Origin of the sequence: Pseudomonas sp. H26/SER47-MNA-CIBAN-0231 (assembly GCF_040310465.1) — a bacterium.
Lineage (GTDB): Bacteria > Pseudomonadota > Gammaproteobacteria > Pseudomonadales > Pseudomonadaceae > Aquipseudomonas > Aquipseudomonas atacamensis.
In genome coordinates, this window is sequence record NZ_JBEOPW010000008.1 from 57,672 (window position 1) to 168,759 (window position 111,088).

107 protein-coding genes, 1 tRNA gene and 2 pseudogenes (1 of these 110 running past the window's edge) are annotated in these 111,088 nt (G+C 59.5%); 50 read left to right on the forward strand and 60 right to left on the reverse strand.

What is annotated here, in order from left to right; all coding sequences use genetic code 11:
- Positions 1–475, forward strand: the end of a protein-coding gene (locus AAEZ10_RS14430; RefSeq protein WP_409037407.1) for an Nramp family divalent metal transporter. 818 nt of this gene lie to the left of the window's left edge; 475 of the gene's 1,293 nt are visible here — the last part of the coding sequence; the start codon falls outside the window, past its left edge; its stop codon occupies positions 473–475.
- A gap of 42 nt (positions 476–517) precedes the next feature.
- On the opposite strand, the gene AAEZ10_RS14435 is transcribed toward AAEZ10_RS14430, so the two are convergent.
- The 5 genes from AAEZ10_RS14435 to folE form a co-directional block, all read right to left on the reverse strand.
- Positions 518–1,321, reverse strand: coding sequence for a DUF1206 domain-containing protein (locus AAEZ10_RS14435; protein ID WP_110600551.1), 804 nt, complete (start codon positions 1,319–1,321; stop codon positions 518–520).
- Positions 1,322–1,447: 126 nt separating this feature from the next.
- Positions 1,448–1,753: a DUF6482 family protein gene (locus AAEZ10_RS14440; protein WP_016774774.1), complete on the reverse strand. Its 306-nt coding sequence runs from the start codon at positions 1,751–1,753 to the stop codon at positions 1,448–1,450.
- Between the two features lie 14 nt (positions 1,754–1,767).
- Entirely contained in the window at positions 1,768–2,478 is a 711-nt protein-coding gene (locus AAEZ10_RS14445; protein ID WP_350569733.1) for an SDR family oxidoreductase, read from the reverse strand.
- Positions 2,475–3,017: a DUF3833 domain-containing protein gene (locus AAEZ10_RS14450; RefSeq protein WP_256809824.1), complete on the reverse strand. Its 543-nt coding sequence runs from the start codon at positions 3,015–3,017 to the stop codon at positions 2,475–2,477. Before AAEZ10_RS14450 ends, AAEZ10_RS14445 begins: the two co-directional genes overlap by 4 nt.
- Positions 3,018–3,062: 45 nt before the next feature.
- Positions 3,063–3,620 carry a GTP cyclohydrolase I FolE gene (folE, locus tag AAEZ10_RS14455; RefSeq protein WP_016774771.1) on the reverse strand — a complete coding sequence of 186 codons (558 nt, stop codon included), beginning with the start codon at positions 3,618–3,620 and terminating at the stop codon, positions 3,063–3,065.
- Positions 3,621–3,974: 354 nt separating this feature from the next.
- On the opposite strand from folE, the gene AAEZ10_RS14460 reads away from it, so the two are divergent.
- Positions 3,975–4,286, forward strand: a complete 312-nt coding sequence (locus AAEZ10_RS14460) for a hypothetical protein (RefSeq protein ID WP_024012997.1) — start codon at positions 3,975–3,977, stop codon at positions 4,284–4,286.
- Positions 4,287–4,491: 205 nt separating this feature from the next.
- On the opposite strand, the gene AAEZ10_RS14465 is transcribed toward AAEZ10_RS14460, so the two are convergent.
- A complete protein-coding gene (locus tag AAEZ10_RS14465; RefSeq protein WP_350569736.1) occupies positions 4,492–5,415 on the reverse strand; it encodes a LysR family transcriptional regulator in 924 nt (307 codons plus the stop codon).
- A gap of 89 nt (positions 5,416–5,504) precedes the next feature.
- Between AAEZ10_RS14465 and AAEZ10_RS14470 the strand changes: the two genes are divergently transcribed.
- Together AAEZ10_RS14470 and AAEZ10_RS14475 are read left to right on the forward strand one after the other, a co-directional pair.
- On the forward strand, positions 5,505–6,323 hold the full coding sequence (locus AAEZ10_RS14470; protein WP_110645321.1) for an NAD(P)H-dependent oxidoreductase: 819 nt from the start codon (positions 5,505–5,507) through the stop codon (positions 6,321–6,323).
- Positions 6,320–6,610, forward strand: coding sequence for a hypothetical protein (locus AAEZ10_RS14475; RefSeq protein ID WP_110645320.1), 291 nt, complete (start codon positions 6,320–6,322; stop codon positions 6,608–6,610). Before AAEZ10_RS14470 ends, AAEZ10_RS14475 begins: the two co-directional genes overlap by 4 nt.
- 263 nt (positions 6,611–6,873) lie before the next feature.
- Here AAEZ10_RS14475 and AAEZ10_RS14480 read toward each other — a convergent pair.
- Positions 6,874–7,041: pseudogene (locus AAEZ10_RS14480) on the reverse strand (hypothetical protein); the annotation flags it as partial.
- On the opposite strand from AAEZ10_RS14480, the gene AAEZ10_RS14485 reads away from it, so the two are divergent.
- On the forward strand, positions 6,964–8,349 hold the full coding sequence (locus AAEZ10_RS14485; protein ID WP_350569899.1) for a TrkH family potassium uptake protein: 1,386 nt from the start codon (positions 6,964–6,966) through the stop codon (positions 8,347–8,349). The pseudogene AAEZ10_RS14480 and the gene AAEZ10_RS14485 overlap by 78 nt on opposite strands.
- Positions 8,350–8,408: 59 nt before the next feature.
- Here AAEZ10_RS14485 and AAEZ10_RS14490 read toward each other — a convergent pair whose 3' ends face one another.
- The 5 genes from AAEZ10_RS14490 to AAEZ10_RS14510 all read right to left on the reverse strand — a co-directional run bounded on the left by AAEZ10_RS14490 (position 8,409) and on the right by AAEZ10_RS14510 (position 14,393).
- On the reverse strand, positions 8,409–8,894 hold the full coding sequence (locus AAEZ10_RS14490; RefSeq protein ID WP_207809544.1) for a DUF6130 family protein: 486 nt from the start codon (positions 8,892–8,894) through the stop codon (positions 8,409–8,411).
- A gap of 122 nt (positions 8,895–9,016) precedes the next feature.
- Positions 9,017–11,407 carry a TonB-dependent siderophore receptor gene (locus AAEZ10_RS14495; RefSeq protein ID WP_350569739.1) on the reverse strand — a complete coding sequence of 797 codons (2,391 nt, stop codon included), beginning with the start codon at positions 11,405–11,407 and terminating at the stop codon, positions 9,017–9,019.
- A 121-nt stretch (positions 11,408–11,528) separates the two neighbouring features.
- Positions 11,529–12,509 (reverse strand): FecR domain-containing protein, encoded by a 981-nt coding sequence (locus AAEZ10_RS14500; protein ID WP_350569741.1) that lies wholly within the window; start codon positions 12,507–12,509, stop codon positions 11,529–11,531.
- Entirely contained in the window at positions 12,496–13,014 is a 519-nt protein-coding gene (locus tag AAEZ10_RS14505) for a sigma-70 family RNA polymerase sigma factor (RefSeq protein ID WP_350569901.1), read from the reverse strand. Before AAEZ10_RS14505 ends, AAEZ10_RS14500 begins: the two co-directional genes overlap by 14 nt.
- A gap of 278 nt (positions 13,015–13,292) precedes the next feature.
- Positions 13,293–14,393, reverse strand: a complete 1,101-nt coding sequence (locus AAEZ10_RS14510) for an oxidoreductase (protein WP_243243266.1) — start codon at positions 14,391–14,393, stop codon at positions 13,293–13,295.
- Positions 14,394–14,516: 123 nt separating this feature from the next.
- Between AAEZ10_RS14510 and AAEZ10_RS14515 the strand changes: the two genes are divergently transcribed.
- Positions 14,517–15,407 (forward strand): LysR family transcriptional regulator, encoded by an 891-nt coding sequence (locus tag AAEZ10_RS14515; protein ID WP_243243265.1) that lies wholly within the window; start codon positions 14,517–14,519, stop codon positions 15,405–15,407.
- 109 nt (positions 15,408–15,516) lie between these two features.
- Here the strand turns inward: AAEZ10_RS14515 and AAEZ10_RS14520 are convergent, their stop codons facing one another.
- Positions 15,517–16,518, reverse strand: a complete 1,002-nt coding sequence (locus AAEZ10_RS14520) for a zinc-dependent alcohol dehydrogenase family protein (RefSeq protein ID WP_350569743.1) — start codon at positions 16,516–16,518, stop codon at positions 15,517–15,519.
- A gap of 108 nt (positions 16,519–16,626) precedes the next feature.
- Between AAEZ10_RS14520 and AAEZ10_RS14525 the strand changes: the two genes are divergently transcribed.
- On the forward strand, positions 16,627–17,508 hold the full coding sequence (locus AAEZ10_RS14525; protein ID WP_350569745.1) for a LysR family transcriptional regulator: 882 nt from the start codon (positions 16,627–16,629) through the stop codon (positions 17,506–17,508).
- A 154-nt stretch (positions 17,509–17,662) separates the two neighbouring features.
- Here the strand turns inward: AAEZ10_RS14525 and AAEZ10_RS14530 are convergent, their stop codons facing one another.
- The 5 genes from AAEZ10_RS14530 to AAEZ10_RS14550 form a co-directional block, all read right to left on the reverse strand.
- A complete protein-coding gene (locus AAEZ10_RS14530; protein WP_350569747.1) occupies positions 17,663–19,093 on the reverse strand; it encodes an amidohydrolase family protein in 1,431 nt (476 codons plus the stop codon).
- Between the two features lie 40 nt (positions 19,094–19,133).
- Positions 19,134–19,937: an ABC transporter permease gene (locus AAEZ10_RS14535; RefSeq protein WP_122610653.1), complete on the reverse strand. Its 804-nt coding sequence runs from the start codon at positions 19,935–19,937 to the stop codon at positions 19,134–19,136.
- Between the two features lie 19 nt (positions 19,938–19,956).
- Positions 19,957–20,799, reverse strand: a complete 843-nt coding sequence (locus AAEZ10_RS14540; RefSeq protein WP_350569749.1) for an ABC transporter ATP-binding protein — start codon at positions 20,797–20,799, stop codon at positions 19,957–19,959.
- Between the two features lie 60 nt (positions 20,800–20,859).
- Entirely contained in the window at positions 20,860–21,885 is a 1,026-nt protein-coding gene (locus AAEZ10_RS14545) for an aromatic ring-hydroxylating dioxygenase subunit alpha (protein ID WP_110645305.1), read from the reverse strand.
- Between the two features lie 75 nt (positions 21,886–21,960).
- On the reverse strand, positions 21,961–22,983 hold the full coding sequence (locus tag AAEZ10_RS14550; protein ID WP_350569751.1) for an ABC transporter substrate-binding protein: 1,023 nt from the start codon (positions 22,981–22,983) through the stop codon (positions 21,961–21,963).
- A gap of 666 nt (positions 22,984–23,649) precedes the next feature.
- Here AAEZ10_RS14550 and AAEZ10_RS14555 point away from each other — a divergent pair.
- Positions 23,650–24,471, forward strand: a complete 822-nt coding sequence (locus AAEZ10_RS14555; RefSeq protein WP_350569753.1) for an outer membrane protein OmpK — start codon at positions 23,650–23,652, stop codon at positions 24,469–24,471.
- Positions 24,472–24,551: 80 nt separating this feature from the next.
- Here AAEZ10_RS14555 and AAEZ10_RS14560 read toward each other — a convergent pair whose 3' ends face one another.
- The 9 genes from AAEZ10_RS14560 to AAEZ10_RS14600 form a co-directional block, all read right to left on the reverse strand.
- Complete coding sequence (locus tag AAEZ10_RS14560) at positions 24,552–25,181, reverse strand: cysteine hydrolase family protein (protein WP_350569755.1); 630 nt, start codon at positions 25,179–25,181, stop codon at positions 24,552–24,554.
- A gap of 74 nt (positions 25,182–25,255) precedes the next feature.
- Positions 25,256–25,912: a DsbA family oxidoreductase gene (locus AAEZ10_RS14565; RefSeq protein WP_350569757.1), complete on the reverse strand. Its 657-nt coding sequence runs from the start codon at positions 25,910–25,912 to the stop codon at positions 25,256–25,258.
- On the reverse strand, positions 25,909–26,124 hold the full coding sequence (locus AAEZ10_RS14570; RefSeq protein WP_016774741.1) for a tautomerase family protein: 216 nt from the start codon (positions 26,122–26,124) through the stop codon (positions 25,909–25,911). The genes AAEZ10_RS14565 and AAEZ10_RS14570 overlap by 4 nt, the downstream gene beginning before the upstream one ends.
- A gap of 203 nt (positions 26,125–26,327) precedes the next feature.
- A complete protein-coding gene (locus AAEZ10_RS14575; RefSeq protein WP_137213600.1) occupies positions 26,328–26,795 on the reverse strand; it encodes an HvfA family oxazolone/thioamide-modified RiPP metallophore in 468 nt (155 codons plus the stop codon).
- 252 nt (positions 26,796–27,047) lie between these two features.
- Positions 27,048–27,839 (reverse strand): HvfC family RiPP maturation protein, encoded by a 792-nt coding sequence (locus AAEZ10_RS14580; protein WP_350569760.1) that lies wholly within the window; start codon positions 27,837–27,839, stop codon positions 27,048–27,050.
- Positions 27,832–28,716, reverse strand: coding sequence for an HvfB family MNIO-type RiPP peptide maturase (locus AAEZ10_RS14585; RefSeq protein ID WP_350569762.1), 885 nt, complete (start codon positions 28,714–28,716; stop codon positions 27,832–27,834). Before AAEZ10_RS14585 ends, AAEZ10_RS14580 begins: the two co-directional genes overlap by 8 nt.
- Before the next feature lie 111 nt (positions 28,717–28,827).
- Positions 28,828–29,247, reverse strand: a complete 420-nt coding sequence (locus AAEZ10_RS14590; RefSeq protein WP_339099885.1) for an organic hydroperoxide resistance protein — start codon at positions 29,245–29,247, stop codon at positions 28,828–28,830.
- A 59-nt stretch (positions 29,248–29,306) separates the two neighbouring features.
- Complete coding sequence (locus AAEZ10_RS14595; protein WP_339099886.1) at positions 29,307–29,822, reverse strand: HvfX family Cu-binding RiPP maturation protein; 516 nt, start codon at positions 29,820–29,822, stop codon at positions 29,307–29,309.
- 377 nt (positions 29,823–30,199) lie between these two features.
- Complete coding sequence (locus AAEZ10_RS14600) at positions 30,200–31,261, reverse strand: SDR family oxidoreductase (protein ID WP_350569764.1); 1,062 nt, start codon at positions 31,259–31,261, stop codon at positions 30,200–30,202.
- Positions 31,262–31,365: 104 nt separating this feature from the next.
- On the opposite strand from AAEZ10_RS14600, the gene AAEZ10_RS14605 reads away from it, so the two are divergent.
- The 3 genes from AAEZ10_RS14605 to AAEZ10_RS14615 all read left to right on the forward strand — a co-directional run bounded on the left by AAEZ10_RS14605 (position 31,366) and on the right by AAEZ10_RS14615 (position 34,564).
- Complete coding sequence (locus AAEZ10_RS14605; protein ID WP_350569766.1) at positions 31,366–32,025, forward strand: dTMP kinase; 660 nt, start codon at positions 31,366–31,368, stop codon at positions 32,023–32,025.
- A gap of 117 nt (positions 32,026–32,142) precedes the next feature.
- Positions 32,143–32,217, forward strand: a tRNA-Lys gene (locus AAEZ10_RS14610).
- A gap of 25 nt (positions 32,218–32,242) precedes the next feature.
- On the forward strand, positions 32,243–34,564 hold the full coding sequence (locus AAEZ10_RS14615; protein ID WP_350569768.1) for a hypothetical protein: 2,322 nt from the start codon (positions 32,243–32,245) through the stop codon (positions 34,562–34,564).
- A gap of 190 nt (positions 34,565–34,754) precedes the next feature.
- On the opposite strand, the gene AAEZ10_RS14620 is transcribed toward AAEZ10_RS14615, so the two are convergent.
- The 5 genes from AAEZ10_RS14620 to AAEZ10_RS14640 all read right to left on the reverse strand — a co-directional run bounded on the left by AAEZ10_RS14620 (position 34,755) and on the right by AAEZ10_RS14640 (position 40,281).
- Positions 34,755–35,270 (reverse strand): cupin domain-containing protein, encoded by a 516-nt coding sequence (locus AAEZ10_RS14620; RefSeq protein WP_122706188.1) that lies wholly within the window; start codon positions 35,268–35,270, stop codon positions 34,755–34,757.
- Positions 35,271–35,373: 103 nt separating this feature from the next.
- The gene (locus AAEZ10_RS14625) at positions 35,374–37,776 is read right to left on the reverse strand and encodes a TonB-dependent siderophore receptor (protein ID WP_350569771.1); all 2,403 of its coding nucleotides are present in this window, start codon (positions 37,774–37,776) and stop codon (positions 35,374–35,376) included.
- A gap of 67 nt (positions 37,777–37,843) precedes the next feature.
- Entirely contained in the window at positions 37,844–38,794 is a 951-nt protein-coding gene (locus tag AAEZ10_RS14630; protein ID WP_350569773.1) for a FecR domain-containing protein, read from the reverse strand.
- Entirely contained in the window at positions 38,794–39,303 is a 510-nt protein-coding gene (locus tag AAEZ10_RS14635; RefSeq protein ID WP_350569775.1) for a sigma-70 family RNA polymerase sigma factor, read from the reverse strand. Before AAEZ10_RS14635 ends, AAEZ10_RS14630 begins: the two co-directional genes overlap by 1 nt.
- An 81-nt stretch (positions 39,304–39,384) precedes the next feature.
- The gene (locus AAEZ10_RS14640) at positions 39,385–40,281 is read right to left on the reverse strand and encodes a helix-turn-helix domain-containing protein (RefSeq protein ID WP_350569777.1); all 897 of its coding nucleotides are present in this window, start codon (positions 40,279–40,281) and stop codon (positions 39,385–39,387) included.
- 162 nt (positions 40,282–40,443) lie between these two features.
- Here AAEZ10_RS14640 and AAEZ10_RS14645 point away from each other — a divergent pair, with 162 nt between their 5' ends.
- The 5 genes from AAEZ10_RS14645 (at position 40,444) to AAEZ10_RS14665 (ending at position 46,836) form a co-directional block, all read left to right on the forward strand.
- Positions 40,444–41,802 (forward strand): glutamine synthetase family protein, encoded by a 1,359-nt coding sequence (locus tag AAEZ10_RS14645; protein ID WP_073474434.1) that lies wholly within the window; start codon positions 40,444–40,446, stop codon positions 41,800–41,802.
- Between the two features lie 177 nt (positions 41,803–41,979).
- Positions 41,980–43,068, forward strand: a complete 1,089-nt coding sequence (locus AAEZ10_RS14650) for a polyamine ABC transporter substrate-binding protein (protein ID WP_073474436.1) — start codon at positions 41,980–41,982, stop codon at positions 43,066–43,068.
- Positions 43,065–44,366 carry an NAD(P)/FAD-dependent oxidoreductase gene (locus AAEZ10_RS14655; RefSeq protein ID WP_350569779.1) on the forward strand — a complete coding sequence of 434 codons (1,302 nt, stop codon included), beginning with the start codon at positions 43,065–43,067 and terminating at the stop codon, positions 44,364–44,366. The genes AAEZ10_RS14650 and AAEZ10_RS14655 overlap by 4 nt, the downstream gene beginning before the upstream one ends.
- Positions 44,367–44,611: 245 nt before the next feature.
- Positions 44,612–46,267 (forward strand): PqiB family protein, encoded by a 1,656-nt coding sequence (locus AAEZ10_RS14660; RefSeq protein ID WP_122507348.1) that lies wholly within the window; start codon positions 44,612–44,614, stop codon positions 46,265–46,267.
- Positions 46,268–46,284: 17 nt separating this feature from the next.
- Entirely contained in the window at positions 46,285–46,836 is a 552-nt protein-coding gene (locus AAEZ10_RS14665; protein ID WP_122507347.1) for a PqiC family protein, read from the forward strand.
- Positions 46,837–46,841: 5 nt separating this feature from the next.
- On the opposite strand, the gene AAEZ10_RS14670 is transcribed toward AAEZ10_RS14665, so the two are convergent.
- Positions 46,842–47,780, reverse strand: a complete 939-nt coding sequence (locus AAEZ10_RS14670) for a site-specific integrase (RefSeq protein ID WP_186569674.1) — start codon at positions 47,778–47,780, stop codon at positions 46,842–46,844.
- Positions 47,781–48,023: 243 nt separating this feature from the next.
- On the opposite strand from AAEZ10_RS14670, the gene AAEZ10_RS14675 reads away from it, so the two are divergent.
- The 5 genes from AAEZ10_RS14675 to AAEZ10_RS14695 all read left to right on the forward strand — a co-directional run bounded on the left by AAEZ10_RS14675 (position 48,024) and on the right by AAEZ10_RS14695 (position 54,085).
- Positions 48,024–49,403 (forward strand): UDP-glucose dehydrogenase family protein, encoded by a 1,380-nt coding sequence (locus AAEZ10_RS14675; RefSeq protein ID WP_350569782.1) that lies wholly within the window; start codon positions 48,024–48,026, stop codon positions 49,401–49,403.
- Between the two features lie 233 nt (positions 49,404–49,636).
- A complete protein-coding gene (locus tag AAEZ10_RS14680) occupies positions 49,637–50,815 on the forward strand; it encodes an MFS transporter (protein WP_350569784.1) in 1,179 nt (392 codons plus the stop codon).
- Between the two features lie 156 nt (positions 50,816–50,971).
- Entirely contained in the window at positions 50,972–51,658 is a 687-nt protein-coding gene (locus tag AAEZ10_RS14685; RefSeq protein ID WP_350569786.1) for an HPP family protein, read from the forward strand.
- Positions 51,659–51,823: 165 nt separating this feature from the next.
- Positions 51,824–52,930, forward strand: a complete 1,107-nt coding sequence (locus AAEZ10_RS14690) for an enoyl-CoA hydratase/isomerase family protein (RefSeq protein ID WP_350569788.1) — start codon at positions 51,824–51,826, stop codon at positions 52,928–52,930.
- A gap of 3 nt (positions 52,931–52,933) precedes the next feature.
- Complete coding sequence (locus AAEZ10_RS14695) at positions 52,934–54,085, forward strand: acyl-CoA dehydrogenase family protein (protein ID WP_243243242.1); 1,152 nt, start codon at positions 52,934–52,936, stop codon at positions 54,083–54,085.
- 362 nt (positions 54,086–54,447) lie between these two features.
- On the opposite strand, the gene AAEZ10_RS14700 is transcribed toward AAEZ10_RS14695, so the two are convergent.
- From AAEZ10_RS14700 to AAEZ10_RS14725, 6 genes are all read right to left on the reverse strand, one after another.
- The gene (locus tag AAEZ10_RS14700) at positions 54,448–55,221 is read right to left on the reverse strand and encodes an enoyl-CoA hydratase (protein ID WP_016774718.1); all 774 of its coding nucleotides are present in this window, start codon (positions 55,219–55,221) and stop codon (positions 54,448–54,450) included.
- 15 nt (positions 55,222–55,236) lie between these two features.
- The gene (locus AAEZ10_RS14705; protein WP_073474453.1) at positions 55,237–56,364 is read right to left on the reverse strand and encodes an acyl-CoA dehydrogenase; all 1,128 of its coding nucleotides are present in this window, start codon (positions 56,362–56,364) and stop codon (positions 55,237–55,239) included.
- Between the two features lie 142 nt (positions 56,365–56,506).
- Complete coding sequence (locus tag AAEZ10_RS14710) at positions 56,507–57,700, reverse strand: acetyl-CoA C-acyltransferase (protein WP_350569791.1); 1,194 nt, start codon at positions 57,698–57,700, stop codon at positions 56,507–56,509.
- A 12-nt stretch (positions 57,701–57,712) separates the two neighbouring features.
- A complete protein-coding gene (locus AAEZ10_RS14715; protein ID WP_041480381.1) occupies positions 57,713–58,474 on the reverse strand; it encodes an SDR family NAD(P)-dependent oxidoreductase in 762 nt (253 codons plus the stop codon).
- Between the two features lie 18 nt (positions 58,475–58,492).
- Positions 58,493–60,157, reverse strand: a complete 1,665-nt coding sequence (locus AAEZ10_RS14720) for an AMP-binding protein (RefSeq protein ID WP_350569794.1) — start codon at positions 60,155–60,157, stop codon at positions 58,493–58,495.
- A gap of 184 nt (positions 60,158–60,341) precedes the next feature.
- The gene (locus AAEZ10_RS14725; RefSeq protein WP_350569796.1) at positions 60,342–61,358 is read right to left on the reverse strand and encodes an AraC family transcriptional regulator; all 1,017 of its coding nucleotides are present in this window, start codon (positions 61,356–61,358) and stop codon (positions 60,342–60,344) included.
- 273 nt (positions 61,359–61,631) lie between these two features.
- Between AAEZ10_RS14725 and efeU the strand changes: the two genes are divergently transcribed.
- From efeU to efeO (AAEZ10_RS14745), 4 genes are read left to right on the forward strand one after another with little or no spacing between them, the layout of a single operon-like run.
- Positions 61,632–62,471, forward strand: a complete 840-nt coding sequence (gene efeU / locus AAEZ10_RS14730; RefSeq protein WP_130930107.1) for an iron uptake transporter permease EfeU — start codon at positions 61,632–61,634, stop codon at positions 62,469–62,471.
- An 8-nt stretch (positions 62,472–62,479) separates the two neighbouring features.
- Positions 62,480–63,664, forward strand: a complete 1,185-nt coding sequence (efeO, locus tag AAEZ10_RS14735) for an iron uptake system protein EfeO (RefSeq protein WP_350569797.1) — start codon at positions 62,480–62,482, stop codon at positions 63,662–63,664.
- Positions 63,665–63,681: 17 nt separating this feature from the next.
- Complete coding sequence (gene efeB, locus AAEZ10_RS14740) at positions 63,682–64,980, forward strand: iron uptake transporter deferrochelatase/peroxidase subunit (protein ID WP_350569799.1); 1,299 nt, start codon at positions 63,682–63,684, stop codon at positions 64,978–64,980.
- 26 nt (positions 64,981–65,006) lie between these two features.
- Positions 65,007–65,831: an iron uptake system protein EfeO gene (efeO, locus tag AAEZ10_RS14745; RefSeq protein WP_016774710.1), complete on the forward strand. Its 825-nt coding sequence runs from the start codon at positions 65,007–65,009 to the stop codon at positions 65,829–65,831.
- Between the two features lie 108 nt (positions 65,832–65,939).
- Here the strand turns inward: efeO (AAEZ10_RS14745) and pssA are convergent, their stop codons facing one another.
- Entirely contained in the window at positions 65,940–67,283 is a 1,344-nt protein-coding gene (gene pssA / locus AAEZ10_RS14750; RefSeq protein WP_350569802.1) for a CDP-diacylglycerol--serine O-phosphatidyltransferase, read from the reverse strand.
- 215 nt (positions 67,284–67,498) lie between these two features.
- Here pssA and AAEZ10_RS14755 point away from each other — a divergent pair, with 215 nt between their 5' ends.
- Positions 67,499–68,062 carry a TetR/AcrR family transcriptional regulator gene (locus AAEZ10_RS14755; protein WP_350569903.1) on the forward strand — a complete coding sequence of 188 codons (564 nt, stop codon included), beginning with the start codon at positions 67,499–67,501 and terminating at the stop codon, positions 68,060–68,062.
- 54 nt (positions 68,063–68,116) lie between these two features.
- A complete protein-coding gene (locus AAEZ10_RS14760) occupies positions 68,117–68,596 on the forward strand; it encodes a nuclear transport factor 2 family protein (RefSeq protein WP_073474475.1) in 480 nt (159 codons plus the stop codon).
- A 151-nt stretch (positions 68,597–68,747) separates the two neighbouring features.
- On the opposite strand, the gene AAEZ10_RS14765 is transcribed toward AAEZ10_RS14760, so the two are convergent.
- Positions 68,748–68,951, reverse strand: coding sequence for a hypothetical protein (locus AAEZ10_RS14765; RefSeq protein WP_130930112.1), 204 nt, complete (start codon positions 68,949–68,951; stop codon positions 68,748–68,750).
- Positions 68,952–69,204: 253 nt separating this feature from the next.
- On the opposite strand from AAEZ10_RS14765, the gene AAEZ10_RS14770 reads away from it, so the two are divergent.
- On the forward strand, positions 69,205–69,984 hold the full coding sequence (locus AAEZ10_RS14770; RefSeq protein ID WP_016774706.1) for a TSUP family transporter: 780 nt from the start codon (positions 69,205–69,207) through the stop codon (positions 69,982–69,984).
- Here the strand turns inward: AAEZ10_RS14770 and nudC are convergent.
- The 4 genes from nudC to AAEZ10_RS14790 form a co-directional block, all read right to left on the reverse strand.
- The gene (gene nudC / locus AAEZ10_RS14775) at positions 69,952–70,782 is read right to left on the reverse strand and encodes an NAD(+) diphosphatase (protein WP_122706144.1); all 831 of its coding nucleotides are present in this window, start codon (positions 70,780–70,782) and stop codon (positions 69,952–69,954) included. The genes AAEZ10_RS14770 and nudC overlap by 33 nt on opposite strands.
- A 7-nt stretch (positions 70,783–70,789) precedes the next feature.
- Positions 70,790–71,602 carry a crotonase/enoyl-CoA hydratase family protein gene (locus AAEZ10_RS14780; protein WP_122698299.1) on the reverse strand — a complete coding sequence of 271 codons (813 nt, stop codon included), beginning with the start codon at positions 71,600–71,602 and terminating at the stop codon, positions 70,790–70,792.
- 186 nt (positions 71,603–71,788) lie between these two features.
- Positions 71,789–72,934 (reverse strand): PQQ-dependent sugar dehydrogenase, encoded by a 1,146-nt coding sequence (locus tag AAEZ10_RS14785; RefSeq protein ID WP_350569806.1) that lies wholly within the window; start codon positions 72,932–72,934, stop codon positions 71,789–71,791.
- Positions 72,935–72,986: 52 nt separating this feature from the next.
- Positions 72,987–73,307: a hypothetical protein gene (locus AAEZ10_RS14790; RefSeq protein WP_041480395.1), complete on the reverse strand. Its 321-nt coding sequence runs from the start codon at positions 73,305–73,307 to the stop codon at positions 72,987–72,989.
- A gap of 189 nt (positions 73,308–73,496) precedes the next feature.
- Here AAEZ10_RS14790 and ku point away from each other — a divergent pair, with 189 nt between their 5' ends.
- Positions 73,497–74,363: a non-homologous end joining protein Ku gene (gene ku / locus AAEZ10_RS14795; protein ID WP_073474486.1), complete on the forward strand. Its 867-nt coding sequence runs from the start codon at positions 73,497–73,499 to the stop codon at positions 74,361–74,363.
- A gap of 157 nt (positions 74,364–74,520) precedes the next feature.
- Here the strand turns inward: ku and lpxO are convergent, their stop codons facing one another.
- Positions 74,521–75,420 (reverse strand): lipid A hydroxylase LpxO, encoded by a 900-nt coding sequence (gene lpxO, locus AAEZ10_RS14800; protein WP_039764006.1) that lies wholly within the window; start codon positions 75,418–75,420, stop codon positions 74,521–74,523.
- A 309-nt stretch (positions 75,421–75,729) separates the two neighbouring features.
- Here lpxO and AAEZ10_RS14805 point away from each other — a divergent pair, with 309 nt between their 5' ends.
- A complete protein-coding gene (locus tag AAEZ10_RS14805; RefSeq protein WP_024012933.1) occupies positions 75,730–76,164 on the forward strand; it encodes a hypothetical protein in 435 nt (144 codons plus the stop codon).
- Between the two features lie 33 nt (positions 76,165–76,197).
- Here AAEZ10_RS14805 and AAEZ10_RS14810 read toward each other — a convergent pair whose 3' ends face one another.
- The 4 genes from AAEZ10_RS14810 to AAEZ10_RS14825 all read right to left on the reverse strand — a co-directional run bounded on the left by AAEZ10_RS14810 (position 76,198) and on the right by AAEZ10_RS14825 (position 80,806).
- Complete coding sequence (locus tag AAEZ10_RS14810; protein ID WP_243243234.1) at positions 76,198–77,142, reverse strand: methyltransferase; 945 nt, start codon at positions 77,140–77,142, stop codon at positions 76,198–76,200.
- Positions 77,143–77,156: 14 nt separating this feature from the next.
- Complete coding sequence (locus AAEZ10_RS14815; RefSeq protein ID WP_350569810.1) at positions 77,157–78,524, reverse strand: iron-containing redox enzyme family protein; 1,368 nt, start codon at positions 78,522–78,524, stop codon at positions 77,157–77,159.
- A 110-nt stretch (positions 78,525–78,634) separates the two neighbouring features.
- Positions 78,635–79,564 carry a ZIP family metal transporter gene (locus AAEZ10_RS14820; RefSeq protein ID WP_151552580.1) on the reverse strand — a complete coding sequence of 310 codons (930 nt, stop codon included), beginning with the start codon at positions 79,562–79,564 and terminating at the stop codon, positions 78,635–78,637.
- A gap of 15 nt (positions 79,565–79,579) precedes the next feature.
- Positions 79,580–80,806, reverse strand: a complete 1,227-nt coding sequence (locus AAEZ10_RS14825) for a zinc-dependent alcohol dehydrogenase (protein ID WP_073474496.1) — start codon at positions 80,804–80,806, stop codon at positions 79,580–79,582.
- A gap of 374 nt (positions 80,807–81,180) precedes the next feature.
- Here AAEZ10_RS14825 and AAEZ10_RS14830 point away from each other — a divergent pair, with 374 nt between their 5' ends.
- The 3 genes and pseudogenes from AAEZ10_RS14830 (at position 81,181) to AAEZ10_RS14840 (ending at position 84,748) form a co-directional block, all read left to right on the forward strand.
- The gene (locus AAEZ10_RS14830; RefSeq protein ID WP_016774693.1) at positions 81,181–82,767 is read left to right on the forward strand and encodes an ABC-F family ATPase; all 1,587 of its coding nucleotides are present in this window, start codon (positions 81,181–81,183) and stop codon (positions 82,765–82,767) included.
- 334 nt (positions 82,768–83,101) lie between these two features.
- Positions 83,102–83,263, forward strand: a pseudogene (locus AAEZ10_RS14835) (MFS transporter); the annotation flags it as partial.
- A 297-nt stretch (positions 83,264–83,560) separates the two neighbouring features.
- Positions 83,561–84,748, forward strand: coding sequence for an MFS transporter (locus AAEZ10_RS14840; protein ID WP_024012925.1), 1,188 nt, complete (start codon positions 83,561–83,563; stop codon positions 84,746–84,748).
- 130 nt (positions 84,749–84,878) lie between these two features.
- Here AAEZ10_RS14840 and AAEZ10_RS14845 read toward each other — a convergent pair whose 3' ends face one another.
- Complete coding sequence (locus AAEZ10_RS14845) at positions 84,879–85,916, reverse strand: alpha/beta hydrolase family protein (RefSeq protein WP_071172407.1); 1,038 nt, start codon at positions 85,914–85,916, stop codon at positions 84,879–84,881.
- Between the two features lie 167 nt (positions 85,917–86,083).
- Positions 86,084–86,695, reverse strand: a complete 612-nt coding sequence (locus tag AAEZ10_RS14850) for an FMN-dependent NADH-azoreductase (protein ID WP_016774691.1) — start codon at positions 86,693–86,695, stop codon at positions 86,084–86,086.
- A 126-nt stretch (positions 86,696–86,821) separates the two neighbouring features.
- Here AAEZ10_RS14850 and AAEZ10_RS14855 point away from each other — a divergent pair, with 126 nt between their 5' ends.
- Positions 86,822–87,730 carry a LysR substrate-binding domain-containing protein gene (locus tag AAEZ10_RS14855; protein ID WP_071172406.1) on the forward strand — a complete coding sequence of 303 codons (909 nt, stop codon included), beginning with the start codon at positions 86,822–86,824 and terminating at the stop codon, positions 87,728–87,730.
- Positions 87,727–88,086 (forward strand): MmcQ/YjbR family DNA-binding protein, encoded by a 360-nt coding sequence (locus AAEZ10_RS14860; protein WP_350569815.1) that lies wholly within the window; start codon positions 87,727–87,729, stop codon positions 88,084–88,086. The genes AAEZ10_RS14855 and AAEZ10_RS14860 overlap by 4 nt, the downstream gene beginning before the upstream one ends.
- Positions 88,087–88,231: 145 nt before the next feature.
- Here the strand turns inward: AAEZ10_RS14860 and AAEZ10_RS14865 are convergent, their stop codons facing one another.
- Together AAEZ10_RS14865 and AAEZ10_RS14870 are read right to left on the reverse strand one after the other, a co-directional pair.
- Positions 88,232–88,660 carry a DUF1294 domain-containing protein gene (locus tag AAEZ10_RS14865; protein WP_071172405.1) on the reverse strand — a complete coding sequence of 143 codons (429 nt, stop codon included), beginning with the start codon at positions 88,658–88,660 and terminating at the stop codon, positions 88,232–88,234.
- Positions 88,657–89,487 carry an undecaprenyl-diphosphate phosphatase gene (locus AAEZ10_RS14870; protein WP_350569817.1) on the reverse strand — a complete coding sequence of 277 codons (831 nt, stop codon included), beginning with the start codon at positions 89,485–89,487 and terminating at the stop codon, positions 88,657–88,659. Before AAEZ10_RS14870 ends, AAEZ10_RS14865 begins: the two co-directional genes overlap by 4 nt.
- A gap of 304 nt (positions 89,488–89,791) precedes the next feature.
- Here AAEZ10_RS14870 and AAEZ10_RS14875 point away from each other — a divergent pair, with 304 nt between their 5' ends.
- The 9 genes from AAEZ10_RS14875 (at position 89,792) to fapF (ending at position 98,185) form a co-directional block, all read left to right on the forward strand.
- Positions 89,792–91,426, forward strand: coding sequence for a methyl-accepting chemotaxis protein (locus AAEZ10_RS14875; protein ID WP_095179989.1), 1,635 nt, complete (start codon positions 89,792–89,794; stop codon positions 91,424–91,426).
- 354 nt (positions 91,427–91,780) lie between these two features.
- Entirely contained in the window at positions 91,781–92,344 is a 564-nt protein-coding gene (gene pnuC, locus AAEZ10_RS14880) for a nicotinamide riboside transporter PnuC (RefSeq protein ID WP_073474506.1), read from the forward strand.
- Positions 92,341–92,865 carry an AAA family ATPase gene (locus AAEZ10_RS14885; protein ID WP_350569820.1) on the forward strand — a complete coding sequence of 175 codons (525 nt, stop codon included), beginning with the start codon at positions 92,341–92,343 and terminating at the stop codon, positions 92,863–92,865. The genes pnuC and AAEZ10_RS14885 overlap by 4 nt, the downstream gene beginning before the upstream one ends.
- A 322-nt stretch (positions 92,866–93,187) precedes the next feature.
- Positions 93,188–93,637 carry a functional amyloid chaperone FapA gene (gene fapA, locus AAEZ10_RS14890; RefSeq protein WP_073474511.1) on the forward strand — a complete coding sequence of 150 codons (450 nt, stop codon included), beginning with the start codon at positions 93,188–93,190 and terminating at the stop codon, positions 93,635–93,637.
- Between the two features lies 1 nt (position 93,638).
- Positions 93,639–94,211 (forward strand): fibril amyloid subunit FapB, encoded by a 573-nt coding sequence (gene fapB / locus AAEZ10_RS14895; RefSeq protein ID WP_122601745.1) that lies wholly within the window; start codon positions 93,639–93,641, stop codon positions 94,209–94,211.
- A 73-nt stretch (positions 94,212–94,284) separates the two neighbouring features.
- Positions 94,285–95,286 (forward strand): amyloid-like fimbrin subunit FapC, encoded by a 1,002-nt coding sequence (gene fapC / locus AAEZ10_RS14900; protein WP_122507319.1) that lies wholly within the window; start codon positions 94,285–94,287, stop codon positions 95,284–95,286.
- A 66-nt stretch (positions 95,287–95,352) separates the two neighbouring features.
- The gene (gene fapD / locus AAEZ10_RS14905) at positions 95,353–96,033 is read left to right on the forward strand and encodes a fibril amyloid maturation endopeptidase FapD (RefSeq protein ID WP_024012915.1); all 681 of its coding nucleotides are present in this window, start codon (positions 95,353–95,355) and stop codon (positions 96,031–96,033) included.
- 43 nt (positions 96,034–96,076) lie between these two features.
- The gene (gene fapE / locus AAEZ10_RS14910) at positions 96,077–96,823 is read left to right on the forward strand and encodes a fibril amyloid subunit FapE (protein WP_073474520.1); all 747 of its coding nucleotides are present in this window, start codon (positions 96,077–96,079) and stop codon (positions 96,821–96,823) included.
- Between the two features lie 45 nt (positions 96,824–96,868).
- Positions 96,869–98,185, forward strand: coding sequence for a fibril amyloid transporter FapF (gene fapF, locus AAEZ10_RS14915; protein ID WP_041479694.1), 1,317 nt, complete (start codon positions 96,869–96,871; stop codon positions 98,183–98,185).
- An 85-nt stretch (positions 98,186–98,270) separates the two neighbouring features.
- On the opposite strand, the gene AAEZ10_RS14920 is transcribed toward fapF, so the two are convergent.
- The gene (locus AAEZ10_RS14920; RefSeq protein WP_130929904.1) at positions 98,271–99,596 is read right to left on the reverse strand and encodes a sigma-54 dependent transcriptional regulator; all 1,326 of its coding nucleotides are present in this window, start codon (positions 99,594–99,596) and stop codon (positions 98,271–98,273) included.
- 524 nt (positions 99,597–100,120) lie between these two features.
- On the opposite strand from AAEZ10_RS14920, the gene AAEZ10_RS14925 reads away from it, so the two are divergent.
- The 3 genes from AAEZ10_RS14925 to nhaB all read left to right on the forward strand — a co-directional run bounded on the left by AAEZ10_RS14925 (position 100,121) and on the right by nhaB (position 103,532).
- Positions 100,121–100,387, forward strand: a complete 267-nt coding sequence (locus AAEZ10_RS14925) for a hypothetical protein (RefSeq protein WP_016774677.1) — start codon at positions 100,121–100,123, stop codon at positions 100,385–100,387.
- A 264-nt stretch (positions 100,388–100,651) separates the two neighbouring features.
- A complete protein-coding gene (locus tag AAEZ10_RS14930) occupies positions 100,652–101,941 on the forward strand; it encodes an NHL repeat-containing protein (protein WP_110645246.1) in 1,290 nt (429 codons plus the stop codon).
- A gap of 88 nt (positions 101,942–102,029) precedes the next feature.
- On the forward strand, positions 102,030–103,532 hold the full coding sequence (gene nhaB / locus AAEZ10_RS14935) for a sodium/proton antiporter NhaB (RefSeq protein ID WP_024012907.1): 1,503 nt from the start codon (positions 102,030–102,032) through the stop codon (positions 103,530–103,532).
- A 126-nt stretch (positions 103,533–103,658) separates the two neighbouring features.
- Here the strand turns inward: nhaB and AAEZ10_RS14940 are convergent, their stop codons facing one another.
- From AAEZ10_RS14940 to gnd, 3 genes are read right to left on the reverse strand one after another with little or no spacing between them, the layout of a single operon-like run.
- Entirely contained in the window at positions 103,659–104,480 is an 822-nt protein-coding gene (locus AAEZ10_RS14940; RefSeq protein WP_073474531.1) for a Cof-type HAD-IIB family hydrolase, read from the reverse strand.
- On the reverse strand, positions 104,477–106,000 hold the full coding sequence (zwf, locus tag AAEZ10_RS14945; RefSeq protein WP_071172391.1) for a glucose-6-phosphate dehydrogenase: 1,524 nt from the start codon (positions 105,998–106,000) through the stop codon (positions 104,477–104,479). The genes AAEZ10_RS14940 and zwf overlap by 4 nt, the downstream gene beginning before the upstream one ends.
- Entirely contained in the window at positions 105,997–106,977 is a 981-nt protein-coding gene (gene gnd, locus AAEZ10_RS14950) for a phosphogluconate dehydrogenase (NAD(+)-dependent, decarboxylating) (protein ID WP_016774672.1), read from the reverse strand. The genes zwf and gnd overlap by 4 nt, the downstream gene beginning before the upstream one ends.
- A gap of 275 nt (positions 106,978–107,252) precedes the next feature.
- Between gnd and AAEZ10_RS14955 the strand changes: the two genes are divergently transcribed.
- The 3 genes from AAEZ10_RS14955 to AAEZ10_RS14965 all read left to right on the forward strand — a co-directional run bounded on the left by AAEZ10_RS14955 (position 107,253) and on the right by AAEZ10_RS14965 (position 109,775).
- Positions 107,253–107,435, forward strand: coding sequence for a DUF6026 family protein (locus tag AAEZ10_RS14955; RefSeq protein WP_016774671.1), 183 nt, complete (start codon positions 107,253–107,255; stop codon positions 107,433–107,435).
- A gap of 211 nt (positions 107,436–107,646) precedes the next feature.
- A complete protein-coding gene (locus AAEZ10_RS14960; protein WP_350569827.1) occupies positions 107,647–109,389 on the forward strand; it encodes a phosphoethanolamine transferase CptA in 1,743 nt (580 codons plus the stop codon).
- A gap of 176 nt (positions 109,390–109,565) precedes the next feature.
- On the forward strand, positions 109,566–109,775 hold the full coding sequence (locus tag AAEZ10_RS14965) for a hypothetical protein (RefSeq protein ID WP_350569829.1): 210 nt from the start codon (positions 109,566–109,568) through the stop codon (positions 109,773–109,775).
- A gap of 116 nt (positions 109,776–109,891) precedes the next feature.
- Here the strand turns inward: AAEZ10_RS14965 and AAEZ10_RS14970 are convergent, their stop codons facing one another.
- Both AAEZ10_RS14970 and AAEZ10_RS14975 read right to left on the reverse strand, forming a co-directional pair.
- Entirely contained in the window at positions 109,892–110,389 is a 498-nt protein-coding gene (locus AAEZ10_RS14970; RefSeq protein WP_016774668.1) for a GNAT family N-acetyltransferase, read from the reverse strand.
- Between the two features lie 114 nt (positions 110,390–110,503).
- Positions 110,504–111,085, reverse strand: coding sequence for a DinB family protein (locus AAEZ10_RS14975; RefSeq protein ID WP_130929899.1), 582 nt, complete (start codon positions 111,083–111,085; stop codon positions 110,504–110,506).
- Positions 111,086–111,088 lie beyond the last annotated feature (3 nt).

A 111,088-nucleotide genomic window follows, 5' to 3' on the forward strand; every position in this document is an offset into this window, starting at 1 on the left:
AACCTTGGGCGATCTGGGCAAGGCACTGGAAATCTTCTTCGGCCCGATCGGCTGGTATGTGTTCTTCATCGGCGTGTTCGCGACCTTGTTTGCCAGTATTTCAGGCAAGACCACGGCGTTTCCGATGCTGATCACCGATGCCTTCCAGCATGTTCGTCCTGAGCGTCGCGAGAAGTACGGCAAAGAGTTCCATCATGACCCGATGCACAAGTGGTTCATGCTGTTCATCCTGGTCACGCCGCTGATCTGGTCGATGCCGGGCATGCCGGATTTCGTGACTCTGACCATTGGTGTCAGCGCATTGAACATCATTGGTTTGCCGGTGATTTCCCTGGGCTTGCTGATCATGTCCAACCAGAAATCGCTGCTGGACAAGAAGTACCGCAACAACCTGTTTGAAAACATCGCGCTGCTTTTCGCTACCGGGCTGGCGCTCTGGGTAGCGTTTCAGTTGGGCGTTGATCTGTTCACTTGATGACGAAAAGTCGAGGGGGCACACGCCCCCTCGAATGGCCGCTTACAACGGCACATCCATTTCGATCCGGCGCCAGGCCGCTTCGGAAAAGCTGTACACCGAAAACGCGATCAGCCCCAACGCCATCAGCATCAACAGCACGCCGCCTGCCGGCAGATTCTGCAAAGCATCCAGCGCTTCCTTCATACCGGGTGGATTGGTTGCCTGGTAAACCGAGCCGCTGACCGCCATCAACACTGCAATCTCGATAAACACCACGCCTCGGGCGATCAGGCCAAAGCGCGACACCGGGCGCACGTAACGCATCACTTCGTCATCCGCTTCGAAGTACTTCTCGAACGTGGCCTTCCAGCCTTTGATGATGTGGGCGATACCGACACCGAGCGGGATCAGCGCGATCAGGTAGATCAACAGGTTCGAATGCTCGAATGACAGCAGCTGCGCGAGCAGATCCTTGGTCTTGCCATCGCCGGAACCACCTGAACTCCTGAGGCCACTCACCAACAGGCCCAAGGCAAAGAAGGCCAGCGCCGCGTTGACCAGCCCGCCGGCGAGCAGACCTGCGCGAATGACCAGGCCTTTGAACTCGGTGCCGTGGTGGTCGACATCGCGGATCGCTTGCAGCGCACGCCAGGCGGCGAAGGCCAGCAGGCCGGCGACCACAACACCGATCAGCACGTAACCGAAGGGCTGGCTGAGCAATGCTTCAAGGCTCTTGTGGCTGTCTTTCGGTTTGGTGGAGTCGTGCGCTGCCAACAGCGCGAAGATGCCGATGATCAGATACAGAACGCCGCGCGCGGCGTATCCGCCTCGGGCAAGCAGGACAAGCGTGTGTTGAGTGGACATGGGTTTTACTTCCAGGGAATCGATGTGAAGCAGACCCGTGGACGGGGCAGGGGTTCGATAAATGCGTCGCCGGTGGGCGACGCGCGCCTTATCAGCCTGCCATTCAGTGCTCGCCGCGCTTGAGACTCATAAAGGCGTGGTCAGCGAAAATGGAATGCGCAGCTCTTCAACCGGCCCTGAATCCCGACCGCACATTTCGTCGTGCACGCATTGTTGCACCAGTACGCAGGGAAACGCCGGCACGGTTTGCAGCAAGTCGCGCAGGTGGGTGATCGAACGCAGGTGCATTGGCTTGGCCGCGTCATCGAGCAAGGTGAATTGGCCCTGATCCACGCGAATTCTCGCCAGATAAAAACCACCTTCAAGTGACAGCAGCTCCAGTTCGCGAACTTCACTGTTGGCCGCACGTTCGGTGAGGGTTTGCAGATTCATGCTTCACTCCTTGCCTACCAGGGCAGGCGTTCTCCATCGTAGGCGAAGAAATGGCCGCTATCGGCCGGCGTCAGCGTGTCAATCAGACTCAGTAATTGCGCAGCGGCAATGTCTGCCGGGCGGGCGCTTGCGGCTCCGCGAAAAGGTTGCGACAACGGCGAGACCACCGTGCCCGGGTGCAGGCTGAGCAAGCGACTCTGCGGGCGCGTGCGCGAAAGCTCGATGGCGGCGGTCTTGATCAACATGTTCAGCGCAGCCTTGGACGCGCGATAGGCGTACCAGCCGCCCAAACGGTTGTCGCCGATGCTGCCGACTTTCGCCGACAGCATCGCCATCGCGCCTTGAGGCGCAAGCAATGGCAGAAAGTCGCGCAGCAGCAACGCCGGCCCCAGCGTGTTGACTTGAAACACCGCCTGCAGCGACTCGGCTTCGACTGCGCTGTAGCTTTTTTCCGGCTTGACTTGGTCGCGATGGAGCAGGCCCGCCGCGTGAATGATCAGGTGATAGGGCGCTTCGGCAGCCAGTTCGGCGGCGGCGCTGGCGATCGTTTCGGGCTGCTCGAGGTCGAGCTTCGGCACAGTCTGGCGTCCCAGCGTACGGACGCTGGCGCAGCGTGGATCCTGGTTCAAATGTTGGCAGAACGCCGTGCCGAGGGCGCCACTGGCGCCGATCACCAGAGCGCGATAACCGTCGCCGAACGAGGCCAGGGTCAACCCACTGCTCATGGGTTCGCTCCAGCGTTCTGGCGCCGGAAGAACACCGTCACCTGACCGACTTCGAAACCCCACTTGGACATACGGGTGCGGTTGATCAGCGTGTCCTCGTCGACCAGGTACATCCAGTCGTCCATGCTCATTTCGTAGGTCGAGTCGTCGACTGGCAGGTTCAGGCGATAACGCCAGTGGAAGGTGTTTCCAGCGATCTGGCCCTGCGCAACCCCGACCACATCGTGCGCGCGACCGCTCCACTGACCATTGCCCCCGGGAGTGAGTGTCCAGACCCGACGCTCATGGGTGCCGTCGCTGTAAAGAAAACGCTCGTCGAGGATCAGGTTTCCACCTTCACGACGGCTGGCAATATCGACCTCAAACCGCTTGACCACTTCGCCGTTGCGCTTCTGGAACATTCCCCAGGCCTTGACGGGCTGACTGAAAAACTGCTCCAGATTCAGTGCCGGTTGCTGATCCGCGTAACGAGCAACATCGACACTGCCGCAGCTTGCGATGCTGAGCGCCAGTCCTAACAGCAGGAGAAATCGGGTCATCTTCCAACTCCTTGAGCTTGTACAGTTAACAGGCTGTGTATAGGCCTAACGCCGACCGATGAGCTGGAGAAATTCCTGCCGCGTCGTCGAGCTGTCGCGAAAGGCACCGAGCATGACCGAGGAGGTCATGATCGAATTCTGCTTCTCGACACCGCGCATCATCATGCACATGTGCCTGGCTTCAATAACCACCGCGACGCCGGCGGCATCGGTGATCTGCTGGATCGCCTGAGCAATCTGCCGAGTAAGGTTTTCCTGGATCTGCAGACGCCGCGCGAACATGTCGACCACCCGCGCGACCTTCGACAGCCCCAACACCCGGCCAGTAGGGATATACGCCACATGCGCCTTGCCAATAAACGGCAGCATGTGATGCTCACACAGCGAATAAAGCTCGATATCGCTGACGATCACCATCTCATCGCTCTGCGACTCGAACAGCGCACCGTTGGTGACGTCTTCCAGGCTCATCGCGTAACCGTTGCACAGGTATTGCATCGCCTTGGCGGCGCGCTGGGGCGTGTCCAGCAAACCCTCGCGTTCCGGGTTCTCACCGACGCCAACGAGGATTTCACGGTAATGGCTGGCTAATAGTGGGCTCATTCGGGTTACTCGTGGCGGTGCGGGTTAGGGACACTGTCGGGCGAAAAGGTTGTACGCATACAGGTTGGCTGTATAGGTTTTATTCAAGATAGGCCGAAAAAAATCAACTGACAATGAATCGGTGATTTTTTTGTGCGGGTTTGGGAGTTCAGGCAGGACAAACCTGGGGCCAGGTTTGGTGAGTGGCTTGCTTGGGCCAGATGTATGAGCGTCTCAGCTGATAGCTGCCAGTGGCGAATGGCAGCTATCGACCAAAAGCGGACGCCCAACGCACTTTTTTCAACCCAAAGCGGTCATCATCATGTTCAAGTATTATTGTGCCGATGCTCGGACTGTTCAGAGGTAGGTTGATGCATGGCCAGAAGCGTTAGGCTTCAACAGAAACTTCATTCAAAGTATCTCGTTGAGGTAGCAGGAGAGGTGGTGCTTGATGACTGCCTTGTTGAAAAGCTATGGGCGCTCAACAGAGGTGACAGGTTTGAGTTGAATTCACACTCCTTCGGTTTTGGACCTGTTCAAAAATACCGCTTGGAATACGTGATAACGAGAGGCCCCATTCCTGGGCATTGGCTCTACAAAGAATTTGACCCAAAGGAACTGACATTATTTTTTACGGCAAAAGACTTTGCCGGCATTTGCCATGGCTGGACCTTGTTTGACGAGTGACCATTCACGGTTCGCTGCGTGGGAGGCAGCTTCCGGCCAAAAACAGTCATTCAGGTATGCCGATAAAACCATAATCGGCCATACGTAGATGGATGTAGATTTATTGCCTCAACGAGCTTGCAAGAGCGAGCCAACCAGCGAGCCTTTGACCTATCGAGTACTCGACACGCTAGCTTGTCTGGACGGGTTTTAAGGTTGCCAGAGTTCATGGGTTGCCATAATCGGATGCACGAGAATCGGCCACGAGAGTGATGAACTCACGTACCCATTTGAAGCCGGCATGCCCATCCGACCGCTCATGCCAGAACAAGCCAATCGCAAAACCTTCCACCGGCAAGGGAGGGGCTACGCACAGCAGTTGCTCGCTGCGACCGTCTACAAGACGACTTGGAACCAGGGCCACACAATCCGACTGCGCGACCAACTCCGGTACTGGAAGGAATGACGACGCTGAATGAACGACGTTACGCCGCAGCCCGCGCGCTACCAACGCGTGATCCACCGAGGTAGAGAAGCCTCCGCCGCGCAGTGACACCACGACATGTTCCAGCTGCGCGAACTCATCCACGGTCAGGTCCGCGCGCAGGCTGGGATGCCCACGACGCCCGATCAGCACGTAACTCTCATCATAGAGGTGTTGCGAGTGCAGTGCGGGCGGAACCCCGTTCATGTTTATCACGGCCAGATTCACCTCGCCGCGGGTCATCTGCAGCTCCAGCTGTGGTACGTCCAGGATGCGCAGTGCGATGCGAACACCCGGCGCTTCGCGTCGCATGGCGACAACGAGATGCTTGATCAAAACCGCCTGCACGTAATCCGTGCAGGCGATTGATACCGTCAGGCTCGCCGTCGCGGGCTCGAAATTCAGATGAGTAGTGACGGTCGCCCTTACCTGGTCAAGTGCTTGGCGAAGCGGCACGAGCAGCTCCAAGGCTTTGACGGTGGGCGTCATTCCACGCTGCGCGGGGATCAGAAGAGGGTCGTTGAAGACGTCGCGCAGACGGCTCAACTGAGCGCTGACTGCTGGCTGGCTCAAATGCAGACGAGCGGCAGCCCGGGTCACGTTCTGCTCAATGAGAAGGGCCTCCAACGTCACAAGCAGATTTAGATCAAGGCGTCTGGTATCCATCGATCTTATGTTAGCAGCAAACTTTTGCGATTTCACAGATGGCCCGAGCCCCGCGACACTCCTTCGAAATCACAGCGGAGCCGTCCTTCATGTCGAAAAAAGTACTGATCATCTATGCCCATCCCGAGCCTTCGTCGCTAACGCGGCAACTGGTGGATGTGTCTGTTGAATGCTTGACTGCGCAAGGACACGAGGTCCTGCAATCCGATCTATACGCCATGGGCTGGAAAGCGATATTTGACGAGCACGACTTTCCTCAGCGGGCCAACCCTCAGCGGCTTTCGTTCGGAGCAGAGTCCGCCCACGCCTATCGTCATCGCAGCCAAAGCTCTGACGTGGCGGCGGAGCAAGACAAGGTTCTAGCGGCAGACGTTGTCATCTTCCAGTTTCCGCTTTGGTGGTACGGCATGCCGGCCATCATGAAGGGATGGATAGATCGCGTCTGGGCAGCCGGACTCGCCCACGGCTACAAGGACGCTGGCAACGCCTACCGCTATGGTGACGGCGCTTTCAAAGGCAAGCGGGCCATGTTGTCAGTCGCTGTCGGCGGCCCCGCAGATGACTATTCGCCGCGCGGCATCAACGGACCACTCGAGCAATTGCTATTTCCGATCACGCACGGCTCGCTCTACTTTCCTGGGTTCGATGTGCTGCCGACGTTCGCCATATACGGCACTGGCAACTTGACCGCCGCAGATGCCGTCGCAGCCAAAGAGGCTTGGCGCACCCGACTCGAGGATTTGTTCACAGATGCGCCAATACCCTTCCGGCCCCAAAACGGTGGGGACTACACTCCCCGCAATGAGCTTAAACCGCATGTGGCCGTGGGCCAGAGCGGCATAATGGCGCACGTCGCGTATGGTGAAACAACCCAGCGCAAGCAGCTGAAAACGGAGGAGGTGTCATGAAAACCTTCGTGATTCTGACTCGCCGTGCTGATGGAGCGGCAGAAGACTTCAAGCGGCTGGCGAAACCGGAGGTAGTGCACGTTTGGCAAGGCTTCGCTGGCGGTATCGTGCGCGCAGTTCATGGGCTGGCCGATGGTCCCGGTGCCGCGTTTGAACTGGAATCCGCCACCTTCGAAGAGGCGCGTGATTACATCGAGGCGCTGCCTTACGTCAAAGGGAATCTGCTACACGTGCAGTACTGCGCGCTCAAGCCCTTCTCTGATTACGCGAGACTCGTTTCCTCCTGATGAGCGATCAGCGCAGATCAACACCTGTTTGCACGGCGCTGCATGCTGTAGCCAGATTTTACGCGCAGCATGCAGCGTCAGGCCGGCACTCGTTTGATGCGAAGAGGGCTGGCACTGGCGGCTTGTGCCGTTTCCGGCCTGTTGCGAAGGCCTGTAATTGACTCATAGCTACGCTTTGACTCCCGCAGCCTGACTGATTGCAGGTCAAAATTTTACGGAGAATTTACGCAGTCTTTATTGAGGGCATCCGATACTGCGCGGCGCTAATTTGGAACGGTATCGTGATGTCCCTCGCAGCAATTCGGCTTATCGGCTTCATCTTGGGTATTTTTTTGATCACCCTGGCGGTAAGCATGGCTATACCCATGTTGACGCTGGTGGTCTATGAGCATAGCGACGATCTGTCGGCCTTTCTCTGGTCGAGTCTGATTACCTTCATCTGTGGTCTGCTGTTGATCGTGCGAGGGCGTCCGGAGACTGGCAATCTTCGGCCCAGGGACATGTACCTGCTGACTACCGCGAGCTGGGTTGTTGTATGCGCCTTCGCAGCGTTACCAATGGTTTTCATCAGCGATATCAGCTACACCGATGCGTTCTTTGAAACGATGTCGGGCATCACAACCACTGGCTCGACGGTACTCACCGGTCTGGATAGCGCCTCTCCCGGCTTGTTGATCTGGCGTTCCATGCTGCATTGGTTAGGCGGCATCGGTTTTATCGGCATGGCTGTCGCGATTCTTCCGCTCTTGCGAGTCGGCGGCATGCGTCTTTTCCAGACAGAGTCCTCGGACTGGTCGGAGAAAGTGACACCACGTTCTCATGTCGCAGCCAAGTACATTCTTTTGCTCTATCTGGGCCTGACGGGTATCGGCACTTTGGCGCTCTGGCTCGCAGGAATGACCCCATTCGAAGCGATCAACCACGCAATGTCGTTGATCTCTACCGGCGGGTTCTCGACGTCGGATTCCTCCCTCGGGCATTGGGAGCAGCCAGCAATTCACTGGGTGGCGGTAGTCATCATGATTCTGGGCAGTCTGCCATTCACCTTGTACGTCGCAACCTGCCGGGGCAATCGGCGTGCGCTGATCAGGGACCACCAGGTACGCGGGTTTATTGGATTCCTGCTCGTCACATCGTTGGCGGTAGGTACCTGGCTGTATTTTCACAGCGACTACGGATGGTGGGACGCGTTTCGAATCGTGGCGGTCAATGTGACCTCGGTCGTCACGACCACCGGAATTGCGGTTGGCGACTACACCTTGTGGGGCAGCTTCGCTGTGTTGCTGTTTTTCTATCTGACCTTCGTCGGTGGTTGCTCCGGCTCAACGGCAGGCGGGCTGAAAATCTTCCGTTTTCAGGTGGCTGCCGCGCTTCTGGTCAGCAGCTTGAAGCAGTTGATCCATCCCCGAGCCGTGATTCAGAAAAAATACAATGGTCATCCCATCGACGAGGAGATCGTCCGCTCGCTGCTGACCTTCTCGTTTTTTTTCACAATCACGATTGCTGCCATCGCTTTGGGCCTGGCACTGATCGGGCTTGATTGGATTACCGCTCTGAGCGGTGCCGCTACGGCGGTGTGTAACGTCGGCCCCGGCCTGGGCACAATCATCGGGCCGGCAGGTAATTTCTCGTCACTGCCGGATGCGGCGAAATGGCTACTCACCGTTGGCATGCTGCTAGGCCGGTTAGAGATCCTGACGGTGTTGGTGCTCGTGACCCCGGTCTTCTGGAGATATTGAGCCAGTCATTCGCTGGCAGAGACGCCGATTGTTGCCTGTTTCGGTGAATAGCAGGGCAGTCATGGCTTTACCGCGTGATCATCGTCAGTACGGGGAGCGTCCATCGGTTTCTTCTCCGGTACTGTAAAACTCACTGTCGTACTGGTGATGATCTGGTGCGTCGGGTCGGCCACTTCCAAGAGAACCTTGTGAGGACCGGGCGTTAGCCCGACCAGGATAATCGGGTCTTCACTGGTGTGAGCCCACGTACCTTTCCAGTCATCGACGGTCACGTGAAGGTGACCTAAGCGTGGTGATACCTGCGCAGCCACCTTGCCAAAAACCGGCATGATCCTGGCGTGCTCTGTTCGAAACTGGATGATGACCACTCCACGGGCGAGCGGCTCGGCAAGCGGCGGGTAGGCAATGAGTCTCGGCGCACTCTCGGATGCCAAGGGCAGTATCGCCGGTGGAGAATCGCTGTCTGCTGCCCCTTGTCCAAGTACGGATGTGCAAAAGCAGACACCCAAAGCCAGGGCCAATAGACTTCCGGGAGCGAGGGACATGATCTGTTTCTCCGCGTGATTTCATTCAAGCGTAGATCAACTTGGGTATTGCCCGTAGTTAACGGTGCCCGCGGTAACGCGGGCACCGTTTTCCGTGTGGGGAAAAACGCTGACCCGCCTGCTTACCAGTTGTAGCTCAGCTTGGCGGTAATCTCGCGGCCCGGGTTGTAGAAGTTCGCGGTGCCGGAGCCGACCACGTGCTGCTCGTCCAGCAGGTTGCTGACGTTCACCGCCAGGTCGGTGCCCTTGGCAATCTTGTAGTTGAACGCGGCGTCGAACAGGGTAGTGCCATCGCTTTTGCCGGAGTTGGCTGCATCGAAGTAATAAGCGCCGACGTAGCGCGCACCCAGGCCCACGCTGACATCGGTGGCGGGTACGTCGTAGTAACTCCAGAGCGAAGCGGAATGCTTGGGTGCCGTGGCGAACTCGTTACCCTTCAGCGAGCTGCCGTCGAACAACGAACCGCGCAATACTTCGGACTCCATGTAGGAATAGCCACCGATCAGGCTGAGGTTCTGCGTCACCTGCGCCTTGGCCTCCAGGTCGAGGCCGCGTGCACGTGATTCACCCACCGTCTGCTGCTCGATGATGCCGCTCGGCAGCACCACGGCGATGGTTACGTTCTCCTGGGTCAGGTCATACACGGCGGCGGAGAACAGTGCATCCATTCCCATCGGCGCATACTTCACGCCCACTTCGTACTGCCTGCCTGTCTGCGGTGTTACGCCAACCTGCGGCGGCGAGACGGATTCGACCATGCTCACGTAGGTGGACACCTCATCGTTGACGATATAGGTCAACGCACCTCGGTAGGAGGTTTCGGAGAAGTTGTCTTTCTCAGTGGATTGCAAGCCTTTGCTGGTCAGGTCCATCGAGTCGTTGCGCACACCTCCGGTGACGATGAAACGCTCGTAGAACGACAGGTTCTGCTGAAGGAAGACGGCCTTGGTGGTCGCGTCTCGCTTGTTGACGGCATACGGCGCGATTGAGCGTGGAACGCCAGTAAACACAGGGTTGGCAATGTCGATCGGTGTCGTCAGGGCGTAGACCGAGCTTTCCTTGGTGGTCGAATCGAGATACTCCACGCCCACCAGGCTGCTGCTGTCGATGTTCTCGAAGCGGGCATCGTATTGCAGCATCAGATTGCCGTTGAACTGATCGGCTTCAGTGTCGGTCCCGAACAGGTATCGATCGACGGTGGTACCGACACGTGCGGCGCTGTCGCTGAGGTACACGTAGCCAAAATCATCGGTCAACTTGCTGTAACGCAGATTGCTGCGCAGCACGAAACCGTTGTCGAAATCATGGGTGACGTTACCGCTGAGGCTGGTGCGCTCGACATCGTGGAAGTTGTAGCTGGGCTCGCCATAAAACTTGCTGCGGTCGTATTCCCGATCCAGTGGATAGCCGCCGCTGTTGGGCGAACTTTCGGTTTTCAGGTAGTCCAGAATCATCGTGGCGGACGTGTAATCCGTCGGTGCCCAGGTGAGGCCACCCATAAACAACTGATTGTCGTCCTGCGAATGATCGTACTCGCGATCGCTGTTCTGGCCTTTGGCAGTAAAGCGGCCGGCCAGGGTTTTCTCGTCGTTCAGCGCATCGCCGACATCGATGCCGGTCTCGACATGGTCAAACGAACCGTAGGTCACATAGCCTTGGCCAAACTTCTCGAAGCGCGGCTGTTTGGTCACGAAATTCACCGAACCGCCCGGGTCCGCAGGGCCAAACAGGGTGGAGTTGGCGCCACGCAGAATCTCGATGCGCTCATAGGCGAACGGATCTTCGCGTACGCCGCGCATCGAGCTGAGGGTCAAGCCGTCACGGTAGGTGGTGGCCTGGAAGCCGCGGATCTGGAAATAGTCGTTGCGATCATCCGTACCATAAAAGTCACTGACCACGCCCGGCGTATATTGCAGCGCTTCTTCCGTGGTGCTGACGCTGCGTTGCTGCATTTCCTTGTTGGTCACCACCGACACCGATGCCGGTGTATTGAGAATGCTGGTGGCCACCTTGCCGCCCACCCAGAGCTCCTTGGCAACCACCGAGTTGGCGTCGTCGTCGGCACTGACCCGGACCTTGGCATTGATGATGAGCGGGGCGAGGCGGTAGTCCTCGACGGCCGTTGCGTCGAGTTCCAGCGGGCCGGCGGTTTTTGCTTGAGGGGTCAGCAGGTAAGCATTCGCGCCTTGCTGTTCGACCTGCAATTCGCTTCCCTGCAGCAACGATGACAGCGCTGCCGATGTATCGAGCGTGCCATTCACGCCAGCCGTGGTGCGGTTCGCCACACTCGAGGCGTCGAAGGAAAGGCTGATGCCAGCCTCGCGCGCAAAGCGGTCAAGCGCTGGCGCCAGTGGCCCGGGGGCGATATTCCACTGTTTGACTTGATTGCTGTGATCAGCGCCCGAGGTTTGCGCCAGCGATGGCAATGCGTAGCTGCTCACGATCAAACCCAGGATCGCACCGTGCATGGCACGACTTAATGGATGGCGCTGTGAAACCGGGGACGAACTCATTTTCTCGCTCCAAGAAAGGACATCGGCAGACTGGCCTGTATTCCGGCCTTCCTTACAGGTCGAACGAGAATGAGAAACCACCTCATTATTTTTCAGGTAGCGAAAAAATATTCGAGTGGAGTCAGGTGGCAGCGGTTACGGTGACCCAATAACGGGTTCGGTAATCAATGTGCAGGCGCAGTGACTGCGCGATCAATGCCAGGACCCGATCGTTGTCGGCGAGCTGGAAGGTGCCGGAAACGCGTCGATCAGCGACCTCTTCGGCGCAGCGCATGATTCCGGGGCGATAACGCGACAACTCCGCGATAAAGTCCCCAAGGCGCATATGGCTCGCACTGATCACTCCGTCACCCCAACCCCATGGATCAAGGCCGTTGTCCCTGAACGTTCGGGTGCCGCTTGGGGTGAACAGCAGTTGGTTTCCTGCCAGAACGTTGCGGCTCGCAGGCGTTTGACTTGAGCCGGGGAACACCGTGACTGATCCTTCCTGGGCCGCGACCAGAGTGCCGTCGTCACGCTCGCGGACCAGAAAGCGCGAGCTGTGGGCTCGCATCATTCCGTCGCGTGATTGCACCCAGAGTGGTCGCGCTTGCGGCGAGTGTTGATCCGCACCGACATTCACGATGATTTCACCACGGCGCAGGATGATCAGGCGTCGCTGGGCGTCGAAATTGCTGTCGACGGCGCTATCGCTATTGAGCTGGATAAGGCTGCCATCATCGAGTTGGAAACGTCGTTGCTCGCCGGTGCTGCTGCGCTGCTGTGCAAGCATGGAGGGCAGGGGGGTGTAGTCGCGGCCGAGCCAGGCTGCCGTGCCGACGGTCGCCAATACGCCCAGTAGCTTCAGGCTTTCCCGCCGGCGCATTCCATGTTGGGCGCCCTTAAGGGTTTGTCGAGCCAGCTGAGCTGGCACGCCTTCGAATTCATCTCCCAGCGTTTCCACACGCTGCCACGCCAACGCATGCTCCGGGCGCTGCTGCAGCCAGTGCTCGAACGTGCGCTGTGTCTGTTCATCGGCTTGATTGAAGCGAAGGCGCACCAGCCATTGGATCGCCTGCTCGACAATGGCCGGATCCAGCGCCTCGGGCTCAGGCCTCGACATAACGCAAGCGATAGCAGTGTTGCAGGGCCGTGGCCAGGTCGCGCTCCACCGTCGCGCGGGAAACACCGAGCTTTTCGGCGATTTGCGCGCAGGTCAGACCGTCGAGTCGGGCAAATAAAAACGCCCGACGAACTCTTGGTTTAAGCGAGTCAAGCAGACGGTCTATGCGCTCAAGCGCATCGAGAATCATCAGCCGGCTTTCTTCCGATGGAACCTCGTGTTGAGGCAGCAAGGTGATGCTTTCCAGGTAGGCACGTTCGAGTTCGCGACGACGATATTGATCAATCATCAGACCGCGGGCAATGCTGCTCAAATAGGCGCGTGGCTCGCGCAGGGCGCCGGACTGATGGCGGTGTTTGAGCACACGCACAAAGGTGTCCTGCGCCAGATCTGCGGCGTTGTCGCGACAGCCGATGCGCCGAATCAGCCAGCCCTGTAACCACGAAAAGTGGGTGCGATAGAGCAGCCCTGGATCTGCAGTACCTAGTGTTTCATCGCTACGCATCGGCATCCCGGGACATACATGATTGATAATGAATCGCATTCTACTCAGGCGTTGGGCCATCAGGCAAATGCGTCGTGCTTAGCGTCCGCTCTGGGCGAACTGGCGCCACGATTTACTTGGAGAATTGGCCCGTTAGCAGGCTTTTGCCAAGGACCGCTCTTGGCCGATAGTGGCCGCTCACAGGCGTCTGCCTTCGGGCAATGGCTGCCTTTCGTAACTGGCTGAAATCGACCGAAAGCGAGTTATCGGGAGGCAGCCCTAAGCAGCCGTCAGTTGACTTACATGGCCAGCTCACTTTCCTTGATATTTGCGATAGGGCCTAGAATCGACGCGTCAAACGCTGCCAGAGGGCGGCGATCGGCAAGGCGGTTGGGGTAGTCTGGGTTCGCCAGTGCTGCCTTTCCGATAGCCAGTATATCTGCCCCGTCGGCCCGTACGGCGTCGAAGTGTTCCTCGTCGTGCAGGCCGCCGTTTGCGATCAACACGACCCCGGGCGCATGACGACGTGCCAACGCAACCAGGCTTTCTGAGCTGCAGGGAAAAGCAGGTTGCCACGCCTCGTATTCGGTCACATGGATGTAGTCGACCCCGGCGTCCTTGAGGGAGCCAAAAATGACTTCGGCATCGTGTTCGCCGTTCGACCATTTGTGCCCGAAATCATTGACCTTGCCTTGAGAGATACGAACGCCAACGGGAAAAGCCCCCACGGTTTCCCGGACGGTTTTGATTACTTCCAGAATTAACCCGATGCGTTGTTGCGTGTTGCCACCCCAGCGGTCATTGCGGTGATTGGTGTAATCGGTGAGGAATTGGTCAAGCAAGTAACCATTCGCTCCATGTATCTCGACACCATCGAAGCCCGCGTCCAGAACTGACCGCTTCGCAGCCTGAGCGAAGCCAGCAATGGCATCAGCGATGTTTTCGTCCGTCATCGCGGTGGGCACCGGGTACTTGCCTTCTCCATAGTAGAACCGCATCTGCTCGCCTTTTGGGCGAATCGCCGAGGGCGCGGCGGTACATTGGTTGAAGCGGTTCCCTTGGCTCAATGCCCCTGCATGCATGATTTGCGCGAAAATCGCAGTTTCCTCAACGTGCACTCGGTCTGTGACCGCGCGCCATGCGAGAGTTTGTTCCGTGTCCGTCAAGCCTGGCTGGAAGGGGTAGCCTTGAGAAAAAAACTGGTCGGTGTAGATCCCTTCGGTAATGACTAATCCAAACCCGCCTTTGGCGAAGCGTTCGTAATAGCGCGCCATTGTGTCGGTCACTACGCCGGTTTGCGTGGCGCTGACGCGAGTCATGGGGGCGACCGCCAAGCGATTGCGGAGGGTGAAATTCTTGATATCGTATGGCGTTAAAATCGATGGGGACGAGTGGTTCATGGCTGCACCTCGTTTCTAAGCGTACCAAGGCGTAATTGCCTGCTGTGATAGATAGTACGGAGGGGTTGGGGCTCGACCAAGCCGACTTTGTGTGAAGCCGGTATAACGGAAAAGGATGCAATCATGCTGACTACTGACCTGCGCATATTTCTTGCTGTCGCGGCTGCGCGCAGCCTGTCGGATGCGGCGCGCAGACTCGATGTAATGCCCATGCAGGTGTCACGGCGTATTACTGCGCTCGAGCGGGAATTGGGGGTGCGGCTGTTTCAACGCACTACCAGAGCAGTGTCGCTCACTGCCGAGGGCGAAGCATTCCTTCCCTATGCGCATACCATGATCGAGGCAGAGGAGAGTGCGATTGGGGAGTTACAGCCTTCGTCGAGCCGGGTGACAGGATTGTTGCGGATGACGGCACCTAGTGTTTTTGGACAATCCGTTGTCTTGCCCATGCTGCCGAAACTGTTGCAACGATACCCTGATCTACAGGTGGAGCTCGATGTTTCCGATACAGTAGTCGATCTGGTGGGGCGGGGATTTGACCTCGCGCTGCGCGTGGCGCCTCTGGCCGATTCCGAACTGGTTGCCAGGCGTATCGCACCCAATCCACGCGTTCTCTGTGCGGCCCCTCACTATCTGCGACAGCACGGCACGCCCTGCACCGTAGCGGAGCTTGATCAGCACTCGTGCATTGTTCTTCAGGCTGTACCGAAATGGCCTTTTGTGGTGAACGGCGAGATCGTTCGGCGGCGGGTACAGGGGCGGGTGATGATTAGTAACGTTGGCGCCGTACGCGATGCTGCAATCGAAGGCCTGGGCATTGCGATGCTCGCATACTGGGACGTCTTGCCCCAATTACGAGAAGGTTCTCTGAAGGAAATCCAGTTGACTGACGGGAGCATGGAACAGTTGTCTGTCTGGGCCGTCACCCCGACCCGCCAGTATGTTCCCGCTAGAGTGAAAGTTTTCCTGCAGACGCTCGAAGCTGAAATGACTTCGCGGCTTCAGGGCATCTAACCGTATCTTGAATGTCCGCTTGTGGCCGAAAGCGGTTATTGCTGTGTGGCAACAAACGGCCAAAGGCAGACGGTTTTGGCCGTTTGCGTTCTGAAAGGATTACAAGAGGCTATGCACCCACAAACTCGATGACCGTCTTGCCCTTGCCGCGGCCTTCGGCGACTTGGCGAAATGCCTCGTTGACGTCTTGCGGCGCAAAGTGCTGTTGGTCCACGCGGATCGTCAGTTGACCCGCATTGGCCAGCGCAGCGGCCTCGCGCAGGATAGCGCCGTGATGTTCGCGTCCTTTGCCGGTGAGCAGTGGCGCCAGGGTGAAGACGCCCGAGTACGTGGCACTTTTGAACGATAACGGTGCCAGGCTGTGCTGGCCCCAGCCCAGGCAGCTCAGCACGTGCCCGGTATAGGCTTTCACGGCTTTGAATGATGCATCCAGCGTGCTGCCGCCGACGGTGTCATAGACAATGTCGAACCCTTCGCCGGCGGTGTAGTGCTCGACATAATCCTCAACGCTCTGTGCCTGATAGTCGATCGCCGTGGCCCCCAGCGAGCGTATGAATTCGAGACTGCCCGCCGAACCGGTGGCGTAGACATCGGCACCGCGTGCCTTGGCCAGTTGCACAGCCACTTGGCCGACCCCACCCGCGCCGCCATGAATCAGGACACGCTGACCGGAGCGGACATTGGCGTGATCGACCAGACCTTCCCACGCGGTGATGAATACCAAAGGCAATGCAGCCGCCTCACCCATGCTGAGGGAGTGTGGCTTGACCGCGATCAGGCGGGCATCCACGGCAATGTACTCGGCCATGGTGCCTTGGGCACCGCCGATCCCGCCGGGCATGCCGAAGACTTCCTGGCCCTGGGTGAACCCCTCGACCGCTTCGCCTACTTCGACCACCGTACCGGCAAGATCAAGGCCGAGCACGGCCGGCAGCGTTTGGCGGGCGTGAGCCCCTGCGCCGGCGGCAATTTTGGTATCGAGCGGATTGACCCCTGCGGCGTGAACCTTGACCAGTACTTGCCCCTTACCGGCAACAGGGCGGTCGATGTGACGGATGGCCAGAGGGGATTGAGCGGATTCGGCGATGGCGGCAAGCATGGAATGTTTCATGGCGGGAACCTGTGTTGGGATGGACGCTTACAGATTGCCGCGCTTTAATCATTCCGATAAGAAACCCAATTTGCATATGACTTATTCCCCAAAGAGAACCAATCGTCGATGGATCTGTTCGACAGCATGCATGTCTTTGTCCGCGTCGTGGAGCGCGGGTCTTTCTCGGCGGTCGCCCGTGAACTGAACATTGGGCAGCCGGCGGTAAGTAAACAAGTGCGCGCGCTGGAGCAGTATCTGGGTGGCCCATTGTTCGCACGCAGCACTCGGCACCTGGCCCTGACCGACCAAGGTCAACGCTTCTACGACCACTGCCAGGAAATTCTCGGCCACGTCGAAACTGCCACGCGAAGCTTCACCAGTGGCCAGGAGCAGATTGCCGGCCCTTTACGAGTCGCCGCCCCGGTCAGTTATGGAAGGTTATGCATCGCACCGCTCATAGGGACTTTCCTGCAACGCCATCCTGACGTGCGGATTGACCTGCGGCTGAGTGACCACAATGAAGACCTGCTCAAGGAAAACATCGATCTGGCTATACGCATTGGCGCGGTGAAGAACGAGGGATTGGTGGCACTGCCACTGGGCAATAGCCCACGGCGTGTCTATGCCGCGCCCGCTTACCTGGCTCTGCACGGCGTGCCACGTGAGCCCAGCGAACTGTCAGGTCACAACTGCATCGGCTTCACGTTGCTGGAGCATTACGACCGTTGGACCTTTACGCACCTCGGCCAAGCGTTCGATGTAGGTATTCAGGGCAACGTCACCAGCAACAGCAGCGAGGCCATCCGCGAAATGGTGCTCTCCGGCCTGGGTATTTCCCTCTCACCGCAATGGCTGTTCACAGCTGACGTCGAGCAGGGCAGGGTGAGTACCGTCCTCGACAACTATCAGACCAGCGCGCTGCCTGTCAGCGCCGTACTCAGCCGCGAGCGACGACGTTCAGCGCGGACGATGGCGTTCATCGATTTTCTACGCGAGCAATTGTTGTAGCAGCGCCTTGTGATACGCCGTCCGCTGCTTTCTTCTCCGGGACCCTGAAACTGTCTGATGACAGTCCCAAGTCGATTACTGCCGTATTTTTCCATCTACCAGACATTTGATGCGGCCGAGTATTGGCACGGCAGCACGTGCCGCGGAGATCAGCTCATGAGCGTACGCCTGCGGCCTGCTGCAACCGCCGCACCGCGTCTCGGGCCTGGGCGCCGAGTTCGGCCAGGTCGAAGTCAGGCAACTGGTCGTCGTGTACGGTCAACCGGCCACCGACCAGCAAGGCGCGCAACGTCGGGCGTCCTCCGCCCACCACCGGCCCGATCGCCGGGTCATGCAGGCCGAAGTATCGCGGCTGGTCCAGGCGGTAGATCGCCAGGTCGGCCGCCATGCCCACTTGCACGCTGCCCACGGCGTCCAGCCCCAGCACCCGAGCCCCGCCAGACGTACCCCAGCGCACCACGTCTTCCACCGTGGCCGCGCTGGCACCGCCTTCCTCGTCACCGCCGGCATAACGCGGGCGGGCCCGTTCGCCAAGTCTGGCCCGTTGCATCAGCCAGGCGGCGTGGGTTTCGCTGATCATGTCGCAGGCCTCGTTGGAGGCGGCGCCATCCACGCCAATCGACACTGGCATTCCCGCAGCCTCCATGGCCACCACATCGGCAATGCCACTGCCCAGGCGGCCGTTGCTTTGCGGGCAATGGGCAATGCCCGTACCGCTGGCCCCGAGCATGCGGATTTCCTCGGCGTCGAGTTTCACCAAATGCGCGAACCACACGTCCGGCCCCAGCCACTCCTGCTCGGCACAGAACGCCACTGGCGACATGCCGTGGCGTTGCTGCACCTCATTCTGATATTCGACGGTTTCGCTCAGATGGCTGTGCAGGCGAATGCCCAGTCGCCGGGCGACCCGGGCGGTTTCGCGCAGGTGTTCGCCAGGCATGGAGTAGGGCGGGCTGGTGGGCGCCATCACCACCCGCCGCCAGGCATCGGCGGCCGGGTCGTGGTAGCGCCGCACCAGACGCTCGACGTCGTCCAGGTATTGCTCCAGGGTCTCCGGCCCGGCCACGGACTTGCCTTCGGCTTGCCGTGCTTGCGTGGCGCCGCCACGGCAGAGGACAAACCGTAGCCCCAGCCGTTCGGCTTCCTCGAACAGCACCTCGGCAGTGTCAAAGTCCATGCCCGGCAAGTACAGGTAATGATGGTCTGCGACGGTGGCGCAGCCGGATCGTGCCAATTCGACCAGACCAATGCGCGCGGCGAGGCGAAAGCTTTGCTCGTCAAACGCGCCGCGATAGCGATAGGGCACGGCACCCAGCCAGGCTCCCAAGCTCTGGTCGATACCTGCGGGAATGCCTTTGAGCAGCGACTGAAACAGGTGATGGTGGGTATTGACCCACGCCGGGTAGACCACACAATCGGTGGCATCCAGCACTCGCTCGCCGGGCTGGGGCTGCAGGGCGCCGATGGCGCTGATGCGGCCGTCGACGATACGGATATCAGGCCCGGCGTGGCGCGCCGCTGCACCGGACAAGCCGGTGAGGATGGCGCTGGCGTTACGTACCAGCCAGCTGTTTTGAAACTTCATGTGAGGCTCCATACGCCGCGCCTGCGGCGAATTCAAAGGGTCAGCCGAGTTCGCTTTCGTGCCAGTTGCGCAGGCTCAACCGGGCCAGCACGGCCATCAGGCTGAATAACGCGACACCGGTCAAGGCGATCAGCAGCAGAGCAGCGAACAGCCTTGGAATATTCAGTTGAAAGCCGGCCTGAAGGATCTGATACGCCAGCCCTGCACCGGTGCCCCCGGTGCCGGCAACGAACTCCGCCACCACCGCGCCGATCAACGCCAGCCCGCTGGCAATGCGCAGCCCGGCAAAAAAACACGGCAGGGCGCTGGGAATGCGCAGGCGCAACAGCACCTGCCAGCGGCTGGCGCGGTTCAGGCGGAACAGATTGAGCAGGCCGGGGTTGACGCTGCGCAAGCCGAGTACGGTGTTGGCGATGATCGGGAAAATCGCCACCAGGGTCGCGCAAATAATCAACGCCAGCGTGGTGTTGCTGCACCAGATGATGATCAGCGGTGCCACGGCCACCACCGGCGTCACCTGCAACAGGATGGCGTAGGGAAACAGGCTGGCTTCCAGCACGCGGCTCTGCACAAACACAAACGCCGCCAGGGTGCCGATAAGCACCGCCAGGGCAAACGAGAAAAAAGTGATCTTCAAGGTCATCCACAATGCACCGAACAGCATCGGGCCATCGCTGATCAGCGTACGGCCGATATCGACCGGGGAGGGCACCAGATACACCGGCACCTTCCAGGCCACACATGCCAATTGCCACAGACCCAGCAATACCGCGCCGAGCAGCAGCGGCGAGACGATGCGCAACACCGTGGGGTGACGTAACCAGGGAGTAAAGGACGAGTTCATGGTCGGGCTCTCAGTGAAGTCAGCAAGAATCGCCATTGGCCTCGGCCAGCAGCCGGGACAGGCGTGCGCACTGCGCGATAAAGGCCGGGGAGGTGCGGTAGGCCTCGTCTCGTTCCAACGGGCCGTCGATTTCGATGTCGGCGATTACTCGGCCCGGGCGCGCACCCATCACCACCACCCGCGATGACAGGTAGACGGCCTCGAAAATGCTGTGAGTGACGAACACCACGGTCAGGTCGCGGCTAGCCCACAGCTGACGCAGGTCGCTGTCGAGCTTGTTGCGGGTGAACTCATCCAGGGCGCCGAAGGGCTCGTCCATCAGCAGCAGATTGGGCTCGGTGGCCAAGGCCCGGGCGATGGACGCGCGCATTTGCATGCCGCCGGACAGTTCCCGCGGGTACACCTGGCTGAAGCGGTCCAAGCCGACAAGGGCAAGGGCGGCGTCGACCTTTGGCTGGCTCTGGGTTTTGGGCACATTGGCCAGGTCCAGCGGCAGGCGCACGTTGTCGCTGACCTTCGCCCAAGGCATCAGGGTCGCCTCCTGGAACACCATCGCCAGGCTTTGCCCTTGGGTCGGGCTGGCCGGGCTGTCTTTGCCCCACCAGCGCACGTGGCCGGCGGAGGGCTTTTCGAGGCCGGCGAACATTTTCAGCAGGGTGCTCTTGCCGCAGCCCGAAGGGCCGAGCAATGAAACGAACTCGCCGCGCTGAATGGCCAGCTTCACCCGGCTCAAGGCCTGGGTGCCATTGCTGTAGGTTTTTTCCACCTGATTGGCGAACAGCGGTGTTTGCACGCCGACGCTGTCGGCCCGGGGCAACGCTTGTGGCAGGGCGTTGGCCCCAGTTATGGTTTGCATCAACATAGCGCTCTCCCCTTGGGTCATGAGCGTCCGGTAAAGCCCCGGCACACCGGGGCGCTGACTTCAATGGCTGAGGAACACTTCACTTTCACCGTGAGCTTCGAGCAGGCCCAGCAGTTGCCGACGAATCACCAGGCCAGGCTTGTCAGACGGCATGTGCAGTTCCACTCGCCGGCGAGTATCGACACAGGCGTCGTAATCGGTGGCTTCGAGGATGTCGCGGTCTTCGGCGGTGATCGCTGCGTCCCAGTCGATCAGTTCCTGGGTCGAGCATTGCTCTTCGCTGTCATTGCGGTACAGCCACTGGACCAGCATCAGTCGCCCGTCTTCCATGGGTGTCGCGCAGTTGTAGATGATGTGGTGGATGCCGCTGTCCGGGTACATGCAGCCAAAGCGCCGGGAGAAGGGCAGGTAATAGCGGTTGATCAAATGGCGCTGGGTGATCGGCTCGCGGGTCCCGGTGATGCGATAGCTTTCCTCAGGATTGCGGATCGGCACCCGAGTCTCCGCCTCGAAGCCGTAGTCGGTTTCGCGAAACTCGTAGCCGGCCGGCGCGGGCTGGTCGAAAAGGCCGAAGTTGGCTTTGTGGACGAAGGAAAAATGCGAGTTGTCAAAGGAGTTTTCCATGACCCGCAGCGGGCTGGTTTTCCACTCTTCATAAAACTGGAAGATGCGCCGGTAGCCCGGGGCGCCATCCTCGGGAAACTCAGGGATTGGTTGCAGAGGATCGTCGAGGGCAACCCAGGCGTAGCCGTATTTTTCCTGGCAGTAAAAGGCCTGGACCGAGGCGCCCGGCGGAATCATGCCCGCGGGGTTTTGCGGGATCTTCACGCAGGTGCCGGTGCAGTCGTATTCCCAGCCGTGATAGCCGCAGGCGATGTTGCCGTCCTCGCTGACAAAACCTTTCGAGAGCTTGGCGGTGCGGTGGCAGCAACGGTCGCGCATGGCCACCGGGGTGCCGTCGGGGCGCTTCCACAGCACCAGCGCCTCACCGAGTAAAGTGAAGGGCTGCGGGCCGGCATCCAGCGCGGTCATGGGCAGCAGGGCATACCAGAAGCGGCGCAATACAGGTTGTTTGGTGACCAACATAACAAGTGTCCTCACGGTATTCGTTCAGCCGGCTCTTGGGCTCGGGCTCTGGGTTCAGCAGTCTTGCAATCAGGCTCAGCGGCTGGCGGACTGTTCGGCGCCAGGCAGTACCTTCAAGTCCTCGACGAAGCGCGTGGTGTAGGCCTTCTGCCAAGGCGCATCGGCACCGAGCAGGCCGGCGTCGACCATGAAATTGCGCGTGGCCTGCCAGCGCGCATCGCTCATCACGCCGATGCCTTGGGTGGCGGCATCACCGCCGGTGACCAGGCGGTATTGCTTGAGCGTCGACAAGCCCCAGGCGAGCAATTCATCGCTCATGTTCGGGTTGTCGGCCTTGATCAGGCGGTTGGCGCTCGGGTTGTCGAGGTAGCGCTTCCAGCCCTCCATCGAGGCGCGAACAAAGCGCTGGACCCGATCCGGATGTTGATCGATCACATCCTGGCGAGTGGCCAGGGTCGAGCCGTAGGGCGGGTAACCGGCGTCGGCAAACAGGAAGAAGTTGGCTTTCTCCCCGGCCTTCAACGCCTGGAACAACTCGGAGCTGGCATAGGCCTGCTGCGTGGTGTTGGCGTTCGCGAGGAAGGGTTGCAGGTTGAAGGTGTAGGGGCGGGCCTGGCTGTCCTTCAGCTGATATTTGCCCTTGAGCCACGGCCACCAGGTTTGCTGGCCGGAGGTGGACACCAGCACCTGTTTGTTCTGCAACGCATCCAGGCCGCTCACATCGGCATGGGTCAGCAGACCCTGAGGATCACCTTGAAAGGGTGCGGCCACGGCCACCACCGGCAGGCCTTGCTCCACACTCTTGAGAATCTGCAAGTCGTAGTTGACGATGAAATCGGCCTGCTTGTTGAGCAGCAGCTGCATGCCATTGACCTGCGGCCCACCCATGCGGATGGTCACGTCCAGGCCTTCTTTTTCATACAGTCCATCCGCCAAGGCCTGGTAGAAACCGCCCTGTTCAGCTTGGGCATACCAGGAAGTAAGCAGCACCACCTTGTCATTGGCCAAAGCCAGTGGAGACGCGATCAGGGCGGCGGGCACAAGCGCCGTGGCCAGTAGCGAGCGAAGCGGTTGACCCAAGGCAAAGCGAATTTTCATGATGTGTTCTCCACAACGATTCGAAAACCGCCGCGCGCCAATCGGCACGCCAGCGAGGGACCGATTGGAGAGAACAAGGGGAGGAGAGAGGGCGTATATGCGTAGTTACACGGCTGACACTTCTCTCTTGCCCGGGGCGCTGGCGCCGCGTTCAAGCATCCAATCGGACGTACGCCCACAGGGAGGGGCGCAAGAGCAATGCCCGGTGCCATCGCTGGCACTGACCGCTTCTACTCGAAAGTGGTAATAGCCAAAAGTGTGCCAAGCCGTCGCAGGCCCGCCCTCACAGGATCCGGCAGGCGAGGCAATCAGCACGAGGTGGGCAGGCGAATCGCAACGGTGCGAATCCAAGTGAGCGCGCCTCAATCTGGTGCGCAACCGATGGCTGCAAAGTATTCAGTTTCACGCATCGATTGTGCTGAATGAGGGTTGAAGATTGTATTCGCTCAGTTGGCACAACCCCTGCTTAGTCCGGAATCGAGTAGAAGCGGTCAGCACAGAGGGCTCTCAACAGAACCCGAGGTGCAGGGCATTGCTCTGGCGGCATTACGCCGCGCACCCGGCAAGGGTCGCCCCTCGTTAATTTGAGGGCCAGAGCAGTTGTTTGATCGCAGCTCGGGCATGCCTTGCCGGTGATATCCGCCAATCACCTGACAAGGGCAGCCCATGAAAGCATCGCGTATTCCATTACTTGCACCTTCACAGCTGCGTCGCAGCCTGGCGCCGCTGTTAGCTCTGGCCAGCGCCGGCGCCGAAGCTGGCCCTCTGTTGTGGAACGACAACAGCTTGAGCTACCTCTACGGCCAGCATTTCAAAGTCGACGGCACTGGCGACGATACTCAGCACACGCTGAGCTTCGAACACGCCAGCGGCTGGACGTGGGGCGATATCTTCATGTTCGTCGACAACAAATGGTCCAGCGGACTCTCGGGTGCCGACGGCCATTCCTACTACGGTGAATTCTCCCCACGGCTGTCGCTGGGCAAAATCAGTGACCGCTCCCTGAGCTATGGCATCGTCAAGGACGTCCTCATCGCTGCCACCTACGAGCGCGGTGAAAACCGCAATCGCAAATATCTGTTGGGCCCCGCTGTCGACCTCGTGCTTCCAGGCTTCGACCGCTTTTCCCTGAATACCTACTACCGCAAACCCGACGGCATCACCGGTAAGGCCTCAGGTCAATGGCAGATCAACCCGACCTGGTCCATGACCCTCCCGGTGGGTCGCTCCGACATTCTTTTCGACGGCTATCTGGAGTGGTACGTCAACGACGTCGGCAACAAAGGCACCTCCAACTATGTGGCCAGGAGCTTTCACTTCAACCCACAAGTCAAATACGACGTGGGCAAGGCGCTGGGGCAACAGCAAAAACGTTTTTATGCGGGACTTGAGTGGGATTACTGGTCGAATAAATACGGGATTGAAGACACGAGCGGATTCCCTACCGACCAGAACGCGTTGAGTCTCTTGCTCAAGGTGTATTTCTGACGGGGCCGATCGCCCATTGCAGAAAGCGGCCTTGACGCACCACCTCGGCAAACTGGCGAAATCGGTGAGGTTCATCGCCGCTACCCCTGCGCTGCCAGCGCCTCAATCAATTCCTGGGTGGTGACGATTGAATGAGCGAAAGTCGGCCCGTTCAACTCGTGGGCGGCGTGCATCATTTCTGGACGGAAAGCGGCGGTCGCATCGCGCACCAGCGTGACGTGGTAGCCCAGTTCCGAGGCGTAGCGGGCGGTCGCTTCGATGCAGGTGTTTGCGAGCAGGCCGACGATGATGACGTGGGTGATGCCTTTCTGCTTCAGGCGAAAATCAAGGTCGGTATTGGCAAAGCCGCTGGAGCCCCAATGTTCCTGCACGACAATGTCGCCGTCCTTCGGCGCGAAATCGGGATGCCATTCGCCGCCCCATTCACCACGTGCGAAGTGGTGCATGTGCATGATTTTGCACTGGGTCGGTGTTGGATGATCCCAGCCTTCGTAGTCGCCATGTTCCCAACGGTGGTGCGGCACGATGACCACCGGAATGTTCTGCGCTCGTACGGCGCGATCGAGGGCTCGCAGGTTGTCGAGCAGCCCGACCTGTTCGGCAATCGGCTTGATCAAGGGGAAGACCTTGCCGTTTTCCGAGAGAAAATCGTTGTACGGATCGACCAGCAGATAAGCGGTGCGGTTCAGCGGGTAAGAGGCGTTCGACATGACGATGTACTCCACGCAAGTTGAGTGACCGATGCCGTGGGCTCGCCCGGGCATCGTGCTGGTAAATCGCTTTGTCAGGCTACGGCGGACTCTCGTGCCACTTGCCTGAGAATTTGTTCGTACTCCTTGACGGATAGCGATCCGGACACCAACTGACGACCGTTCAGTACCATGGCCGGGACCGAGTTGATCCCGCGTTCAAGGTAAAAACTCTCAAGTTCACGGACTTCGAGAGCGAACGCCTCGCTGGCCAGAATCTCGCGGGCGCGGGTGGTTGAAAGTCCCGCTTCACCGGCCAGGCGCACCAGTGTTTCGTGGTCGCTGGGGTTCTCGCCATTGGTGAAATAAGCCTCGATCAGGATTTTCTTCAGCGCGACTTGGCGGCCTTCCTGCACGGCCCACAGCAGAAGGCGATGGGCATCGAAGGTGTTGTAGAAATGGCTGCGCTTGTCCAGGTCGAACTGAAAACCGATGGCTTTGCCACGCGCGACGATCATTTCATTGCGCGAGGCGACTTCTTCGGCGCTGCGCCCGTATTTGCGCATCATGTGCTTGATGGCGTGCTCGCCCTCGGCCGGCATGTCCGGGTTCAGTTCGAAGGGCTTGAAGGTCAGTTCCACGGCAACCTCGTCGGCAACATTGGCGATGGCTTGTTCCAGCGCTGTGGCGCCGAGTGCGCACCAGGGGCACACGACATCCGACACAAAGTCGATACTGACGGGGAAAGTCATTTCTTCGACTCCGTCAATTGTTGGCGGTACTCGGTGGTGGTAATTCCGGCATAGCCCCAGTTGTCGGTGTCGACCTCTTCAATAACGATATGGGTGAGGTGCGGGTCCTTGTTGAGGACGGTTTGCATGGTTTTGGTGATCTCGGCGATGACTTGAGATTTCTGTTCTTTGGTAACGCCGTCGCGAGTGATACGAACGCTGATGAAAGGCATGGGATAAGTCTCCAGTTGGCGCCCCATCGACATGATGAGGGGAGCAGTGGGATGGACTTTAGAGTGTTGCGTTCAGGGGATAAATCAGCGGCGGAGAACATCACTTATAACGCGGTGTAATCAATACAACGGGGCGCTTTGCAGAAGGTAATCGCCCTCCCTGGCTGCAGGCGCGGGGAGGGCGAATGCTACGGCGGGAGGAATCAGTTCTGCGCTTTGCTCATGCGGGTAAATAGCTCGGTTGGGACTTTCTTGCCGTTGGAAATGTACTGGTTGGTTCTGAACTTGTAGACCTCACCTTCCGAAAGAAAACCATCGTGGTTGGTGTCCATCGCTTTGAATTCTTCACCGCCCTGAGGTGCCACAGTCAGCAGTTCTTTTTGAGAAACAAGGCCATCATGGTCGGTGTCTGTGCGAGCGAAAGAGTCGTCGCCACATTTGCCTTCACCGCACTTGCCTTCGGCAGTAGCGGACTTGTCGCTGGCTTCGCTGGCCCCGCATTTGCCTTCGCCACACTTGCCTTCGCCGGTTTTATCTGCCGATGCCAGTTGGTAGCCTTGGGGCAATGGCTCAACAGCAAAAGCCGCAGACGATGCTAGGCTCATGCCGCCGGCTAAAGCAATTGCGGCCAGGCCGAGACTGGTTTTGTTCGACATTGGTTTACGGTACATAGTGCTTCTCCAGATGCTTTGCGCGGCGAGGCCGCGATTCATGCCACAGGGCGGATAGACCCTCAAGGAAGCTCGAGGCGAAGGGCGCAAGCGTCGTCCACTTCGACAGAGCGTCCTAGTTCGGGTAGGCCTATTTAGCGGGAGTCATGTATCGGCGATGTATCGGCGAGCGGAGCATTTGTAAGCCAATCCCAAGACTTCGCGTTTGGGTACATAGAGATACAAAAACTGACCTCAGCCTTTGCGCGTCAGTCAGGACAACAGCTTTAAAACGGGTGTCGCTGCTACGCCGACGGCAGCTTGCGCATGCAGCTGGCGCAGCAGAGCCAGTGCGTCAGCAACGAAGCCGGTCACGTCTGTTGCACCAGCCTCCGCAGCCAAAGCGTGCAACAGCGCTCGACCATCCATGTCAGGGAACTGCTCGATCCGCTGCAACAAACGGAACGCGAGAGGGCTGACCTGGGAGAACTGCACCTGGCCACTCGGGACACGGCTGATCAGCAGCAACGTCGGTTGTTCTGGCGGTTCAGAAGGCAGATGACCTGGCCCGAGACGATGTACGGCCCAGGTGTAAGCCAGCGGCCAGACGAGCGGGGAAAGCCTGAGGGGACGGTCGAGTAACTGTTCCGCATCACTGGCTTTTAACGGCGCAGCGTCCAACTGTTGCAGCGCCATTTCCACCCATTCGTAATGAGCCAATTCAGGCAAGAACGGGTACCAGGGGTGTTCGTCGCCGGGCGAGTCTTCCAGGCTCGCTACGAAGTCTACAAACTCACGGGCAATTTCTCCGAAGCGTGGCGTTTGCGCGCGGTAATCACGCAAAAAACGTCGTACCAGTGCACGCCAACCGGCATCACCCAGCACGGCAACCAGCACCGGAAACGTCCCACCCAGCAACCCCAACAGATTGTTCAACACCAGGTTGAGATAGACCTGTGCTCTCTTGGGATTCATCTGCGCAGGCGGCGCATAACTGTCCGGGTCACGCAGGTATCGGGTCAGCGCGAGCTGCTGACTGTGCAAACTTGAAGGGGAGTCAGCCATCGACGGTCACCCGCACCAAAGCATTGGCGTCGCGTTGCAAGCGCCTGATGGTGTTCAGCTCAGCCACCAGTTCGTCGTAGGACGGAAAGTTGAAATCGCGCTCCAGCAGGGTTGGCTTCACGCCGAAAAGGTCATAAGCCTGTCCCAGCAATGACCAGACTACCGGTTTGACCGAAGCACCATGGGTGTCGATGATCAGGTCATCAGCTTCGTCGTAATGCCCAGCCACATGCATGGCGACTACGCGTTCTGGTTCCAGGCCGGCGAGGAAAACCGTTGGATCAAAGCGATGGTTCACTGAGTTGACGTACACATTGTTGACGTCGAGCAACAGGTCGCAATCGGCCTCGCGGAGCACTGCATTGGTAAAAGTGAGTTCGTCCATGTCCTGATGAGCAGCGGCGTAGTAGGAGACGTTTTCTACAGCAAGACGACGACCGAGAATGTCCTGTGCACGGCGGATGCGCGCCGCAACGTGATGAACTGCCTCCTCAGTGAATGGCAACGGCAGCAGATCGTATAAATGGCCATCGTCACTGCAGTAACTCAGGTGTTCGCTATAGAACGGCACGTTGAAACGATCGAGAAACCCGCGGACTTGCTCAAGAAAAGGTTCGTCCAGCGGTGCACTGCCACCCAGCGAAAGTGACAGGCCATGGCATGACAGCGGATAGCGTTCAGCTAGCAACTGCAGGGCCGCTCCATGCGCGCCGCCGATGCCTATCCAGTTCTCTGGAGCAACCTCTAGAAAATCGAAATCACCGACCGGAGCGTCACGAAGCGTGTTGAGCAGCGCACGGCGCAACCCGAGCCCGACGGTCGCCGCAGGGGGAAGCTGTGGATCTAAATGCGTTGATGATGAAGTGTTCGTTTGCATGAGCTCAATACTCCGATTCGACGTCTGAAACCCCCGATCCACAGCACCTCCACGGTCACCGTTGGCAGCCGAGGGTGTGAATCGGGCGATTGAAACCCGCCACGGTTCTGCTCAAACGAGGTTGATAACCACGTTGATGTTGTTCCGCGTCGCTTTGGAGTACGGGCATGTCTGGTGTGCGGTGTCGATCAGCTCTTGAGCGACGTGGCGATCCAGCCTGGGAAGGGAGACGTTGAGGCGAGCCTGGAGGAAATAAGCGCCATCGGTTGTGCCTAGATCCACTTCGGCGTCGACGGCAAGGTCAACCGGGAGGGTGACTTTCAGCTTGCTCGCCGCAAGCCCCATTGCACCGATAAAACAGGCCGACCAACCTGCGGCGAACAACTGCTCTGGGTTGGTACCGGCGCCAGAGGTGCCAGGCGACGACAGTTTTATATCCAGTCGGCCATCGTCACTGAGCGCGGTGCCATTGCGTCCACCCGAAGAGGTATGGACTTTGCCGGTGTACAGCACTTTATCAATATGGGTCATGTTGAAACTCCTGATTACTAGTGGGGTTGAGAGCGATAACCTTGGTGACGCGATAGCACTCAGCGCGCATTCAAACGCTTTAGATACCGACCGAAAAATGTATCCAGGCTTAGCTTGCCGGCGCCTGTGAACACCAGGGGCAGAAGGGCTACGAGGTAGATCAAAGGAAGTTTGAAATTGCCGTAGCCTTTGTTGCTGATGGAGTAGCCCATAGCCAGTTCGCTCAACGTCGACCACTCTGCTGGCCAGTGAACTGCGGCAGTTGCCACGACGGTGACCACTATGAGGATCAGTGCCGAAAGACGTGTTCCCAGGCCTACAAGCAAAGCAATGGAACAGAGCAGTTCTGCCCACATGGATAACTGCCAATTGAACGTAGCCGGCAGCTGATTGAAGGGAAAAGGAAAGGCCCCTTGAATGCTGGGGAACCAGTTCTCACCGTTCCACTTTTCCCATCCCGCTTCAAAAAACTCCCAGGCCAGAAAAACGCGCAGGCTCAAAGGGGCGATCCAGTCCCCAGCGCGATCGAGATTAAGTTGCAGCCGATTCAAGACCGATGACGCGTTTGTTTGCATGGGTTTGATCCTCCGACTTGTCGTCAAGAAAGTGGAAGCCGTTAAGGTGCTCCCAATGACAGATGTCAGGCACAGGAGCACTGCGCTGGCCGTGGGCGCAGTTCATCGTGCTGGTGTATCTCGCTTGTGTCTGAGGGGGCGGGAAGATCAATGTTGTGTAACGTGTTTGCGTCCGTACACACTTGGATACAGAGCGATACCTGTCGAAGGCGCTATTTTGGAGTTGGGATATACGATCGGCTGCGTTCTGCCGGTGACTGGCGGGAGGATTTCGCAGGGCGAATGAACGTCGCAGATGAGGGGAGGGGCGAGGGCGTGGAAAGTACTGTTGAATGAGGGGGGCACGCCAGGTGCCCACCTTATCTGTCTGGAACCGCCTAAGGTATCAAGCGCATCCCCCGCAGCCGGTCGAACACGTCAAAAAATGCCTGATCGCTCGCTTGGTAGGCAGTGAAGCCCATCAGGCGGCTTTTCGACATATCCGTGACCACTTCGATGGGGCGACCAAGGTCGGCATCGGTATGCCATGGGGAAATCAGACGCCCAATGTCGGACTCTTTCAAACCGTGCTCGGCGACTATTTGCGTCCATACGGCTTGATCGTCCGCCATCTGCTTCTCTAGAGGCGAGGGTGACGCAGGATAGTCAGCAGCAGGCAGGTCGAAGTATTCGGCAATTCGGCTCCACATCCATTTCCAGCGGAATACATCGCCATTGGTGATATTGAATGCCTGATTTGCCGCAGCCGGCGTGGTGGCCGCCCACAGTTGTTGTTTCGCCAACTGCCGCGCATCCGTCATATCGGTGAGGCTGTCCCACTGCACTCTGGATCCGGGAAACACAAACGGGCGATTGGTGTGTTTGCAAATCGAGGCATAGACGGCGAGGGTGGTTGCCATGTTCATCGCATTGCCCACGGCCACCCCGGTGACGGTATGCGGGCGATGCACGCTCCAGGTGAAGCCGTCCTTTTCAGCTGCGGCGAAGAGTTCGTCTTCCTGAGCGTAATAGAAATTCTCGACATCCAGACGACCCTGTTCTTCGCGAAACGGTGTCTGCGGCAGGCTGCCTTTACCATAGGCTTCGAACGGGCCGAGGTAGTGTTTCAGGCCGGTAACCAGTGCAACGTGTTTGACGCTTTTGGCTGGGCGAATGGCGGCGAGGACGTTGCGCACCATGGCTGCATTGACGCGAATGTTCTCCGCTTCCGTGGCTTGCCGCGACCAAGTGGTAATGAACACATGCGTGGGTTTCACATCCCTCAGCGCCTGTTCCAGAGAAGCAGGATCCTGAAGGTCTGCCGCGACAGGGATCACGCCTTGCGCTTGCGATGGATGCCTCGACAGCGCAGCGACCTGCCACTGGTTGTCGATGAGTAACTGAGTGATGGCGCTACCGACGATGCCGCTGGCGCCCACGACTAGAGCTGTCTGGGTCATAGGTTTCTCCTGGATTTGAGTTTGGGAGTCCTGCTGAGCGACAGAGGTTCAACCTGAAAATCCGTTAGAGTGCGCGCTACTCCCCGTTAAAGCCTGTGAGAAAAATGACTCGTCCGCTGTTTGTCGCTCTGGATGGCCCCAAAGGCGTCGGCAAAACCTCGCTGTTGGAGGCCATCACTGAAGTCCTGAGGGCAGACAACCAGAAAGTCATCCGACTGTGCGAGAAAAAAAGCGACCCGTTCAGGGGCGGGACAATGCATCTGGTGAATCGACTCGTCCGACATCCTGACCGGGATCTGGAACTGGAAGTTTGCCAACGCCTGGCTGATAGCCGCCGCTGGATTTCCCGGCACGTGCTGACCAAACAACCCACCGACAGCATCATCCTGATTGATCGCTGGTACCCGTCCGATGCCGCGTTTCGCCGGATAGTGCCTTTCGCTGAAATCCTGCAATTGAACATTGACCGCAACGTACAGGTGCCGGACCTGCATGTTGGGGTGGTGACGACGGCGGAGATTTCGTGGGAGAGGGCAGGTTCACGCCGGCGTGGCTTGAGCAGTACTGTGCTTCGCGGTCTGGAGGAGCATGTCGCTTGTACTGAGGCGTTTGAGGTGGCCGCTGCCGCTCAGGGCTGGTTTTTGTGTCGGAATGAGGGGACGATCGAGGAGGCGACGGGGCGGGTGGTAGGGGAGATTAATCGGGTGATTAGACGCCCCCATGTCCTAACCGTCCGTGATGCTGGGAGGAGCGGACTTGAGTGAACCCTATGGGTCATCGCCGACTGAGCATATAAGTTCAAGGGATACATCCAGGTTCACAACCGGCAATGTTTTCAACCTTCACAATCGTTCAGCGCTGGTGGACAATCCGCGCTCTGTTCCGGGGTAGTTCAGCGGTAGAACACTCGGCTCTTAACCGGGTGGGCGCTGGTTCGAATCCAGCCCCCGGACCCACAACTTCGCAGGCTCGGAAGGACTCATGCTCAGGGACGATAGGGAATCGAATGCGAATGTCGGCATAGGTGCCGGCTATGCAGCCTTTCAACTGTCTCGAGCACTCGCTGCACCGGGCCTCGACAATAACGGACAGACAAGCAAGCGCATCGAGCGCTGGCGCAATGTAATCGAGCACATATTGCAGGGATCCGCGTCGTATGGCTCACGAACGCCATTCGCGGATGTGCCTGAGTGGGTCACGCTGGAAGTCGTCACTGGAGGTTTCGCCACTGGGCAGTTCATGGCCGGCGGTGCACTGACCGATTACGAGCGACAGCTGGCTGCTTCGATTCCAGGTATCCGTCCCGGTTTCGAGCGACTCGATCTCAACACTTGGCACCTTACGGAGGAGGGGATTGAGGTACTGCAAACGAAGCTGGCGAGCGGGGATTATCGAATCGAGGTGCCCGAAGAAGCTGCACTGCTGACCGTGGCCTGGTTGCTGGGGCAGCAACGTACAGAGAGCGCATGGGATCTGGTTGAAGCGATAGCGCCTTTCTTTGAACAGCTGCGATTCTTTCCGATGGCTTCTGACGGTTTGCCGCTTTCAGCAGGGCAAGTGCAGGTTTTTACTGTCGGTAATGTCAGGGCCCTACTTTCAAATCGCCCGGCACAGGCGCGCGTGGCAGTGCAGAAGCATGTCGTTGAAACTCGTTTACCACTTTACGATTCGGCGGTGTCGCTGTTCCTTTTAACGTATCAGGATGATTGGCCTTGTCGCCGATACCCCGAGGGCTGGTTTGAGCAGGCGAATATTCTGAAGCGGCAGTTCGATGCTGCTTGCCCCAGCGCTTCAGGTGCAGCTGAAAGCTCAAGGGATCGGGCAGGGGAGTTGTTTGCACTGCTGGGGAGTTGCGCGAGCGATGCGGCGTCGCTTACGGGACGGCAAGTCGGACGAATTCGCAGGATCGTCGACGATTTCGTACGCAAGCATGGTCATCCCGAATCCGAATCTCATCATAAGCACAGAGAGTCTCAACGCAGTCACGTGTCCGCACCCGGACACCATCTATTTGCTAAAGCGGTTGCCGCACGTCTGAGCAGGTATCCCGGTTCGGACGGAGTGTCCGACTTTTCATCTCTGCTGCAACCCGTTACCTGCGAAGAAGCGACTGCATATTCGCTGTTAACAGGTAGCGGCATTCCTCCTGGTATTCGTCGACGCGTCGAGCGGTGTCGAAAGGGCACAATTGCCGAGTTGATCGATAAGGGATTGATTACATCCGGGGATACCGTGGCGCGTGTGCTGCCAGCGATTACGGCTGAGATCTGCAGCGCAGGATTTCGCGATACGTCGCTGCGGATGCTCTCTGTCGCAACCTATCGCGCCTTTCGACAACGCCGATCATTGTTGCTGTTGGATCTGCAAAGTCAGGTCAGGATGAATGAATTGCCGTGGGTGGCGGCTGTTGAAGACCAGCGAGAAACGGACGCGGTGGTCGCTGAAGCAGCGAAACAGTTCCTGATCGAATCCGCAGCAATGACTCTTTGCGCTTTTCCTCAAGCGATCCTGCCCAACAAACTCATTCAGGAATTTGCTGCGCTTGGTGCGATGGCCAAGCTGGATCTGCCTTTTGTTGAAGAAGTCGCCTCGGACATTTTCATGGGCGCTTTCTCGAACAAGTACATAAGAGCTGCCAGGCAGGCGGCATTTTTGACAGGTGGCACGCTATACGCCAATTACTTCGACATTGATGCAAGCCAATTGGCGATGCTTCCTGATCAACCGAAATCCAGGCGCAAAAGGTTCTCCAGGCCTGACGCTAGTTCCAGAGACGCATTGGCCAGATTGTGCTCCCAGCGGGCTGATGAGGGCCTGGGTACATGGCGACCGGCGACTAACGGGAAAATCATCGAGCAACAACAGATCCTGACGACGCAAAACCTTGCGCTCTTATTTGGTGAGCTTGGGTTGAAAGCGCTGTTGCAGGATCGCCTGGCTTCGATGGCCGAGGAATGCTTCAGATGGATATGCGTACGCCAGCAGATGAAGTTGCGGTTTTATCACTCCAGCCTGGTGGTGATCAAAAATACGGCTTATGCCTGGCGGCAAATGGTCTTTTATCTAGCGATGCTCGATGAGGCAGAAATGCGTTTCGCGATTGAACGTATCGAAGCTCATTTCGCGATTCAGCCTAGTGCATTTCGTGAAAGGTTTCTGCCGGCGATTAGAGGATTGCGAGTAGCGGCTTCTGGCGCACTGTTGACCGAGGCACGCCAAGCAAGCGAAGGTGCTCAGGTTTTTATCGGATGGACTACCGAGAGACATTGGTTGTTGAAGCAGCAAACGAACGGCGTTGCTTAGACTGAGAGGTTGGGAGTGGTGGATCTGATATCTAAAGCCTGAGCCATTCACATACATGATTTAACATAATATACATTACACGTAACAAAGTATTACAAAGTTAGCGTGGTCGCCCAGGAGATTTGAATCTGCGTTGGCCGCTTCAAAACCAGCTTTCCCTACAACCTGCATTCTTCCCAATCTACAGCCCTCATCCATCATCACGCGTCAGCTTTTCAATCAGCGCTCCATGCTGCGGATACTGTGCGGTCAATTTTGCTCGATCACCTATTTCCATATCGGCAAAATCAAACCCAGGCGAAACCGCTTCGCTGATCAAGCCAAAGCCATTCGAGCCTTCCAGCAATCGAGAGGCTTTCCAAATTCCACCCGGTACGTGCAACTGCAGTTGCTGACCAGCCAAAACATCGCTGCCCATCACCAGCGTTTGCAATGAGCCGTCGGCGTGGATCAGGTTGTATTCGATGGCGTCGCCCAACTGGAAATAATGCAGGATGTCGGACTGGTTGAAATGAAACTGGCCCACTGGCGATTGCTCAGTAAGCAGATAGTAGATCGAGGTCAGCAGATATCGCGGGCCTTGCTGCGTTTCGAGGCAGGCACGGTGATCGGCTTGATAGGTTCTGCGGTAATAACCGCCCTCGACATGAGGCTGTAGATTCAGCGCAGCAATCACATCAGTTGCGTTCGGCTTGCGCTGAATCATGGTCTTCTCCGTTATGGGTAATGTTTTTTGTTAGCTCAACTAAACGGTCATTTAGTGTAGTTAACGTATTTTCGACGACGATCGACGCATTTACCCTGCTCCATCAGAAGTCTACCGTCGCCGACAGCAGATACGTTCTTGGCGTAGAAAGCGTCAACCCCGGCTCACTATCATCCGATGCACCCGCCGAACTCCAATAGCGTTTATCCAGCACGTTTTCGACATTGGCGCGCAAGGTGATTGTCTTCTCGTCCAGCTTGAAAGCATAGCGCGTACCTACGTCGAACCGCTCCCAGGAGTCGATTTCCTTGTCGTTCGCCTGATCCAGATACTGCGAACTCGAGTAAATACCACGGCTGGTCAAAGTCAGCCCCTGCACAGTCGGTACGTCCCACTCCGCGCCGAGATTGACGTTGTATTTCGGTGTCGCCGGTGCGCGGTTGCCGTCGAATGTGCCGTTGGTGGTGTGGGTCAGTTCGCTGTCGATGTACATCACACCGCCGAGCAATCTGAAGCCTTTGAACGGTTCGCCGAACACGCTCAGTTCTACGCCATTGTTCTCGCGCTTGCCGTTTGGGCCGAAGACTCGCGTGGTGGCGTTGGTTTCGTAGGCAGGTTGTTTGATGCGGAACACCGCTGCCGTCAGCGCGTATGCACCCGCGTCGTACTTGGCGCCGACTTCGACCTGGCGGCTGATGAATGGCGGGAAGATTTCGTCTTCGTTGATAGAGGTCGATGGCGCGATCTTGCCTTGGCTCAGACCTTCCATGTAGTTGGCGTACAGCGAAAGTTTGTCCGTCGCCTTGAACAGAATCCCGCCCGATGGCGAGACTTTTTCCTCATCGTAAGCCGTGTCGCCCTTGATGCCGTCGCTCCAGTCATCGACTTTGACTCGCTGCCAGCGCGCCCCCAAAGTCAGCAACAGACGATCGTCGAAGAAGCCGAGTGTGTCCGACAGCGCCACGCCGCTGAAGCGGTTCTCTGTGTAGACCTTGGCGTCATTGCGGGTCGGCGTGCCGGGTCTGGCAATTTCCACCGGGTCGTAGAGATTGCTGCGTCCGGCCGCGTAACGGGCGCCGCCGTTTTCGAAGTCCATATAAAAGTAGTTGCCCGCCAGGTTCACTTCATGGCTGACCGGCCCGGTCTGGAACCAGTTTCGAACGCCAGCAGTAGCCGTGCGGACGTTCTCGTCGCGAGTGAAGTCGCGCGGCTGAACGCTGAAATCGCCGGCATCGTTGGTCACCGAAACGGCATGGCGCAAGAAATCGTGATTGCTTTTGCGGGCGCCGACGCCGGCATACAGCATGATCGAGTCGCTGACATCGAACTCACCGTTGACTGTGCCGAAGGTGTCTTTGGTGCGCGCCCGGCTCCAGGGTTGCGCATAGTTGTCGCGCACATCATTGGCGTTCGGCACCTTGGCACTGGCCGCGACTTGCACGCGTTCCTGCGGTGCGTCGGTGTCGCGTTCGGTGTGGCCGATATCGGTGGAAAGTCGCAAGCGTTCACCACGGAAATCCAGACCAAGGACCGCCATGTCGCGATCGACGCTCTGGTGATCCCATTCCGTATCTCCGGACTGTTTGACCCCGTTGAAGCGCAAACCGAATTGGTTTTCGTCACCAAAACGCCGTCCGACATCCACCGCGCCGCCGACTTGGTTGTTCGAGGCGTAATTGGCCGTCAGCGAAGTAATCGGCTTGTCGGTCGCACGCTTCGGCACGACGTTGATCCCCCCTCCTACACTGCCCCGTGGCGAAATCCCGTTGATCAATTGGCTCGGGCCCTTAAGGATGTCGACACGATCGGCCATTTCCATGTCGATGGTGTAAGTCGGCAACACACCGTAGAGGCCGTTGTAGGCAACATCACTGTTGAACAGGCTGAAACCACGGATGGTGAATTGCTCATAGCGGCCACCGGCCGGGTTGGTTGCGCGTACCGAAGGGTCGCTGCCGATCAGGTCGCCGAGGGTGCGCGCCTGTTGGTTTTTCACCGTTTCGCTGGTGTAGGTGGTCATGCTGAACGGGGTTTCCATGAAATCCCTGGAGCCCAACAGCCCTTGCGAACCCCGCCGCGCGACCTGACCGCCGGCGAATACATCGGCATCCGCTGAACCGCTCGCGCCGAGAATCGATGTCGGTGCCAGCTGCAAGGTGCTGCCTTGCACTGCGGGCACCAGCGTATAAGCCTGATCACCGACCGGTTGCAGCTGCAAACCGGAGCCCAGCAACAACCGGCTGAACCCCTCCTCCACACCGAATTCGCCGGACAACCCACTGCTGTTGCGGCCGCTGACCAGCGCCGGATCCACCGAAAGATTGACTCCAGCGAGACCGGCGAACCGCGTTAGCGCGGCACTCAGGCTACCGGCCGGCACCTGATAACTGCGGCGGCTGCCATCGTCGGCCCAGCTCGATTGGATCAACACGGGGCTGGCACTCAGGCTCAGCAAAAGGCTCAACTGCAACAACGGACGCAAACGACCTGGGAATACTGCGGGCATTGGAAGAAGCTCTCGATTTTGTTCACTTGCCTGGAATGACCAGTGAGGCGAAAAAAAGGGACAGGCTTCAGCCAGTTTTTTCTGCACGCGGTACCAGTGACACCCAAAATCGCGTTCGCGTATGCACATCGACGGGCAAACTGGCTGCCAGCAGTGCCAGCACTTGATCGGTATCGTCGAGGCGAAAGCTGCCAGTGACGCGCAGCGATTCCAGCGCCGGATCCCAGCGCAGCACGCCCGAGCGGTAGCGACTCAGCTCGCGGAGGAAATCACCCAGCGGCTGGTTTTGCGCCATCACCACACCGTCGCGCCAACCGGGCATCAACGCTTCGAATGCCGTCACCGCTCCCGCGCCCGAAGCTTGCAGGCTGACTTGCTGGCCCTGCTGCAATACCAGCGTCGGGCCGTGCAGTGGCTGCAATTGCACCGAACCACGCAGCACGCAGACCTGGCAATCGCGCGCATTGAGGCGCACCGAGATGTCGCTGTGATTGACGATCATCCGCCCATAAGGCGCGTTGACGATAAAGGCTGAATCGCCCGCGACGTTGAGCGCCATCTCGCCACGAATCAGCGTCAACTGACGTGCCGCCAGATCGACATTAACCGCGCTGTCGGTGTTGAGTTGCAATGAAGAATCCTGGGCCAACTGCACTTTGCGCCGCTCGCCAGTGCTGGTGTGCAGGTCGGCGCGCCAGACCTCCAGCGGCAGCTCGCGTCCGATCAACCACGCCGCCGGCACCAGCGCCGCCACGCCCAAGGCACGCTTGAGAGCAGCGCGCCGCGCCGGATCCGGCCGATCCAGCGTGGCCATGGCCAGCGTCGGCGGCAAACCTGCGAAACGCTGGCGAAGCTGCTGGATTTTCTGCCACGCGTTCTCGTGGCGACTGTCACTGGCGCGCCAATGCTGCAATCGGGCGTGATCTTCCTCGCTGGCACCACCGGACTCGAGCAGTGCCAGCCAGTGCGCCGCCGCCCTCGCCACTTCCCGCATTTCATCATTGGGTGCAACGCGCATCACAGATCCGCCAGCAAGCAATGCTCGTACGCTTGGGCCATGTAACGTTTCACCGTGCGCTCGGAAACCTGCAAGCGCTCGGCAATCTCGCGGTAGCCAAGGCCCTCGAGTTGACTCCAAAGAAATGCCCGGCGCACCGGGCGCGACAAGCCATCGAGCAATTCATCCAGCGCCTGCAAGGTTTCCAGCAGCAACCAGCGCTGCTCCGGCGACGGTGCGCACGCTTCCGGCAATTGCGCCAAGGCATCGAGGTAGGCTTTTTCCAGATGGCGCCGCGTGTAGAAATTGCTCAGCAGCCGTTTGCCAACGGTGAGCAAATACGCACGCGGCTCGCGCAACTCGGCCAGTGGCGGCGCGTTGCACAGGACGCGGACAAAGGTGTCCTGACTGAGGTCCGCCGCATCCCACGCATTGCCCATGCGCCGGCGCAGCCAGGTTTCCAGCCAGCCGCGGTGCTCGCGATACAACTGCTGCAGGCTCTGCTCCGACGGTGACGTAGCTTCAATCATCTCAAGAGACCCTGCGCGAAGGTAGATTCAAATGAGACTGATTCTATTTAACTTCTGCGAGGACACAAAGCCTTTTTCTGCTCAGCGCTTGAGCGTTTCGCTCGGCAGCTCCTTGAACAGCGCCCGGTAACTGCTGGAAAACCGCCCCAGATGCCAGAACGACCAGCGCATCGCCACTTCGGCAACGGTGGTTTCGCTAGGCCTGCGCTTGAGCAATTCACGGTGTGCACTGTTCAGCCGCCTCAGGCGTAACCAATGGCTCGGGGTCATCCCGGTGTAGGCCTTGAAAGCTTGCTGCAACTGGCGCAGGGGTACGCCGGCAACGTTGGAAAGCTCGAGCAGATTGACCGTGTCTTCCGGCGAATCAGCTGCCCACTCCCCTACTCGCTTCATGATTTGGCGCTCGTCGTTGCGCCGCTGCAATCCGCCCCGATCAAGGCTGGTGTGAGCGTTGTCGAGGATGAACAGGCAGTCCTCGAGCAGTTGCCGAGTCAGGCGATCTTTATCAAGTGGATCAGAGGCTTGCGACAACTTCGTGAGAATCGAGCTTAACCAGCCGCTGAACAAAGCGTTCTGTCCGCAGTTCAGCGGCGCCATGAACAAACCTTCGAGCTTTGCCACTTGCAAACCGTGCTCGCGGACGAAATCCGGACCGAATACCACAGCGATTTCCCGGTAGTTCTCCGGGGTGATCCAGATGTTGCGGCTCTCTTCGTTGAGCAGATACAGCGCGTTGTCACTGCGATCAAAACAGAACGCCAGAGCCCCGGATGGCGCGCTGAAATTCTGTTCGACCCGGGTGTTCATCTGTTCTTCGTAAACCTCGACGCCCTGCAGATCCAGATAGCGAATCTGCCCAGCGAAATGCCCCGGCGACATCTGCTGGTAATGCTGGACCCAGCCCGGTGTAGCGCGGATTTGCTCGGCCACATCGGCGGTATTGAACGCTTGAACCTGAAGCGGATTGCACGTTGTCATGGGGTGACCCTGCGCACTCTTTTGGTGCGCTTTGGTGCTGCTGAAAGTGGATAGATGGAATCGCAAGCCGCGCCCAAGATAGTCGCCAACGCGCCACAGGGGAAGGGGCGGAAGATGAAACCCGCCCTCCCCGGCGTCTACAAAACCAATAACGAGGTCTTTATGAACGCCCCTTTCGATCAGCTGTTCACCTGGCTGAAAGATCACAAGATTACCGAAGTCGAATGCGTGGTCAGCGACCTGACCGGCATCGCCCGCGGCAAGATTGCACCGACCAACAAGTTCCTGCATGAGCGCGGCATGCGCCTGCCGGAGAGCGTGCTGCTGCAAACGGTAACCGGGGATTTTGTCGACGACGACATCTACTACGACCTGCTCGACCCGGCTGACATCGACATGGTCTGCAAGCCGGTTTCCGACGCCGTCTACGTCATTCCTTGGGCAATCGAGCCGACTGCCATCGTCATCCACGACACCTTCGACAAGTTCGGCAACCCGATCGAACTGTCGCCGCGCAACGTTCTGAAGAAAGTTCTGCAGCTCTACACCGACAAGGGCTGGAAGCCGATTGTCGCGCCGGAAATGGAGTTCTACCTGACCCAACGGTGTGAAGACCCGGACCTGCCGCTCAAGGCACCACTGGGTCGTTCGGGTCGTGCGGAAAGCGGTCGCCAGTCATTCTCGATCGATGCCGCTAACGAATTCGATCCGCTGTTCGAAGACGTCTACGACTGGTGCGAACTGCAAGGTCTGGATCTCGACACGCTGATCCACGAAGACGGCCCGGCGCAGATGGAAATCAACTTCCGCCACGGCGATGCGCTGGATCTGGCTGACCAGATCACCGTGTTCAAACGCACCCTGCGCGAAGCAGCGCTCAAGCACAATGTCACCGCGACGTTCATGGCCAAGCCGATCGGCGACGAGCCTGGCAGCGCCATGCACCTGCACCAGAGCGTGGTCGAGATCGCGACGGGCCAGCCGATCTTCGCCGATGCCGAGGGCAACATGAGCGAGCTGTTCCGTCATCACATCGGTGGCTTGCAGAAATACATCCCGAAAGTCCTGCCGATGTTCGCACCGAACGTCAATTCGTTCCGCCGCTTCCTGCCGGACACCTCGGCGCCGGTCAACGTCGAATGGGGCGAAGAGAACCGCACGGTGGGCCTGCGAGTGCCGACTTCCGGGCCTGAATCGATGCGCGTGGAAAACCGCTTGCCCGGCGCCGACGCCAACCCGTATCTGGCGATTGCCGCGAGCCTGCTGTGCGGCTACATCGGCATGGTCGAACAGATTGAGCCGAGCGCGGCGGTCGAAGGCCGGGCCTACGAACGGCGCAACCTGCGCCTGCCCATCACCATCGAAGAAGCCCTGACGCAGATGGAAGACTGCCCGAAAGTCGCCGAATACCTGGGCAGCAAATTCGTCCGTGGTTACGTCGCGGTCAAACGCGCCGAGCATGAAAACTTCAAGCGCGTGATCAGCTCGTGGGAGCGTGAGTTCCTGCTGCTCAGCGTCTGAACGCGCAGCTGTCCCTGTGGGAGTTGTGCAGCGCCTGAGAATTTGATCGTTCCCACGCTCCCGCGTGGGAATGCATCCCGGGACGCTCTGCGTCCCATCCAAAGCCGAACGCGGAGCGTCCGTTGCGGCATTCCCACGCAGAGCGTGGGAGCGATCATTACAAGAAGAGGTGTCGAAATGCGTCTATTGAAATCCGTACTCCCGGTCGCACTGAGCGTGCTGTTCAGTGCCGTAGCCCACGCCGAGCCCCAAGTCAGCGTCTACAACTGGACCGACTACATCGGCGAAACCACCCTCGCCGACTTCCAGAGCAAGACCGGGATCAAGGTGATCTACGACGTCTTCGACTCCAACGAAACCCTTGAAGGCAAACTCCTCGCCGGTCGCACCGGATACGACGTGGTAGTGCCGTCCAACCACTTCCTCGCCCGCCAGGTAAAGGCCGGGGCGTTCATGAAGCTCGATCGTTCACAGTTACCAAACTGGAAGAACTTGGATCCGAAACTGCTTGAATTGCTTGAGAAAAATGATCCCGAGAATGCGCACTCGGTGCCTTACCTGTGGGGCACCAACGGCATCGGTTACAACGTCGACAAGGTCAAGCAAGTGCTCGGCATCGACCACATCGATTCCTGGGCCGTGCTGTTCGAACCCGAGAATCTGAAGAAGCTGAGCCAGTGCGGCGTGTCGATGATGGACTCCGCCGACGAAGTCTTCCCGGCCATCCTCAACTACATGGGCATGGACCCTCGCAGCGAAAAGCCCGAGGACTATAAAAAGGCCGAAGCCAAGCTGCTGAGCATCCGCCCGTACATCACCTATTTCCATTCTTCCAAGTATGTTTCCGACCTGGCCAATGGTGACATCTGCGTTGCGTTCGGTTACTCCGGCGATGTCTTCCAGGCGGCCAACCGCGCCAAGGAAGCCAAGAACGGTGTGAATATCGCTTACGCCATCCCCAAGGAAGGCGCCAACCTGTGGTTTGATCTGCTGGCGATTCCGGCCGACGCGAGCAACGCCAAAGAGGCGCACGCCTTCATCAATTACCTGCTCGATCCGCAGGTGATCGCCAAGGTCAGCGCCACCGTCGGCTACGCCAACCCGAATCCGGCGGCCAAGCCGTTCATGGATCAGGACTTGGTCAACAATCCTGAGGTTTACCCGCCGCAGTCGGTGCTCGACAAACTCTACATTTCCTCGACCCCGCCCCAGGCGATCATGCGTCTGATGACCCGGTCGTGGAGCAAAGTGAAGTCGAACAAATGAATCAGCACAGCGCACAACACACCGGCTCTTATTACGCCGCTTCTGCACGGACGAGCACGCCCTACCCTGCGCTGGATGGTGATTTGCTTGCCGACGTCTGCGTAATCGGTGGCGGCTTCACTGGCGTCAACACCGCGATTGAGCTGGCCCAGCGCGGTCTGTCGGTGGTGTTGCTCGAGGCGCGACGTATCGGCTGGGGCGCCAGCGGCCGCAATGGCGGTCAGCTGATTCGCGGTATCGGCCATGAAGTCGAGGGGTTCGCTCGCTACGTTGGCCAGGACGGCGTGCGCTATCTGCGGCGCGCCGGTATCGATTCGGTGGAGCTGGTGCGCCAGCGCATCACTGAAAACGCCATCGACTGTGATCTGCGCTGGGGCTTTTGCGAACTGGCCAACACCGCCGCGCAATTCGCCGCGTTCAAGCAGGAACAGGACAGCCTCGCCGAACTCGACTATGCCCACGCAACCAGGCTGGTCGGGCCGGAGCAGATCCGGCAGCAAGTGGTCGACGCTGGTGTGTACGCCGGCGGATTGATCGACATGGGTTCGGGGCACTTGCATCCGCTTGATCTGGTGCAAGGTGAGGCGCGTCTCGCGGCATCGCTGGGCGTGCGTATCTTTGAGCAGAGTCCGGTGCTGGAAATTCTCCATGGCCCGACCGTCGAGGTGCGTTGCGCCACGGGTTCAGTGCGCGCCGGCAGCCTGGTGCTCGGCTGCAACGCGCATCTGGATGACCTCGAGCCGAAACTCAGCGGCAAGGTGCTGCCCGCCGGCAGTTACATCATCGCCACCGAGCCGCTAGACGAAAGCCGCGCCGCGCTGTTGATTCCACAGAACCTGGCGCTGTGCGATCAAAAAGTCGGACTGGACTATTACCGACTCTCGGCTGATCGACGGTTGCTGTTTGGCGGCGCTTGTCATTATTCCGGCCGCGATCCGGCGGATATCGCTGCCTACATGCGCCCGAAAATGCTCAAGGTGTTCCCGCAACTGACCGATGTGCGCATCGACTACCAATGGGGCGGCAAGATTGGCATTACCGCCAACCGTTTTCCTCAGGTTGGCCGGCTCAAGCAGCACCCGAACGTGTTTTACGCGCAGGGCTATTCCGGTCATGGCCTCAACGTCACCCACTGGTGCGCGAAGTTGTTGGGCGAAGCCACTCATGCCGGGCACAGCCAGGGCATGGACGTGTTCAGCGGCGTGCCGCACATGACCTTCCCCGGCGGCCCGGCGTTGCGTTCGCCGCTGCTGGCGCTGGGCATGTTCTGGTATCGCGTGCGCGAAATGCTCGGCTGAGCCCGCCAAGATTCTGGCCCCTGTAGGAGCTGCCGAAGGCTGCGATCTTGGGACGCAGAGCGTCCCGGGCTGCATTCCCACGCAGAGCATGGGAACGATCAGGTCGCAACCTTCGCCAGCTCCTTGCACCGCAATCGCGTCCTATGCCAGCTATACACATTTGCTCTATCGCCAAGCACTTCTATATTGATGAGGTGCTTTTGCGTTCCTGACGCTCAGGGCCCGATTAATTGAGGAGGACATGGATGAAGTCGTCAGCCAGCGATGAGCCGCTAGCACCCGGTCAAGCGCCGATCAAAACCCGCCGTTTCGCTATTTCACTGGTATGGATCGTACCGATTGTGGCGGTGCTGGTCGGGATTTCGCTGGTGATTCACAACATCCTTCAGGAAGGCCCGGTCATCACCGTCACCTTCAAGACCGGCGATGGTCTGACCGCAAACAAAACCGAAGTCCGGTACCGCAACGTGGTCATCGGCCATGTCTCCGACGTCGAACTGGCCAACGACCATAAACACGTCAACGCCACGATCAAACTGGCCAAGCAGGCCGAAGCCTTTACCCGCGAGGACTCGCAGTTCTGGGTCGTGCGTCCACGCATCGGCGCCGGCGGGGTCTCGGGCATCGATACGCTGCTGTCGGGCGATTACATCGGCGCCGACATTGGTCAGGCCAATACCCGCTCAAAAAACTTCAAAGGTCTGGAGAACCCGCCGCCGATCACCTACGGCGAACCGGGCAAACGCTTTACGCTGCACACCGCAGACCTTGGCTCGCTGGACATCGGCTCCCCCGTTTATTACCGCAAGATTCCCGTTGGCCAGGTTGTGTCCTACGCGCTGGACCCGGACGGCAAAGGCGTCAACATCGAAGTCTTCGTGCATTCGCCGAACGATGCCTACGTCACCGAAAACACCCGCTTCTGGAACGCCAGTGGCATCGACATCAATGTCGGCGCCAACGGTTTCGCGGTGAAAACCGAATCGCTGTCGACCCTGCTGGTGGGCGGCATCGCTTTCCGCGCCCCGGACTACAGCCCCGACGATAAGCCGGCCAGCGACGACAAGAGTTTCGAGCTGTTTGCCAACCAGACCGCCGCCCTCGCCCCGCCCGACGGCAAGGCGCAATACCTGGCGCTGCGGTTTGATCAGGCGTTGCGCGGCCTCAAGGTGGATGCGCCCGTAGAGTTTCTCGGTATCGAAATCGGCCGGGTGGTGGCGGTCAATCTCGACTTTGACGAGGTCAAACGCACCTTTCCAGTGAATGTCGGCATTGTCATTTATCCGCAGCGACTCGGCCGTGCCCACGCGAAAATTCTCAAGACCTACCATGGCGACGAAAACGACGAGGCCACCGGCGCGCGCCTGATCGGCACGTTCATCGAAAATGGTCTGCGCGCCCAGGCCCGCAATGGCAACCTGCTCACCGGTCAGTTGTATATCTCGCTGGATTTCTATCCCAAAGCGCCGAAAGTCGCGTTCGACCCCAAGGCACGGCCGGTCACCATTCCGACCGTTCCCGGCAGCCTCGAACAGTTGCAGGAAAAACTCGAGGCGATGGTCAACAAGATCAACGCATTGCCGGTTGAACGCATCGCCAGCAACCTCGACGGCAATCTGGTCGAGCTGCGCAAGGGCCTGAAGCAGTTCAACGCCAGGACTCTGCCGGGTGTACAGAGCACCCTCGCCGATGTCAGCAAGACGTTGCAGTCCGCCAATGCGACCCTCGCCGAGGATTCACCGCAACGCGAGCAACTCACCGAGACCCTCGACGAGCTCGGGCGCATGTCGCGCTCGTTGCGAGAGCTGTCGGATTACCTCGGTCGCCACCCTGAGTCGCTGATTCGCGGACGCCCCGACAACGCCGCGCCGCTGGACCTTAAAGGACCGCCACGCAATTGAGCACAGGAGCTGCATCCATGGCTTTACCGTTGAAGATCACCGTGCTCGCTGCCTTCGTGCTGCTGACTGCGTGCCGTAGCGACCCGATCAGCTTTCACACACTGACTCCGGCGCAACCGGGTGCCAGCCGCAACGGCGCCGACATCGCCATCGAAAGCATCAGCGTGCCGCCACAGGTCGATCGCGCGCAGATTGTGATTCGCCAAGGCAACAGCGGCGTGGCGATTCTGGAAACCGATTGGTGGAGCGCCACTCTTGCCGATGAGTTGCGCGGCGCGCTGATCGACCAATTGAGCAGCGGTGTCGGCCAGCAGCGCGCCTCCGTGCGCATCGACGTGCAGCGCTTCGATTCGATTCCCGGCCAGTACGCCTTGATCGACGTGAAATGGCGAGTGCGCCCGCTGGGTGCGGCGGACGCGGCGCTACTGACCTGTCGCTCGGTGTTGCAGACGCCTTCAGGGCCAAGCATCGAAGAGCTGGTGACTGCGCAACAGAACAACGTCAAACGTCTTGCTGCACAAATCACTCAGGCGTCAATGGCCGCGCGCAATTGCCCTTCATCGGGCTAATCGCTTTATAAATCGAAGCGATCCACCGCCCGCCGCCGCTCGTTGTCATCGCGCACATCGTAGTTGGCGGTTGTCTGGATATTGCTGTGATGCGCCAGTTTCTGCGCGATCGACAGGTCGTGCTCTTCGATCACCCGGGTGATGAATGAACGCCGAAAATCGTGGGGCATGATTTTCACCCCGACCTGCGTACCGCGCTGGCGGGCGATGTAGTAAATCGCGTGTTTGGTGATGCGCTCGCGGGTGATGTGGCTGCCCCGGCGTATGCGATTGAACAGGAATGCATCGTCGCTCTCGCCTTCCTTGAGCTGTGAACGACGCAGTTCCAGCCAGGCGTCGAGCTTGGCAAAGGCCCAGGCCGGCGCGTACTTGATCAGCTGTTTGTTGCCCTTGCCGGTGACGGTCAGGCTACGTTCGTTGAAGTCGACCTGGCTCAGATCCAGATCCACCGATTCCGACTTGCGCATGCCGGTGCCGTACAGCAGCGCTATCACCGCCGCATCACGCAAGCCCTGCGGGCGCGGGTCGGCAGCGCAGACTTCCATCAGTTCGTGAATCAGCGTGCGCTTGAGGTTGCGCCCCTGGGACAGCCGTGTGCCGGCTATGCCCTTGACCGAACGCATCTTCAGCAGGTGATCCTGGCTGATCAGGCTCATGCGCCACGCCTCGTTCATCACCCCGCGCACGGCGTTGACGTACAGCGAAGAGGTGTTCGGTGCATAACCATCGGCACGCAAAGCGGCCACCAGCGCTACCACGTCTTCCGGTTGCAGGCCGTGCCAGGGGATTTCTTCGATATCGACGTCCTCGAAACCGAGGCGGTCAGCGGCATCTTGCAGCACATAGCGCATGGTCAACTGGCTGGAAGGTGCCAGTCGTGCCAGGTAAACGGTCAGCGGATTGCTGGTGGACGGTGCAGGTTGGGTACTCGACAAATCACTCAAACGAAACGGCCTTGAAATAAAAAACGATTCAACAAAAACAATAAATGCATGAAATGAAACGCAAAAAAACGGCGTGACTCAATGACAGGGGTTGCCGCGAAAGGCCGACAACCTGCCGTTCGAGGCCATAAAAGTCAATCGGGCATTCCCCGAACGGTCTGTTTGCTGCTTTATCAGCACGGTAGGCGAACTGAAACATCGCGCTCTTATGTTCAATGCAGGGACTTCGAACAGGAGTGCGGCATGAAGATCACGGTGTTTGGCAGTGGTTACGTCGGTCTGGTGCAAGCGGCGGTGCTGGCTGAGGTCGGTCACGATGTCGTGTGCATGGATATCGACGCGCAGAAGATCGAGCAATTGGGCCAGGGGCACGTCAGTATTTACGAGCCGGGGCTGGCCAGCCTGGTGCGCGAGGGCCTGGACTCGAAACGCCTGCAATTCACCACTGATGAGCGACTCGCAGTGTTGCATGGGCGGGTGGCGTTCATCGCGGTGGGCACTCCGTCACGCGAGGACGGCTCGGCGGACCTGCGCTACGTGTTGTCGGTCGGCGACTCGATTGCCCGGCATCGCCAGCAGCCGTTGATCGTTGTGGAAAAGTCCACGGTGCCGGTGGGCACGGGCGATGCTTTGCGCAGCCACATCGAAAAGGTCCTGATCAAGATTGGCCGCCTGTTGCAGTTCGATATTGTCTCAAACCCGGAATTTCTCAAGGAAGGTTCAGCGGTTGCTGATTGCCGGCGGCCGGATCGTATCGTCATCGGTTGCGAAGGCGCTGAAGTGCGCGATGTGATGCGCGATCTGTACGCGCCGTTCAACCGCAACCATGACCGCATCCTGTTCATGGACCTGCGCAGTGCCGAGCTGACCAAATACGCCGCCAACTGCATGCTGGCGACCAAGATCAGCTTCATCAACCAGATCGCCGAACTCGCCGAGCACCTCGGCGCAGATATCGAATCAGTGCGCCAGGGCATCGGTGCCGATACGCGGATTGGCTATCACTTCATCTATCCGGGTTGCGGCTACGGCGGTTCGTGTTTTCCCAAAGACATGCGCGCGTTGATTCACAGTGCCGAGCAGGCGCATTGCTCCAGTGATCTGCTGCAAGCGGTAGAAGCCATCAACCAGCGGCAGAAGCACAAGCTGTTTGAACGCATCAACGCGTTCTACCGTGGTGACTTGCGCGGCAGGACCTTTGCCTTGTGGGGCCTGGCGTTCAAACCCAACACCGACGACATGCGCGACGCGCCGAGCCGGGTTCTGCTCGAAGATTTATGGGCTGCCGGGGCCAGCGTGCGCGCGTTTGATCCGGAGGCCATGGTGGAAACCCAGAATCTCTATCCAAACGAATCAAAACTGATGCTGATGGGCACGCCGGAATCGGTACTGGCCGGCGCCGATGCGCTGATCATCTGCACTGAATGGCAACAGTTCAAGGCCCCGGATTTCGAGCTGATCAAACAGCGCCTCAACAGCCCGGTCATCTTCGACGGCCGCAACCTGTACGACGCCGGGCGCCTGGCGCGCAATGGTTTCCAGTATTTCCCGATAGGGCGCGGTGAATCGTGCAAGTTGCCGATCACCTTGCGGCAGAGGCCGGCGGCTTCGGATGTGGCTTGAACTGGCCCGCCGGTGGCCAGTGATGGCAGTGGACTGCACACAGACCGTGTGGGAGCTGGCTTGCCAGCGATGACGGAATACCAGCCGATTCAAATGTTGCCTGACACACCGCAATCGCTGGCAAGCCAGCTCCCACAGGGACAATGTGCATGGGGCGATGGAGGTTGACCGGTGGCGGCTGCCCAGAGAGGATGGCGTTCGCCAGCCATTCCGAATAAGGACATTCCCCATCCGTGGCCATGTATTCGCCGTTCATTCGCCGGTTGATGATCAGCTCGCTGACCGTGGTCATCAGCCGCGCCCTGGTCAGTCCGTTGCTGACGCTGTTCCTCAGCAACAAGCTCGGGCTCGATCCGCAGGATGTCGGCTTGCTGCTGGGCATCGCCGTGTTCAGCGCCACGCTGCTGTCGCTGTACGGCGGCTACATCATCGACAAGCTGGACAAGCGCCATTTGCTGATTGTCGCCATGCTCTCCAGCGGTATCGGCCTGATCCTGCTGACCTTCGCGCAGAACCTGTATCTGGTCACCCTGGTGCTGATCATCAGCGAAACCGCGTCGGCGCTGTTCCTGATCGGCTCCAAGGCAATCCTCAGTGAAAACCTGCCGGTGGGCCAGCGGGTCAAGGCGTTTTCCCTCAATTACACGCTGACCAATATCGGCTACGCCGTCGGCCCGATGATTGGCGTGGTGATTGCCGGGGTGCAGCCGTCCGCGCCGTTCATCGTTGCCGGCGCGATCGCCATTGGCAGTATTTTTCTGCTGCTCGGCGCGACCAGGGATGCCAGTCCGATAACTTCCGGCAGTGCGCCGCAAAGTTTCCTCAACACACTGATGATCCTGAAAAACGACCGCACCATGGTTATGTTCACCCTTGGCTGCCTGCTCAGCACGTTGGTGCACGGACGCTTCACCCTGTACCTGTCGCAATACCTGCTGGCCACCCACACCCAGCAACAGACCCTGGACACCATGGCCGCCCTGCTCGCCTGCAACGCAATCACGGTGATCCTCCTGCAATACCAGGTCGGTCGCTGGCTCAGCCGCGAACACCTGCGTCACTGGATTGCTGGCGGCACTGCGCTGTTCATCGTCGGGTTGATTGGCTTCAGTTTGGCGGACAGCCTGCTCGGCTGGTGCGTGGCGATGTTCATCTTCACCTTGGGCGAAATGATCATTTACCCGGCAGACTTCCTCTTCGTCGATACCCTCGCCCCGGAGGCACTGCGCGGCAGCTACTACGGCGCGCAGAACCTGGCGGCACTCGGCGGCGGGGCGAGCCCGGTGCTGTGCGGGTTTCTGCTGATGCACACGCCGGCGCCGAGCATGTTCTACGCCCTGAGCGGCTTGGCGGCGCTGGGTGGATATCTATGCTTCGTCAGCGCGCGGCGCACCTCTTCAATGCAAAAATAGTGCACTAAAACTGCATTTATATGAATTTGTCAGTATCGAGTTTGATCGGCAAACTACGCGCGTTCCTCCCCCAATGTTGGAACGCTTCGAGGGCTTTCCGGATATGCCGGACAAGTCCTTTTTTTTGTCCCGGATTTTGTAAAGGATCAGTTCTACATGCTTGCTCGCTGGTTGCCCGCTGCCATCAACACCCGGCCCACTGAATGGAGCCGTGCCGCGATCGGCATGGGCCTGGGCACGCTGTTCAGTGTGTGGATGTGCGCGCAAGTGTTCGGGCATGACGTTGCGTTTCACTTGATCGGTCCGCTCGGCGCTTCGGCGGTGCTGCTGTTCGCCGTGTCCTCCGGCGCCCTCGCCCAGCCATGGTCGATTCTCGGCGGCTACCTGTGTGCTGGCGTGGTCGCCTTGCTGGTCGCCCATGTGCTTGGCCGTACGCTGGGCAGCGCCTGCCTCGCCGCCGGCATGGCGGTGATTCTGATGTGCTGGCTGCGCTGCCTGCACCCGCCGGCCGGCGCATTGGCGTTGACCCTGGTGCTGGCCGACCCCGCGACCATCGCCATGGACTGGAAAGCCATGGAGCCGGTGATGCTCGGCGCCCTGTGCATGCTCGTCAGCGCGCTGGCCTATAACAACCTGACCCGCATCCGCTATCCGAAACGCGCTGCCGACCCGGCACCGCCAGTGGTCCCGGTCGACCGCCAGGCGATCACCGCCGAAGACTTGAAACTGGCGCTGGCCGACATGGAAGCCTTCATCGACGTCACCCCCGAAGACCTCGAACGCCTGATCCACGCCAGCGAACTGCACGCCAAGCGCCGCAGCATTACCGAAACGTTCAGATGATCCCTTTGCACTCGTCAGCTCCTACACGGACAGCGGCGCTAAGAGAAAAACGCAGATTCCCCCTGCACATATCCCCGTTGTACACGACAAATTTGCACTGTTACGATCCGCTAACGCCCGCGCGCGGGCTTTTCGAATAAAGACAATAAAAGCAGGGAGTTACTGATGACAGCTCAGGCTTCATCCCGGCGGACCCCGTCCATGGATGCCATACCAAACGACGTGCTGGCCGAGGTGCGCAATCATATCGGCCACCTGACCCTCAACCGCCCTGCGGGCCTCAATGCAATCACCCTGGACATGGTGCGTCTGCTGCAACAGCAGCTCGATGCCTGGGCGTCTGACGCCGATGTGCACGCCGTGGTATTGCGCGGTGCCGGCGAAAAGGCTTTCTGCGCCGGCGGCGATATTCGTTCGCTGTACGACAGCTACAAGAGCGGCGACACGCTGCACGAAGATTTCTTCGTCGAGGAATACGCCCTCGACCTGACCATTCATCACTACCGCAAACCGGTGCTGGCCCTGATGGACGGTTTTGTCCTCGGCGGCGGCATGGGCCTGGTGCAAGGCGCCGATCTGCGCGTGGTCACCGAGAAGAGCCGACTGGCGATGCCGGAAGTGGCCATCGGTTACTTCCCCGACGTCGGCGGCAGCTACTTCCTGCCGCGTATTCCCGGTGAACTGGGGATTTATCTGGGCGTCAGCGGCGTGCAGATTCGCGCGGCCGATGCGCTGTACTGCGGCCTCGCCGACTGGTATCTGGACAGCAGCAAACTGGCGCTGCTCGACGAAAAACTCGATCAGATGGAGTGGCAGGACACGCCGCTGAAGTCGCTGCAGAACCTGCTGGCCAAGCACGCCGTGCAAACCCTGCCCGATGCGCCCCTCCAAGCGTTGCGCCCGGCCATCGACCACTTTTTCGCCCTGCCCGACGTGCCGAGCATGATCGAGCAATTGCGCGCCGTCACTGTCGCCGACAGCCACGAATGGGCAGTCAGCACGGCGGATCTGCTGGAAACCCGCTCGCCGCTGGCCATGGCCGTGACCCTGGAAATGCTCCGTCGCGGCAGGCACCTGAGTCTGGAGAATTGCTTTGCGCTGGAGCTGCATCTGGACCGCCAGTGGTTTGCCCGTGGCGACCTGATCGAAGGCGTGCGCGCCCTGTTGATCGACAAGGACAAGTCACCGCGCTGGAACCCGCCAACCGTCGCTGAGCTGGACGCTGCCCGGGTTGCGAGCTTCTTCCATGGTTTTGATGAGAGCGGGAGCTGAGTCATGCACGATCTCGAACTGACTGAAGAACAAGTGATGATCCGCGACATGGCCCGGGATTTTGCCCGTGGCGAAATCGCGCCCCACGCCCAGGCCTGGGAAAAGGCTGGCTGGATCGACGACGCGCTGGTGGCGAAGATGGGCGAGCTGGGCCTGCTCGGCATGGTTGTACCGGAGGAATGGGGCGGCACCTACGTCGATTACGTTGCCTATGCGCTGGCGGTTGAGGAAATCTCTGCCGGCGATGGCGCGACCGGCGCGTTCATGAGCATTCACAACTCGGTAGGCTGCGGCCCGGTGCTCAACTACGGCAGCGACGAACAGAAACAGACCTGGCTGGCCGATCTGGCCAGTGGGCAGACCATCGGTTGCTTCTGTCTGACCGAACCCCAGGCCGGCTCCGAAGCGCACAACCTGCGCACCCGCGCCGAACTGCGCGACGGCCAATGGGTGATCAACGGTGCCAAGCAATTTGTCAGCAATGGCAAGCGGGCGAAACTGGCGATCGTCTTCGCAGTAACCGATCCGGATCTCGGCAAAAAAGGCCTGTCAGCGTTTCTGGTGCCGACCGACACACCGGGTTTCATCGTCGATCGTACCGAACACAAAATGGGCATCCGCGCCTCCGACACCTGCGCGGTGACGCTGAACAACTGCAGCATCCCCGAGGCGAATCTGCTCGGCGAACGCGGCAAGGGCCTGGCGATTGCCCTGTCCAACCTTGAAGGCGGACGCATCGGCATCGCCGCGCAGGCATTGGGTATCGCCCGGGCAGCGTTTGAAGCGGCGTTGGCCTACTCGAAAGACCGGGTGCAATTCGACAAGCCGATCATCGAGCACCAGAGCATCGCCAATCTGCTGGCTGACATGCACATGCAGATCAACGCCGCGCGGTTGCTGATCCTCCATGCGGCGCGGCTGAGGACGGCGGGCAAACCATGCTTGTCCGAGGCCTCACAGGCCAAGCTGTTCGCGTCGGAAATGGCCGAGAAAGTGTGTTCGTCGGCGATCCAGATCCATGGCGGCTATGGCTATCTGGAGGATTACCCGGTCGAGAAGTACTACCGCGATGCGCGGATTACCCAGATCTATGAAGGGTCGAGCGAGATACAGCGGATGGTGATTGCGCGGAATTTGAAGAACTATCAGCTGTAATGGCGTTGGCCCTTCCCCTCACCCCAGCCCTCTCCCCAGGGAGAGGGAGCCGACCGAGTCGGTTACGGATTCAGCGGCAACCTTTCAGGTCGGCGTAATTCGCCCATATCACGCGATCAGTCCCCTCTCCCTGGGGAGAGGGAGCCGACCGAGTCGGTTACGGATTCAGCGGCAACTTTTCAGGTCGGCGTAATTCGCCCATATCACGCGGTCAGTCCCCTCTCCCCAGGGAGAGGGAGCCGACCGGGTCGGTTACGGATTCAGCGGCAACCTTTCAGGTCGGCGTAATTCGCCCATATCACGCGGTCAGTCCCCTCTCCCTGGGGAGAGGGCTAGGGTGAGGGGCTTTTGAAGGTCACACACTATTTGCCTTGGAATGCAGCCTCACGCTTGGCAATAAACGCCGCCATCCCTTCCTTCTGATCCTGCGTCGCAAACGCGGCATGAAACACCCGCCGCTCGAAACGCACGCCTTCGCTCAGGTTGACCTCGAACGCGCGGTTGACGCTCTCCTTGATCATCATCGCAATCGGCAGTGATTTGCCGGCGATCACCGCCGCGACTTTCAGCGCCTCATCAAGCAGCTCATCGCTCGGCACGATCCGCGCGACGATGCCGCAGCGCTCGGCTTCTACCGCGTCGATCATGCGCCCGCTCAGGCACATTTCCATGGCTTTGGCTTTGCCCACGGCGCGGGTCAGGCGCTGGGTGCCGCCCATGCCCGGCAGCACGCCGAGGTTGATTTCCGGCTGGCCGAATCTGGCGTTGTCGCCCGCCAGGATGAAGTCGCACATCAGCGCCAGTTCACAACCGCCGCCCAGGGCGAAGCCGTTGACCGCTGCGATGATCGGCTTGCGTCGGTTGGCAACGCGATCGCTGTCGCTGAACAGGTCGTCCATGTAGATCTGCGGATAGGTCAGCTCAGCCATTTCCTTGATGTCGGCGCCGGCGGCGAAAGCTTTTTTCGAACCGGTGAGGACGATGCAGCCAATGTGCGCATCGGCTTCCAGCGTATCGAGGGCGTGGTTCACTTCGCTGACCAGTTGCGCGTTCAACGCGTTCAGCGCCTGCGGCCGGTTGAGGGTGATCAGGCCAACGCGGTCGCGGGTTTCCAGCAGAATCGTTTCGTAAGTCATGAATAAAATTCCTTGTCAGAGATTGCGCGAAATGACCATGCGCTGAATGTCGCTGGTGCCTTCGTAGATCTGGCAGACGCGCACGTCGCGGTAGATGCGTTCCAGCGGGAAGTCGTTGAGGTAACCGTAACCGCCGAGGGTTTGCAAGGCCATGGAACAGACCTTCTCGGCCATTTCCGAGGCGAACAGCTTGGCCATCGACGCCTCGACCAGCGCCGGTTGGCCGCTGTCGCGCAAGGCTGCGGCGTAATGCACCATCTGCCGGGCGACGGCAATTTGCGTGGCCATGTCCGCCAGGCGGAACGCCACGGCCTGATGCTCGATGATCGGCTTGCCGAAGGTGTCTCGCTCGCGGGCGTAATCACGGGCGGCTTCGAACGCAGCGCGGGCCATGCCGACAGCTTGCGAGGCGATACCGACGCGGCCGCCTTCGAGGTTGGCCAAGGCGATCTTGTAGCCCTCGCCCTCCTCGCCCAGCCGATTGGCCACCGGCACTTTCACATCTTCGAAGAGGATCTGGCAGGTGTCGGAGGCGTGCTGGCCGAGTTTGTCTTCGACCCGCGCGACTTTGTAGCCGGGCGAGTCGGTCGGCACGATAAACGCGCTGATCCCGCGTTTGCCGGCGCTCGGGTCAGTCACGGCAAACACGATCACGATGCCGGCGTTCTGCCCGGAGGTGATGAACTGTTTGCAGCCGTTGAGCACGTAGTGATCGCCTTCCAGGCGGGCGCGGGTTTTCAGGCTGCTGGCATCGGAACCTGCCTGCGGTTCGGTCAGCGCGAAGGCGCCGAGCATGGCGCCGCTGGCCAATGGTTTGAGGAAGCGCTCGCGCTGGTCATCATTGCCGAACTTGAGAATCGGCACACAGCCGACCGAGTTGTGCACGCTCATGATCGTCGAGCAGGCACCGTCGCCGGCGGCGATTTCTTCCAGGGCCATGGCGTACGCGAGGTAGCCGGTGTCACAGCCGCCCCACTGCTCCGGCACGAGCATGCCGAAGAAGCCCAGCTCAGCCATCTCGGCGATGGCTTCCTTGGGGAATCGGTGTTCGCGATCCCACTCGGCGGCGAACGGCTTGAGCCGCTCCTCGGCAAACTGCCGGGCCATGTCGCGGATCTGGGTCTGGTCTTCGTTGGGGATCATGGTGATTCCTTCAAATCTGAGTACGACATAGAACCCTGTGGGAGCGAGCCTGCTCGCGAAAGCGGTGTATCAGTCACGCATGTGCCGGCTGAAACGACGTCTTCGCGAGCAGGCTCGCTCCCACAGTTGATCGGCGATGCCTTCAGTAAACGCATTCCACAGCCATGGCCGTGGCCTCTCCACCGCCAATGCATATTGCTGCAATGCCGCGCTTGAGCTGTTTCTGCCGCAGCGCCGCGAGCAACGTCACCAGAATCCGCGCCCCCGACGCACCGATCGGATGCCCCAGCGCGCAGGCGCCACCGTGCACGTTGAGCTTGTCGTGGGAAATCTCCAGGTGCGTCATCGCCGCCATGCCGACCACGGCGAACGCTTCGTTCACTTCAAACAGATCCACCTGATCCAGCGCCCAACCGGTCTTCTTCACCAGTTTCTTGATCGCGCCAATCGGTGCGGTGGGAAACAGGCCAGGGGTATCCGCGAACGCAGCGTGGCCATGAATCACCGCCAGTGGTTTGAGGCCCAGTTGCTGCGCGTGGGACTGACGCATCAGCACCAACGCCGCCGCGCCGTCGGAAATCGAGCTGGAGTTGGCTGCGGTGACCGTGCCGCCCTCGCGGAACGCCGGTTTCAGCGAGGCGACCTTGTCGAGTTTGGCTTTTGGCGGCTGTTCATCGTTGCTGATCACCACCTGCTCTTTGCCGACGGTCACCGTCAGCGGGACGATTTCGTCCTTGAAGCTGCCATCCTTGATCGCCTGTTGCGCGCGGGTGGTCGAGGCAATGGCAAAAGCGTCCTGCGCCTCGCGGCTGAAGCCGTTGGCCTCGGCGCAATCCTCGGCGAAGGTGCCCATCAGGCGGCCCTTGTCGTAGGCGTCTTCGAGGCCGTCGAGGAACATCGAATCGAGCACGCGGCCATGGCCCATGCGATAGCCGGCGCGGGCGCGATCAAGCAGGTACGGCGAGTTGGACATGCTTTCCATGCCGCCGGCGATCACCACGTCGGCACTGCCGGCAAGCAGCATGTCGTGAGCCAGGATGGTGGTCTGCATGCCCGAGCCGCACATCTTGTTGACCGTGGTGCAGCGCGTCGATTTATCCAGCCCGGCGCCCAGCGCAGCCTGACGTGCCGGCGCCTGGCCGAGGCCGGCGGGCAGTACGCAGCCGAACAGCACTTCATCAACCGCGTCGCTGGCGACACCGGCGCGTTCGACCGCAGCCTTGATCGCCGCCGCGCCGAGTTGCGGTGCGGTAAGGCTTTTCAGTTCGCCTTGAAAACCGCCCATCGGTGTGCGGACGGCGCTGACGATAACAATCGGATCGTTGGCAATAGTCATGACAAATCCTCCTTACTTGGCGGCCATGCGCAAGGCGCCGTCGAGACGGATCACCTCGCCGTTGAGCATGCTGTTTTCGATGATGTGGCGCACCAGCGCGGCGTATTCGGCGGGCTTGCCCAGACGCGGCGGGAATGGCACGCCGGCGGCGAGCGAGTCGCGCACTTCCGGGGTCATGCCGGCCATCATCGGCGTTTCGAAGATGCCCGGGGCGATGGTCATCACGCGGATGCCGAAGCGCGCCAGTTCGCGGGCGGCTGGCAGGGTCAGGCTGGCGATTGCGCCTTTGGATGCCGAGTACGCAGCCTGGCCAATCTGGCCGTCGAACGCTGCGACCGAGGCGGTGTTGATGATCACGCCACGCTCGCCGTCAGCATTGGCTTCGCTCTCGGCGATCGCCGCCGCAGCCAGGCGCAGCATGTTGAAACTGCCGATCAGGTTGACGTTGATCACTTGCGCAAAACTGCTCAGGGCGTGCGGGCCGTTTTTGCCGAGGATCTTCTCGCCACGCACGATGCCGGCGCAGTTGATCAGGCCGTTGAGGCTGCCAAATGCGGCAACGGTCGCCTGCACAGCGGCTTCGGCGGCGGCTTCATTGCTGATGTCGGCAACCACACTTTGCGCACCGAGGCGCTGGGCCTGCGCGGCGACGGCTTCGGCGTTCATGTCGACCAGCATGACTTTGGCGCCGGCACTGACCAGCAATTCAGCGCTGGCGGCACCGAGGCCTGACGCGCCACCGGTGACGATAAAAACCTTGTTCTCGATCTGCATGACGGTGTTTCCTTGGATTCAAGCTGAAACGTTGTGCGCCGCGGCCTCTTGAGCCTTGGCGATTTCCTGGTTGCGCAAGATAAAGCGCTGCAATTTGCCACTCGGGGTTTTGGGCAATTCGCTGACAAATTCGATTTCACGCGGGTACGAATGCGCGGCCAGACGCTTGCGCACGTGTTGGCGCAGCTCTTCGGCCAACTCCGGCGCGGCGCGGTACTGCGCGCTCAGCACAACAAAGGCTTTGACCAGTTCGGTGCGTTCCGGGTCGGGTTTGCCGACGACCGCCGCCTCGACCACGGCCGGGTGTTCGATCAGGGCACTTTCCACGTCGAACGGGCCGACGCGGTAGCCCGAAGTGGTGATCACATCATCACTGCGGCCGACGAAGCTGATGCTGCCGTCCGGGTTCCACTCCACGGTGTCGCCGCTCAGATAGTAGTCGCCGACGAAGGCCTTGGTCGGCGCGCCTTCGTAGCCACCGAACCAGCACATCGGCGACTGCGGGCGGTCGATGGCGAGAATGCCCGGCTGACCGACGCCGAGTTCGTTGCACTGCTCATCGAGCACGACAATGCGATGGCCCGGCGAAGCGAAACCGGCCGCGCCGACATGCACCGGGTGCTTGAGGCCGTGATGATTGCACAGCACCATGCCCAGTTCGGTCTGGCCGTAATGATCGTGAATGACCACGTCGAGGTTATCGGCGAACCAGCGGATCACTTCCGGGTTCAGCGGCTCACCGGCGCTGCTGACGATGCGCAGTTTGCCCTTGATCGATTTGGCGAACTCCTCTCCCCCGGCTATCAGCAAGCGATAGGCAGTAGGCGAACCGGTGAGATTGGTGATGGCGTATTTGTTGATCACCCGGCAGGTGCTTTCGAGGGTGAACGGGCCATCGTAGAAGGTAATCGGGTGCCCCAGCGCCAACGGCCCGGTCACGCCGAAATAAATGCCGTAGGCCCATCCCGGATCGGCGACATTCCAGAACGCGTCTTCAGGGCGCAGGTCCACCGCATCACGGGTGTAGCTCTGGAAGGCGACGATGGCTTTGAGCGGCACTGACAGCGCTTTCGCCGGCCCCGTGGTGCCCGAGGTGAACATCAACAGGAACGGGTCTTCGCCGGTCAGTAACACCGGTTCGCAAACATTGGAGTGGTTGGCCAGCTCAGCCCAGAAACTGAAATCTCCACGGACAATGCCCTGACCTTTCACACCGCCAACGGTGACGATGGTCGGGCATGCGCTGACTTCACTGAGCTTGGGGCGATTGACCGCGTCGGTGACGACGACTTTCGCCCCGGAGCTGTTCAGGCGATGTTCGAGAGCTTTCGGCCCGAATGCGGTAAACAGCGGCTGATACACCGCGCCGATGCGCCAGGTGGCGAGCACAGTGATGAGCAATTCGACGTTGCGTGGCAGCAGGCCGGCAACTTTATCGCCCTTCTGCACGCCCTGAGCGAGGAGGAAATTGGCGAAACGCGCAGCTTTGTCTTGCAGATCAGTGAAGGTGTAAGTCGCACTTGAGCCGTCGCGACCTTCCCAGAACAACGCAATGCGCCCGGGCAAGGCATGGCGGTCGCAACATTCAACGCAGGCGTTGAGTGCCGCCAGCGTGCCGCTGAGCGACGCATCGACGGTGTGCTGATAATCGAACTGTTCGATGGCAGACAAGTAATCGCGCATTGCCAGAATCCCTCGGTGTTTTTATTAGGCTGGGAACCGTAAACAACACAGGGATAGTCGCGCCGCGCGGGGCTTGGGGCAATGGTCAAAGTTATCAAAGTGGCTGACTGGTTTGGCCAAGCCTTTTAAGGGGAATGGTCACGCGGCCCTGGGTGGGAGCGAGCCTGCTCGCGAAGGCGTCGGGTCAGACCACCTCATTGAGGATCAGTGTGCGGTAAGGCCCCGGGTTCGACCCCGACCACTTGCGAAACGCCTTGTAGAACGAACTGGCATCAGCAAAACCCAGGCGTGCAGCAATCTCGACGAAACTGATCGAAGGTTCTGCCAGCCAAGTGATTGCCAGCTCCTTGCGCACGCTGTCCTTGAGGCCCTGATAGGTCTGCCCTTCCTCCGCCAGACGCCGGCGTAATGTCGACGCGGACATGCACAATTGCTGAGCCAGCGCCTCGGTTTCCGGCCAATGCTCGGCGGGCAGCTGTCGCAGATCCTGCTTGATCCGGCTGGCGAGGCTGTCGGGGTCGCGGTATTTGACCAGAATGTTCGCCGGCGCCTGGGCCAGAAAGCGTTTCAGCTCTTCGGCGCTGCGCTTGATCGGCAGATCGAGGCAATCGGCGGAAAAGATCATTCGTGTACGCGGGCGCTCGAAACGCAGGTTTTCCGAAAACATCACCCGATAGTCGTCAGTGAAATCCGGTTCGGCGCAGCGCAGTTCAATCGCCAGAATCGGAATCCGCCGCCCGGCCAGCCAGCACGCGACGCCGTGAACGATCATCCAGTAAGTGAAATAGGTAAAGGCGCGGCGCGGCTCGGCGTCGTCTTCGAGCAGGACGATTTCCGCAAGGCTCTGCTGATGCACCAGTTGCGCCGGCAGTTTTTCCAGCATCAGCGACAGGAACGTCAGACCGGTATCCAGCGCCGCCGCCAGCGTCGGTTGCGCCATGGCGCTGCGACACAGAAATGCCAGGCTGCCGGACTTGAGCGGGCGCGGGTCCATGCCGAAGAACTCGTCATCACCGCGTCGTGCCAGCAGGCGCCAGAGTTTGGCGTATTGCGAGGCCGGCACCCTGCCCTCATCGGCCGTTAACAGAGCCGGATCGATGCCGACCTTGGTCAACGCCTCATCCGTCGCCGCGCCCGGGGCACAACTTTGCAGCAGCGCTTCGCGCACCAGTTGAATGGCAATGGTGTCTTTTTCCGCCATGGAGCGAGGTGAGCCTTGTTGTTTTTTGGGTGGTGGGCATCTTAACCCAGCTGCTGAAGTCACCGCAGGACCAATGTGGGAGCGAGCTTGCTCGCGAAGGCGGTGTGTCAGATAAACAAATGTCACAGGCATACCGCATTCGCGAGCAGGCTCGCTCCCACAGGAATCACAGTTGTTCAGCTAAGGTTCAGCTAAATGTCAATGAATGCCATTTGGGAATGAGTGTCATTATGTTACAACTTAGCCTCCTATCTAAATCGCTGTGGCTCGCCAATGCTCGTTCCCTTTTTGATCATGTTGCGCGAAGGCATCGAGGCCGCGCTCATCGTCGGCATCATTGCCAGTTACCTGCAACAGACCGGCCGTGGCCAATGGATGCCAGCGGTATGGATCGGCGTCTTCCTCGCCGCCGCCCTTGCCCTGCTGGTCGGTGGTGGTCTGGAGCTGGTCAGCGCTGAATTCCCGCAAAAGCAGCAGGAGTTGTTCGAAGGCGTGGTCGGTCTGGTCGCCGTGGGCATTCTCAGTTCGATGGTGTTCTGGATGCGCAAGGTCGCGCGGTCGATCAAGCACTCGCTGCAAGCCTCGCTGGATCAAGCGCTGACGCAATCCAGGCATCAAGTGATTGCACTGATCGCCATGGTCTTCTTCGCCGTCGCTCGCGAAGGCCTGGAGACGGTGTTCTTCCTGCTCGCCGTGTTCCAGCAAAGCGAAGGCCCGGGCGCGCCGGTTGGCGCCCTGCTCGGCCTGATCCTGGCGGTGATCGTCGGTTTCCTGATCTACAGCGGCAGCATGCGCCTCAACCTCTCGGCGTTCTTCAAGTGGACCGGATTGTTCATCCTCGTGGTCGCCGCCGGGATTCTCGCCAACTCGGTGCAGGCGCTGCATGAAGCCGGGCTGTGGAATCACCTGCAAACGGTGCTGTTCGACTTCAGCGCGACGCTGCCGATGGACGGCCCGCTGGGCTCGGTGCTGGCCGGCATGTTCGGTTATCAGGATGCGCCGACTGTCAGCACCTTGGGCGCGTACCTGATTTATCTGCTGCTGGCACTGGTGATGTTCTTCATGCCCGCGCCTCGCCAGGCGACGCCAACCACTTCCGTTTCCAGCCAATAAGGCCCTTCATGTCTACTACCCAAACCCCTCCGGCCCTGCGTTGGGCGCTGGCCGGCTCGGTGCTGCTGATGATCGCCGCCGGCGGGCTGTTCTGGTACGCCTCGAACATGGCCGCCGCCAAGCGTCAGCACAACCACGACGAAATCGTCGTCAACATCCATCCCCACAGTTGCGAGCCGAATGCCCTGACGGTGCCGGCCGGCCGCGCCAGTTTCCGCATCGTCAACCGCTCCGAGCGTGCGGTCGAGTGGGAAATTCTCGACGGCGTGCTGGTGGTCGAAGAGCGGGAAAACATCGCGCCGGGCCTGAGCCAAGTGATCAACGCCAACCTGCAACCGGGCGACTATGCGATCACTTGCGGCTTGCTCAGCAACCCGCGCGGCACTTTGCACGTCACACCGACGGCCGCTTCCGATGCGGCCGCCAAGGCCAAGCCCTCGATGGTGGCGTTCGTCGGGCCGCTGTCGGAATTTCGCGTGTATCTGGCCGTTCAGGGCAGCGCGTTGATCAAAGCGGTAACGGCGCTGAATCAGGCGATCGCCAGTGGCAATCTTGATCAGGCACAAGCGCTATATCTGCCGGCGCGTGCCGCTTATCAGCGTCTGGCGCCGGCGGCGCAGCGCCTGGCCGAGCTGGACAATCAGATCAATGCCCGCGCCGATTATTTCGAAAAGCGCGAGCAGGATCCGGCGTTCGTCGGTTTCCATCGCCTCGAATACGCGCTGTTCCAGCAGCGCAATCTCGATGATGTCACGCCGATTGCCCAGCGCTTGCTCGCAGATGTCACCACCCTCAAGCAACAGTTGCTCGCGCAGTCACTGCCGCCGGAGCAACTGGTGGGCATCGTCGTGCGCAACCTCAACAGCCTCGCCGAGGTGCGCGCCGGCAGCGGCGAGGAAGAACGCTACAGCCGCAGCGATCTCAACGGTTTCGCCGCCAACGCGCAGACCGCGCGCAAGGTCGTCGACCTGTTGCGCCCGATGCTGAGCAAATCCGCCGCTGACGTGTTGGCGAATGTCGACCAGGCCATGAGTGACTTCGACAAACAGCTCAACGCGTTCAAATCCGCCGATGGCTACGTCAGTTACGACGCCGTGACCGCCGCGCAACGCCAGCAGATCGCCGCCAAAGCCCAGGCTCTGGCCGCGGCAATGGATGGCATCGACCCCGCCCTCGGCCTTTCCGGCCTGTAAGCAGAAGACCACGACAGATGAACGATTCAGAACCTCTCAACCTGCAACGACGTCGCGTGCTGATGGGCATGGGCGCCGCCGGTGTCGCCCTTGCCGGCTCGGCGCTGAGCTGCCCGGCCATGGCCGCGCAGCCTGCGCAAGTCACCGAAGCGCCGAGCAGCGACAAGACCGAAGACCGCCACGATTTCCACGGTGTGCACCAGACCGGCATCGTCACCCCGCGCCCGGCCTCCGGGATGCTGGTGGCGTTCGATGTGCTGGCCAGCGATCGCGAAGACCTCGAGCGGCTGTTCCGCACCCTCAACGAACGCATCGCGTTTTTGATGAAGGGCGGCCCGGTCGCGCAGATCGACCCGAAACTGCCACCGCTGGACTCCGGCATCCTCGGCCCGGTGGTCACCCCGGACAACCTGACCATCACCGTCTCTGTCGGCGATTCGCTGTTCGACGAGCGCTTCGGTCTGGCGGCGGCAAAGCCCAAGCGTCTGCAACGCATGGTCGGTTTTCCCAACGATGCGCTGGACGCCGATTGCTGCCATGGCGATCTCAGTCTGCAGTTCTGCGCCAACACCGCCGACACCAACATTCACGCCCTGCGCGACATCGTCAAGAATCTGCCTGATCTGTTGCTGGTGCGCTGGAAACAGGAAGGCAGCGTCCCGCCGCAAGCCCCGGCCAAACCCGGTGTACCGGCGCAGTCGGCGCGCAACTTTCTCGGTTTTCGCGATGGCTCGGCCAACCCCGATTCCAACGACGCCAAGGCCATGGAGCGGATTGTCTGGGTACAACCGGACAGTGACGAACCGGCTTGGGCTGCCCACGGCAGTTATCAAGCGGTGCGCATCATCCGCAACTTCGTCGAGCGCTGGGATCGCACGCCGTTGCAGGAGCAGGAAAGCATTCTCGGCCGGGTCAAGAGCAGCGGCGCGCCCATCGGCGGCCACAAGGAAAGCGAAGTGCCGGATTACAGCAAGGACCCCGCCGGCAAACTGACCAGGCTCGATGCGCACATTCGTCTGGCCAACCCGCGCACCGCCGCGACCCAGGCCAATCTGATCCTGCGCCGGCCGTTCAACTACTCCAACGGCGTCAACAAGAACGGCCAGCTCGACATGGGCCTGCTGTTCATCTGCTACCAGGCCGATCTGGAAAAAGGCTTTATCACCGTGCAAACCCGACTCAATGGCGAGCCGCTTGAGGAATATCTCAAACCGGTCGGCGGCGGTTACTTCTTCACCCTGCCCGGCGCTACCGGCGATGACGATTTCATCGGTCGCTCGTTACTCGCTGCCACCTCCCAAAACAAAACCTCATGACACCCAACCGACACTGGAGCCGCCCCATGAAAAAGACGCCACTCGCGTTATTGCTGACCCTTGGTTTGCTCAACACCCCGCTAGCGGCGTTCGCCGCGACTGCGCCGCTGGATCTGGTGGGGCCGGTGTCGGACTACAAGATCTACGTGACCGAAAAGCTCGATGAACTGGCCAGCCACACCCAGCAGTTCACCGACGCAGTGAAGAAAGGCGACTTGGCGACCGCGCAGAAGCTCTACGCGCCGACGCGGGTGTATTACGAGTCGATCGAGCCGATTGCCGAGCTGTTCAGCGATCTCGATGCGTCCATCGATTCTCGCGTTGACGATCACGAAAAAGGCGTAAAGGCTGAAGACTTCACTGGCTTTCACCGCATCGAATATTCGTTGTTCGCGGAGAAGTCCACCAAGGGTCTGGATGCATTGGCCGACGGTTTGAACAAAGACGTGCAGGATCTGCAAACCCGTGTGGCCGGCCTGACCTTCCCGCCGGAGAAAGTCGTTGGCGGCGCTGCTGCGCTGTTGGAAGAAGTGGCGGCGACGAAGATTTCCGGCGAGGAAGACCGCTACAGCCACACCGATCTGTATGACTTCCAGGGCAATATCGACGGGGCGAAGAAGATCGTTGATCTGTTCCGTCCGCAGATCGAACAGCAGGACAAGGCGTTCGTAGCGAAAGTCGACAAAAACTTCGCCACGGTCGACAGGATTCTGGCCAAGTACAAGACTGCGGATGGCGGATTTGAGACCTATGACAAGGTCAAGGACAACGACCGCAAAGCGCTGGTCGGGCCGGTGAATACGCTGGCGGAGGATCTTTCGATGATGCGAGGGAAGTTGGGTCTGAATTGACAGAATTGGTTCGTCAGTAGCAAAGATCGCAGCCTTCGGCAGCTCCTACATTGGGCGGTGTACATCCTGTAGGAGCTGCCGAAGGCTGCGATCTTTTGCTTTTAGCGATCAGAGAATCCTGTACAGCAACCGCTCAATCCTCACCCGACTCACCCGCTTGAGAAACTTCGCCACCCCTGCCGGGTAATCTGGCAGTGTCTCCAGGGTCTGGAAGCTGTCGATCCGCGTGGTATGGCGGAAGATGTTTTCCAGCTCTTTCGCCCGTGGCTCCAGCCATTCACCTTTCGGGTCTTCGATCAGCAGCGCGTTTTCCAGGTCGAGGCGAAACGCGCGCGGATTGAGGTTGTTGCCGGTCAGCAAGGTGTAGCGCTGATCGATCCACATGCCTTTGAGGTGATAGGTGTTGTCACCGTCGCGCCACAAGTGCAGGTTCAATTGGCCGCTGTCGATGCTGTGCTGATGGCGTTTGGCAAAGCGGCGCAGGCTGATCTCGTACAGATACGGCAGCGCGGCGATCACCTTGAACGGCTCGCTCGGCGGAATGTAGAAATCGTTGGCGGTCTTGTCGCCAACCACGATGTCGATCTTCACGCCACGGGCCAGCGCGCGGTTGATCTCACGGATCACGCCCAGGGGCAGGTTGAAGTACGGCGTGCAGATAGTCAGCTGCTTTTGCGCGCTGGCGATCAGCTCGAGAATCGCCCGGTTCAGCGGGTTGTTCTTGCCGACGCCGAGCAGTGGCGTGACCGACAACCCTTCTTTACTTGTGCTGCCGGCCCCGGTGTCGTAAGTCGCGTATTTGAGACGGCTGCGCAGGTCGCCGATGTCGTTACGCAGGCTGCGCGTGCTCGGCAGGTTGGGCAGGTCGAGTCGGTGCACGGCTTTCGATTCGATCAGGCCATGCTTGACCAGGTGATGCATCGAATCCGCAAGCTCGCGACTGTGCAGCACGTGGTAACGGTCGAAACGGTACTTGTCGAGTTTGTGCAGATAGACGTTGTTGAGGCTGGCGCCGCTGTAGACCACCGTGTCGTCAATCACGAAGCCTTTGAGGTGCAACACGCCGAACAGCTCGCGGGTCTGCACCGGCACGCCGTAGATCGGCACTTCACTCTGGTGCGTGCGGGTCATGTCCTGATACCAGGCGGCGTTGCCCGGCTGCTTGCCGGCGCCAATCAAACCGCGCTGGGCGCGCAACCAGTCGACCACCACGGCGATTTCCAGCTCGGGACGCTTGAGCTTGGCCGCGTGCAGGGCATCGAGGATTTCCTGACCGGCTTCGTCCTGCTGCAAATACAGCGCGACGATGTAGATGCGCTGGGTCGCTGCGGCGATTTGCTCGAGCAGGCAGCGTCGGAATTCGGCAGCACTGGACAGAATGCTCACCGCCTCGGCGGTCAGCGCGAAGCTGCGCAGTTTAGGCAGCAGAGAACGTTTGAAAAGCAACGGCATAAGGCTCGCAAGGTTCGATTCCGAAGAGTTTGAGAGCTTACACCATCGTCTGCGCCGGGTCTTGTCAGTGTCCGTAATGGCCCCTTCGCGAGCAGGCTCGCTCCCACCGTTGAAATGCATTCCCCTGTGGGAGCGAGCGTGCTCGCGAAAGCGTTTTCACACACGCTGAAGAAATTTGCTTGACCAAGGAGAACGCTCGTTCTACTGTACGCCACATGAACGAATCAATCAGCAATGACACACGCGACATCATTCTGGATGTCACCGAAAAGTTGATCTACAAAAGTGGCATCGCTGCCACCAGCATGGATCTTCTGGTGAAGACCGCCGGCGTCTCCAGAAAAAGCATTTACCGTTACTTTGCCGACAAGGACGCACTGGTTATCGCAGCCCTTCAGCGACGCGATGTTCGCTGGATGCACTGGTTCACACAGGCTGTCGATCAGGCCGAAACCCCGGTTAATCGCCTGCTCAACCTGTTTACCGTGCTCAAGGGCTGGTTCGACTCGGAAGGCTTTCGCGGCTGTGCCTTTATCAACACCAGCGGCGAAACCGGTGATCCGCAGGATCCAGTGCGGCTGGTGGCCAAAGAACATAAACAGAAGCTGCTCGACTACGTGAGCAAGCTGTGTACCGAATATGGTGCCGAGGATCCGCAACTATTGGCCAGACAGTTGCTGATCCTGATTGAAGGCGCCATTACCGTAGCGCTTGTGATGGGTGATCACAGTGCCGCCGATAATGCGCAATGCATGGCGCGAAAGTTATTGGGCCTGTAACTCTTAATAAGCCGGACTTGTTGTTCATACATTAAATGAATCAGGAGATTGAACATGTCGACTGCAGCCCAGGTACGTCCGCCATTGCCGCCATTCAACCATGCGTCAGCGATCGAGAAGGTGCGTCTGGCCGAGGATGGCTGGAACAGCCGCGATCCGGAGAAGGTGTCGCTCGCTTACACCCTCGATACCAAGTGGCGCAATCGCGCCGAGTTCGCCAGCAACCGCGAAGAGGCCAAGGCATTTCTGACGCGCAAGTGGGCGAAGGAGCTGGATTATCGCTTGATCAAAGAACTCTGGGCCTACTCCGATACGCGTATCGCGGTGCGTTATGCCTATGAATGGCACGACGATTCGGGCAACTGGTTCCGCTCGTACGGCAACGAGAACTGGGAGTTCGATGACAACGGCCTGATGTTCCAGCGCTTTGCCTGCATCAACGACATGCCGATCAAGGAAAGCGAGCGCAAATTCCACTGGCCGCTGGGCCGCCGACCGGATGATCATCCTGGGCTGAGTGAACTTGGCCTGTAAATTCACATAGATTCCCTGTGGGAGCAGTTAGCCTGCTAGCGATAGCGGATCGTCATTCAATGAATGTGTTGAATAACCGATCGGCATCGCCAGCAGGCCTGTTCCTATCAGTTCTCCTGACCGGTTACCGGTAGAGTTCCCTGTCCTCGCCTTAATATTCCGCAGTTTTTTCCTCCCAATCAAAATTCGGATCGTTCTCATACTCGTAGGTAACCGTTGCCGAGTGTGATGCCGGGCGCATCTGAACCTTCGTAATCACCAGGATTTTTCCAGCTACAGTTCGGTTTTTGATGGTTTTGTCCCGAGCGTCTTGTTCGGTTTCATCAGTTCCGTGCAGGTCAACAATGATCTCCATCACCCATTCTCCTTTAAGTATCTTTTTACTCGCCCAACAGCGAGAAGGGTCAATGCTGGCCTTCTATACAAAATCTGGCACCTGTGAAACCTGACAGGTTTTTATATTGATTCGAACTAGCCACCGCTGCTAAACAGGTATTTCAATGACGCGATCCGGGTAAAGCGATAGCTCGCCGCAATACCTGGAAATGAGTAACATAACCGCCCTCCCCGCAGCCCACGTTCTGCGCCTTGCCGAATAAGCCGACTCCATGCCTTTCGAACTCAGCGTTGACCTCACCACCCTGGCCATTCTGGCTGCTGTTGCTTTCCTTGCCGGTTTCATCGATGCCATCGCTGGCGGTGGCGGTCTGTTGACCACGCCAGCGCTGCTGACGGCGGGCCTGCCGCCGCATCTGGTGCTGGGCACCAACAAGCTGAGCTCGACCTTCGGTTCGGCGACCGCCAGCTTCACCTTCTACAAACGCAAACTGTTTCATCCACGCCAGTGGACCCACGCGATTGTCGGCACTCTGGTTGGCGCGCTTACCGGCGCGGTGGTTGCGCATTACCTGCCGGCCGAGTGGCTGAACAAGATGCTGCCGGTGATCGTTTTCGCCTGTGGCCTGTATTTGCTGTTTGGCGGCACGCCGAAAGCGCCGCTGGACAGCGACGCGCCGATCAAAAAGAAATGGCAATCGACCCAGGGCTTCAGCCTCGGCTTCTATGATGGCGTGGCCGGCCCCGGCACGGGCGCATTCTGGACCGTGAGCAGTCTGCTGCTGTACCCGATCGACCTGGTCAAGGCCAGCGGCGTGGCGCGGAGCATGAACTTTGTCAGCAACATCGCAGCGCTGTCGGTGTTCATCTTCTCCGGTCAGGTCGACTGGATCATTGGCCTGTGCATGGGCCTGTCGGTGATGGTCGGGGCCTTCTTCGGCGCGCGCACCGCAATCAGCGGCGGCGCCAAATTCATTCGTCCAGTGTTCATCACCGTAGTGCTTGGCCTGACTGTGCGCCTAGCCTGGCAGCACTGGTTCAGCGTGGCCTAAGCGCCGCGCGACGTAGACGTCGATCAGGTAACGGGCAATCGAACGCGACGCCGGCAACGGCGGCAAGTCATGCACGTTGAACCACTGGGCGTCCTCGATCTCGTCTTCCTGACAGACAATTTCGCCACCGGCATATTCGGCATGGAAGCCGAGCATCATCGAATGCGGGAACGGCCAGCACTGGCTGCCGATGTACTGGATGTTCTTCACTTCAATCTGCACTTCCTCGCGAACTTCGCGAATCAGGCAATCCTCGGCCGATTCCCCCGGCTCGGCGAAGCCGGCCAGCGTGCTGTAAACCCCGGTGACGAAACGCGGCGAGCGTGCCAGAAGGATTTCGTCGCCACGGGTGATCAGCACGATCATGCTCGGTGAGATGCGCGGATAACTGCGCAGATCGCACGGCTGGCAATACATCGCCCGTTCGCGCGGGACTTGCGTCATCGGCTGGCCGCAGTTGCCGCAGAAGCGGTGCTCGCGAGCCCAAGTGCCGATCTGTGCGGCGTAACCGAGCACTTTGTACAGCGTGTGATCGCCTTCGAGCATGAACGCCCGCAGCCCCTTCCAGCCGCAACCGGGCACATCGCTGACGCTGCGCAACTCAAGCAGATAGACCGGTTCACCGTCGAGATGACCAATCCCATGCTCAGCGAGGACCGACAGGTCCTGGCGCTTGAGCCACTCGCGCGGAAACAGTGCGCCGTTGTCATCGAACAGGAAGCCTTCGGGGCTGCGCGCTACGGCCCAGCCGCCGGGTTGATCGGTGTCGAGTACTGCAGTGGTCCAGCGAGAGATCATGGTTAACTCAATCCAGAAATTCGGGTTTCTGTTTGCTCATGTGGGCGGCCATGGCCACGCGCAGATCGGTGGATTGCAACATGGCGGCGTTCCAGGTGGCAACGTATTCGAGACCATCGTCGATGCGATGGTCGCGCATGTAGCTGATCATTTCCTTGGTACCGGTCACGGCGATCGGCGACTTCGCAGCGATGTCACGGGCAATGCCGAACACGCCTTCGAGCAGTGTGTCTTTGTCGCTGTAGACGCGATTGACCAGGCCCATGCTGCGTGCTTCTTCGGCGCCAAAGGTGCGACCGGTGTAAGCCAGTTCACGCAGCATGCCGTCTCCGATGATTCGCGGCAACCGTTGTAGCGTACCGACGTCAGCGGCCATGCCGATGTCAATTTCCTTGATGGAAAATTGCGCGTCCTCGGCGGCATAACGCATGTCACAAGCCGAGATCAGATCGATCGCCCCGCCCAGGCAATAGCCCTGAATCGCAGCAAGCACCGGTTTGCGGCAGTTGTCGACGGCGTTGAACGAGGCTTGCAGATTGAGGATCTTGCGCCGCAGCAGGCGCGCATTGCGGCCCACGTCCTTGCCCAGCTCGTTGGCGACACCGGCGAGCATCATGAGATCGATGCCTGATGAAAAATGCTTGCCGTTACCACTGAGGACCACCACGCGGACTTCGTCGGTATCGTCGATCCATTGGAAGATCTCGACAATCTCGCTCCAGAACGCCGCGTTCATTGCGTTGATCTTTTCCGGGCGATTGATCTGCACATGCGCGATGTTGTCGGCCAGTTCGACGCTGAAGGCGGAGTATTGAGTCATGGCAGTGATCCTTTACCGGGCTGGGAAATAAGGCCCGAACTATAACAAGGCAACGGGGCGGCGGTTCGGCCAAATGCGGGACTGACTGGCGCGGCTCATTGGGGAGCAGCCGAAGGCTGCGATCTTTTGGGACGCAGAGCGTCCCGGGCTGCATTCCCACGCAGAGCGTGGGAACGATCGATTGGCTTATTTCAGCCCCAGCCTGTACAGCGAGCCATTCTCCTCATCCGTCAGCACATACAGATAGCCATCCGGCCCTTGGCGCACATCGCGTATGCGCTTGTTCAACTCGCCCAGCAAACGCTCCTCATGGACGACTTTATCGCCATCGAACTGCAGACGAATCAATTCCTGGGACACCAGTGCGCCGATAAACGCGTTGTGCTGCCACGGGGTGAAGCGATCCGCGTCATAGAACGCCATGCCGGTAACCCCGGGGGATTTTTCCCAGACATGATGCGGCGCCACGGTGCCTTCAGCAGTTTTGCCCTTGGCTTCCGGGATGGGCTGCATCGAGTAGTTGATGCCATGGGTCGCCAACGGCCAGCCATAATTCTTGCCACGCTCGATGATGTTCACTTCGTCACCGCCACGTGGCCCGTGTTCGTTCTCCCACAGCGTGCCGGTCCACGGGTTGAGCGCCGCGCCCTGCGGGTTGCGCAGGCCATAGGACCAGATTTCAGGCCGGACACCGGATTGGCCAACGAAAGGGTTATCGTCCGGCACTTTGCCGTCCGGGAAGATGCGTACGACTTTGCCTTGCAACTTGTCGAGGTCCTGCGCAGTCGGCCGATCATTGTTTTCGCCGAGGGTGATGAACAGATACCCGTCGCGATCAAACACCAGCCGCGAACCGAAGTGGTTGCTCACTGAGAGTTTCGGTTCCTGACGGAAGATCACGTTGAAGTCCTTCAACGTCTTCAGGTCATCGGAAAGCCGTCCGCGCCCTACCGCCGTACCAGCCTTGCCGCCCTCACCGCCGCCTTCTGCGTACGAAAGGTAGACCATACGGTCCTGCTTGAAGTCCGGCGACAGCGCCACATCAAGCAACCCGCCCTGCCCTTTAGCCCAGACTTGCGGCACGCTACTGATCGGCTCCGACAGTTTGCCGTCCTTGCTGACGACGCGCAGATGACCCGGGCGTTCGGTTACCAGCATGCCCTTCTGATCAGGCAGAAATGCCAGCGCCCACGGATGTTCGAGGCCTTGGGCAATGGTGGTGACTTCAAGAATGCCCTGTTCGCTTTTCAGCTCCTTGGGCGCGGCGGCGAAGGCCGGGGCGCTGATCAGCGCGGCGGCGCAGCAGGTAGCTAGTAGGGTTTTACGCAACATGCACGATTCCTTTTGTTCGTGTGAAAGGCTGACAGAACATCAGTCCTGCCGTTCAACGGTTGCTGCCGGTGCCCCGTGGGGGCGGGTTGGGAATGAAGGTTGGCGGATTGCTCGGCACCGAGCGAATTGGCTGGCCATTGCCGATGCCGCGATTTTCAACGGTCGGCTGACGTGGCACGGGAACGGTGTTCGGCCCGCGAAGGGGCGGAGCGCTGGGCTGGGTGCCCTGCATGCTGTTGGGATTGGCCCGGCGGATCGGGCTGTTGTAGGGATTGTTGCTGTTGCCGGTAGGGCTTTGCGCCAGCACGACATCGGCATGAACCAGGCCACCACTGAGGGCGAGGACGGCGATACCAATCAGAAACCGGTTCATGGGAAATACCTCTCGATGTGCGTGGACTAGAGCCTTGGAGCCCACGCTACGCCGTGGGTTCGGATTTGTTAACCCTCGCGCCTTAAACAACATGTAACACGGCTTGACCGTACCGCTGGACGCCGCGCAATCACTGGAAACTTTCTCACCGCGCCACGGGTCACCTGATCATCACTCGGAGGACAGGTCATGGCTCGGGCAATCTGGAAAGGCGCAATCAGTTTTGGACTGGTACACATCCCCGTGGCGCTGGTTTCAGCGACGTCGTCCCAAGGCGTGGACTTCGATTGGCTCGACAGCCGCAGCATGGACCCGGTGGGCTATAAACGCATCAACAAGGTCACCGGCAAGGAAGTCACCAAAGAGAACATCGTCAAAGGCGTGGCCTACGAAAAGGGCCGATATGTGGTGCTCAGCGAGGAAGAAATCCGCTCGGCGCACCCGGTTTCCACGCAGACCATCGACATTTTCTCTTTCGTCGACGCCGAACAGATTCCGCTGCAGAACATCGATACGCCCTACTACCTGGCACCGGACAAACGCGGCGGCAAGGTCTACGCGTTGCTGCGCGAAACCCTGAGCAAAACCAACAAGGTCGCCCTCGCTCGCGTCGTCCTGCATACCCGTCAATACCTGGCCGCGTTGATGCCGCTGGAGTCGGCTCTGGTTCTGGTGAAACTGCGCTGGCCGCAGGAAGTGCGCAGCCTTGATGAACTGGCGCTGGGCAGCGAAGTGACGAAGCCGCAACTGGCCAAGGGCGAGCTGGACATGGCCAAACGTCTGGTTGAAGACATGACCTCGGAGTGGTCGCCTGAGGACTACAAGGACGAGTTCGAAGACAAGATCATGGCGCTGGTCGAGAAGAAAGCCCACGAAGGCAAGATCGAGGACGTCGAGACCACCACTGGCGAGGAAGAACGCAAGACTGCCGATGTTATCGACTTGACCGAGCTGCTCAAACGCAGCCTCGGTGGCAAGGCACCGGCCAAGCCCAAGGCCAAATCAACCAGTAAGGCGGCGCCGGCGAAGAAGACTCGGAAGGCGTCTGGGGAATAGGAAGTCAATCAGGAAGATGCTTGTTTAATGTCAGGACGCTTTCGCGAGCAAGCTCGCTCCCACAGGGTTTGGAGTCGGACGCAATATTTGCATTCACCCAAATCAAATGTGGGAGCGAGCTTGCTCGCGAAGAGGCCGGTACTGACACCGCAAGCCTTCAGATCAGAATAAAGATCGCCAGCAACGCGGCAAAAATCGCCCATTTCTCGAGGTAATACCGCGTACGGTTGCGCTTCTTCAGCTCTTTGCCGCGCAAACGAATCTTGTAGATTTTGGTAAACAAGCGGTTGATGCCACCAGTCTTGTCCCCCGCATCATTCGGCGCGCCTGCCGCTGACATCACGGTGCGGCTGAACCAGCGGTTGAACGCGGCGGCCCAGCGGTATTTCAGCGGCCGCTCAATGTCACAGAACAGAATGATGCGATTCTGATCCGTGGTGTTTTCGGCGTAATGAATAAACGTCTCGTCGAACATCACCGCTTCGCCATCGCGCCAGTGATAGTTCTCGCCGTCGACGTTGATGTAGCAGCCGGGATCATTCGGCGTATCCAGGCCCAGGTGATAACGGTAGGAACCCGCGTACGGATCGCGATGGCGCACCAGTTTCGAGCCCGGTGGCAGCTCGGCAAACATCGCCGCTTTGATCGAGCCGATGCTCTGCACCAGTTCGGTGGTGCGCGGGCACAGCTTCATCGCCGATGGATGACTGTCGCCGTACCACTTGAGGTAGAAGCGCTTCCAGCCGGTCTTGAAGAAGGAGTTGAAGCCGACATCGTCATACTGATTCGAGCGCTTGATTTCGCCGGCACGCAACAGATTCTGGCCTTCCTCGCGAATCTCTTCCCAGTGCGCCTGCAACGGGCTCAGATCGGGAAAGTCTGCCGGGTTCAGATACGGTTTGTTGGGCATCCTGGAAAACAGATAGAGGAAGCAGTTGATCGGCGCGAGGAACGTCGAGTGGTCACTCAATTGCCGCCCCAGCTTGTGGCGCACGCGTCCACGCAAGTGAACGTAAGCAATGGAGATGACATAAACAGCGGCAATGATGAGTTTCACGGAAAAGGGTCACACGTCAAAAGTGAACAAACTGCGCGCGTGGCGACCTGAGGCCCAGCGTCTTATGCAGCGGTCTTGATGCACAGGGCGCGTCCATGGCCCGCGCCGTTTCCGGGCGCTCGGTGAAAGGGTGGCATTTTAGCCACAGTTCGTAACCGATAGTGAACCCTCAACAGTGAAAAACTGTCTTGCGCGTTTGCGTGTAAAGCTCCAGCACACTTGAATCCATACAAACGCCCGTTGCTCATTTCGATGGAACCACGCTTGGCACGCGCTCCTCTATCGCTTACCAATAACGGAGGAACCCCCATGATCGCCCCAGAAACCGGTATGAAACCAGGTCAGCGCTATCGAATTGAAAGCGTCGAGCGCGCTCCGCAATTCTCTGGCTTTTTTCTCGATGGAAAGTATTACCTGGGACCCGAGTTGCAGACCGCCATCGGCTGGCTTGAAGGGCAAATATTCTTCTACGACCAGCTCGACCCGACCGGTGAGCCGGTTTATCCGGGCAGAATTGCCGGCACGATCGAAGGGCTGACGCTGGTAATGCCGGACGGCTTACGGCTGGAGATCGAAGAAGCGCCTTATCTGGCGGAACCTGCTGCGCCAGTGCGCGCTTCCGTCGCCGGGCGCATCGAGCGTATTTCGCGGCAGCCGATACGCCCTTCGCCGCTATTGGTAGCCGGGGCTGCGATGTTGGTAGGGGTTTGCCTGCTGACGATCTCGCGCATCAGAAATCGCTGAAGGCCACCGCGCGAGCAGTGGCCCAACTATCGGTCACTGCTCGCGGGTTACTGTCAGTGCGACCACGGCGATTCGCTCGGCGCGCTCGTATTCAGGCTTGAGCAGTTCCTCGCTGAACACATCCGGATCAAGCTCACGATAAGTCCAGCCAAAACGCTCGCCCTTGAGCAGAGGCGCCACGGCCTCGCGGAACGGGTCCTGCCCGGCGACGATCGCCACGCCGGTGTACACCAGCAACGTACCGCCGACTTCCAGGCGCGGCAACGCCTCACGCACGATCCGCACCGACAAACCCTCACCCAGCGCCCCGCCGCCGTGGCGATAAGCGCGCTGTTGTTCGTCGTTCATGTACGGCGGATTGGCGATGATCAAATCGAACTGCCCTTCGACACTGGCGAGCAGATCGCTGTGATACACCGACACGTTGTTGGCCCCGGCCAACTCAGCGTTGACGGCACTCATGCGCAACGCCTGCGGATTGATATCCACCGCCAGCACTTGGGCATCAGGACGTGCCTTGGCCATGACCACCGCGCCGGCGCCGCTTCCGCAGCCGATGTCCACCGCGCGTCTGATCGGCGAAAAGCGTTGCTGCAATTGCGCTTCGATGGCCTGGGCGAAGCGATAAGTGTCGGGGCCGAAGAACACTGCGTCACTCGCCGTCGTCGGGAACGCCGAGTGGGCGAACAACCGGTCATTCAGCGTCGACCAACGCACATGGCTGCGCCACACGGCGCCATCGCGTTCGACTACGCCGGCCTGCTCCAGCGTGGCCAGTTCCTCTGCGCGAAATAGCTCTGAAGGAAACGGCATCGACCAACCAAACACATCGCGCAGATCCTTGGCCAGCGGCGTGGCAAAGCGTTGGAGATAACGTTCGTGGGTCAATGGCGTTGGAGTAATGAAGTGATAACCACTGTCGAGCAGGCGCTTGCCCAGCTCGAACAGGGCTCTATCGGATGTTTCTTGTGCCGACATGAAGCCTCCTTGTTTCAACGCAAGCGGGCGCGCAGTTGGATGAAGCGACGCGTCGCAAAAAGTCCGGCCGGGCGCCAGTGTCGCTGCGGTTGCAGCCAAGGCATCAACAACGCCATTTGCTCGGCGGCAGGTTTGTCGGCCAGTGCCGCTTCCAGATTGAGCAGATCGGCATCATCGTCAAAGGTTTCCTCTACCGCAGCTTCGCGGCGCACATAAGGCCGAGGCCGGGATGCAGGGCAATCCTGAGTGATCCAGTCGCGCAGCAGCTGTTTTTCATAGCCGTTGAACACACCGAACATCGCCGCGTCGCTGCCGTCAATCAAACGCCAGAAACGACTTTCTTCCACCGCCTCGCCGCGCTTGATCCAGCTCTTGCGCTCCAGCGCCGAAAGAAACTCGCCCATTTGCCCCGGCGTGGCCAGCCACTGATTGATGGTGCGGTTTTCGATACGGCAGTAATCGGAATGCATGTGCCGGCCAAAAACAGCTTTGCGCTCAAGCATGGCGATGACTTCATGGTCCAGATCGAACTCTGTGATCACGGCGGTGGTGCCCTTGCCGACATCATTGAGGCGATAACCAACAGCCATGCGCCGGTAGAACTCATCGCGCTCTTCACCCAGCGGCATCAGTTCGAGCATTGATTGCACAGCCTTGCGCGCGTGCCCGGTACTGGCGTTGTCGATGGTCACATGCAGGCGGAAATAGTGCGGATCGATGCCCAGTTCCGCCAGCTCATAAGCACTGATCAATAAGTGCAGCGGCAGTTGTTCATAGCCGAGGTTGAAGCCGATGACTTCTGGCAGAAACTGCCCGCCGAAGCGTCCCAGCGCCAACTGCACCGCGCCTTGCAGAAAATACTCGTCGGCAAGACCGCTCAGATCGGAGCAGTCATGCTCGGCGAGCAGCTTGCGATAGATCACCACATGATTCTGCCGTGGCACGCCCTCGCCCAGCTCTTCCAGATAGGTATCGAGCAAATCGTCGAAACGCGGGTCCTGCCACTGCGGCAACAACCCGGCCAGCCAGGCGCCATCGACCTCTTTGGTCGGTGCCACATGCAGAATGAAATACAACGCGTGGGATTTGTTGCGGAAATAGCGGCGCGGCGCGCCCTGCTGACGTTGCTCAAGGTAATCGGCGTACTCGGCCGCCACGCTGGCGCAGCGGGTTTCCGACCATTGCAGCAGCTCTTCGGCGCTGGCCGGCAAATCGTCAGACAGCGCAGCCGCCTTGCTCAGTTGCCGGCGCAGGAAGTCCAGTGCCGCGCGATCAACCGTGGAGTCGTCCGCCAGCAATCGGTCATAGAGCCGGCGCTCGGTATCCGCCGGCGTGGATGTTTTACCCGAAGACTTCCTGGTCGGGATTTCGATCAGCGACATGACTCATTCCCCTGCGTTATTGGCATTGCCTATAAACGAAAGAGTGATTGGCGCTGAAAAAAATTCCTTTTTTGTGCGGGGCGATGCGCTCAGTGGTGTGCGTCGGGTGGCTAACCCAAAGCCGTGTCGAGAAACATCATCACGCCGAAGCCAAGCATCAGCCCGAGCGTGGCCGGTGTTTCGTGGCCGTTGCGGTGAGTTTCCGGAATCACTTCGTGGGATACCACGAAAATCATCGCGCCGGCGGCCAGACCCATCGCCACCGGGAAGCCCAGCGCGAAGCTGTTGGTGATGCCCAAACCGATGATCGCGCCCAACGGTTCCATCAATCCTGACGCAGCGGCAATCAACGCAGCGCGCCCTGCGGAAATGCCCGTCACGCGCAGCGCCAACGCCACAGCGAGACCTTCCGGAATGTCCTGAATGGCGATCGCAGTGGTCAGCGGCAAGCCGATTTTCATGTCGCCGGTGGCGAAGCTGACGCCGATCGCCATGCCTTCCGGCAGGTTGTGCAGGGTGATCGCCAACACGAACAGCCAGACTCGATTGAAACGCTTGGCTTCGGGCCCGCGCCGGCCGCTTTTTTCATGTTCGTGAGGAACGAAGCGGTCAAGGCCGACCATCAACGCCACGCCCAAGGCCATGCCGGCCACAACGACGGCAGCGGCGAGCATGGGACTGCTCACCGCCTCCTTCGCCGCCGCAATGCCCGGCAGGATCAGTGAAAAGGAACTGGCAGCCAACATCATCCCTGCCGCAAACCCGAGCATGGTGTCTTGAGTTCGCGAAGTAATTGCGCGCAACGCCAGGGCCAGCAACGCACCGATTGCCGTGGCGGCAAAACCCGACAGTCCGCCGAGAGTCGCGAGGCGTAGCGTGTCGCGACCGGTACTGACCAAACCGGTGTAGCCGCTGATCAGCAACAACACGGTTACACCGACCAGGGTCAGCCAGAAAATGCGCCCTCCCCAGCCCGTACGCGAAAGGTTCACGAACCATGCGCGTACGGGAGCTGCGAATGAAGATGACGGTAGCGCCATGAAAACTCCTCGGTTTCAGGTGGCCGGTGCGAACGGCGTGGTTTCATCCAGTTGCGCCAGCGGAACATCGCTGCCACCCGGGGTCAGAATCACCTTGCGGCATTCTTCCTGCTTCTTATTGAAGATCTTGTAACCCTCGGCCGCCTGCTCCAGCGACAGCCTGTGAGTGATGATCGCTTCGGGCTGCAACTTGCCGGTTTCAATGTAGCCAAGCAGCTCCGGCAGAAAACGCTGTACGTGAGTCTGGCCCATTTTGAAGGTCAGGCCCTTGTCAAAAGCGTCGCCGAACATAAAGCCATGGATAAATCCTGCATACACCCCCGGAACGCTGACCACACCACCGCGCCGGACGGCGGCGATGCACTGGCGCAAAGCCTTGCCGCTGCTGCCTTCCAGCTTGAGTGTAGCCATGACCGTTTCGGTGGTGCTGCCCTTGGCTTCAAGGCCGACGGCATCGACCACGGCATCGACGCCGCGATGCCCGGGAGTCTGGCTGGTAATGGTGTCGGCCGGGTCATCGTCTTCATCGAAGTTGATCGGAATCACGCCGTAGGTGCGCTGGGCATAATCGAGGCGGTACTGGTGATGGTCGACCATGAAGATCAGCTCGGCACCGAGCATTCTCGCGCAGGCTGCGGTGAGCAAACCGACCGGCCCGGCGCCGTAAATGGCCAGACTCGAACCCTGTTTGACGCCGGCGTTGATCACGGCTTGCCAGGCAGTCGGCAGGATGTCAGACAGAAACAGCACTTTCTCGTCCGACAGCGTGCCCGGCACCTTGAACGGCCCGGTATTGGCTTTCGGTACCCGCACCAGTTCCGCCTGGCCACCGGGAATCCCGCCATACATACGGCTGTAGCCGAACAGCGCTGCTGGCGGCGGAATCATTTTCTTGTTCAGCGCCGCGCCAGGGCCTTCATTGGTGGTCTCGCAGGCGGCGTAAAGCTCTTGCTGGCAGAAGAAGCAATCGCCACAGGCGATCACGAACGGAATCACCACACGGTCGCCGCGCTGCACGGCGGTGACGGCTGGGCCGGTTTCTTCGACGATGCCCATGAACTCATGGCCAAAGATATCGCCGTGCTCGACGGTGGGTATTTTGCCGCGGTACAGGTGCAGGTCCGATCCGCAGATGGCGGTGGCGGTGACGCGCAGGATGATGTCGTCGGCGGCTTCAAGTTTCGGGTCCGGTACGGTTTCGACGCGCACGTCATGGGCGCCGTGATAGGTCATTGCTCGCATGGCTTGGTCCTCACTCGTTTGAACAAAATGGCTGCTGCTCCACTTTCCGAAGTGAAAATGGTCGAGTGAGTTCATTCGGGTTTTCGAGATTTTGATCAGCGGATATCGGTCGTTTCTCGGACGAGCCGATGTGTACGCCCGTTTGCCTGCCATATAACTGCCGTCTGAGTTATGCGACAATGCGCGCCAATGTCCAACAAGAACCCCGTACTCGTCGCTCAGCAGCTTGCCTTCAACGGCCCCAGTTGCGGACGGCTTATGCGCGTTGGCTCAACTCAAGCACAGACTGGGGGGAGCTGGAAAAGCTCCAGATTGGTACGCAAGTTTGTACCAGGCACCACAGACCAGCTCTAACCCATTGATAGGTAAGGTAATTGATCTCCACAGCTAACATCACGATGCAGTTTGGCGCCAAGCCGCTGTTCGAAAACGTTTCGGTCAAATTCGGCGCAGGCAATCGCTACGGCCTGATCGGTGCCAACGGTTGCGGCAAGTCGACCTTCATGAAAATCCTCGGCGGCGATCTCGATCCGTCCGGTGGCCAGGTCATGCTCGAGCCGAACGTGCGTCTGGGTAAGCTGCGCCAGGATCAGTTCGCCTACGAAGAATTCACCGTGATCGACACCGTGATCATGGGTCACGAAGAGCTGTGGAAGGTCAAGGCCGAGCGCGATCGCATCTATTCGCTGGCTGAAATGTCCGAAGAAGACGGCATGGCCGTCGCCGAGCTGGAAACCGAGTTCGCCGAGATGGACGGCTACACCGCCGAATCCCGTGCCGGCGAATTGTTGCTGGGTCTGGGCATTCCGCTGGAACAGCATTTCGGCCCGATGAGCGAAGTTTCGCCAGGCTGGAAACTGCGCGTGTTGCTGGCGCAGGCACTGTTCTCCGATCCGGAAGTGCTGTTGCTCGACGAACCGACCAACCACCTGGACATCAACACCATTCGCTGGCTGGAGAACATCCTTACCCAGCGTAACAGCCTGATGATCATCATCTCCCACGACCGTCACTTCCTGAACAGCGTGTGCACGCACATGGCTGACCTGGATTACGGCGAGCTGCGTCTGTTCCCGGGCAACTACGACGAGTACATGACCGTGGCGACCCAGTCCCGCGAGCAACTGCTGTCGGACAACGCCAAGAAGAAAGCGCAGATTTCCGAGCTGCAATCGTTCGTCAGCCGCTTCTCGGCCAACGCCTCGAAAGCCAAGCAGGCCACCTCCCGCGCCAAGGCGATCGACAAGATCCAGCTGGCCGAGGTCAAGCCTTCCAGCCGCGTCAGCCCGTTCATTCGTTTCGAACAGAACAAGAAGCTGCACCGTCAGGCGGTCATGGTCGAGAAAATGGCCAAGGGTTTCGATGGCAAGCCACTGTTCAAGGACTTCAGCTTCCAGGTTGAAGCCGGCGAGCGCGTCGCGATCATCGGCCCGAACGGTATCGGCAAGACCACCCTGCTGCGCACCCTGGTCAATGAACTGACCCCGGACGCCGGTAGTGTGAAATGGACCGACGCCGCTGAACTGGGTTACTACGCTCAGGACCACGCTCACGACTTCGAAGACGACGTCACTCTGTTCGACTGGATGGGTCAGTGGACCCAGGGCGAGCAGATGATTCGCGGTACTTTGGGCCGCATGCTGTTCTCCAACGACGAGATCCTCAAGTCGGTCAAGGTCATCTCCGGTGGTGAGCAAGGTCGCATGCTGTTCGGCAAGCTGATCCTGCAAAAGCCCAACGTGCTGATCATGGACGAACCGACCAACCACCTGGACATGGAATCGATCGAGGCGCTGAACCTGGCGCTGGAAAACTACCCGGGCACGCTGATCTTCGTCAGCCACGACCGTGAGTTCGTATCGTCCCTGGCCACCCGCATCATCGAGCTGAGCCCGAACGGCGTGACCGACTTCAGCGGCACTTATGACGACTACCTGCGTAGCCAGGGCGTTGTTTTCTAAGAGCAGCTTTTAGTTTCAAGCTGCAAGCTGCAAGCTGCAAGTTAAAAGCCCTGTCCTCTGTGACGGGGCTTTTTGCATTCGGCGTTTGGGAATTGTGGGTGCGCAGATATTCGCGAGCAGGCTCGCTCCCACATTGATCGTTCCCACGCTCCGCGTGGGAATGCAGCCCGGGACGCTCCGCGTCCCAACAGCGGACGCAGAGCGTCCATGGCGGCGTTACCACGCTGAGCGTGGGAGCGATCATTAAGGCGAAGTAGTTAGCCTGCTTTCTTTTATCCCGGCCCCGCGCCATGATGTCGGCAACTCTCCCACCGCCGCCCGCGAACGAGTGCTCATGTCTGCGCAGCCACTGCCACCGCAAAGCTCCCTGGCGATCACCCTGCAGATCGTCTCCATCGTTTTCTACACTTTCATTGCCTTTCTCTGTATCGGTTTGCCGATCGCGGTATTGCCCGGTTACGTCCACGAGCAACTGGGTTTCAGCGCGATGCAAGCTGCAAGTTAAAAGCCCTGTCCGTGTGACGGGGCTTTTTGCATTCGGCGTTTGGGAATTGTGGGTGCGCAGATATTCGCGAGCAGGCTCGCTCCCACATTGATCGTTCCCACGCTCCGCGTGGGAATGCAGCCCGGGACGCTCCGCGTCCCAACAGCGGACGCAGAGCGTCCATGGCGGCGTTACCACGCTGAGCGTGGGAGCGATCATTAAGGCGAAGTAGTTAGCCTGCTTTCTTTTATCCCGGCCCCGCGCCATGATGTCGGCAACTCTCTCACCGCCGCCCGCGAACGAGTGCTCATGTCTGCGCAGCCACTGCCACCGCAAAGCTCCCTGGCGATCACCCTGCAGATCGTCTCCATCGTTTTCTACACCTTCATTGCCTTTCTCTGCATCGGGTTACCGATTGCGGTATTGCCAGGTTACGTCCACGAGCAACTGGGTTTCAGCGCGATCATTGCCGGCCTGGTGATCGGTTCGCAGTATCTGGCCACCCTGCTCAGCCGGCCAATGGCCGGGCGCATGTCGGACACGCTCGGGACCAAGCGGGCGATCATTTATGGCTTGTGGGGGATTGTTCTCAGTGGCGCGCTGACGTTGCTGTCGACCTTGCTGCAAAGCTTTCCGCTGACCAGCCTGTTGATCCTGATTGCCGGGCGCTTGCTGCTTGGTATTGCCCAAGGCCTGATCGGCGTCGGCACCATCAGTTGGTGCATGGGCCAGGTTGGTGTCGAGCACACGGCGAAATCCATCGGCTGGAACGGCATCGCTTCTTACGGCGCGATCGCCATTGGTGCGCCGCTGGGCGTGGTGATGGTTGCCGAATATGGCTTTGTCAGCCTTGGCCTCGCGCTGTCGGCGTTGGCGGCAGGTGCGCTGTGGTTGATCCGCAACAAGCCTTCGGTGCCGGTGATTCGTGGCGAGCGCCTGTCATTCTGGGCGGTGTTCGGCAAGATTGCGCCGTACGGCACCAGCCTGACGCTGGCCTCGATCGGCTACGGCACACTGACGACGTTCATCACCCTTTATTACCTCAACCGAGGCTGGACCGGCGCGGCGTACTGCCTGACCGTGTTTGGCGTGTGCTTCATTCTCTCGCGGCTGTTGTTCATCTCGGCGATTGCCCGGTTTGGCGGGTTTGCCTCGGCCATCGTTTGCATGTCGGTTGAAACCGTCGGCCTGGTGATGTTGTGGCTGGCGCCCTCCACTGCGTATGCGTTGATTGGCGCAGGGCTGGCGGGATTTGGGCTGTCTCTGGTGTACCCGGCGCTGGGGGTTGAAGCGATCAAACAGGTGCCGAGTTCCAGTCGTGGTTCAGGGTTGGGGGCTTATGCGGTGTTCTTCGATCTGGCACTGGCGATTGCCGGGCCATTGATGGGCGCGGTGGCGTTGAATCTGGGCTATTCGTGGATTTTCTTCAGCGCGGCATTGTTATCGGTGACCGGGTTGGGCTTGACCCTGCTCCTAAAGCGCCGCGCGACCTCATGAAACACCGATCCCCTTGTAGGAGCTGACGAGTGCAACGAGGCTGCGATCTCTTGATCTTCAAAGCAAAATCAAAAGATCGCAGCCTCGTTGCACTCGTCAGCTCCTACAGGAATTGGTGGCGGTATTTGAGTTATTGATCCGCCGTCTGCATCCCCGCTCGTGTCGATCTGCCCAGTGCATGAGCAAAAAACCGTCCGGCCTCGGAGATCAGGTTGCGGTGAATATCCTCGCGATCCACCCCGTCGGCATCGGTGCACAACGCCGGCATGGCGCGGATCTGCTCTTCGGTGCACGGCGCCATGAACACGAAGTGCCCTGCCCCGGCCAGCAGTTTGAAGTCCGGCGCGGTGGGCAGTTTGCGCGCCAGGGCCGCAGCGTTTTTATCGAAGGCCACCAGTTTGTCGCCGTCGCCGCTGTAGAGCAGCACCGGTACGTGCACATCGGCGAGGGTGTGGCGGCCGAACTTCAGGCTCAGCGGCGCCATCAGCAATAACGCGTGAACCCGTGGATCGGCCACTGGCTGCAAGTCATCGCGATCAACAATCAGCTCACCCTGGGTGTTGCAGGCGTCGTGATCGTCCGGGCGTTCCTGACAATAGCGGCGCAGACGATCCAGATCCGGTTGCGCCCCGGAAAGAATCAGCGCGGTCTCGCCACCGGCCGAATAACCGATCACACCGACCTGGTCAGCATTGACGAACGGGGCCAGCATGTTGTCGGCGAGGGTGGCGGTGATCGCTTGGGAAATCTGGATTGGCCTCCCGTAGAGATTACTCAACGTGCCAAGTCGGCTGTGGTCGCGCCAGTTGTCGCCGGGATGAATCACCGCCACCACGACAAACCCTTTGCGCGCCAGTGAAGTGGCCAAGTCATGCAGGGCCAGCGGCGTACCGGTGTTGCCGTGGGACAGCATCAACATCGGAAAGCGGCCGATCGCGACTTTGGTGTCTTCTCCAGCCTCGACCGAATAGCCCTCAAGCAAGCTCATGTGCTCACGGTCACTGGACGGGTAAAAAGCGATGGCGCGCATCGGTTGCAGATCGAGCGGGTCGAGAAAGGTCATCTCGTGATAACCGACGCTCCAGACAGGGTGCCGCCCCGGTGCGGCCTGCACTGAATTCAGGCTGGCCAGCAGGCAAATCAGCAACAGTGCACAAAGATGCCTCATGAATGCCCTACCCTGTTGGACCACATCGTCGGATGTGCTGAAACTGCATAACCCGGGCCAGATTATGTAACAGCCAGAAACAAAAAACTCCGTATTCGGCCCTTGCGGAACCAGAATACAGAGTTTTTGGGGGATTACCTGAACATCAGCTGTTCTTTACGCAAGCCTTACGCCGCGGCGAACAGTTGCTCGCTGATCTTCGCTTGCGCAGCGCTCATGGCGTTGTTGCGCACTTCTTCGCCATAGGCCAGACCTTCAGCGCGGACGATTTCGATATCGGTGATGCCGAGGAAGCCCAGTACCAGCTTCAGATATTCTTCGTGAGCGATGCCGCTGGCCTGACCGGCGTGGATGCCACCGGAAGTCGACACGATCACCACTTTCTTGCCACCGCACAGGCCTTCAGGGCCGGCTTCGGTGTAGCGGAACGTCTGGCCGGCGACGGCAACGCGGTCGATCCACGCTTTCAGTTGGGTTGGAACGGTGAAGTTGTACATCGGCGCGGCAATGACTACGGCGTCGGCCGCGATGAATTCGGCCAGGGTCGAAGCGCTCAGCTCGGCTTCGTGCTGTTGCGCAGCGTCGCGCAGTTCGGCGGTGGTGCCGGCGGCAACCAGCGTGGTCGACGAGAAGTGGCTGATCGCATCGGCGGCCAGGTCGCGGTAGGTGACTACGGCGCTCGGCTCGGCAGCTTGCCAGGCGTCGACGACTTGACGGCTCAACTGACGGGAAGCCGAGTTGTCGCCGAGAATGCTCGAATCGATGTGCAACAGTTTCATGTGGGTTCTCCTGAAAGAATCGCCGGCGGCGACGGAATGGAGACAATCCTACGCAACAAACCAATAGCTGATTAGTCGCCGACAATGCGATAGTTCGTCCCATTGATAGAACGACTGGAAACACGTATGCAGGACCTTAACGATCTCTACTATTTCGCCAAAGTGGTCGAAGCCGGCGGATTCGCCGCCGCCGGGCGCCTGCTCGGTATTCCCAAGTCACGGCTTTCAAGAAGAATTGCCGAACTGGAAGAGCGCCTTGGCGCACGTCTGCTGCAACGCACCACCCGCCAACTGAATCTCACTGCCGTGGGTGAACGCTATTTGCGCCACTGTCAGGCGATGTTGCTGGAAGCGGAAATGGCTGACGAAGCGGTAGCGAGCATGTCCAGCGAACCGCGCGGGCGCTTGCGGGTGTCGTGCCCGACCGGGCTTGCCCATGAAATGCTACCGACGGTGATCAGCGACTTTCTCGGCAAGTTTCCGCAGGTGCAGCTGGAGGTCGTGCTGCTCAATCGCCGGGTCGATCTGGTCACCGAAGGCATCGATGTCGCTTTGCGTGTGCGCGATCACGGTGATGAAGACCCGTTGCTGGTCACCCGCCGCTTGCGTCAGGCCCAGGCGGTGGTGATCGCCAGCCCGGCGTTCATGCAAGGCAAGACCATCAATCATCCGCAGGACCTGAAAACCCTGCCAGTGCTCGGCGCGCTGGAAGCCGATCGCATGGTGCATGTGCGCCTGCTCGATCAACAAGGCAAGAGCGTCGATCTGAGTATGGAAGCGCGGCTGGGCATTGATGACTTCGTGGTGCGCAAGGCCTGCGTCCTGGCCGGTCAGGGCTTTACCGTGCTGCCGATGATGTTCTGCGAAACCGAATTGCGTAACGGCACACTGGTGCAAGTGCTGCCGGAATGGTCATTGCCTGGCGGCTGGCTGCAAGCGGTGTACCCGCATCGGCGCGGGGTAATGCCAGCGGTGCGCGCATGGATCGATCACTTGGTCGAATCGTTCAATGCCTGCGGGGATAGATTTCTATGAAACAGGGAAGAATGAGCGAAGCCGAGATCGCCGAATTTTGTCTGGCCCTGCCCGGCGCGCGGGAAGATTACAAATGGGGCGGCGTGCGGGTGTTCTCGATTGCCGGCAACAAGATGTTTGCCTTGCAGGGATTACGTGGGGATTCGCTGGCGTTCAAGGTCGACAAGGACCTGTTTCTCGGCCATTGCGACCGCCCCGGCATTCATCCGGCGCCGTACCTGGCGCGGGCGCAGTGGATCATCATGCACCCGCCCTACCCGCTGGGTGCCGAGGAATTGCGGGCTTTGTTGCAGCGATCCCATCAACTGGTAGTGAGCAAGTTGCCCAAGAAGACTCAAATCGGCCTGTTGCTGTAAACCCGGCCCGTGTAGGAGCTGCCGAAGGCTGCGATCTTTTGATTGTGCTTTGATCGTTCCCACGCGCAGCAAAGGAATGCAGCCCGGGACGCTCTGCGTCCCAAAAGATCGCAGCCTTCGGCAGCTCCAGGGGTAAGTGTGTTCTTTAGATCAAAGACAACAGGTTGGAACCGAGAAAAATCTGGTCAATCCAGAACACCTGATGCAACAACACGATCGCCCAGAACAGAATCTGAAACGACACCTTGCGCGTCTTGTGCCGAAACACCTGTTGCGCAATCAACGCTCCCGGCCAGCCACCCGCCAGTTCAACCGCATGCAGGATGTTTTCCGGCGTGCGCCAGGCGTCGGCGCGGGCTTTGCGTTTGTCGGCCCAGTACAGAAAGAACGCCAGCACACTCACAATCCCGTACGCCGCCAACGGCACCCGCGAGATGCCGCTGAGCCACATCGACAGCGAGCCGAACAGCGGCAGCGCGCAGACGATCAGCAACACAACAAGCTTCAATTTCAGATGCTGAACGCGCCCGCCTGAAGGTCGCCCCTCAGGGCGGCGCGTGCGGGAATCGTTCATGCCTTGGCCGCCGACCAGTCCACCCAGCCGAACTGCCAGGTCGCCAGAATGAACAGGCCGAAGGCAATCCGGTACCAGGCAAAGGCTGCGTAGCTGTGGCTGCCAATGAACTTGAGCAGGCCGCGCACAGCAATCATGGCGAAGATGAACGCCGTGACAAAACCAATGGCGAATACCGGGAAATCCGCCGGCACGAACAGGTCGCGATATTTGTAGCCCGAATACACTGCCGCACCGACCATGGTTGGCATGGCGAGGAAGAAAGAAAACTCGGTGGCCGTCTTACGCGACAGACCGAACAGCAAGCCGCCAATAATCGTCGAGCCAGAACGCGAGGTGCCGGGAATCATCGCCAGGCATTGCGCGAAGCCGATTTTCAACGCGTCGGTCCAGCGAATCTCGTCGACGGTTTCGGCATGCACTTCATGCTGGCGCTGTTCGGCCCACAGCATGATGATGCCGCCGATGACCAGCGCTGCCGCCACGGTGATCGGGTTGAACAGGTATTCGTGGATCAGATCGGCAAAAATTACGCCGAGCACCACCGCCGGTAGGAAAGCGATCAGCAGGTTGGCGGTGAAACGCCGTGCGTTCGGCTGGGTCGGCAGGCCGATCACCACGTCGAGAATCTTGCGGCGAAATTCCCAGACCACCGCGAGGATCGCGCCGAGCTGGATGATGATGTTGAACGCCATGGCCCGTTCGCCGCCGAAGTTCAGCAAGTCGGCGACGATGATCTGGTGTCCGGTACTCGAAATGGGCAAAAACTCCGTCAGCCCTTCTACAACTCCTAGAATCAGTGCCTGCAAGGCGGTCCAAAGATCCATCAATCCCCCAGAGAGCGATGCGCGCGGGCATGCCCCGATAGTATTTTTTCGTTCACTGCGTCCAGCGTAGCCGGTAAAAGCTGTAGCGATTGCGCGCGCACAGGATCCACACGAAACGGTAAAAATTCCGTGAAATATCAAAACCGGATTCAGGTTTTCGCGCGCGGGGCCGAAATCCTAACAGACAAGCCTTAATAGCGCTCCCCGCGTTAGGCGGCTCAAGTCGCGCAATCGCGAGCCCACAGCGGTGGCTGGATGCTGGCGATCGTTTATTACAAGAACAAGAATCCGGAGTGACAGCGTTATGAACAGCTTGCGCAGTGTGTCGATCAGCCGACGCTTGTGGCTCATCTTGATCGTGGCGGTGGTCATGTTGCTGACCTTGGGCGTGCTGATGCTCAAGCAGATCCATGACGACCTCTACCACGCCAAGGCGCAGAAAACCCAGCATGTGGTGCAGACCGCCAGTGGCCTGCTCACCTATTACCAAGGGCTGGAGACCGCCGGCACCCTGACCAGAGATGCCGCGCAAAAGCAGGCGCTGACCGCGATCCGTGGCCTGCGCTATGACCAGAGCGACTACTTCTGGATCAACGACCTCACGCCCGTGATGGTCATGCACCCGACCAATCCCAAGCTCGAAGGCCAGAATCTTTCGGCGATCCGCGACCCGGACGGCTTTGCGGTGTTCAACGAGATGGTCGCCATCGCCAAGGCCAAAGGCGCGGGCATGGTCAATTATCGCTGGCCGAAACCGGGGGCGACTGATCCCGTTGCCAAGACCTCTTATGTGAAGCTGTTTGAGCCGTGGGGCTGGGTAATTGGTTCCGGCGTTTACGTCGACGATGTGCAGGCAGAATTCCAAGGACAAATGATCAAGGCGTCAGCGATCGGCCTGGCGATTGCGCTGATCATGGCGCTGCTGGTGATCCTGATCGCACGCAGCATTGTCCGTCCGTTGCAGGAAACCGTGAATGCCATGGCCAACATCGCCAGCGGCGAAAGCGACCTGACCCGCAGCCTTGATACCCACGGCAAGGATGAGGTCACCGAACTGGCCCATCATTTCAATGCGTTCACGGCCAAGCTGCGTCGGGTGATCGGTGATCTGCAGGTGTCGGCCAGCGCACTGGGCCAGTCTTCCAGCGAGCTGGGTAACGATGCCTCGCAGGCGCAGCAGCGCAGCCAGCAGCAGTCGCAGCAGATGGAACTGGTGGCCACAGCGATCAACGAAGTCACCTACGGCGTGCAGGACGTGGCGAAAAACGCCGAACACGCCGCCGCAGAAATGCGTGATGCCGAAGCGCAGGCGCAACAGGGGCAGATCAACATTGACGGCAGCCTGCAACAGATCGACAAGCTCTCCGGCACGATCGATCAGGCGGTGGAAGTGATCCGCACCCTGGCGGCGGAGAGCACGCAGATTGGCAGCGTGCTGGAAGTGATTCGCTCGATTGCCGAGCAGACCAACCTGCTGGCCTTGAACGCGGCGATTGAAGCGGCGCGCGCGGGAGAACAGGGTCGCGGGTTTGCCGTGGTGGCCGATGAGGTGCGCTTGCTGGCCCAGCGTACGCAGAAATCGACGGCGGAGATTCAGTCGATGATCGAGCGTTTGCAGAATCACTCGGAGGCTGCGGTGAAGGTGATCGGCGACAGCAGCAAGGCCTCGCAATTGACCATCGAACAGGCGGGACTGGCCGGGGCGAGCCTTAATGCAATTGGCCAGGCGTTGCGTAATCTCAACGGCCTGAATGCGTCGATTGCCAGCGCTACCTTGCAACAGGCGCAGGTGGTTGAGGACATCAACCAGAACGTGACCCAGGCGGCCGGGCTTTCCCATAGCACCGCGTTGGCGGCTGAGCAGTCGAGCGCGGCCAGCCTGCGGCTTGGGCAACTGAGCGAACAGCTCAACGGGTTGCTGCGCCAGTTCCGGGTCTGACCGGTCACCGAGGTGAGCCCACCCCTCACCCCAGCCCTCTCCCCGAGGAGAGGGAGCACATCATTGCGCTTTTCATGATCTGCGTTCGACGCGATATTCCAGGTCAGCGTACCTCGACCAAACAACGCGGTCAGTTCCCTCTCCCTCCGGGAGAGGGTTAGGGTGAGGGGCTTTTGATCGCAGATCACTGCGCTTTTCATGATCTGCGTTCGACGCGATATTCCAGGTCGGCGTACCACGACCAAACAACGCGATCAGTTCCCTCTCCCTCTGGGAGAGGGTTAGGGTGAGGGGCTTTTGACCTGACTAATGCAGTACAATCCGCCCCCTTCTCAACTCCCCCAAGGATCCGCCATGTCCGGGCTTGAACTGTTTGCCGCTGCCCTCGGTGTCATCGCCGTGTGGCTGACGGTCAAGCAGAATCCGTGGTGCTGGCCGATCGGGCTGGTCATGGTGTTGCTCTACAGCTGGATCTTCTTTGAGGTGAAGCTGTATTCGGACATGTTGCTGCAAGTGATCTATGCCGCGCTGCAAATCTACGGCTGGTGGCAATGGACCCGCGCCGGGACGCTGCATGACGGTCGCCAGGTTACCCGCCTCGATGCACGCTCGATTCTGCTAGGCCTCAGCGTCGGGGCGATCGGCAGCCTGTCGCTGGGCGCGGCGATGGCGCACTGGACCGACGCCGCACAGCCGTGGCTCGATGCCGCGCTCACCGGTTTCAGTCTGGTGGCGCAACTGTGGATGGCGCAAAAACGCCTGCAATGCTGGGCGTTGTGGTTCGTCCTCGATGTGATCTTTGTCGGCCTGTTCATCTATAAAGGCCTCTATCTGACTGCTGGCCTGTATGCGCTGTTTACCTTGCTCGCGGTGCAAGGCTGGCGGGAATGGCGTGCCGATCCGGCGTTGCGCACATGAAAGTCGTTGTTCTCACCGGCCCGGAATCCACCGGCAAGAGTTGGCTGGCGGCAGGCCTTGAGCAGCGTTTCGGCGGCGTGCGCGTTGATGAATATGTTCGGCGGTTCATCGAAAACAACCCGCGCGACACTTGCCTCGCGGATATCCCTGATATCGCCAGGGGCCAGTTGCAATGGGAAGATCAGGCGCGCGCGAAACAACCCGAACTGCTGATTCTCGACACCCATCTGCTCAGCAACATCCTCTGGAGCCAGACCCTGTTCGGCGATTGCCCGAACTGGCTGGAAAAAGAACTGCTCACGCGCCATTACGACCTGCACCTGCTGCTGTCGCCGCAACAAGTCGACTGGGCCGAAGACGGCCAGCGCTGCCAACCGGATCTTGCGGATCGCATGGCCTTTTTCGAAGCCACCCGCGCCTGGTTGATTGAGCATCAACAGCCATTGCAAGTTATCGAGGGCAATTGGGCCGAGCGGCATGCCCAGGCCTTTGCCGCGGTCGAGCTTTTGCTGTCCAGCTGAGCCGCCTTGGGACGAAACTGTCCGTTTTTGAAACACTCCTCACCGCGCAAAGCCCCCGTCCAAACGCTGTTCATCACTCCGTCACGTCACCTGTTACGCCGATGAAACACATCGGCGCAAACCCTTGTTCCAGAGCTTTCCAACGTCAAGCATCGTTCAAGCGCCCCTGCATGTGTCTCAGCGCTGAAACAGTGCCCGCACTGAGCAATTCTCAAAAACACCTAACCCATTGAAATAACGCGACAATTCAAAACCGGCACAGCTTTCGCTCTCTTCTTCACAACGCTGAATAACCCAGCCCACTGAAGAAGGAATTGCAGCCGTGGGGAATTTCAATAAAAGCCTGACCTGCCTCCTGCTGATCGGATCAGCCGCCAGCGCATTGATCAGTGCCAGCGCCCAGGCCGAAGGCAATGGAGTGATCGTCCTCAACCGCGACGTTCAACCCATCGCGATCGGTCGCAATGGCGGCAAAGACCCCTATCCGACCACGGTCAACGCCAACCCTTCGGCGCGGATCAACCAGACCCTCAGCAGTACCGAACTCACTGACGGTGATTTCGCCAGTGTCGCCAGCGGCTCATCGATTCGCGGCAACATGACCACGCCCAGCTCCAACCTGCCCGGCATGAACACCCTGACCAACCAGAACGGCCTGCCCGGTATGCGCACTGGCAGCGGCGGTGGTTCTGGCGCCTCGATCTCCAACACGGTCAACCGGGCGATGAGCACCGGCCTGGCGCCTCTGACTCGCATGGCCGGAGGCCAATGACATGAATCGCACCCTGCTGCTTCTCGCCCTGCTCGGCTGCACCAGCGCCATGGCCGATTCGGCTTCAGTGAACAAGGCCAATATTCAGGATTCCGGCGCGCAGTATCGCGGCAACTTCAACGTCAACCAGGCCGCCGGTGACCAGATGCAACAAGCCAACACCAAGGCGATTGCCATCGGCACCGAAGCCCATGCCACCACCAACGTCAGGCAGACCATCGACACGCCCGCCAGCCGCGCCATCGACGCGAGCGCCAACATTGGCGGCAACTCTTTCAGCAATGGCAACGGCATCCTCGGTGTGAACCAGGGCGCCGGTGCCAACAATCAAATGGCCAACGTTACGCGCGTCAGCATCAGTGCCGGCCCGCAGAGCGTTGACGACAGCGCCCTTTCACAACAGAACGTGGCGTTTTTACCGAGCTCAGGAGCAACTGGTACCTCAATCGGCAGTCGCCAGGTCACGACAAGTGATCAGGCCTTCACCGGCAGCCGAGGGGTAATCCAGGTGAACCAGAGTGCCGGGGTGGGGAACCGAATGGCTAACACCCTGAGCATCCGGGTCGCAGACTGACCCAAACAAAAAGCAGTGCAATTAGAAAAGTCCCAACACTTAACCAACTAATAAGCACGACGGAGAAACAACCATGAAACCTACAATGGCTCTCAAACCACTGGTTTTCGCACTCGCAGCAGTGATGGCAATGGCAGCACAGGCTGGCGGCCGTGGTGACAATGATCATGGTAACGGGCACGGCAATGGACATGGCAACGGTCACGGCCAGCCACAAGGTCCGAATCTTGAACAACTGCTGCAAATCACCGCAGGCGCCGGCGCCGCTGTACTCGACGCACAAAACAGCGACGGCAACGTGGTAAAAAACCAGGGCACCCTGAACAACGCCAATGCCAGCGACTCGCTCAACGGCTCCAACGGCAACATGGGCGCCAACGTCGCCGCCGGCGACGGCAACCAGCAGGACAACGCTGCTGCGCTGGCCACCGCTGACGAAAGCTTCATCTTCGGCAATGCTGTTGCCGCTTCGAGCGCGACTCAGGTGAACAACAACAACTACGTGAAAAACTCGTCCACCTTCAACAACGCCACGCTCAGCAATGCAGGCAACAATGGTTCCGGCAACATCGGCATCAACGTGAGCTCGGGCAACTTCAACCAACAGAAAAACAACCTCGCCATCGCCGTTTCCGGTGGTCGTGTAGCGCAGGCCGCTGCCTCTGCCAACCAGTCCTCGACTGGCCTGGTCGTGGAAAACAAAGGCGTGCAGGCTTACAAAACCGACACCCTCACCGGTACTTATGCAGCCGCTGGCGTGTTCAAAGCCAAAGGCACTGCGACCATCGAAGACGACAACGACCATGGCGGTTGGGGCAACCGTGGCGGCGGCCACGGCGGCAACGATGATCAGAAAGCCAAGTTCGAAGCCGTGGGCAGTTTTGGCCTCGCTGGCGTCACCACCCAACAAGTGTTGACCAAAGATGGCTGGAAAACTCCAGTCGTCAACAACGCCAACATGACCAACTCGATGAACAACTTCTCCGGCAACGGCGGAGCCAACGTCTCGGCGGGTGTAGGCAACCAACAAAGCAACTCGCTGTCCATCGCCGCAGGTTGCAAAGCCTGCATGTAATCGCGATCGAAACGAAAGCCCCGGCAACGGGGCTTTTTTCCCAGGTTCCACAAGGCGTATTCGATTATGCGGACTCCTGCCCTCCTCGCTCTGCTTTGTCTGTGCGGCCTGACTCAGGCGGCTCAGATGCCGGTCGCTGCCCTGCCGGGTGGCGTGCTGGTCTACAAGGACGTGCAAAGCATTCGTGAGCGCAAGTTTGCCGACATCGTCGAACAGAAAACCGATTTCAGCTGCGGCGCTGCTGCACTGGCAACGGTCCTGCGCCAGGCTTATTGGCTCGACGTCGATGAGGAGCACATCATCAAAGGCATGCTGGTCAACGCTGACCAGGACCTGGTGCGAACCCAGGGTTTCTCCATGCTCGACATGAAGCGCTACGTAGAAAGCATCGGCATGCGCGCCCGTGGCTACCGGATCCCGCCCGAGAAACTCGAAGCGGTGACGATTCCGGTGGTGGTTCTGATGGACATTCGTGGCTACAAGCATTTTGTCGTCTTGCAGCGCTCGGACAAGGATTGGGTCTACATCGGTGACCCGGTTCTCGGCCACAAGCGCTACAAGCACGACGACTTTGTCAAAGGTTGGAACGGCATTGTCTTTGCCATCGTCGGCCCCGGTTACGACAAGGCCAATGCCTTGCGCAGCCCTCCCGTGCCGCTGACGGCGAAGAACTCGCTGGACAGTTTCAACCCGGTCAAAGATGCGGAATTGATGGATTTCGGGTTCATTCAGAGCGACTTCTTTTAATCGCCGAGTTAGAGAATGGGACTGGATGTCCCGGGAGCAGCAGATGAAAAGCTCATACTGGCTGGCCGCCGCCTGCCTGGCAGCGAGTGCGTCAGGTTTAGCCCATGCCGGATTCAAACCCATCGAAATCAAGGACCAGGAGCTCGCCGAGCTGCGCGGTCGTTACGTCATGCCGGGGCGGATCATCAGCTTCGGCATTGTCATGAGCAGCACCTGGCGCAACGCCAGCGGCGACTTGATCGGGGCCGCGACCTCGATGCAGATCCAGGCTGCAACCGTCAAACCGGAATTCTATGTCTCGACCATCAAGGAGTCGGGCAACGGCAGCACCCCCACCTTGGGCACCGGCACTGTCATCGGCGGCGCCGGCCTCAACAGTAGCCAGGGCGTTACGCAGAGTGTGCGCGCGGCGGGCGATGGCAATACCGCCAACAACAACGTCGCGATCAACGTCAGCGAAGCCAGTCAGGCCCCGGCACTGGTGCCGTCGCAGGGCCAGGCCCTCATCGCCGGGCAGACCATCAGCGGCAGCAACGGCGCCGGCAGTGTCGCGGTTTCGGCCAATGGCGGTGGCGTGCAAATGGCCATTCAGGCCAGCGGCAATCAAGGCACAGCACTGCAACAAGTCGCCCAGGGCGGGCTGCTGCAGAACACCCGTTTGCTGGGCAGCGCCAACGTGGTCAACAACCTTACGCAACTCAACGTCGTACTGAACAATAACGGCAGAAGCGCCGGTGCACTGGATTGCAACCTGACCCAACTCGGGGCCCTACGCAATATCGGATATTGAACTACGCTGAGTCTCGATCATTGGGCTTAAAGGGACGGCTTATTCATGTATCGATCAGTATCACTGCGTGCCGCAGTGTGTTTGAGTACCCTTCTCCCGGCGGCAATGCTGCAAGCAGCACCCGACGCCGATGTAGAAGCCCTGAAACGGGAACTTCTGGAACTGAGACAACGATACGAACAACAACAACAAGCGCTGGCGGTACTTGAACAACGGGTCCGCCAAGTAGAAGAAACACCCGCGGCCCCACCGCCAAAACGGCTGGCCAAATCGCCGTCCGACATGAAAGGCAATCGCGTCGCCGCCGGAGCCGCCACAGGCACCGGCGCGGCCGCTGCATCGGGAGGCGCCGCCGGGGGCAGTGGCGCTTCCTACGGTCAATCGCTGGCCGATGATTCACAACCGGCGCAGAGCGTTTCCAACCTGTATGACGAAGCCAGTGGTTTCTTTGGCGGCGGCAAGTTCAGCGTGGAAACCGGCCTGACCTATTCGCGCTACGACACCCGCCAGTTGATCCTCAACGGTTTCCTTGCGCTGGATTCGATCTTCCTGGGCAACATCAACCTCGACCGGATCAAGGCCGACACCTGGACCCTGGACCTCACCGGCCGCTACAACTTCGATAACCGCTGGCAGTTCGACCTGAACGTGCCGGTGATCTATCGCGAGTCGACGTATCAATCCGGCGGCGGCAACGAGGGCGCGGCTGGCGTAACAACCGAAGAAACCGTGACCAAGGATCCAACCATCGGCGACGTCAACTTCGGTATCGCCTACAAGTTCCTCGACGAGTCGGTCAACACCCCGGACGCCGTCGTCACCTTGCGCGTCAAGGCGCCGACCGGCAAAGACCCGTTCGGCATCAAACTGCGCCAGACCGACGCCAACTCCAACCTGTTCGTCCCCGACACCCTGCCCACCGGCAACGGCGTCTGGTCGATCACACCGGGTATCTCGCTGGTCAAGACGTTCGACCCGGCGGTGCTGTTCGGCAGCCTCTCCTACACCCACAACCTCGAGGAGTCGTTTGACGACATCAGCTCTACGGTCAATCAGAAAAACCCGGGCAAGGTTAAGATTGGCGACAGCTTCCAGATCGGCGCCGGCATCGCCTTCGCGCTTAACGAGAAGATGAGTATGTCGTTCTCGGTCTCCGACCTGGTGCAACGCAAGAGCAAGCTGAAACAGGACGGCGGCGATTGGGAATCGGTGGTTTCCAGTGACGCGAACGCTGGTTACTTCAACGTCGGCATGACGATTGCGGCGACCGACAACCTGACGATCGTGCCGAACTTGTCGATTGGTATGACGGATGATGCGCCGGACTTTTCGTTCAGCCTGAAATTCCCGTATTACTTCTAAAAGCAAAAGATCGCAGCCTTTGGCAGTGCCTACATTGTTCCATGTAGGCGCTACCGAAGGCTGCGATCCTTTGATCTTCAGCTAATTAACGAATCTGATGTTTATGCAACAACCGATAAAAAGTAGGCCGCGAAACCCCTAAAACTTTCGCGGCCACACTCAAATTATCACTGTGCCGATTCAACACATCACACAACGCCTGCCGTTCCGCCCTGGTCTTGTAATCCTCCAGCGTGCCCATCGGCGTTGCGACAGAGTGCTGACTGATCAACCCCAAATCCCGCGCCTCGATCTGCCGTCCCTCCGCCAGCACCAGCCCCCGCCGTACCCGGTTCGCCAGCTCGCGCACGTTACCCGGCCAGTCATGCTTGCCCATGGCAATCAATGCATCTTCGCTGAAGCTGCGTGGCCGGCGCCCGGTTTCGTGGCTGTAGAAGTGCGAAAAATGGTTGGCCAGCATCGACAGATCGCCATGGCGCTCGCGTAGCGGTGCGGTGACCACTTGCAGGACGTTTAGCCGGTAATACAGGTCTTCACGAAAGCGCTTCTTCTCGATTGCTGCTTCCAGGTCAACGTGGGTTGCTGCCAGCACGCGCACATCCACCGGTATCGGCTGACTGCCGCCAACCCGCTCGATGTGCTTCTCCTGGAGAAAGCGCAGCAGATTGGCCTGCAATTCCAGCGGCAGGTCGCCGATTTCATCGAGGAACAACGTGCCGCCATTGGCCGCTTCGATGCGTCCGACCTTGCGCTGGTGTGCGCCGGTGAACGCGCCTTTCTCGTGGCCGAACAATTCTGACTGGATCAAATGCTCTGGGATCGCCCCGCAGTTGATCGCTACAAACGGTTTGTTGTGACGCTGGGATTGTCGATGCAGGGTGCGCGCGACCAGCTCTTTGCCGGTGCCACTTTCGCCGCGAATCAGCACGGGCGATTCGGTCGGGGCGAGTTTGCTCAGCAGTTTGCGCAGTTCGCGGATCGGTTTGCTGTCGCCGAGCAGTTCGTGCTCCGGTTGATCGACATGAATCGTGCCCTGCCCGCGCAGGCGCGCCATGCCGAAGGCGCGGCCGAGGGTGACCTGTACGCGGGAGACATCGAAGGGCAAGGTGTGGAAGTCGAAGAACCATTCACAAACGAAATCGCCGACGTTCTGTAAGCGCAGGACTTCCTGATTGAGCACGGCAATCCATTCGGTGCCGCTGCGGCTGATCAGTTCTTTGACCGCTTCTGGACGTTCCAGGTGGTAAGGCTGCAAGCGCAGCAGGCCGACGTCACAGGCGCGGGATGCGGCGTTTTCCAGATTACAACTGTCGACATCCCAGCCTATGGCGCGCAATCCGGGCAACAGGCGATAGCAGTCGTCACACGGATCGACCACCAGTAAACGTCTCGACGCAGGCGCTTCGCTCATGACTGTTCCTTGGCGCCAAATTTGATAAATGATCGTAAAAACAGTCATTTGGCAGACCCGGTTGTAACACTAGCAAGATTTTGACGGCGGCTTGTACCGATTGCTTATAGGGCAGGTATTAAAAGAGTTATAAGAAAGTTGGTTGTTAGTTAGCTATCGACTATTTGCGGTGAGTCAAAGAGCGGCCCCTCAACCTAGCCCCTCTCCCAAGGGAGAGGGAACTGACCGAGGTGTTTACGCGAGGTACGCCGATCCGAAAGACCAAGCCGAACTCGAGTTTGAAAAGCCCACAAATCGGCTCCCTCTCCTCGGGGAGAGGGCTGGGGTGAGGGGTGAATTCAGCGCGGTGTTGGGACGGGTGCAGGATTAACGAAACGAACTTACGTTATGTAAAGAACCTGAAATTTCTTTGTTGCAAGTGTGACCCGCCCCCCGGTTGCGTGCATCAGTACAAGTAACCCGCCGCACGGTAAGCCCAACCGACGGCACATCACTTGATTGGGCGCCAATAGAGAGAAGACCCCATGACTGCCCCGCTGCGTATCAACGAAGCACTTTTGATTGCCAACCACGCGTTCAAGCCTTTCCAGTGCGTGGCCTGGGCGCCACAAGACGGCAATGGCGAACTGAGCCTGACCGTCGTCGACCGCACCAACTCCCACATCGGTCGCAAACAGATCCCGAGCAGCGCCTACTCTGACCCGGCGCAACTCGAACAACTGCTGCAGCAGGCCCGCGCCGAGCTGAGCGAAGACGGCCACAAGTTGCAATCCTGGTCGATGCCACACTGATAACCGAACAAGGGCGGATGACGTTAAAGTCATCCGCCCTTGTTGTGTGCGTAGCCGAACAATTAACGTAGTTGCAGTGCCGTTTCATCCAAAGTACTTGGCTCGCTTGCGAGTGGTTCAACAAGACACTGTTCTGGCACAGTGCGACCGTCCTTCTGTTAGTACACCCAGTTGTACTTATCGCGTTTCGGGGATTGAATGTTTCGCTCGTGCAGTCAGCCGCCCAACCACTGGGTATCGGCTCAGGCACAAGGAGACGCGTGCATGTCCACCCTGAGCCCTTATGCGCTGCCTACTGCATGGACCGCCCCCGGTTCGCTCGACCCGGCATTCGCCATTGGCGGTGTTGCGCAGGTGTACTTTGCCGGCAGTTTGTCCAGCCAGACTCAACATGTCACGCTCGATGCACAGGGTCGGATTCTGGTCGCGGCCAAGGTCGGTACATCCAAGGGAAGCCGTTTTGGCCTGGCGCGGCTGCTGGCCGATGGGTCGGCGGATTTGTCGTTCGGCATTCAGGGCAGCGTGATCGGCAGCTTTGTCGAGGGTTTCGAAGCCAAGGCCGGCAAGGTTCAGGTGTTAGCCGACGGCAAGATTCTGCTGGCCGGCCTGCATTATGAAGATACCCGACGCACCCTGCCCGCCCTCGCCCTGTTCGATGCCAACGGCCAGCCAGACCGATTCTTCGGCGATGACGGTTTCCAGGTGGTGCGGCTGCCCGGCGAGCTGTCCATGGGCACCCGCGACAACTGGTTGCCGCCGGGCGTGCCGGGCGTCGAAGCCTGTGACTTTGTGGTGCAGGAAGACGGCCGTATTCTGCTGATCGCCAACCATCATTTCAGCCTTGCCGACCACGCCGGCATATTGATCCGCCTGCAACCCGATGGATTTCTCGACGAATCATTCAACGGACGCGGATTTGTAGTGGTCCGCCACCTGCTGCTCAATACTTGGCTGAGTACGCTGCTGTTGAAGAAGGATGGGCGCGTCGTGGTCGCAGGCTCCATCGACTTTCCTCAGCAAGGCCTGCTGGCGGTGTACCGGCCCGATGGCAGCCTGGATGAGCGCTTCGCCGTCGATGGCTTCATGGCCTTCAAGGCCCACGGCAATAGCGCTCAGGTCAGCCAGATCATTGAATCCGACGACAGGCTTTATTGCTTCGGCAGCAGCCGCGATCCAATCCGCTGTTTGACGTTTGTCCTGCACGCCAACGGTCGACCGGATCTGCACTGTCATCATGGCCAACCACAGGTGGTGGACATCGGTCCCAGCGGATGCCAATGGAACGCCGCCCGGTTGATGAGCGATGGCCGCATCGTTGCCGTGGGCGCGACCATCGGCGGGGTTGAAGCCGACTTCATGGTCGCCCGTTATCAAGCTGACGGCAGTCTCGATCCAGCGTTCGGCCAGGGCCACGGTTGGTTGCGCACGCGACTGGGGCGAAGTCTCGATACAGCCAATTCTCTGGCCGTACAAACTGACGGCGCAATTGTGGTTGGTGGCTATTCGCTGGATGGCAACTACCGGGCAATGGTTGCGCGTTATCTGAACCCATAGAGCATTCAACAGGATCGAGATTATCGGCGACTTGATCTTCCTTGAAACATCCGGCAACTTTCGCGCTTCTAAATAAAAGGAGCAGCCGATGTCCGGTTCAATCGCCCAGGCGTTCGCGCACAACTTCCTCGGGCAATCGCCACGCTGGTACAAGGCGACCATCGTCGGTTTTCTCATTCTCAACGCCGTGGTGCTATTCACCATCGGCCCGGTCGCCGCAGGCTGGTTGCTGGTGATCGAATTCATCTTCACCCTGGCCATGGCGCTCAAGTGTTATCCGTTGATGCCCGGCGGCCTGCTGTTGATTGAAGCGTTGCTGTTGAAGATGACCACGCCGCAAGCGCTTTACGATGAGTTGCTGCACAACTTTCCGGTGATCCTGCTGCTGATGTTCATGGTTGCCGGCATCTACTTCATGAAAGATCTGCTGCTGTTTCTCTTCTCGCGGCTGCTGTTGGGCGTGCGCTCGAAAGCGATTCTGGCGCTGATGTTCTGCTTCCTGTCGGCATTTCTTTCGGCGTTTCTTGATGCGTTGACCGTGACGGCGGTGATCATCAGTGCGGCTGTCGGCTTCTACTCGGTGTATCACCGGGTCGCGTCGGGCAACGATCCACGTAAGGACAGCGAATTCGGTGACGATGAGCATTTACCGTCGCGACACCATGAGGACCTGAATCAATTCCGCGCTTTCCTGCGCAGCCTGTTGATGCACGGCGCGGTCGGCACAGCGCTCGGTGGCGTCTGCACCTTGGTCGGTGAGCCGCAGAACCTGTTGATCGGCCATGAGATGGGCTGGCATTTCGGCGAGTTCTTCCAGAAAGTTGCCCCGGTGTCGCTGCCGGTACTGGTGGCGGGTCTGGTTACTTGCGTGCTGCTGGAGAAGTTGCGCTGGTTCGGATACGGCACGCTGCTGCCGGACAACGTCCGCGCTGTGTTGGCTGACTACGCTGCCGAGGACAACGCCAAACGCACGCCCCGTCAGACGGCGGCGCTGCTGGTGCAAGGCGCGGCGGCGCTGATTCTGATTGGTTGCCTGGCGTTTCACCTGGCTGAAGTCGGCCTGATCGGTTTGATGGTGATTGTGTTGATCACTGCGTTTACCGGGATCACCGACGAGCATCGCCTGGGCAGCGCGTTCAAGGACGCCATGCCGTTTACCGCGCTGCTGGTGGTGTTTTTTGCCGTGGTGGCGGTCATTCATGATCAGCAACTGTTCGCCCCGCTGATCCAGTGGGTTCTGGCGTTGCCGATGGATCAACAGCCGGGCATGTTGTTCATCGCCAACGGTCTGCTCTCGGCGATCAGCGACAACGTGTTTGTCGCGACCATTTACATCACTGAAGTGAAACAGGCTTTTCTTGCCGGGCACATGACTCGCGAGCACTTCGAAACGTTGGCGATTGCGATCAACACCGGCACCAACCTGCCGAGTGTGGCGACACCGAATGGTCAGGCAGCGTTTCTGTTCCTGCTGACCTCGGCGATCGCGCCGCTGGTACGTTTGTCGTACGGGCGCATGGTATGGATGGCAGTGCCGTATACCGTGGTGATGGGACTGCTGGGCTGGTATGCGGTGAGCTATTGGCTATAACGACTAGCGATGTGTAGGAGCTGCCGAAGGCTGCGATCTTTTGATTGGGACGCAGAGCGTCCCGGGCTGCATTCCCACGCAGAGCGTGGGAACGATCAAACACCGCAAAACCCATGTAGGAGTGGGTCAGTGCGGGAGGATGTATTTCTCGATCGCCAGGACCACGCCGTCTTCAGTGTTTGGCGCTGTAACGACATCAGCCTGGTGCTTCACCGCCTCTTCCGCCTGACCCATGGCAATCGACAAGCCGGCGCATTTGAACATCGCCGGGTCGTTGCCGCCGTCGCCGATGACAGCGGTTTGCTCCAGCGGCACGCCGAGGTATTCGGCAATGGTTGTCAGCGCGGTGCCTTTGTTAGCCTCAAGCGCGGTGACGTCGAGATACACCGGCTGCGAGCGCGACACTTGCGCCATGCCGTTGACCTTGGGCAACAGCTGCGCCTCCAGCTCAATCAGCAACTCAGTGTTGTTGCTGGTGGCAACGATCTTGTCGATGCGCTCCAGATACGGTTCGAAACTCTCGACCACCACCGGCGGATAGCCGAGGCCGCTCTGCTCACGAGGGACCATCGGCCCGTGCGGGTCCTTGAGCAGCCAGTCGCCGCCGCTGAACACCCAGATTTCCACCTCAGGCTGATCGGCAAACAGTGCCAGAGCAATCAGCGCGGTCGTCGCCGGCAGATAATGCGCGGCCAACAGTGTGCCGTCCGGTTTGACGATGGTGCCGCCATTGAACGCCGCTGTCGGCAGATCAACGCCCAGCGCCTCGATCTGCTGCAACATGGCTTTCGGCGGGCGGCCGCTGGCGAGGCTGAACAGCACGCCGGCCTCGCGCAATGAACGCACGGCGTCGATGGTGCGCTGGTTCAGCGTGTGATCAGGCAGCAACAGTGTGCCGTCCATGTCGCTGAGCAGAAAACGTATCGGTTGTTTCGACAAATCACTCATCCCAAGCTGTGCCAGACGCGACCGTCGCGAGTCAGCAGATCTTCGGCGGCTTGCGGGCCATCTTCGCCGGCCGCATACGTCTCGACGCTCGCATCCTGCTGCCAGGCATCAAGGAAAGGCTGCACCGCTCGCCAACCGTTCTCAATGTTGTCGGCACGCTGGAACAGCGTCTGATCGCCGGTCAGGCAGTCGTAGATCAAGGTTTCGTAGCCAGTCGACGGCTGCATCTCGAAGAAATCCTTATACGCAAAACCCAGCTCGATATTAGCCATGTTCAGCGCCGGCCCCGGGCGCTTGGCCAGCAGGTCGAACCACATGCCTTCGTTTGGCTGGATCTGTATACGCAGGTAAGTCGGCTGCAACTCGTCGACTTCGGTGTCGCGGAACTGTGCGTACGGCGCCGGTTTGAAACAGATGACGATCTCGGTGTCGCGCACGCTCATGCGCTTGCCGGTGCGCAGATAGAACGGCACGCCGACCCAGCGCCAGTTGTCGATCATCACCTTGAGCGCCACGTAGGTTTCCGTGGTGCTGTCGGGCGACACGTTGGCTTCTTCGCGATAACCCTTCAACGGCTGGCCATCGCGCTCGCCGGCGCTGTACTGGCCGCGCACCGAGTTGGCCCGGGCTTCTTCCGTCGACCAGGGACGAATCGCCCCGACCACTTTGGCCTTCTCGCCGCGCACCGCGTCAGCGCCGAAAGCAGCCGGCGGTTCCATGGCGACCATGGCCAGCAACTGGAACAGGTGATTGGGCACCATGTCGCGCAGTGCGCCGGTGTGTTCGTAAAAACTGCCACGGGTTTCCACGCCGACGGTTTCCGCCGCAGTGATCTGCACGTGGTCGATGTAATGGTTGTTCCAGAACGCTTCGAACAGGCTGTTGGAGAACCGGCTGACCAGGATGTTCTGCACGGTTTCCTTGCCCAGATAGTGATCGATCCGGTAGATCTGCTTTTCGCTCATGACCTTGAGCAGGCAAGCGTTCAAGGCTTCGGCAGTGTGCAGATCGGAGCCGAACGGCTTCTCGATCACCACCCTTCGGAACGCTTCGGGCGTTTCTTCAAGCAAACCGGCGCTGCCGAGACGGCGCACCACTTCACTGAAGAAACGCGGCGCGGTGGCCAGGTAGAACACCGCATTGCCGGTGCCGCTGTCGGCGATTTTCGCCGCCAGGGCTGAATAAGTGCTGTCGTCGAGGAAATCGCCCTGGACGTAGCTGATGCCTTTGGCGAGCTTGGCCCACAAGGCCGGATCAAGCATCTGATCGCCCTTGCCGACCTTCGCCGCCACTTCGGTACGGATGAAGTCTTCGAGCTTTTGCGCGAAGGCTTCATCGGTAATGGCGTTGTGATCAACGCCGACGATCCGCAGATTCTCGTCGAGCAGGCCGTCGCGACTGAGGTTGTACAGCGCCGGCATGAGCAAGCGCTTGACCAGGTCGCCGTGGGCACCGAACAGGAACAGCGTGGTCGGTGGTGCGGGTTCTGCCTTGGATTTTCTGCGGATCGTACGGGTCATTTCTTGGCAATCTCCACGTGGCCGCCGAAGCCGAAGCGTTGTGCCGACAGGATTTTGTCACCGAAGGTGCCCTGCCCGCGCGAGCGGTAACGGGAGAAAAGCGAATTGGACAGCACCGGTACCGGCACCGCTTGCTCCATGGCCGCCTCGATGGTCCATTGGCCTTCGCCACTGTCGGCGACCGAGCCGGAGAAGCCGTCAAGCTTCGGATCGCTGGCCAGCGCATCGGCAGTCAGGTCCAGCAGCCACGACGAAACCACGCTGCCACGACGCCAGACTTCAGCGATATCAGCCACGTTCAGATCAAATCGCTGATCTTCCGGCAGGCGTTCGCTGGATTTGGTCTTGAGAATGTCGAAGCCCTCGGCGAACGCGGCCATCATGCCGTACTCGATGCCGTTGTGGATCATCTTCACGAAGTGCCCGGCACCGGCGGGACCGGCGTGGATGTAGCCGTGCTCGGCACGGTGGTCATCGGACTTGCGATCCTTGGTGCGCGGGATGTCGCCCATGCCCGGCGCCAGTGCGGCGAACAGCGGATCCAGACGTTTGACCGTCTCGGCGTCGCCGCCAATCATCATGCAATAGCCGCGTTCCAGGCCCCAGACGCCGCCGGAGGTGCCGACGTCGATGTAGTGCAGGCCCTTCTCGTTCAGCGTCTTTGCGCGACGAATGTCGTCCTTGTAGTTGGTATTGCCGCCGTCGATGATGGTATCGCCGGGCTCAAGCAGTTCGCTCAGGGTGTTGATGGTGTCTTCGGTCGGTGCGCCCGCCGGCAGCATGACCCAGACCGCGCGCGGCTTGTCGAGGCCGGCGACCAGCGCTGGCAAGTCGGCGACGCCGGTGGAGCCCTCGGCGACCAGGTTATCGATGAAAGCGGTATTGCGGTCGTAAACAACGGTGGTGTGCCCGTTGAGCATCAGACGTCGCGCAATATTGCCGCCCATGCGGCCCAGTCCAATAATCCCGAGTTGCATGTGCTGATGCTCCTTACTACAAATAAATGTGTGTCATTGGTTATAGCCCAACGCGACTGATGGAGGTTAGTCCAGAGCGTTGCGATGAAGTTTCCGGGCATTGTGCCCGATCCAGAGTGATAACGCCCCGAATCCTGCCGAAGACACACCGACCATGAAAAATAAAAAAGTTCCCTTCCAGGGCAAAAGAAATCAAAATTGGCGCCGATAGTAAGTCAAGCGCCTCAAAACGAGGAGTGACTTACAGTTGATGCACGCCATTTGCGAGGTGAGCAATGGGCACAGTACACACAGCAATGCCGCCACAAACCCTCTACGTTACGATCCGTCGCGATGAATTGCGCCAGTTGAAAGACGAGCGCGACCAGTTGAAGCACGAATTGGCGCAATTGCGCGCATTGACCCAAGGCTCGCAGCCGCAGCCGCGTCCGGTTGTGCAGCGCGCACCCCACGCCTGATCCCCGCCTGCTTCGGGAACGGCCCCCGTCGTTCCCGACACGTTGCACCTCTGACCGCCTGATACTCATCAAATGCGGCGCTTAACAAATCTTTCACAAGCCCTTGGGGATACTCCGCCCCATTCTGGCCGTGCCTGCGCGCACGGCCTCTGTTCGTCGGTGTCATGGAAGCGTTTCCGGCGTGGGTCTGATGATTGAGCTGGAGCGCTGAATGGCATTGTTCAAACGCAGCAAAACGACTGCGGCCGGTTTCGACTGGGCCGGATTCATCTGGCTGTTCGTCTTCTTCTGGTATTTCTCGGGTATTACCCAACTGCTGATCCAGCTGACCGGCACGTCCGGCTTCACCGGATTTCGTCAGGCATTCGTGATGAGCGCGCTGTGGCTGGCGCCGATGCTGCTGTTCCCCAAACAGACTCGCCTGCTCGCGGCGATGATCGGTGTGGTGCTGTGGGCCTGCTCGATGGCCAGCCTCGGTTACTTCTTCATTTATCAGCAGGAATTCTCGCAGAGCGTCATCTTCATCATGTTCGAGTCGAACGTGTCGGAAGCCGGCGAGTACATGACCCAGTATTTCGCCTGGTGGATGATCCCCGCGTTCCTCGCCCATACCGCGTTTGCCTACTTTCTGTGGACGCGCCTGCGTCCGGTGTACATGCCCCGTGGACGCGCAATGGTTGCCGCGACCGCGATCGTGATCGCCGTGGCCGGTTATCCGCTGATCAAACAAACCATGCGCATGGGCAATTTCGCTGAAGGCTTCGAGAAATTCGAAACCCGCATCGAGCCTGCCGTGCCGTGGCAGATGGCTGTGGCCTATCACCGGTATCTGGAAACGCTGGGGGACATGCAAGGCATGCTCGACAGTGCCAGCAAGATCCCGCCGCTGAAAAACCTCAAGGACGCCTCGGCCGGGCAACCGGCGACTTTGGTGCTGGTGATCGGCGAATCGACCAACCGTCAGCGCATGAGCCTCTACGGATACCCGCGCAACACCACGCCGGAACTGGACAAGCTCAAGGATCAACTGGCGGTTTTCGACAACGTCATCACCCCGCGCCCTTACACCATCGAAGCGCTGCAGCAAGTGCTGACCTTCGCCGATGAGCAGAACCCGGATCTGTACCTGTCGACGCCATCGCTGGTCAGCGTGATGAAACAGGCCGGTTACAAGACCTTCTGGATCACCAACCAGCAGACCATGACCAAGCGCAACACCATGCTCACGACCTTCTCCGAACAGGCTGACGAGCAGGTGTACCTGAACAACAACCGCAACCAGAACTCGGCGCAATACGATGGCGACGTCATCGAGCCGTTCAACAAGGCGCTGGCCGATGCCGCGCCGCGCAAGCTGATCGTCGTGCATCTGCTCGGCACGCACATGAGCTATCAGTACCGTTATCCGCCGACGTTCGACAAGTTCAAGGATCGCCAAGGCGTTCCGGCTGGCGTGCGTGACGATCAGGTACCGACTTACAACAGCTATGACAATGCCGTGCTGTACAACGACTTCGTGGTCTCGAGCCTGATCAAGGACTACGCCAAAACCGACCCGAATGGCTTCCTGCTGTACCTTTCCGACCACGGTGAGGATGTCTTCGACTCCGCCGGCCACGGCACGCTGGGCCGCAACGAAAACAAACCGACCGCGCCGATGTACACCATCCCGTTCATGGCCTGGGCCTCGCCGAAGTGGAAGGAAAACCATGACTGGAACTTCGCCGGCGACCTCAGCCGCCCGTACAGCAGCTCGCAGCTCATTCATACCTGGGCGGACTTGGCCGGGTTGAGCTCCGATGAACTGGATCGCAGTAAAAGCCTGGTCAGCGACAGCTTCGTACCGCGCAAGCTGCTGATTGGCGACCCGTACCAGGCACCGCGGCGGGCGTTGATTGACTTCAGTTTGATGAAGCCAAAGCACCCGGATCCGGCGGAAGTAGCGCAGAAGTAAAACGACAAAGGGCCGAGAAGGCCCTTTTTTGTGCCTATCGACCGCATTGTTTCTGTAATACGCCGCAATATTTGCGCTGAACCAGCGTTAACCCATTGTTAATGGCCGCGACGCAGACTTCTTTCGCGGTCTGCTTCACGGACGAACCGACTCCCACTTGTTCAGTAGGAGGCACCATGAAAACCACTACCTTCACTCTCACCACCCTGCTCGCCCTCGGCTCCACCAGCGCCTTCGCTGAAGGCGGTGCCGAACGCATGCGTTATTACTACGACAATTTCCCGGTCCAGCACGCGCAAAGCGAGCAGAACACCGACGCCAGCGCGAAAGAAATTCGCGTCCCTGCTGACCAGACGGCGCAGGTGACCGAGTCTTATCGCGACTGAGCTTCACCGAGCAACCGATGGACCTTCCGTGGCTCCGCTCTGGCCCGGGAGATGACAGTTCAGGCGCCCTGATCGGGGCGCCTTTTTTTATGTTGGTGATTTGCGGTGAGGCGCCTTCAGGCCTGCAAGTCCTTTATCCAGAACAGCATCCGCCCGTGATCCGGATTGAACATCCCCGGTGCAAAGCCGAATTTGCGATACGAACCCTGCGCCACCGCATTGCCTTCCAGCACTTCCAGGGTGATCTTGCAGCAACCGCGCTGACGGGCGATTTCTTCTACCTTCTGCAGCATTTTCTGACTGAGCCCCAAGCCGCGAAATTTGCCGACCACGGCGACGTCGTGGACGTTGACCAGTGGTTTACAGGCGAATGTCGAGAAGCCTTCGAAACAGTTGACCAGCCCGGCCGGTTCGCCGCCGACGAAGGCCAGCACGCTGAAGGCATGCGGGCGGCGGGCGAGTTCTTCGGGCAGGCGTTGCAGCAGTTCGGGCGCGATCGGATGACCGCCGCCCATGGGATCTTCGGCGTAGTGGTTGAGCACGATGCCGATGGCTTCGGCGTGCACCGGATTGGTGTAGCTGGCCTGAAGAACGAGTATTTCTGCGGAATCCATTTCCATCCCCGATAAGCAAAAAGCCCCGGCGCGCAAGGTGCTAGCTGGAAGGCTTTTGGACATTAGCTTGGGTGAGGTGGAGTGAGCAACTTGAAAAGCTGCGATCTTTCGCGGTCAGTGGCCCCAGATAAGCTCTTCAGTCCAGCCCAGTTCGGCGAAGTCTTCGGCGCGCAATGCGCTTTCGCCGACACAGAAAAATTCATCCAGTTGCGGTGGCTTCACCGTCGTGCCGCTGAGCATGGCGTGCACTTGGCCGCGATGATGGATCTGGTGTTCGAACAGGTGCGAAAGCATGCGCAGGCGGCTGTCATGTTGCGGTTCGTCGCGAGCGATAGTGACGATTCTTGGCAGATCGGCATCGCGCAGTTGCTCGCAATAGGCGATCAGCCGGCGATCGACGCGGGCCTGCTCTGCACGCAGCGCCGCAGCCTCAGTAAACGGCTCGTCTGCATTGAAGAAAACATAGCAATCCGGGTGCGGCTCGTCCCCGCGCAATTCACGCTCCAGCGCGTCGACGTAGAACCAATCGCAAGTGAGGATGTGATTAAGCGTGAGGCGGATGCCGGGGAAGAAGCTCACCCGTAGCTCCGCCAGTTCAGTGGCATCGAGCTGGGTCCAGGCCTTGGCCAGACGATGATTGGCCCAGGCATTCTGGTAGGCCATGGTCAGCAAATGATGGGACAGCGGTTGACTCATGTC

What these genes read in the sequence shown, in the direction of transcription:
- efeU (WP_130930107.1), top strand. Translation starts at nt 61,632, where the DNA reads ATGCTCGTTCCCTTTTTGATCATGTTGCGCGAAGGCATCGAGGCCGCG.
- AAEZ10_RS14885 (WP_350569820.1), top strand. Translation starts at nt 92,341, where the DNA reads ATGAAAGTCGTTGTTCTCACCGGCCCGGAATCCACCGGCAAGAGTTGG.
- AAEZ10_RS14685 (WP_350569786.1), top strand. Translation starts at nt 50,972, where the DNA reads ATGCTTGCTCGCTGGTTGCCCGCTGCCATCAACACCCGGCCCACTGAA.
- AAEZ10_RS14575 (WP_137213600.1), bottom strand. Translation starts at nt 26,795, where the DNA reads ATGTACCGTAAACCAATGTCGAACAAAACCAGTCTCGGCCTGGCCGCA.
- AAEZ10_RS14705 (WP_073474453.1), bottom strand. Translation starts at nt 56,364, where the DNA reads ATGATCCCCAACGAAGACCAGACCCAGATCCGCGACATGGCCCGGCAG.
- efeO (WP_350569797.1), top strand. Translation starts at nt 62,480, where the DNA reads ATGTCTACTACCCAAACCCCTCCGGCCCTGCGTTGGGCGCTGGCCGGC.
- AAEZ10_RS14470 (WP_110645321.1), top strand. Translation starts at nt 5,505, where the DNA reads ATGTCGAAAAAAGTACTGATCATCTATGCCCATCCCGAGCCTTCGTCG.
- AAEZ10_RS14660 (WP_122507348.1), top strand. Translation starts at nt 44,612, where the DNA reads ATGAAGTCGTCAGCCAGCGATGAGCCGCTAGCACCCGGTCAAGCGCCG.
- AAEZ10_RS14645 (WP_073474434.1), top strand. Translation starts at nt 40,444, where the DNA reads ATGAACGCCCCTTTCGATCAGCTGTTCACCTGGCTGAAAGATCACAAG.
- AAEZ10_RS14865 (WP_071172405.1), bottom strand. Translation starts at nt 88,660, where the DNA reads ATGAACGATTCCCGCACGCGCCGCCCTGAGGGGCGACCTTCAGGCGGG.
- AAEZ10_RS14925 (WP_016774677.1), top strand. Translation starts at nt 100,121, where the DNA reads ATGACTGCCCCGCTGCGTATCAACGAAGCACTTTTGATTGCCAACCAC.
- AAEZ10_RS14845 (WP_071172407.1), bottom strand. Translation starts at nt 85,916, where the DNA reads ATGAGGCATCTTTGTGCACTGTTGCTGATTTGCCTGCTGGCCAGCCTG.
- AAEZ10_RS14435 (WP_110600551.1), bottom strand. Translation starts at nt 1,321, where the DNA reads ATGTCCACTCAACACACGCTTGTCCTGCTTGCCCGAGGCGGATACGCC.
- AAEZ10_RS14615 (WP_350569768.1), top strand. Translation starts at nt 32,243, where the DNA reads ATGCTCAGGGACGATAGGGAATCGAATGCGAATGTCGGCATAGGTGCC.
- AAEZ10_RS14790 (WP_041480395.1), bottom strand. Translation starts at nt 73,307, where the DNA reads ATGAACCGGTTTCTGATTGGTATCGCCGTCCTCGCCCTCAGTGGTGGC.
- AAEZ10_RS14695 (WP_243243242.1), top strand. Translation starts at nt 52,934, where the DNA reads ATGCACGATCTCGAACTGACTGAAGAACAAGTGATGATCCGCGACATG.
- AAEZ10_RS14700 (WP_016774718.1), bottom strand. Translation starts at nt 55,221, where the DNA reads ATGACTTACGAAACGATTCTGCTGGAAACCCGCGACCGCGTTGGCCTG.
- fapD (WP_024012915.1), top strand. Translation starts at nt 95,353, where the DNA reads ATGCGGACTCCTGCCCTCCTCGCTCTGCTTTGTCTGTGCGGCCTGACT.
- AAEZ10_RS14630 (WP_350569773.1), bottom strand. Translation starts at nt 38,794, where the DNA reads ATGCGCGTTGCACCCAATGATGAAATGCGGGAAGTGGCGAGGGCGGCG.
- AAEZ10_RS14930 (WP_110645246.1), top strand. Translation starts at nt 100,652, where the DNA reads ATGTCCACCCTGAGCCCTTATGCGCTGCCTACTGCATGGACCGCCCCC.
- AAEZ10_RS14450 (WP_256809824.1), bottom strand. Translation starts at nt 3,017, where the DNA reads ATGACCCGATTTCTCCTGCTGTTAGGACTGGCGCTCAGCATCGCAAGC.
- AAEZ10_RS14550 (WP_350569751.1), bottom strand. Translation starts at nt 22,983, where the DNA reads ATGAAAATTCGCTTTGCCTTGGGTCAACCGCTTCGCTCGCTACTGGCC.
- efeO (WP_016774710.1), top strand. Translation starts at nt 65,007, where the DNA reads ATGAAAAAGACGCCACTCGCGTTATTGCTGACCCTTGGTTTGCTCAAC.
- fapC (WP_122507319.1), top strand. Translation starts at nt 94,285, where the DNA reads ATGAAACCTACAATGGCTCTCAAACCACTGGTTTTCGCACTCGCAGCA.
- AAEZ10_RS14815 (WP_350569810.1), bottom strand. Translation starts at nt 78,524, where the DNA reads ATGTCGCTGATCGAAATCCCGACCAGGAAGTCTTCGGGTAAAACATCC.
- AAEZ10_RS14840 (WP_024012925.1), top strand. Translation starts at nt 83,561, where the DNA reads ATGTCTGCGCAGCCACTGCCACCGCAAAGCTCCCTGGCGATCACCCTG.
- ku (WP_073474486.1), top strand. Translation starts at nt 73,497, where the DNA reads ATGGCTCGGGCAATCTGGAAAGGCGCAATCAGTTTTGGACTGGTACAC.
- zwf (WP_071172391.1), bottom strand. Translation starts at nt 106,000, where the DNA reads ATGACCCGTACGATCCGCAGAAAATCCAAGGCAGAACCCGCACCACCG.
- AAEZ10_RS14520 (WP_350569743.1), bottom strand. Translation starts at nt 16,518, where the DNA reads ATGAAACATTCCATGCTTGCCGCCATCGCCGAATCCGCTCAATCCCCT.
- AAEZ10_RS14820 (WP_151552580.1), bottom strand. Translation starts at nt 79,564, where the DNA reads ATGGCGCTACCGTCATCTTCATTCGCAGCTCCCGTACGCGCATGGTTC.
- AAEZ10_RS14755 (WP_350569903.1), top strand. Translation starts at nt 67,499, where the DNA reads ATGAACGAATCAATCAGCAATGACACACGCGACATCATTCTGGATGTC.
- pssA (WP_350569802.1), bottom strand. Translation starts at nt 67,283, where the DNA reads ATGCCGTTGCTTTTCAAACGTTCTCTGCTGCCTAAACTGCGCAGCTTC.
- fapF (WP_041479694.1), top strand. Translation starts at nt 96,869, where the DNA reads ATGTATCGATCAGTATCACTGCGTGCCGCAGTGTGTTTGAGTACCCTT.
- AAEZ10_RS14600 (WP_350569764.1), bottom strand. Translation starts at nt 31,261, where the DNA reads ATGACCCAGACAGCTCTAGTCGTGGGCGCCAGCGGCATCGTCGGTAGC.
- AAEZ10_RS14765 (WP_130930112.1), bottom strand. Translation starts at nt 68,951, where the DNA reads ATGGAGATCATTGTTGACCTGCACGGAACTGATGAAACCGAACAAGAC.
- AAEZ10_RS14855 (WP_071172406.1), top strand. Translation starts at nt 86,822, where the DNA reads ATGCAGGACCTTAACGATCTCTACTATTTCGCCAAAGTGGTCGAAGCC.
- AAEZ10_RS14545 (WP_110645305.1), bottom strand. Translation starts at nt 21,885, where the DNA reads ATGTTGGTCACCAAACAACCTGTATTGCGCCGCTTCTGGTATGCCCTG.
- AAEZ10_RS14720 (WP_350569794.1), bottom strand. Translation starts at nt 60,157, where the DNA reads ATGCGCGATTACTTGTCTGCCATCGAACAGTTCGATTATCAGCACACC.
- AAEZ10_RS14590 (WP_339099885.1), bottom strand. Translation starts at nt 29,247, where the DNA reads ATGACCCATATTGATAAAGTGCTGTACACCGGCAAAGTCCATACCTCT.
- AAEZ10_RS14960 (WP_350569827.1), top strand. Translation starts at nt 107,647, where the DNA reads ATGGCATTGTTCAAACGCAGCAAAACGACTGCGGCCGGTTTCGACTGG.
- AAEZ10_RS14875 (WP_095179989.1), top strand. Translation starts at nt 89,792, where the DNA reads ATGAACAGCTTGCGCAGTGTGTCGATCAGCCGACGCTTGTGGCTCATC.
- AAEZ10_RS14850 (WP_016774691.1), bottom strand. Translation starts at nt 86,695, where the DNA reads ATGAAACTGTTGCACATCGATTCGAGCATTCTCGGCGACAACTCGGCT.
- AAEZ10_RS14495 (WP_350569739.1), bottom strand. Translation starts at nt 11,407, where the DNA reads ATGAGTTCGTCCCCGGTTTCACAGCGCCATCCATTAAGTCGTGCCATG.
- AAEZ10_RS14485 (WP_350569899.1), top strand. Translation starts at nt 6,964, where the DNA reads ATGGCTATACCCATGTTGACGCTGGTGGTCTATGAGCATAGCGACGAT.
- AAEZ10_RS14725 (WP_350569796.1), bottom strand. Translation starts at nt 61,358, where the DNA reads ATGGCGGAAAAAGACACCATTGCCATTCAACTGGTGCGCGAAGCGCTG.
- AAEZ10_RS14500 (WP_350569741.1), bottom strand. Translation starts at nt 12,509, where the DNA reads ATGTCGAGGCCTGAGCCCGAGGCGCTGGATCCGGCCATTGTCGAGCAG.
- AAEZ10_RS14770 (WP_016774706.1), top strand. Translation starts at nt 69,205, where the DNA reads ATGCCTTTCGAACTCAGCGTTGACCTCACCACCCTGGCCATTCTGGCT.
- fapB (WP_122601745.1), top strand. Translation starts at nt 93,639, where the DNA reads ATGAATCGCACCCTGCTGCTTCTCGCCCTGCTCGGCTGCACCAGCGCC.
- AAEZ10_RS14460 (WP_024012997.1), top strand. Translation starts at nt 3,975, where the DNA reads ATGGCCAGAAGCGTTAGGCTTCAACAGAAACTTCATTCAAAGTATCTC.
- AAEZ10_RS14640 (WP_350569777.1), bottom strand. Translation starts at nt 40,281, where the DNA reads ATGACAACGTGCAATCCGCTTCAGGTTCAAGCGTTCAATACCGCCGAT.
- efeB (WP_350569799.1), top strand. Translation starts at nt 63,682, where the DNA reads ATGAACGATTCAGAACCTCTCAACCTGCAACGACGTCGCGTGCTGATG.
- AAEZ10_RS14585 (WP_350569762.1), bottom strand. Translation starts at nt 28,716, where the DNA reads ATGCAAACGAACACTTCATCATCAACGCATTTAGATCCACAGCTTCCC.
- AAEZ10_RS14940 (WP_073474531.1), bottom strand. Translation starts at nt 104,480, where the DNA reads ATGAGTGATTTGTCGAAACAACCGATACGTTTTCTGCTCAGCGACATG.
- AAEZ10_RS14805 (WP_024012933.1), top strand. Translation starts at nt 75,730, where the DNA reads ATGATCGCCCCAGAAACCGGTATGAAACCAGGTCAGCGCTATCGAATT.
- AAEZ10_RS14560 (WP_350569755.1), bottom strand. Translation starts at nt 25,181, where the DNA reads ATGTCGAACGCCTCTTACCCGCTGAACCGCACCGCTTATCTGCTGGTC.
- AAEZ10_RS14710 (WP_350569791.1), bottom strand. Translation starts at nt 57,700, where the DNA reads ATGACTATTGCCAACGATCCGATTGTTATCGTCAGCGCCGTCCGCACA.
- pnuC (WP_073474506.1), top strand. Translation starts at nt 91,781, where the DNA reads ATGTCCGGGCTTGAACTGTTTGCCGCTGCCCTCGGTGTCATCGCCGTG.
- AAEZ10_RS14690 (WP_350569788.1), top strand. Translation starts at nt 51,824, where the DNA reads ATGACAGCTCAGGCTTCATCCCGGCGGACCCCGTCCATGGATGCCATA.
- AAEZ10_RS14620 (WP_122706188.1), bottom strand. Translation starts at nt 35,270, where the DNA reads ATGATTCAGCGCAAGCCGAACGCAACTGATGTGATTGCTGCGCTGAAT.
- AAEZ10_RS14530 (WP_350569747.1), bottom strand. Translation starts at nt 19,093, where the DNA reads ATGAAGTTTCAAAACAGCTGGCTGGTACGTAACGCCAGCGCCATCCTC.
- AAEZ10_RS14920 (WP_130929904.1), bottom strand. Translation starts at nt 99,596, where the DNA reads ATGAGCGAAGCGCCTGCGTCGAGACGTTTACTGGTGGTCGATCCGTGT.
- AAEZ10_RS14580 (WP_350569760.1), bottom strand. Translation starts at nt 27,839, where the DNA reads ATGGCTGACTCCCCTTCAAGTTTGCACAGTCAGCAGCTCGCGCTGACC.
- AAEZ10_RS14605 (WP_350569766.1), top strand. Translation starts at nt 31,366, where the DNA reads ATGACTCGTCCGCTGTTTGTCGCTCTGGATGGCCCCAAAGGCGTCGGC.
- AAEZ10_RS14760 (WP_073474475.1), top strand. Translation starts at nt 68,117, where the DNA reads ATGTCGACTGCAGCCCAGGTACGTCCGCCATTGCCGCCATTCAACCAT.
- AAEZ10_RS14525 (WP_350569745.1), top strand. Translation starts at nt 16,627, where the DNA reads ATGGATCTGTTCGACAGCATGCATGTCTTTGTCCGCGTCGTGGAGCGC.
- AAEZ10_RS14490 (WP_207809544.1), bottom strand. Translation starts at nt 8,894, where the DNA reads ATGTCCCTCGCTCCCGGAAGTCTATTGGCCCTGGCTTTGGGTGTCTGC.
- nudC (WP_122706144.1), bottom strand. Translation starts at nt 70,782, where the DNA reads ATGATCTCTCGCTGGACCACTGCAGTACTCGACACCGATCAACCCGGC.
- AAEZ10_RS14635 (WP_350569775.1), bottom strand. Translation starts at nt 39,303, where the DNA reads ATGATTGAAGCTACGTCACCGTCGGAGCAGAGCCTGCAGCAGTTGTAT.
- AAEZ10_RS14860 (WP_350569815.1), top strand. Translation starts at nt 87,727, where the DNA reads ATGAAACAGGGAAGAATGAGCGAAGCCGAGATCGCCGAATTTTGTCTG.
- AAEZ10_RS14505 (WP_350569901.1), bottom strand. Translation starts at nt 13,014, where the DNA reads ATGCGTAGCGATGAAACACTAGGTACTGCAGATCCAGGGCTGCTCTAT.
- AAEZ10_RS14515 (WP_243243265.1), top strand. Translation starts at nt 14,517, where the DNA reads ATGCTGACTACTGACCTGCGCATATTTCTTGCTGTCGCGGCTGCGCGC.
- AAEZ10_RS14715 (WP_041480381.1), bottom strand. Translation starts at nt 58,474, where the DNA reads ATGCAGATCGAGAACAAGGTTTTTATCGTCACCGGTGGCGCGTCAGGC.
- AAEZ10_RS14655 (WP_350569779.1), top strand. Translation starts at nt 43,065, where the DNA reads ATGAATCAGCACAGCGCACAACACACCGGCTCTTATTACGCCGCTTCT.
- AAEZ10_RS14665 (WP_122507347.1), top strand. Translation starts at nt 46,285, where the DNA reads ATGGCTTTACCGTTGAAGATCACCGTGCTCGCTGCCTTCGTGCTGCTG.
- AAEZ10_RS14675 (WP_350569782.1), top strand. Translation starts at nt 48,024, where the DNA reads ATGAAGATCACGGTGTTTGGCAGTGGTTACGTCGGTCTGGTGCAAGCG.
- AAEZ10_RS14970 (WP_016774668.1), bottom strand. Translation starts at nt 110,389, where the DNA reads ATGGATTCCGCAGAAATACTCGTTCTTCAGGCCAGCTACACCAATCCG.
- AAEZ10_RS14975 (WP_130929899.1), bottom strand. Translation starts at nt 111,085, where the DNA reads ATGAGTCAACCGCTGTCCCATCATTTGCTGACCATGGCCTACCAGAAT.
- AAEZ10_RS14955 (WP_016774671.1), top strand. Translation starts at nt 107,253, where the DNA reads ATGGGCACAGTACACACAGCAATGCCGCCACAAACCCTCTACGTTACG.
- folE (WP_016774771.1), bottom strand. Translation starts at nt 3,620, where the DNA reads ATGAGCCCACTATTAGCCAGCCATTACCGTGAAATCCTCGTTGGCGTC.
- AAEZ10_RS14510 (WP_243243266.1), bottom strand. Translation starts at nt 14,393, where the DNA reads ATGAACCACTCGTCCCCATCGATTTTAACGCCATACGATATCAAGAAT.
- AAEZ10_RS14965 (WP_350569829.1), top strand. Translation starts at nt 109,566, where the DNA reads ATGAAAACCACTACCTTCACTCTCACCACCCTGCTCGCCCTCGGCTCC.
- AAEZ10_RS14650 (WP_073474436.1), top strand. Translation starts at nt 41,980, where the DNA reads ATGCGTCTATTGAAATCCGTACTCCCGGTCGCACTGAGCGTGCTGTTC.
- nhaB (WP_024012907.1), top strand. Translation starts at nt 102,030, where the DNA reads ATGTCCGGTTCAATCGCCCAGGCGTTCGCGCACAACTTCCTCGGGCAA.
- AAEZ10_RS14625 (WP_350569771.1), bottom strand. Translation starts at nt 37,776, where the DNA reads ATGCCCGCAGTATTCCCAGGTCGTTTGCGTCCGTTGTTGCAGTTGAGC.
- AAEZ10_RS14810 (WP_243243234.1), bottom strand. Translation starts at nt 77,142, where the DNA reads ATGTCGGCACAAGAAACATCCGATAGAGCCCTGTTCGAGCTGGGCAAG.
- AAEZ10_RS14445 (WP_350569733.1), bottom strand. Translation starts at nt 2,478, where the DNA reads ATGAGCAGTGGGTTGACCCTGGCCTCGTTCGGCGACGGTTATCGCGCT.
- AAEZ10_RS14780 (WP_122698299.1), bottom strand. Translation starts at nt 71,602, where the DNA reads ATGACTCAATACTCCGCCTTCAGCGTCGAACTGGCCGACAACATCGCG.
- AAEZ10_RS14465 (WP_350569736.1), bottom strand. Translation starts at nt 5,415, where the DNA reads ATGGATACCAGACGCCTTGATCTAAATCTGCTTGTGACGTTGGAGGCC.
- AAEZ10_RS14535 (WP_122610653.1), bottom strand. Translation starts at nt 19,937, where the DNA reads ATGAACTCGTCCTTTACTCCCTGGTTACGTCACCCCACGGTGTTGCGC.
- AAEZ10_RS14595 (WP_339099886.1), bottom strand. Translation starts at nt 29,822, where the DNA reads ATGCAAACAAACGCGTCATCGGTCTTGAATCGGCTGCAACTTAATCTC.
- AAEZ10_RS14570 (WP_016774741.1), bottom strand. Translation starts at nt 26,124, where the DNA reads ATGCCTTTCATCAGCGTTCGTATCACTCGCGACGGCGTTACCAAAGAA.
- fapE (WP_073474520.1), top strand. Translation starts at nt 96,077, where the DNA reads ATGAAAAGCTCATACTGGCTGGCCGCCGCCTGCCTGGCAGCGAGTGCG.
- AAEZ10_RS14825 (WP_073474496.1), bottom strand. Translation starts at nt 80,806, where the DNA reads ATGCGAGCAATGACCTATCACGGCGCCCATGACGTGCGCGTCGAAACC.
- AAEZ10_RS14555 (WP_350569753.1), top strand. Translation starts at nt 23,650, where the DNA reads ATGAAAGCATCGCGTATTCCATTACTTGCACCTTCACAGCTGCGTCGC.
- AAEZ10_RS14565 (WP_350569757.1), bottom strand. Translation starts at nt 25,912, where the DNA reads ATGACTTTCCCCGTCAGTATCGACTTTGTGTCGGATGTCGTGTGCCCC.
- AAEZ10_RS14870 (WP_350569817.1), bottom strand. Translation starts at nt 89,487, where the DNA reads ATGGATCTTTGGACCGCCTTGCAGGCACTGATTCTAGGAGTTGTAGAA.
- gnd (WP_016774672.1), bottom strand. Translation starts at nt 106,977, where the DNA reads ATGCAACTCGGGATTATTGGACTGGGCCGCATGGGCGGCAATATTGCG.
- AAEZ10_RS14785 (WP_350569806.1), bottom strand. Translation starts at nt 72,934, where the DNA reads ATGTTGCGTAAAACCCTACTAGCTACCTGCTGCGCCGCCGCGCTGATC.
- AAEZ10_RS14475 (WP_110645320.1), top strand. Translation starts at nt 6,320, where the DNA reads ATGAAAACCTTCGTGATTCTGACTCGCCGTGCTGATGGAGCGGCAGAA.
- AAEZ10_RS14540 (WP_350569749.1), bottom strand. Translation starts at nt 20,799, where the DNA reads ATGTTGATGCAAACCATAACTGGGGCCAACGCCCTGCCACAAGCGTTG.
- AAEZ10_RS14440 (WP_016774774.1), bottom strand. Translation starts at nt 1,753, where the DNA reads ATGAATCTGCAAACCCTCACCGAACGTGCGGCCAACAGTGAAGTTCGC.